The organism is Rhizobium sp. Root149, assembly GCF_001427345.1.
Lineage (GTDB): Bacteria > Pseudomonadota > Alphaproteobacteria > Rhizobiales > Rhizobiaceae > Neorhizobium > Neorhizobium rhizoryzae.
In genome coordinates this window covers 1-111,750 of record NZ_LMGD01000021.1, presented here as the reverse complement: position 1 = coordinate 111,750, position 111,750 = coordinate 1, and the positions used below count along the sequence as shown (strand labels likewise).

The 111,750-nt window shown below is 58.0% G+C and carries 119 protein-coding genes, 1 tRNA gene and 2 pseudogenes (1 of these 122 only partly in view); 75 read left to right on the top strand and 47 right to left on the bottom strand.

The genetic code is table 11. The annotated features are described in order from the left end of the window. The 10 genes from ASD54_RS15965 to ASD54_RS15920 all read left to right on the top strand — a co-directional run. Positions 1-227: the final stretch of a DnaB-like helicase C-terminal domain-containing protein gene (locus ASD54_RS15965; RefSeq protein WP_062555620.1), read on the top strand. It extends 1,225 nt beyond the left edge of the window; the window shows 227 of its 1,452 coding nt (coding positions 1,226-1,452); its start codon lies beyond the left edge, outside the window; it ends in the stop codon at positions 225-227. Beyond that, positions 227-559, top strand: a complete 333-nt coding sequence (locus ASD54_RS15960) for a hypothetical protein (protein WP_156379251.1) — start codon at positions 227-229, stop codon at positions 557-559. Before ASD54_RS15965 ends, ASD54_RS15960 begins: the two co-directional genes overlap by 1 nt. Next, a complete protein-coding gene (locus ASD54_RS26645) occupies positions 556-1,299 on the top strand; it encodes a hypothetical protein (protein WP_156379250.1) in 744 nt (247 codons plus the stop codon). Before ASD54_RS15960 ends, ASD54_RS26645 begins: the two co-directional genes overlap by 4 nt. After that, positions 1,296-2,030, top strand: a complete 735-nt coding sequence (locus ASD54_RS15955) for a helix-turn-helix domain-containing protein (RefSeq protein WP_062555618.1) — start codon at positions 1,296-1,298, stop codon at positions 2,028-2,030. Before ASD54_RS26645 ends, ASD54_RS15955 begins: the two co-directional genes overlap by 4 nt. Beyond that, positions 2,027-2,356, top strand: a complete 330-nt coding sequence (locus ASD54_RS15950; protein WP_062555617.1) for a hypothetical protein — start codon at positions 2,027-2,029, stop codon at positions 2,354-2,356. Before ASD54_RS15955 ends, ASD54_RS15950 begins: the two co-directional genes overlap by 4 nt. Continuing rightward, positions 2,353-2,571 carry a hypothetical protein gene (locus tag ASD54_RS15945; RefSeq protein ID WP_156379249.1) on the top strand — a complete coding sequence of 73 codons (219 nt, stop codon included), beginning with the start codon at positions 2,353-2,355 and terminating at the stop codon, positions 2,569-2,571. Before ASD54_RS15950 ends, ASD54_RS15945 begins: the two co-directional genes overlap by 4 nt. Further along, positions 2,568-3,026: a hypothetical protein gene (locus tag ASD54_RS15940; protein WP_062555615.1), complete on the top strand. Its 459-nt coding sequence runs from the start codon at positions 2,568-2,570 to the stop codon at positions 3,024-3,026. Before ASD54_RS15945 ends, ASD54_RS15940 begins: the two co-directional genes overlap by 4 nt. Beyond that, a complete protein-coding gene (locus ASD54_RS15935; protein ID WP_062555614.1) occupies positions 3,023-3,583 on the top strand; it encodes a hypothetical protein in 561 nt (186 codons plus the stop codon). The genes ASD54_RS15940 and ASD54_RS15935 overlap by 4 nt, the downstream gene beginning before the upstream one ends. Before the next feature lie 3 nt (positions 3,584-3,586). Continuing rightward, the gene (locus tag ASD54_RS15930) at positions 3,587-4,222 is read left to right on the top strand and encodes a hypothetical protein (RefSeq protein WP_062555613.1); all 636 of its coding nucleotides are present in this window, start codon (positions 3,587-3,589) and stop codon (positions 4,220-4,222) included. A gap of 432 nt (positions 4,223-4,654) precedes the next feature. Beyond that, on the top strand, positions 4,655-4,984 hold the full coding sequence (locus tag ASD54_RS15920) for a hypothetical protein (protein ID WP_062555611.1): 330 nt from the start codon (positions 4,655-4,657) through the stop codon (positions 4,982-4,984). Positions 4,985-5,004: 20 nt separating this feature from the next. Here the strand turns inward: ASD54_RS15920 and ASD54_RS26640 are convergent, their stop codons facing one another. Continuing rightward, the gene (locus ASD54_RS26640; protein WP_156379248.1) at positions 5,005-5,181 is read right to left on the bottom strand and encodes a hypothetical protein; all 177 of its coding nucleotides are present in this window, start codon (positions 5,179-5,181) and stop codon (positions 5,005-5,007) included. A gap of 107 nt (positions 5,182-5,288) precedes the next feature. Between ASD54_RS26640 and ASD54_RS15915 the strand changes: the two genes are divergently transcribed. The 22 genes from ASD54_RS15915 to ASD54_RS15810 all read left to right on the top strand — a co-directional run bounded on the left by ASD54_RS15915 (position 5,289) and on the right by ASD54_RS15810 (position 27,207). Continuing rightward, positions 5,289-5,678 carry a hypothetical protein gene (locus tag ASD54_RS15915; RefSeq protein WP_062555610.1) on the top strand — a complete coding sequence of 130 codons (390 nt, stop codon included), beginning with the start codon at positions 5,289-5,291 and terminating at the stop codon, positions 5,676-5,678. Continuing rightward, entirely contained in the window at positions 5,608-7,341 is a 1,734-nt protein-coding gene (locus ASD54_RS15910; RefSeq protein ID WP_162249590.1) for a hypothetical protein, read from the top strand. Before ASD54_RS15915 ends, ASD54_RS15910 begins: the two co-directional genes overlap by 71 nt. Positions 7,342-7,364: 23 nt before the next feature. Then, positions 7,365-7,733 carry a hypothetical protein gene (locus ASD54_RS15905; protein ID WP_156379247.1) on the top strand — a complete coding sequence of 123 codons (369 nt, stop codon included), beginning with the start codon at positions 7,365-7,367 and terminating at the stop codon, positions 7,731-7,733. Continuing rightward, the gene (locus ASD54_RS26635; protein WP_156379246.1) at positions 7,718-7,891 is read left to right on the top strand and encodes a hypothetical protein; all 174 of its coding nucleotides are present in this window, start codon (positions 7,718-7,720) and stop codon (positions 7,889-7,891) included. Before ASD54_RS15905 ends, ASD54_RS26635 begins: the two co-directional genes overlap by 16 nt. 304 nt (positions 7,892-8,195) lie before the next feature. Beyond that, positions 8,196-8,543 carry a hypothetical protein gene (locus ASD54_RS15900; RefSeq protein ID WP_062555607.1) on the top strand — a complete coding sequence of 116 codons (348 nt, stop codon included), beginning with the start codon at positions 8,196-8,198 and terminating at the stop codon, positions 8,541-8,543. Further along, positions 8,534-10,867, top strand: a complete 2,334-nt coding sequence (locus tag ASD54_RS15895) for a hypothetical protein (protein ID WP_062555606.1) — start codon at positions 8,534-8,536, stop codon at positions 10,865-10,867. Before ASD54_RS15900 ends, ASD54_RS15895 begins: the two co-directional genes overlap by 10 nt. A gap of 3 nt (positions 10,868-10,870) precedes the next feature. Beyond that, a complete protein-coding gene (locus ASD54_RS15890; protein WP_062555605.1) occupies positions 10,871-11,242 on the top strand; it encodes a hypothetical protein in 372 nt (123 codons plus the stop codon). Between the two features lie 8 nt (positions 11,243-11,250). Then, a complete protein-coding gene (locus tag ASD54_RS15885) occupies positions 11,251-12,540 on the top strand; it encodes a hypothetical protein (protein ID WP_062555604.1) in 1,290 nt (429 codons plus the stop codon). A 39-nt stretch (positions 12,541-12,579) separates the two neighbouring features. Beyond that, positions 12,580-13,476, top strand: coding sequence for a hypothetical protein (locus ASD54_RS15880; RefSeq protein WP_062555603.1), 897 nt, complete (start codon positions 12,580-12,582; stop codon positions 13,474-13,476). Between the two features lie 698 nt (positions 13,477-14,174). Beyond that, positions 14,175-14,564: a hypothetical protein gene (locus ASD54_RS15875; protein WP_062555602.1), complete on the top strand. Its 390-nt coding sequence runs from the start codon at positions 14,175-14,177 to the stop codon at positions 14,562-14,564. Positions 14,565-14,783: 219 nt separating this feature from the next. After that, positions 14,784-14,984: a hypothetical protein gene (locus ASD54_RS15865; RefSeq protein WP_062555600.1), complete on the top strand. Its 201-nt coding sequence runs from the start codon at positions 14,784-14,786 to the stop codon at positions 14,982-14,984. After that, a complete protein-coding gene (locus ASD54_RS15860; RefSeq protein ID WP_062555599.1) occupies positions 14,981-15,421 on the top strand; it encodes a hypothetical protein in 441 nt (146 codons plus the stop codon). The genes ASD54_RS15865 and ASD54_RS15860 overlap by 4 nt, the downstream gene beginning before the upstream one ends. Positions 15,422-15,425: 4 nt before the next feature. Then, positions 15,426-16,049 carry a hypothetical protein gene (locus ASD54_RS15855; protein ID WP_062555598.1) on the top strand — a complete coding sequence of 208 codons (624 nt, stop codon included), beginning with the start codon at positions 15,426-15,428 and terminating at the stop codon, positions 16,047-16,049. A gap of 12 nt (positions 16,050-16,061) precedes the next feature. After that, on the top strand, positions 16,062-18,506 hold the full coding sequence (locus ASD54_RS15850; RefSeq protein WP_062555597.1) for a hypothetical protein: 2,445 nt from the start codon (positions 16,062-16,064) through the stop codon (positions 18,504-18,506). Continuing rightward, the gene (locus tag ASD54_RS15845; protein WP_062555596.1) at positions 18,503-19,069 is read left to right on the top strand and encodes a hypothetical protein; all 567 of its coding nucleotides are present in this window, start codon (positions 18,503-18,505) and stop codon (positions 19,067-19,069) included. The genes ASD54_RS15850 and ASD54_RS15845 overlap by 4 nt, the downstream gene beginning before the upstream one ends. A 14-nt stretch (positions 19,070-19,083) precedes the next feature. After that, positions 19,084-19,356, top strand: coding sequence for a hypothetical protein (locus ASD54_RS15840; protein WP_156379245.1), 273 nt, complete (start codon positions 19,084-19,086; stop codon positions 19,354-19,356). A 65-nt stretch (positions 19,357-19,421) separates the two neighbouring features. After that, entirely contained in the window at positions 19,422-21,959 is a 2,538-nt protein-coding gene (locus tag ASD54_RS15835; protein WP_062555594.1) for a hypothetical protein, read from the top strand. After that, complete coding sequence (locus tag ASD54_RS15830; protein WP_062555593.1) at positions 21,956-22,213, top strand: hypothetical protein; 258 nt, start codon at positions 21,956-21,958, stop codon at positions 22,211-22,213. The genes ASD54_RS15835 and ASD54_RS15830 overlap by 4 nt, the downstream gene beginning before the upstream one ends. Position 22,214: 1 nt before the next feature. After that, on the top strand, positions 22,215-22,670 hold the full coding sequence (locus ASD54_RS15825) for a hypothetical protein (RefSeq protein ID WP_062555592.1): 456 nt from the start codon (positions 22,215-22,217) through the stop codon (positions 22,668-22,670). Positions 22,671-22,682: 12 nt separating this feature from the next. Further along, a complete protein-coding gene (locus tag ASD54_RS15820; protein WP_062555591.1) occupies positions 22,683-23,873 on the top strand; it encodes a hypothetical protein in 1,191 nt (396 codons plus the stop codon). A gap of 12 nt (positions 23,874-23,885) precedes the next feature. Further along, positions 23,886-25,271, top strand: coding sequence for a hypothetical protein (locus ASD54_RS15815; protein ID WP_156379244.1), 1,386 nt, complete (start codon positions 23,886-23,888; stop codon positions 25,269-25,271). A 1-nt stretch (position 25,272) separates the two neighbouring features. Continuing rightward, the gene (locus ASD54_RS15810; protein WP_062555589.1) at positions 25,273-27,207 is read left to right on the top strand and encodes a hypothetical protein; all 1,935 of its coding nucleotides are present in this window, start codon (positions 25,273-25,275) and stop codon (positions 27,205-27,207) included. Positions 27,208-27,218: 11 nt separating this feature from the next. Here the strand turns inward: ASD54_RS15810 and ASD54_RS15805 are convergent, their stop codons facing one another. The 3 genes from ASD54_RS15805 to ASD54_RS15795 form a co-directional block, all read right to left on the bottom strand. Then, a complete protein-coding gene (locus ASD54_RS15805; RefSeq protein WP_062555588.1) occupies positions 27,219-27,533 on the bottom strand; it encodes a hypothetical protein in 315 nt (104 codons plus the stop codon). Positions 27,534-27,574: 41 nt separating this feature from the next. Next, on the bottom strand, positions 27,575-27,886 hold the full coding sequence (locus ASD54_RS15800; RefSeq protein WP_062555587.1) for a hypothetical protein: 312 nt from the start codon (positions 27,884-27,886) through the stop codon (positions 27,575-27,577). Between the two features lie 83 nt (positions 27,887-27,969). After that, positions 27,970-28,248, bottom strand: coding sequence for a hypothetical protein (locus tag ASD54_RS15795; RefSeq protein WP_062555586.1), 279 nt, complete (start codon positions 28,246-28,248; stop codon positions 27,970-27,972). A 9-nt stretch (positions 28,249-28,257) separates the two neighbouring features. On the opposite strand from ASD54_RS15795, the gene ASD54_RS15790 reads away from it, so the two are divergent. The 6 genes from ASD54_RS15790 (at position 28,258) to ASD54_RS15765 (ending at position 32,331) form a co-directional block, all read left to right on the top strand. Continuing rightward, positions 28,258-30,228 carry a D-Ala-D-Ala carboxypeptidase family metallohydrolase gene (locus ASD54_RS15790; RefSeq protein ID WP_156379243.1) on the top strand — a complete coding sequence of 657 codons (1,971 nt, stop codon included), beginning with the start codon at positions 28,258-28,260 and terminating at the stop codon, positions 30,226-30,228. Positions 30,229-30,239: 11 nt separating this feature from the next. After that, entirely contained in the window at positions 30,240-30,935 is a 696-nt protein-coding gene (locus ASD54_RS15785; protein WP_062555584.1) for a hypothetical protein, read from the top strand. After that, positions 30,932-31,126, top strand: coding sequence for a hypothetical protein (locus ASD54_RS15780; RefSeq protein WP_062555583.1), 195 nt, complete (start codon positions 30,932-30,934; stop codon positions 31,124-31,126). The genes ASD54_RS15785 and ASD54_RS15780 overlap by 4 nt, the downstream gene beginning before the upstream one ends. After that, positions 31,126-31,395, top strand: a complete 270-nt coding sequence (locus tag ASD54_RS15775; RefSeq protein ID WP_062555582.1) for a hypothetical protein — start codon at positions 31,126-31,128, stop codon at positions 31,393-31,395. Before ASD54_RS15780 ends, ASD54_RS15775 begins: the two co-directional genes overlap by 1 nt. Positions 31,396-31,553: 158 nt before the next feature. Next, positions 31,554-31,877 carry a hypothetical protein gene (locus tag ASD54_RS15770; protein WP_156379242.1) on the top strand — a complete coding sequence of 108 codons (324 nt, stop codon included), beginning with the start codon at positions 31,554-31,556 and terminating at the stop codon, positions 31,875-31,877. Further along, entirely contained in the window at positions 31,867-32,331 is a 465-nt protein-coding gene (locus ASD54_RS15765) for a hypothetical protein (protein WP_062555580.1), read from the top strand. The genes ASD54_RS15770 and ASD54_RS15765 overlap by 11 nt, the downstream gene beginning before the upstream one ends. A 240-nt stretch (positions 32,332-32,571) precedes the next feature. Here the strand turns inward: ASD54_RS15765 and ASD54_RS15760 are convergent, their stop codons facing one another. Continuing rightward, the gene (locus ASD54_RS15760; protein WP_062555579.1) at positions 32,572-33,003 is read right to left on the bottom strand and encodes an HNH endonuclease; all 432 of its coding nucleotides are present in this window, start codon (positions 33,001-33,003) and stop codon (positions 32,572-32,574) included. Between the two features lie 219 nt (positions 33,004-33,222). Here ASD54_RS15760 and ASD54_RS15755 point away from each other — a divergent pair, with 219 nt between their 5' ends. From ASD54_RS15755 to ASD54_RS15745, 3 genes are all read left to right on the top strand, one after another. After that, positions 33,223-34,401, top strand: a complete 1,179-nt coding sequence (locus ASD54_RS15755; RefSeq protein ID WP_062555578.1) for a phosphoserine transaminase — start codon at positions 33,223-33,225, stop codon at positions 34,399-34,401. 83 nt (positions 34,402-34,484) lie between these two features. Then, positions 34,485-36,080 (top strand): phosphoglycerate dehydrogenase, encoded by a 1,596-nt coding sequence (gene serA / locus ASD54_RS15750; RefSeq protein WP_062555577.1) that lies wholly within the window; start codon positions 34,485-34,487, stop codon positions 36,078-36,080. Positions 36,081-36,257: 177 nt separating this feature from the next. Continuing rightward, positions 36,258-37,283 carry a Tim44 domain-containing protein gene (locus tag ASD54_RS15745; RefSeq protein ID WP_062555576.1) on the top strand — a complete coding sequence of 342 codons (1,026 nt, stop codon included), beginning with the start codon at positions 36,258-36,260 and terminating at the stop codon, positions 37,281-37,283. A gap of 2 nt (positions 37,284-37,285) precedes the next feature. Here the strand turns inward: ASD54_RS15745 and ASD54_RS15740 are convergent, their stop codons facing one another. Further along, positions 37,286-37,702, bottom strand: coding sequence for a DUF1810 domain-containing protein (locus tag ASD54_RS15740; protein WP_062555575.1), 417 nt, complete (start codon positions 37,700-37,702; stop codon positions 37,286-37,288). A gap of 123 nt (positions 37,703-37,825) precedes the next feature. On the opposite strand from ASD54_RS15740, the gene ASD54_RS15735 reads away from it, so the two are divergent. The 3 genes from ASD54_RS15735 (at position 37,826) to ASD54_RS15725 (ending at position 40,525) form a co-directional block, all read left to right on the top strand. Continuing rightward, positions 37,826-38,953 carry a mechanosensitive ion channel domain-containing protein gene (locus tag ASD54_RS15735; protein WP_062555574.1) on the top strand — a complete coding sequence of 376 codons (1,128 nt, stop codon included), beginning with the start codon at positions 37,826-37,828 and terminating at the stop codon, positions 38,951-38,953. A 153-nt stretch (positions 38,954-39,106) separates the two neighbouring features. Continuing rightward, the gene (gene mnmA, locus ASD54_RS15730) at positions 39,107-40,303 is read left to right on the top strand and encodes a tRNA 2-thiouridine(34) synthase MnmA (RefSeq protein ID WP_062555573.1); all 1,197 of its coding nucleotides are present in this window, start codon (positions 39,107-39,109) and stop codon (positions 40,301-40,303) included. A 145-nt stretch (positions 40,304-40,448) separates the two neighbouring features. Next, positions 40,449-40,525 (top strand) — tRNA-Met (locus tag ASD54_RS15725). Positions 40,526-40,550: 25 nt separating this feature from the next. Here the strand turns inward: ASD54_RS15725 and ASD54_RS15720 are convergent. Both ASD54_RS15720 and ASD54_RS15715 read right to left on the bottom strand, forming a co-directional pair. Beyond that, positions 40,551-41,591 (bottom strand): hypothetical protein, encoded by a 1,041-nt coding sequence (locus ASD54_RS15720; protein WP_062555572.1) that lies wholly within the window; start codon positions 41,589-41,591, stop codon positions 40,551-40,553. Between the two features lie 235 nt (positions 41,592-41,826). Further along, on the bottom strand, positions 41,827-43,275 hold the full coding sequence (locus ASD54_RS15715) for a glycerophosphodiester phosphodiesterase family protein (RefSeq protein ID WP_162249589.1): 1,449 nt from the start codon (positions 43,273-43,275) through the stop codon (positions 41,827-41,829). 79 nt (positions 43,276-43,354) lie between these two features. On the opposite strand from ASD54_RS15715, the gene ASD54_RS26840 reads away from it, so the two are divergent. After that, positions 43,355-43,822, top strand: coding sequence for a hypothetical protein (locus tag ASD54_RS26840; protein WP_162249588.1), 468 nt, complete (start codon positions 43,355-43,357; stop codon positions 43,820-43,822). Between the two features lie 350 nt (positions 43,823-44,172). On the opposite strand, the gene ASD54_RS15710 is transcribed toward ASD54_RS26840, so the two are convergent. Then, entirely contained in the window at positions 44,173-44,400 is a 228-nt protein-coding gene (locus ASD54_RS15710; RefSeq protein ID WP_062555570.1) for a helix-turn-helix transcriptional regulator, read from the bottom strand. Positions 44,401-44,756: 356 nt separating this feature from the next. On the opposite strand from ASD54_RS15710, the gene ASD54_RS15705 reads away from it, so the two are divergent. After that, positions 44,757-45,587 (top strand): universal stress protein, encoded by an 831-nt coding sequence (locus ASD54_RS15705; protein ID WP_062555569.1) that lies wholly within the window; start codon positions 44,757-44,759, stop codon positions 45,585-45,587. Here ASD54_RS15705 and ASD54_RS15700 read toward each other — a convergent pair whose 3' ends face one another. The 6 genes from ASD54_RS15700 to ASD54_RS15675 form a co-directional block, all read right to left on the bottom strand. Further along, on the bottom strand, positions 45,588-46,427 hold the full coding sequence (locus ASD54_RS15700; protein ID WP_062555568.1) for a GNAT family N-acetyltransferase: 840 nt from the start codon (positions 46,425-46,427) through the stop codon (positions 45,588-45,590). It abuts the gene before it with no gap. Beyond that, positions 46,424-47,167, bottom strand: a complete 744-nt coding sequence (locus ASD54_RS15695) for an aspartate/glutamate racemase family protein (protein ID WP_062555567.1) — start codon at positions 47,165-47,167, stop codon at positions 46,424-46,426. The genes ASD54_RS15700 and ASD54_RS15695 overlap by 4 nt, the downstream gene beginning before the upstream one ends. Beyond that, positions 47,167-47,985: an ABC transporter permease gene (locus tag ASD54_RS15690; RefSeq protein WP_062555566.1), complete on the bottom strand. Its 819-nt coding sequence runs from the start codon at positions 47,983-47,985 to the stop codon at positions 47,167-47,169. The genes ASD54_RS15695 and ASD54_RS15690 overlap by 1 nt, the downstream gene beginning before the upstream one ends. Position 47,986: 1 nt before the next feature. After that, a complete protein-coding gene (locus ASD54_RS15685; protein WP_062555565.1) occupies positions 47,987-48,892 on the bottom strand; it encodes an ABC transporter permease in 906 nt (301 codons plus the stop codon). Between the two features lie 242 nt (positions 48,893-49,134). Beyond that, complete coding sequence (locus ASD54_RS15680) at positions 49,135-50,424, bottom strand: PotD/PotF family extracellular solute-binding protein (protein WP_062555564.1); 1,290 nt, start codon at positions 50,422-50,424, stop codon at positions 49,135-49,137. A gap of 50 nt (positions 50,425-50,474) precedes the next feature. Then, complete coding sequence (locus tag ASD54_RS15675) at positions 50,475-51,560, bottom strand: ABC transporter ATP-binding protein (protein ID WP_062555563.1); 1,086 nt, start codon at positions 51,558-51,560, stop codon at positions 50,475-50,477. A 255-nt stretch (positions 51,561-51,815) separates the two neighbouring features. Between ASD54_RS15675 and ASD54_RS15670 the strand changes: the two genes are divergently transcribed. Continuing rightward, positions 51,816-52,526 (top strand): GntR family transcriptional regulator, encoded by a 711-nt coding sequence (locus tag ASD54_RS15670; RefSeq protein WP_062555950.1) that lies wholly within the window; start codon positions 51,816-51,818, stop codon positions 52,524-52,526. A 129-nt stretch (positions 52,527-52,655) separates the two neighbouring features. Here ASD54_RS15670 and ASD54_RS27460 read toward each other — a convergent pair whose 3' ends face one another. Then, the gene (locus tag ASD54_RS27460; protein ID WP_062555562.1) at positions 52,656-54,476 is read right to left on the bottom strand and encodes a methyl-accepting chemotaxis protein; all 1,821 of its coding nucleotides are present in this window, start codon (positions 54,474-54,476) and stop codon (positions 52,656-52,658) included. Positions 54,477-54,773: 297 nt separating this feature from the next. Here ASD54_RS27460 and ASD54_RS15660 point away from each other — a divergent pair, with 297 nt between their 5' ends. Then, positions 54,774-55,103, top strand: a complete 330-nt coding sequence (locus ASD54_RS15660) for a hypothetical protein (RefSeq protein WP_062555561.1) — start codon at positions 54,774-54,776, stop codon at positions 55,101-55,103. A 56-nt stretch (positions 55,104-55,159) separates the two neighbouring features. Here the strand turns inward: ASD54_RS15660 and ASD54_RS15655 are convergent, their stop codons facing one another. The 5 genes from ASD54_RS15655 to ASD54_RS15635 are packed head-to-tail and all read right to left on the bottom strand — an operon-like array spanning position 55,160 to position 59,659. Then, positions 55,160-56,017 carry a glycerophosphodiester phosphodiesterase gene (locus tag ASD54_RS15655; RefSeq protein ID WP_062555560.1) on the bottom strand — a complete coding sequence of 286 codons (858 nt, stop codon included), beginning with the start codon at positions 56,015-56,017 and terminating at the stop codon, positions 55,160-55,162. 21 nt (positions 56,018-56,038) lie between these two features. Next, positions 56,039-56,797: an ABC transporter ATP-binding protein gene (locus ASD54_RS15650; RefSeq protein WP_062555559.1), complete on the bottom strand. Its 759-nt coding sequence runs from the start codon at positions 56,795-56,797 to the stop codon at positions 56,039-56,041. Further along, complete coding sequence (locus ASD54_RS15645) at positions 56,794-57,732, bottom strand: iron chelate uptake ABC transporter family permease subunit (RefSeq protein ID WP_082547268.1); 939 nt, start codon at positions 57,730-57,732, stop codon at positions 56,794-56,796. The genes ASD54_RS15650 and ASD54_RS15645 overlap by 4 nt, the downstream gene beginning before the upstream one ends. A 4-nt stretch (positions 57,733-57,736) precedes the next feature. Further along, complete coding sequence (locus tag ASD54_RS15640; protein WP_062555557.1) at positions 57,737-58,696, bottom strand: ABC transporter permease; 960 nt, start codon at positions 58,694-58,696, stop codon at positions 57,737-57,739. A gap of 48 nt (positions 58,697-58,744) precedes the next feature. Then, complete coding sequence (locus ASD54_RS15635; protein WP_062555556.1) at positions 58,745-59,659, bottom strand: siderophore ABC transporter substrate-binding protein; 915 nt, start codon at positions 59,657-59,659, stop codon at positions 58,745-58,747. A gap of 164 nt (positions 59,660-59,823) precedes the next feature. On the opposite strand from ASD54_RS15635, the gene ASD54_RS15630 reads away from it, so the two are divergent. The 3 genes from ASD54_RS15630 (at position 59,824) to ASD54_RS15620 (ending at position 62,417) form a co-directional block, all read left to right on the top strand. Then, complete coding sequence (locus ASD54_RS15630) at positions 59,824-60,759, top strand: alpha/beta hydrolase-fold protein (RefSeq protein WP_162249587.1); 936 nt, start codon at positions 59,824-59,826, stop codon at positions 60,757-60,759. Between the two features lie 125 nt (positions 60,760-60,884). Next, positions 60,885-61,472, top strand: a complete 588-nt coding sequence (locus ASD54_RS15625) for a VTT domain-containing protein (RefSeq protein ID WP_244484775.1) — start codon at positions 60,885-60,887, stop codon at positions 61,470-61,472. 132 nt (positions 61,473-61,604) lie between these two features. After that, positions 61,605-62,417 (top strand): SDR family oxidoreductase, encoded by an 813-nt coding sequence (locus ASD54_RS15620; protein WP_062555949.1) that lies wholly within the window; start codon positions 61,605-61,607, stop codon positions 62,415-62,417. A 46-nt stretch (positions 62,418-62,463) separates the two neighbouring features. Here ASD54_RS15620 and ASD54_RS15615 read toward each other — a convergent pair whose 3' ends face one another. The 6 genes from ASD54_RS15615 to ASD54_RS15585 all read right to left on the bottom strand — a co-directional run bounded on the left by ASD54_RS15615 (position 62,464) and on the right by ASD54_RS15585 (position 69,334). Beyond that, on the bottom strand, positions 62,464-62,748 hold the full coding sequence (locus ASD54_RS15615; protein WP_062555553.1) for a hypothetical protein: 285 nt from the start codon (positions 62,746-62,748) through the stop codon (positions 62,464-62,466). Beyond that, entirely contained in the window at positions 62,745-64,097 is a 1,353-nt protein-coding gene (locus ASD54_RS15610) for an NAD(P)/FAD-dependent oxidoreductase (RefSeq protein WP_082547238.1), read from the bottom strand. Before ASD54_RS15610 ends, ASD54_RS15615 begins: the two co-directional genes overlap by 4 nt. 497 nt (positions 64,098-64,594) lie before the next feature. Then, on the bottom strand, positions 64,595-67,273 hold the full coding sequence (gene treY, locus ASD54_RS15600; RefSeq protein ID WP_062555551.1) for a malto-oligosyltrehalose synthase: 2,679 nt from the start codon (positions 67,271-67,273) through the stop codon (positions 64,595-64,597). 102 nt (positions 67,274-67,375) lie between these two features. Continuing rightward, a complete protein-coding gene (locus ASD54_RS15595) occupies positions 67,376-68,137 on the bottom strand; it encodes a metallophosphoesterase (protein WP_062555550.1) in 762 nt (253 codons plus the stop codon). Continuing rightward, complete coding sequence (locus tag ASD54_RS15590; RefSeq protein ID WP_082547267.1) at positions 68,134-68,964, bottom strand: nucleotidyltransferase family protein; 831 nt, start codon at positions 68,962-68,964, stop codon at positions 68,134-68,136. Before ASD54_RS15590 ends, ASD54_RS15595 begins: the two co-directional genes overlap by 4 nt. Positions 68,965-69,064: 100 nt before the next feature. Beyond that, on the bottom strand, positions 69,065-69,334 hold the full coding sequence (locus ASD54_RS15585; RefSeq protein ID WP_062555549.1) for a hypothetical protein: 270 nt from the start codon (positions 69,332-69,334) through the stop codon (positions 69,065-69,067). Positions 69,335-69,495: 161 nt separating this feature from the next. Between ASD54_RS15585 and ASD54_RS15580 the strand changes: the two genes are divergently transcribed. Next, positions 69,496-69,684 (top strand): DUF3008 family protein, encoded by a 189-nt coding sequence (locus ASD54_RS15580; protein ID WP_062555548.1) that lies wholly within the window; start codon positions 69,496-69,498, stop codon positions 69,682-69,684. A gap of 12 nt (positions 69,685-69,696) precedes the next feature. Here the strand turns inward: ASD54_RS15580 and ASD54_RS15575 are convergent, their stop codons facing one another. Continuing rightward, the gene (locus ASD54_RS15575; RefSeq protein WP_062555946.1) at positions 69,697-70,056 is read right to left on the bottom strand and encodes a YbaN family protein; all 360 of its coding nucleotides are present in this window, start codon (positions 70,054-70,056) and stop codon (positions 69,697-69,699) included. A 164-nt stretch (positions 70,057-70,220) separates the two neighbouring features. Between ASD54_RS15575 and galE the strand changes: the two genes are divergently transcribed. The 6 genes from galE to ASD54_RS15545 all read left to right on the top strand — a co-directional run bounded on the left by galE (position 70,221) and on the right by ASD54_RS15545 (position 75,463). Continuing rightward, positions 70,221-71,210 (top strand): UDP-glucose 4-epimerase GalE, encoded by a 990-nt coding sequence (gene galE, locus ASD54_RS15570; protein ID WP_062555945.1) that lies wholly within the window; start codon positions 70,221-70,223, stop codon positions 71,208-71,210. 16 nt (positions 71,211-71,226) lie between these two features. Then, positions 71,227-71,922, top strand: coding sequence for a uracil-DNA glycosylase (ung, locus tag ASD54_RS15565; RefSeq protein ID WP_062555547.1), 696 nt, complete (start codon positions 71,227-71,229; stop codon positions 71,920-71,922). Positions 71,923-72,054: 132 nt separating this feature from the next. After that, positions 72,055-72,981, top strand: coding sequence for a VOC family protein (locus tag ASD54_RS15560; protein WP_062555546.1), 927 nt, complete (start codon positions 72,055-72,057; stop codon positions 72,979-72,981). A gap of 18 nt (positions 72,982-72,999) precedes the next feature. Continuing rightward, entirely contained in the window at positions 73,000-73,608 is a 609-nt protein-coding gene (locus tag ASD54_RS15555; protein WP_062555545.1) for an alpha/beta hydrolase, read from the top strand. A gap of 203 nt (positions 73,609-73,811) precedes the next feature. Beyond that, positions 73,812-75,005 (top strand): DUF4214 domain-containing protein, encoded by a 1,194-nt coding sequence (locus ASD54_RS15550; protein WP_062555544.1) that lies wholly within the window; start codon positions 73,812-73,814, stop codon positions 75,003-75,005. A gap of 56 nt (positions 75,006-75,061) precedes the next feature. Then, entirely contained in the window at positions 75,062-75,463 is a 402-nt protein-coding gene (locus ASD54_RS15545) for a RidA family protein (RefSeq protein ID WP_062555543.1), read from the top strand. Positions 75,464-75,473: 10 nt separating this feature from the next. Here ASD54_RS15545 and ASD54_RS15540 read toward each other — a convergent pair whose 3' ends face one another. From ASD54_RS15540 to ASD54_RS15505, 8 genes are all read right to left on the bottom strand, one after another. Then, positions 75,474-76,994 (bottom strand): pyruvate kinase, encoded by a 1,521-nt coding sequence (locus tag ASD54_RS15540; RefSeq protein WP_244484774.1) that lies wholly within the window; start codon positions 76,992-76,994, stop codon positions 75,474-75,476. Between the two features lie 162 nt (positions 76,995-77,156). Next, the gene (locus ASD54_RS15535; RefSeq protein WP_062555542.1) at positions 77,157-77,726 is read right to left on the bottom strand and encodes a transglycosylase SLT domain-containing protein; all 570 of its coding nucleotides are present in this window, start codon (positions 77,724-77,726) and stop codon (positions 77,157-77,159) included. A gap of 82 nt (positions 77,727-77,808) precedes the next feature. Next, positions 77,809-78,390: an NAD(P)H-dependent oxidoreductase gene (locus ASD54_RS15530; protein ID WP_062555541.1), complete on the bottom strand. Its 582-nt coding sequence runs from the start codon at positions 78,388-78,390 to the stop codon at positions 77,809-77,811. A 414-nt stretch (positions 78,391-78,804) separates the two neighbouring features. Next, positions 78,805-80,220 carry an FAD-binding oxidoreductase gene (locus ASD54_RS15525; RefSeq protein ID WP_062555540.1) on the bottom strand — a complete coding sequence of 472 codons (1,416 nt, stop codon included), beginning with the start codon at positions 80,218-80,220 and terminating at the stop codon, positions 78,805-78,807. Positions 80,221-80,225: 5 nt separating this feature from the next. Next, positions 80,226-81,533 carry a cytosine deaminase gene (locus ASD54_RS15520; RefSeq protein ID WP_062555539.1) on the bottom strand — a complete coding sequence of 436 codons (1,308 nt, stop codon included), beginning with the start codon at positions 81,531-81,533 and terminating at the stop codon, positions 80,226-80,228. Next, positions 81,533-82,351 carry an ABC transporter permease gene (locus ASD54_RS15515; protein WP_062555538.1) on the bottom strand — a complete coding sequence of 273 codons (819 nt, stop codon included), beginning with the start codon at positions 82,349-82,351 and terminating at the stop codon, positions 81,533-81,535. The genes ASD54_RS15520 and ASD54_RS15515 overlap by 1 nt, the downstream gene beginning before the upstream one ends. Further along, positions 82,351-83,187, bottom strand: a complete 837-nt coding sequence (locus tag ASD54_RS15510) for an ABC transporter ATP-binding protein (protein WP_062555537.1) — start codon at positions 83,185-83,187, stop codon at positions 82,351-82,353. Before ASD54_RS15510 ends, ASD54_RS15515 begins: the two co-directional genes overlap by 1 nt. Before the next feature lie 292 nt (positions 83,188-83,479). Beyond that, positions 83,480-84,484: an ABC transporter substrate-binding protein gene (locus tag ASD54_RS15505; protein WP_244484773.1), complete on the bottom strand. Its 1,005-nt coding sequence runs from the start codon at positions 84,482-84,484 to the stop codon at positions 83,480-83,482. A gap of 194 nt (positions 84,485-84,678) precedes the next feature. On the opposite strand from ASD54_RS15505, the gene ASD54_RS15500 reads away from it, so the two are divergent. Continuing rightward, entirely contained in the window at positions 84,679-85,641 is a 963-nt protein-coding gene (locus tag ASD54_RS15500) for a LysR family transcriptional regulator (protein ID WP_062555536.1), read from the top strand. On the opposite strand, the gene ASD54_RS15495 is transcribed toward ASD54_RS15500, so the two are convergent. Together ASD54_RS15495 and ASD54_RS15490 are read right to left on the bottom strand one after the other, a co-directional pair. Continuing rightward, positions 85,642-86,439, bottom strand: a complete 798-nt coding sequence (locus ASD54_RS15495; protein WP_062555535.1) for a creatininase family protein — start codon at positions 86,437-86,439, stop codon at positions 85,642-85,644. It lies immediately after the preceding gene. A 113-nt stretch (positions 86,440-86,552) separates the two neighbouring features. Beyond that, positions 86,553-87,440, bottom strand: coding sequence for a DMT family transporter (locus tag ASD54_RS15490; RefSeq protein WP_156379283.1), 888 nt, complete (start codon positions 87,438-87,440; stop codon positions 86,553-86,555). 196 nt (positions 87,441-87,636) lie between these two features. Between ASD54_RS15490 and ASD54_RS15485 the strand changes: the two genes are divergently transcribed. The 3 genes from ASD54_RS15485 to fosX all read left to right on the top strand — a co-directional run bounded on the left by ASD54_RS15485 (position 87,637) and on the right by fosX (position 92,073). Continuing rightward, positions 87,637-88,935 (top strand): adenylosuccinate synthase, encoded by a 1,299-nt coding sequence (locus ASD54_RS15485; protein WP_062555533.1) that lies wholly within the window; start codon positions 87,637-87,639, stop codon positions 88,933-88,935. 60 nt (positions 88,936-88,995) lie between these two features. Then, positions 88,996-91,515, top strand: a complete 2,520-nt coding sequence (locus ASD54_RS15480) for a hypothetical protein (RefSeq protein ID WP_062555532.1) — start codon at positions 88,996-88,998, stop codon at positions 91,513-91,515. Between the two features lie 132 nt (positions 91,516-91,647). Continuing rightward, on the top strand, positions 91,648-92,073 hold the full coding sequence (gene fosX, locus ASD54_RS15475; RefSeq protein WP_062555531.1) for a FosX/FosE/FosI family fosfomycin resistance hydrolase: 426 nt from the start codon (positions 91,648-91,650) through the stop codon (positions 92,071-92,073). A 37-nt stretch (positions 92,074-92,110) separates the two neighbouring features. Here fosX and ASD54_RS15470 read toward each other — a convergent pair whose 3' ends face one another. From ASD54_RS15470 to ASD54_RS15460, 3 genes are all read right to left on the bottom strand, one after another. Further along, positions 92,111-93,937: a methyl-accepting chemotaxis protein gene (locus ASD54_RS15470; RefSeq protein WP_062555530.1), complete on the bottom strand. Its 1,827-nt coding sequence runs from the start codon at positions 93,935-93,937 to the stop codon at positions 92,111-92,113. A 368-nt stretch (positions 93,938-94,305) separates the two neighbouring features. Further along, complete coding sequence (gene rpoH / locus ASD54_RS15465) at positions 94,306-95,208, bottom strand: RNA polymerase sigma factor RpoH (RefSeq protein ID WP_062555529.1); 903 nt, start codon at positions 95,206-95,208, stop codon at positions 94,306-94,308. Between the two features lie 288 nt (positions 95,209-95,496). Continuing rightward, positions 95,497-96,525 carry an RluA family pseudouridine synthase gene (locus tag ASD54_RS15460; protein ID WP_062555528.1) on the bottom strand — a complete coding sequence of 343 codons (1,029 nt, stop codon included), beginning with the start codon at positions 96,523-96,525 and terminating at the stop codon, positions 95,497-95,499. A 42-nt stretch (positions 96,526-96,567) separates the two neighbouring features. Here ASD54_RS15460 and ASD54_RS15455 point away from each other — a divergent pair, with 42 nt between their 5' ends. Further along, positions 96,568-96,951, top strand: a complete 384-nt coding sequence (locus ASD54_RS15455) for a hypothetical protein (protein ID WP_062555527.1) — start codon at positions 96,568-96,570, stop codon at positions 96,949-96,951. A gap of 2 nt (positions 96,952-96,953) precedes the next feature. Further along, the gene (locus tag ASD54_RS15450) at positions 96,954-97,796 is read left to right on the top strand and encodes an RNA methyltransferase (RefSeq protein ID WP_062555526.1); all 843 of its coding nucleotides are present in this window, start codon (positions 96,954-96,956) and stop codon (positions 97,794-97,796) included. A gap of 4 nt (positions 97,797-97,800) precedes the next feature. On the opposite strand, the gene ASD54_RS15445 is transcribed toward ASD54_RS15450, so the two are convergent. Both ASD54_RS15445 and ASD54_RS15440 read right to left on the bottom strand, forming a co-directional pair. After that, positions 97,801-98,982 carry a hypothetical protein gene (locus ASD54_RS15445; protein ID WP_062555525.1) on the bottom strand — a complete coding sequence of 394 codons (1,182 nt, stop codon included), beginning with the start codon at positions 98,980-98,982 and terminating at the stop codon, positions 97,801-97,803. Positions 98,983-99,112: 130 nt separating this feature from the next. Beyond that, the gene (locus ASD54_RS15440; RefSeq protein ID WP_062555524.1) at positions 99,113-99,697 is read right to left on the bottom strand and encodes an EipA family protein; all 585 of its coding nucleotides are present in this window, start codon (positions 99,695-99,697) and stop codon (positions 99,113-99,115) included. Between the two features lie 219 nt (positions 99,698-99,916). On the opposite strand from ASD54_RS15440, the gene ASD54_RS15435 reads away from it, so the two are divergent. Further along, positions 99,917-100,564 (top strand): histidine phosphotransferase family protein, encoded by a 648-nt coding sequence (locus ASD54_RS15435; protein ID WP_062555523.1) that lies wholly within the window; start codon positions 99,917-99,919, stop codon positions 100,562-100,564. A gap of 96 nt (positions 100,565-100,660) precedes the next feature. Continuing rightward, a complete protein-coding gene (locus ASD54_RS15430) occupies positions 100,661-101,023 on the top strand; it encodes a response regulator (protein WP_062555522.1) in 363 nt (120 codons plus the stop codon). A gap of 181 nt (positions 101,024-101,204) precedes the next feature. On the opposite strand, the gene ctrA is transcribed toward ASD54_RS15430, so the two are convergent. Continuing rightward, entirely contained in the window at positions 101,205-101,906 is a 702-nt protein-coding gene (gene ctrA, locus ASD54_RS15425) for a cell cycle two-component system response regulator CtrA (RefSeq protein WP_062555521.1), read from the bottom strand. A 441-nt stretch (positions 101,907-102,347) separates the two neighbouring features. Between ctrA and ASD54_RS15420 the strand changes: the two genes are divergently transcribed. Beyond that, positions 102,348-102,698 carry a flagellar export protein FliJ gene (locus ASD54_RS15420; RefSeq protein ID WP_062555520.1) on the top strand — a complete coding sequence of 117 codons (351 nt, stop codon included), beginning with the start codon at positions 102,348-102,350 and terminating at the stop codon, positions 102,696-102,698. Positions 102,699-102,915: 217 nt separating this feature from the next. Here the strand turns inward: ASD54_RS15420 and ASD54_RS15415 are convergent, their stop codons facing one another. The 3 genes from ASD54_RS15415 to ASD54_RS15405 form a co-directional block, all read right to left on the bottom strand. Further along, positions 102,916-103,197, bottom strand: a complete 282-nt coding sequence (locus ASD54_RS15415) for a GNAT family N-acetyltransferase (protein ID WP_062555942.1) — start codon at positions 103,195-103,197, stop codon at positions 102,916-102,918. A 773-nt stretch (positions 103,198-103,970) separates the two neighbouring features. Then, positions 103,971-104,246 carry a DUF1153 domain-containing protein gene (locus ASD54_RS15410; RefSeq protein WP_062555519.1) on the bottom strand — a complete coding sequence of 92 codons (276 nt, stop codon included), beginning with the start codon at positions 104,244-104,246 and terminating at the stop codon, positions 103,971-103,973. A 238-nt stretch (positions 104,247-104,484) separates the two neighbouring features. Continuing rightward, positions 104,485-105,513, bottom strand: a complete 1,029-nt coding sequence (locus tag ASD54_RS15405) for a DUF2793 domain-containing protein (protein WP_162249586.1) — start codon at positions 105,511-105,513, stop codon at positions 104,485-104,487. Positions 105,514-105,991: 478 nt separating this feature from the next. On the opposite strand from ASD54_RS15405, the gene ASD54_RS15400 reads away from it, so the two are divergent. The 8 genes and pseudogenes from ASD54_RS15400 to ASD54_RS26975 all read left to right on the top strand — a co-directional run. Then, on the top strand, positions 105,992-106,894 hold the full coding sequence (locus tag ASD54_RS15400) for a branched-chain amino acid ABC transporter permease (protein WP_062555517.1): 903 nt from the start codon (positions 105,992-105,994) through the stop codon (positions 106,892-106,894). A 4-nt stretch (positions 106,895-106,898) separates the two neighbouring features. Then, positions 106,899-108,296 carry a high-affinity branched-chain amino acid ABC transporter permease LivM gene (livM, locus tag ASD54_RS15395; protein WP_062555516.1) on the top strand — a complete coding sequence of 466 codons (1,398 nt, stop codon included), beginning with the start codon at positions 106,899-106,901 and terminating at the stop codon, positions 108,294-108,296. Next, on the top strand, positions 108,296-109,165 hold the full coding sequence (locus ASD54_RS15390; protein ID WP_062555515.1) for an ABC transporter ATP-binding protein: 870 nt from the start codon (positions 108,296-108,298) through the stop codon (positions 109,163-109,165). Before livM ends, ASD54_RS15390 begins: the two co-directional genes overlap by 1 nt. Further along, on the top strand, positions 109,165-109,893 hold the full coding sequence (locus tag ASD54_RS15385) for an ABC transporter ATP-binding protein (protein WP_062555514.1): 729 nt from the start codon (positions 109,165-109,167) through the stop codon (positions 109,891-109,893). The genes ASD54_RS15390 and ASD54_RS15385 overlap by 1 nt, the downstream gene beginning before the upstream one ends. Positions 109,894-109,918: 25 nt before the next feature. After that, positions 109,919-110,272, top strand: a complete 354-nt coding sequence (locus ASD54_RS15380; protein ID WP_062555513.1) for a DUF6867 family protein — start codon at positions 109,919-109,921, stop codon at positions 110,270-110,272. A gap of 108 nt (positions 110,273-110,380) precedes the next feature. Then, a pseudogene (locus tag ASD54_RS27070) lies at positions 110,381-110,671 on the top strand (ABC transporter substrate-binding protein); the annotation flags it as partial. 1 nt (position 110,672) lies between these two features. Next, positions 110,673-110,986, top strand: a pseudogene (locus tag ASD54_RS27300) (branched-chain amino acid ABC transporter substrate-binding protein); the annotation flags it as partial. A gap of 1 nt (position 110,987) precedes the next feature. After that, positions 110,988-111,696 (top strand): branched-chain amino acid ABC transporter substrate-binding protein (locus ASD54_RS26975; protein ID WP_156379281.1); only part of this gene is annotated, 709 nt, incomplete at its 5' end. Between the last annotated feature and the right edge of the window lie 54 nt (positions 111,697-111,750).

Here is a 111,750-nt window from a genome sequence, read left to right as displayed (position 1 = left end):
CAGCCAAGTACAAAGCCGATCGGGAAGCCACAGCAGCCAGGGATTCCGACTGGAAGACGATCAACAAAGTCTTCGGCCATTACGGGGAAGAGATCGACTCCATTGCCGAGATCGGCGCGATCAAGGTCAGGTTCGGAGATTCCGGCATCCGGGAGATCCTGAAGTTCATCCCGCGCTTCACTCGATACGAGTCCAGGCAGGCGCAGCAAAACGGAAGGCTTCTGTGATGAACCAGTCAGAAGCAAGGGCAAAACTCACGGAGTACGGGTACGTGGGTGAATACCGGCTAAGCTGGAGAACAGAGTATTTCACCGTGACAGAGTGGAATGCGGCGGCAAACAAGCCAACGCCAAAGACGTTCAAGAATCCGCTGATAGCTGAGCTGTTTGCATGGCGCGAAAAGCACAAGCGGGAAGAAGCAGTCATGCGCCGGGATGGCGACACAATCGGAACAATAGAGGCCCCGACGACACAGAAGGCGCTCGCCAAGAGCCAAGCCGACAAGCTGTTCTCCAAGGGCCGAATGATCAACGTCCAAAGAATTGCAGGTGAAGCATGAGTGAACATGAACAAAACCACGCGCCCCAAACACATGTGGGTGGATGGCAACCGATAGAAACTGCCCTTGTTGGTGCCAAAGGCGTATCTTGGATGCTTTTGGCCTACGGGCCAGAGGATGATCAGTCGGTTAGCGTCGGGATGCGTTTCAACGACCAATATTTTGCGGCGGGTATATTTTACAAAGGTGGGGGCTACAACCAACGCCAATTTGAGTTTCGCGAGCATGAGGTAAGCCCGACGCATTGGATGCCTTACCCTGAAGCGCCATCCGTTCTAACCGCCAAAGCCATACCGGGAACCAGTGCCGCCAGCACGCTGCTTCCCGGTTCCTCATCGCTGGCATATTCGGAGGTAGAAACCGATGGAAGACAAGAGCAAGCAAATCGAAACCTTAATCGACAAGGCGGCGAGGGCCGACAAATCGGAGGACGCAGTTCGGTTTTCACAAGCAGCTTGCAATGCGGCGAACGCGATGTGTGCCGCGAAGACAGCGGCGACGATTGGGAAGTGAATGACGGTGGGGGCATCAAGCCCCCATCGCCACAAACGAATTTGGGTGGCTGTAAGGCCAAGCGCTGGCTTGTCGAATGGACGCTGCCGAGCGGCTCTACCCGATGGCAGGTGTTTGAGCATGAGCACCAAGCCCGAATATTCCAAAGCGGCCAGTCGCCAAACCCTCGGGTGACTGCGCTTTACGATCACCCATCACCTCAACCGAAACAAGAGGGTGATCAATGAACGCCCTCGTCAGCATATCCTATGAGGACAGACTTAAGGCTGATATACGAGCCCGTAGAAGCGTCCTCTTCAATTCCGGCATAACAGAGTGCCAGACGCAAGAAACGCGCTCAGAGACCTCGTGCGACGATTTCAGACCATATCAGGCAAAGGTATTGGTGAGAAAGCCTCGCCAAACCCAGATGCGGGACGAACAAGTTACATGTGATACCCCGATCCAGCCTAAGCGATCTGCCGTGGTCCGATCATATGCCATCTACAAGGCGCATGACGCCCATTACCACGCTTGGCTTGCCTGGAGATCAGTGTTCGGGCTGGAGCATGACCATGAAAAGCACTTCCAAGGTTTGTGCATATTGGCCGGTGTATCCAGAGACGAGGTAAGGTCTCAATGCCGGGAAAAGAGCATTGTCCTGATCCGTGTCGCCATCGCTCGCAGCATGGCTTACAGGTTCCCAAACCTCATGCACAAAGTGCTTGCTTCCCTGATGGACCGCGATCGGTCAACTGTGTCTGGATACTTCGGCGGTGCGCAGAAGGTTGCCTTCAGCCCGTACTTGGTCCGTCAGAAGAAAATCAGCGGTTCGCGCATTCCGATAAAGGTCAAGAGAGAGATCGTCAGACGATATCGCAGCGGCCAGCACGCAAAGGTCATAGCCAAAAGGTTCGGCATCGATATCAGCACCGTCTATGAATACAGCCGTCTCGAAAAGCAGGGAAAGCTCCCATGAACGAAGACATTGCACAGCTCATCAATCAGCTTGAGACCGCAAAGCACGCCAGCTTTGATCTGGATTGCCGCATTGCGGAGATCCTTGAGCCAGAACGCTTATCGGGCAACATGCTGCCAGCCTATTATACCGGGAGCCTAGATGCTGCTGACAATCTCGCCAGCCGGATATTCCCAGACCGAAGCTGGAAGATGATCAAGGCAGGCAAGGCCCATTTAACGCATCCAGAGAAGCGAATCCTCGACACTGAAGGGGAATGCTTCAACGCAGCCACAGCGCTCTGTGTGGCGGTCCTACGGGCGAAGCAGAAGGGGTGGATGAGGTGAGCAGAGCCATCGAACAGCGAATGGCGGACATAATAGCGGAAGAGCTGTCATCGTTTGTGGAATGGTGCGGCAAAGAATGGACTCTGACCAAGGAGATGGCCGCAAAAGATCCTGAACTGAGAGAGCTCACTGGGGATTACCTCAACGGGTACAATGCAGCGCTGGAAGGCCTGAAACTTGCACTGGATAGTTATCGGGATGAGGTCGGGCCATGAGCAATCACCGCGAAGCACTGGCAATCCTGAGTGAGTTTGGCGTGGAAGTCGTTGAGAAGAACGTTATGCCCAAGCCTGGCCAAACCCGATCGGCTGCCACGCTTCAACGGATTGTTCGCAAGCGAGGCGTGGAGCATGGCCGGATGGTGATCATGATCCTCATGGAATCGGAAAACAATCGCATGGCTCTGTGCGAGACTTCGATAGGGGCTGTGTCTGATGTAGTCTTGGCATTCAAACGCCACTACAGCGCCTTGTATGAGGCAAGGATCAGCGATCTGTTCGCCTTCTTCGACCAGACCCCTATTGCAACGATAAGGCTTCTGTTCACAGACGGGCTAGAAGGCGTGGTAAACAAGCGTGCAGCGCTGGCAGGACTTCTATGGGAACGCATTGTCCGGCAATTTGGGACACCGCAACTGGACATTCTTGACGACAGGAAGGTGAGGGGATGAGTGAGGACAACGAGGGGCCTATTCGTGTTGGACAAGCCTTTGCGTGGATTAAGGCTGATGAAATCAGACGTCGATTGAGCGCACACAACGAAAATCTGGCGGAGCACGCTGGTCGCCTTTATCGACTTCAAGAAACATCATCGGAGCTTAGGAGCCGTTTCAGTAGGTATGATAGGGCGCCAAAAACACCTTCTGCTGCTGCACGATATGTGAGCAGCCGCCCACTTGAAAAAGACGTCGACTCTCTCTGGGCACTATGTTCGTGGTCAGACGAGAAGATCCTTCTCGACGTAAAGACTCTAGAGTTTGTCAGGCAAGCGTCTCAACACAATTACGCCATTGAGTGTGACGCCATCCAGCGCGAGATCAGCGATCTTGAGAAGGAGCTCGAATCTTTGCAGGCCAATGCTGACCATTCCTCCCCTAAGCAGCCCTATGTACCAGTGAGCCAACCTAGCAACTTAGAAATTTTCTGGGCAACGCACGGGCAGTTAGTGAAGTTTGCGGCGGTATTCGCAGTCTTGTTTGTGGCACTTTCATTGCTTGGAAAGGGATAGGAAATGACCCAAGAGCAGATCATGGAGCTATTCATTCAGGCCGTGGAGGTGGATCGACGCCTGCCCCAGACGGCCAAGCCGAAAGCCCTCAAGGCCATGAGCCTCCCATATGTCCACGACACAGCCGATCAGAACGGGTGGGGCGCCGAACGATACCTTGAAGAGCGAGCAGAGTTCTTCGATGCCAGATCCACTCGCCTGACAAAGAATCAGATCGGTATTTGGGAAGCCGCCATGGAAGCGATCAAGCTTTGTGAGAACGAAAGCCAGCGCCGGTCGTTATGGGCATGGGCAACCGCGCAAGCCGGTGGAATGCCACTGTCGAAGTGGTCAAAGACCGTCGAACATATCCATCCGGCAACGGCTGAATGGCGAGCAAAGCGGGCAATCCGCGTGATTCATAACCAAATTGAAAGCAAACGGTGTTTGCATAACCAAAACGATATGAATGGCGACTTGTCAGATACCCCTAAAATCATGGATAACAGGGATAAGATCAGGGCATGGCGCGACACAGACACAGAAGGTCTGATGCCATGCTACTTTGATCAACAGATTGCAGGAATCTCCGTCAAGGAGCTTGCCCTTGCGAAACGCCGAGAGCGGGACGCTAAAAGACGGCAAAGCGAGGCTGCGTGATGAAGATCATAAAGCAAGGCATAGACCCAAAATCGAAGGTCTACATCGGAGAATGTATATCGTGCGGGACCGTTATCGAGTTCCAGAGGCATGAAGCGCAAAAGGAAACCTTTGATCAGCGTGATGGCAGTTGGATGCTGATCGGTTGCCCAACCTGCAAAAAGGGCATCAGCGTTGCTGTTTAGTGCCAGAGACGGAGCTACCGGCGTTGTTAACCGGATCGGTTCCGTCTCGAATATTCGCCCGATGGGGCAAAGATTGGCCTTGGAGCCTCGTTGGTTGAGGCAGCAGTCTCTAAAACTGCAGGAGCGGGTTCAAATCCCGACAAGGCTACCAGTTAACTAGGAGCAAATGACATGATGTAGCTTTCTACCGGCCCTCCATCGGAAACCTCAGACAAACCACCAAGAGGTCAAACGATGGAATGAAGCGATGAAAGTTTATCTGAAAGTCAAAATCAAAAGCCTCGCTGCTGAGGCTCACATCATCCGCAAGGAAGCCCGGAAGGTTTCAGGCGATCTGCGGCACTCTCTGAACGAGCACCGAAAGTTTGATGTAAGGCGTGAAGCCAGAGCTGCATTGCTCGCTTACGGCTTTCTCAGGGGCCTTGATTACTCCAGAATGGAGGGCAAGGTTGACAGGCCTCCGTATTGGAGCCGCATTGAGCAGCTTGTGAAGAAGTATGGGGAAGGCGATATCCGGGATCGGATGCAGCGTTTCTCCGAATGGAAAGAAGCCGCGACGGAAAAGAAGGCGGCTTAATATCTGTTTCAGGGCCTCGGTTAGTGTTCGAGAATGCGCTTGTCCAAATAGAGGGTTGTCCGCTCCTTCGCGTTGTCACTCTTCGGCCTGCCTGTCTTACTGGCGTGCTCTTTGGCGACTACAGCAGCTTGTTTGGTTGACTTTGCCAAACGCTCGCCAACCGTTGGCTTGGGGGCCTCTGCAATCTTGATAGCCATTTCTTGTCTCACATTATGTTGCACTTAAAGTGGCACCATAATTCAAGGCTGCAAAGTTCGCTAGATCACCGGCTTGAAGACACCGTAAAAAATCAATCGGAAATCAAATGAGCAAGTCAAAGCGTGGGGGCAGGCGAGAAGGGGCCGGACGGCCTCAAGGAGCGCAATCAAGAGCTACGAAGGTACACAAGGCTAGCCTAAGCGAGTTGGCGCGTGAGCATACCTCTACGGCCCTTTCTGCGCTGGTCGATATTGCTCAGAAAGGTGAGAGTGAAAGCGCTCGTGTGGCTGCGGCAAACTCTCTTCTCGACCGGGCATATGGGAAGGCCCCGCAATCCCTGCAACATAGCGGCCCGACAGGTGGCCCCATCCAAACCGTCGCCCTCGACAGACTGAAGGGCATGGAAGAAGAGGAGTTGAAGATCCTTGAACGCGCCCTTGTCCAGATCGGCCTTGCTGATGGCGATACGGGCGGAGCTGGCGAGCCGGAAGAGTGAGGAACAGAAGGTAGAGGAACGAAAGCGCCTCCTTTCATCCCATGAGGAATTCACGGCTCACTTCTTCGAACAGCAGCAGGGACAGCGTTTCGAGTTCGGCCCTCACCATGAGGTGGTGTGCCAGACCATTGATCGGGTGTTTGCCGGCGAGATCAAACGGCTTATCATCAATATTCCGCCTGGATACTCCAAGACAGAGCTTGCGGTGAAGATGTTCATCGCTCGCGGTTTCGCGGTGAATCCTCGGGCCCGCTTCATCCATGTGTCATACGCCGACACGCTGGCACTGGATAACTCGCTCGGTATTCGAGATCTGATCTACTCGGCAAGCTTTCAGGATCATTTCGCAGTCTCACTGAGAGCCGATGCGAAGACGAAGGGGCTTTGGAAGACATCTGCAGGCGGCCACCTTCGTGCGGCTGCTGCTGGGATGCCGATCACCGGCTTTCGTGCGGGTATCCTTGCAGAGGCAGGTTTTACGGGAGCACTGGTCGTGGATGACCCGCTCAAGCCTGATGATGCGAGCTATGACGATCAGCGCCGGTTCATCAATGAACGCTGGCACACGACATTCAAGAGCCGTTTGGCCCATGAGGATGTCCCTGTCATCGTGGTTATGCAGCGGCTGCATTCGGATGACTTCTCGGGGTATCTGCTGCGTGGTGGATCTGGAGAGATCTGGGATCACCTGATCCTGCCTGTCGAGATCAAGGCAGATGCCAAGTACCCAGCAGACTATACCCACGGTCGCCCGATAGAGCATGGTCTGCCAGCAGGCCCACTGTGGAAGCTGAAGCACACTGAAAAGCAGATCGATATCCTGCGGCGGGATGGGAAAACCTTCTCGTCTCAGTATGTGCAGGATCCGCGGTCCAGCGAGAACCCAGCGTTCCCGACAGAGCACTTCTACCCATACGAGGTACGCCCTCGCACGCTCAATATCGGGATCATCGTTGACCCGTCAGAAGGGGCGAACACGAAGTCTGACCGAACGGCTATGGCTGTGATCGGGATCGACGCCAACGCGAACAAGTACCTGCTGGATGGCTACTGCCACCGCATGAGCCTGTCGCAACGCTGGGAGAACCTGCGCACCCTATGGCAGCGGTGGTCAAGGATGCCGGGGGTTCGATCGGTCGATGTCGGTTATGAGAAATACGGGATGCAGTCCGATCTCTCCTACATCAGGGAGAGGCAGGAAGTAGACGGCCCGCATTTCCCCATTGCCGAGATCAATTGGCCCAAGTCAGGCGGGCACGCGAAAGAGGATCGCATCCAAAGGCTGGAGCCTGATTTCAAGGCTGCTCGGTTCTTCTTGCCAGGTGTCGTGTTCCGTCAGGAAGAGGGCGGCGACTGCTACTGGACCGGCGAAGAGCATGGGATCACCTATCGGCGCGTCATGGGCAAGACCACGGCGCAAAAGCGGATGGAAGAGACCGGCGAAGGCTGGCGTAACGCGCAACCCATCAAAAGGCGTGATGAGAACGGCCAGATCTATGATGTGACTGCGGTCCTCATGGATGAGCTGAAGGACTTCCCGAACGCGGTGCACGACGACATGAGCGATGCGGTATCGCGCATCTACGACCTCGCGACGGTCCCGGCATCAATGGCCGAACACAACGAAGTGGCAGCACTCAACGCAATGCTGACCGAAGAATGAACCACACACACAATAGGTGGATCTTGGACAAGAGTGCATTTGTCGAATTTGGGTATTCGGTCACTCCTACATCGAACGGCGGCATCATCGCGAAGCCGTTTGGCGGGAATGCCGACCAGTTGAATTGGGTCTCATTCACCACCCCGGCAGAGTTCATTGAATGGCTCAAGGGTGAGTATGGGGTAAAGGATGCGCCTCATGAAATATATAGGCCCGATAAGTTCCTTGAGCAGGTCGGCAAGAAATTGGCGCAGCGCCCTTCGGGTCGCGCAGCAGGTGACCGCCAGTTCGCCGGTGGAGCGACGTATATCCTGCGTGAGTATCACTTAGGCAGTGACGATAATCAAACTCCATTCTGGAGATGGGAGCACGAGGCATGTCTAAGAACCTGAGGCCCACGGTAGTCAAGAACACCGAATGGAGCCTTGAGCAGGAATGCAAGAAGGCTGACCCGGATTGGATCCGCGACCGCAATTACCTGCCGGCCTACGAGTTCAAGGGCAGGGAGTTCATCGACCACAGAGACAACGTTTATCAAGGTGATGAATGAGCAAAGCTAGCCGTGTCCCGATCGAAATAAGCCAGCCAGAAGCGAGCATCGTTGCGCAGATCATTCGTGACGTAGGCCCTTCAGTCCTTGGACATTTTGATGGGTGCATATGCTCTAGGTTTTCAATTCGGAATGTTGACTTCGTTGTAAGCTGTGGTTCGTCATCCGCTCGTGGGGCTGTGATTTCTACCAAATCCGGCGACTATGAAAAGGTTTCCGACCTGTCACCGATAGTCGACGCATTCCAAGAAGAGATGAGTGAAATATGCGGCGGTGAATTGCCGGTAACAGCGAGAGTGAATGAATGAGCCTGATCCTCCCCCCTCACGTTCACGCGGCTCGTGCTGCTGCAAAGCTCAAGGCCCATATCGAGGCGTGGGCCCGAGACGTGATCTGGAAGGAGTATCCGGGGCACTTGTTCTCGGTAGAGTTCAGCCTGTTCGACCGCTCCTATCAGATCAACCACCCTCTGATGGCGTCCAACAAGGCGAGCATGTTCATTCCCGGCACCTGTGACAACGTGGAAGCGGAATTGAAGCGTCTGGCAGGTGAAGTGCTGGAGCGGGCCAACCTGCCACGCAAGGCGCTGGAATCCTACCAGCAGTACGACGATGCCCAGGCAACAGCGAAAGAGGCGTTTAAATGCCGTTGATCGAAAATCGCGATCCGACAGAGCCGACGCTTTCGCCGGACCATAACGCCCGTCAGAAGGCTGATGCCGACATGAGCAAGCCGCTCGTGGAAGGCGAGGGCGAAGAGTTCGATATCGAGGATTCTGCCGTCTTCACCGATCGCGAGATCCTGTCCTACATCGGGCAAGCCAAGCGTCGTGCACGCAACTACCAGCAGGTTGCCGCCCTTCGTGAATGGGAAGAGAGCGAAGCGGCCTATCGATCGGCGCATCATGACCGCTCGAAGTACCTCAAGCCGCAGTACAAGAACCGTTCGAAATACTTCAAGCCGAAGACCCGCAGCGCCGTGTTCAAGTCCCTCATGGCTTGCTCGGTCGCCTTGTTCTCGTCTGCCGATGTCATTGCTACGGAAGCATCAGACGATAGCGATCAGGTCCAGCGTGCCAATGCTGCGCTCATCAAGGAGCTTCTGAACCATCGCCTGAACAACAAGACGCGCCGGTCTGGCGTTCCATGGCGTCATATCGTGCTTGGGGCTCGCCAGCAGGCGCAGGTCATGGGCCGGTGCGCATCGAAGGCTTACTGGAGCTACAAGGCCACCACGCGCACGGAATACCGAGAAGAAGTGCGCCCTGTTTTGTCTGGTGACGGAACGCCGGTCATCGACTTCAGGACCCAGCAGCCATTCACTGAGCGCGTCGAAGTCGCCTATGAAGTCGTCGATGTGATCGAAGACCGTCCAGTTGTGGAGCTGTTCCCGCTGGAAATGATCCTCATCAATCCGGCTGCATCGTGGGTCAACCCTATCCAGTCTTCACCGGATCTGATCGTCCAGCATCCAATGTTCTACGACGATCTGATGGGCATGATCAGCGAGGGCGGCAAGTCCTCAACCCCATGGCGCGAGGTCAACGAAGACCAGCTTTCGCAAGGGCTCTATTCCGACAACGAGCTTATCGGGCTCAAGACGGCCCGCGAAGGCGACGGGGCGAAGAATAGCCAGGGCGGATCAAGCGCGGCCTCTGGCAAGTCTCTGAACGGGCAAGGGCGTCTCTCTGGCGCGGTTCTGGACGTGTGGGAAAACTTCTTCACCGTGCAGGGCATCGACTACCACTGCTGGTCTCTAAAGGATCTGGTGCTGCTATCCGATCCGGTTCCGGTCTCACAGGTTTACCCAGCATTCCGTGGTCAGCGCCCGTACCATGTCGGCACGGATATGATCGAGCCGTTCGTGCTCTACCCGGAGTCAGACGTTCACTCATGGCAGCAGCAGCAGGCAGAACTGAACGAGCTGACCAACCTGCGCATGGATGCGATGCGCAAGAGCATCTATCCCACTGCCAAGGTCGTTGCGGGCAAGAACATCGACTACAAGGCCGTGCAGAGGCAGGACAGCCAGAACCTAATCTTGGTGCGTGATCAGACCGACGTGATGTGGGACCGTCCACCAGGCCCGCCACCGTCCGCTTATCAGGAGATGAACTATCTCAATACGGACTTCGATGATTTGGCCGGCATCTTCGCGGCGGGCTCGGTACAGACAAACCGTCAGCTCAACGAAACTGTCGGCGGCATGGCGCTTATCAGCCAGAACGCCAACGCGGTATCGGAATTCAAGCTTGCCATGTTCATCGACACATGGGTGGAGCCGGTACTGTCGCAGCTCGTAGCGCTCGAGCAGTATTACGAAGATGATGCAACGATCCTTGCGATTGCTGGCAAGAAGGCGCGTCTGTGGCAACGGTTCGGGATTGATCAGATCACGGACGAACTGCTGGAAAGCCAGATCACGGTGTCGATCAATGCTGGATCGGGCACATCTGACCCGATGATGCAGCTTGCTCGGTTCAAGACCGCGATGGAGATCACCGGCCCGTTCATGGCGAAGGCCATGCAGGACGGCACAGCCGAACTCAATGTCGAGGAAATCGCCTCCGAAGTCTTCAGCAAGGTTGGCTATCGCAATGGCGCCGATCGCTTCATCAAGTTCAAAGAAGGCGGCAAGAACCAGCTTCCGGCTGAACAGGTCAAGAAGCTCATGGAAGCCGCTCAGCAGAAGATGGGCGAATTGCAGTCCGAAAATGAAAAGCTCAAGTCCGGCGAACAGACGAAAGTCGTCATGAAGCAGATGGACATGGCCGACAAGGACCGTGACCGTATGTTCAAGGTTGGCCTGGAGCGCATGAAGCTCGGCGGTGATTTCCAGATGGAAGCCTTCAAGGCAGATCACGAGACCCAGTTGCAGGCCAACCAGCAGAGCTACGAGTTGTGGAAGGACATGGTCCCTCTGCCACGCATTCCCACTCTGCCAGACCTTCCTCCAATGCCAAGGCCGTTCCGGTAATCCATGATTGATCAGCTCTTTGAAGACCGTGCGCTAGCAGACATAGCGCAGCGGGACGATACCTATGCCGCCACGATGGATGTGGTTCAGGCGTGGGAGGCCATACGCGGCGATTTGCGTTCGCGTGGTCCATTCACCCGGATGCTGCTTGAGTTTCGCGGGACAGCCCAGCAGGCGATGCAGGATCTGGTTTACGCGAACCCATCGGACGCCCGAGTTGTGGCTTCCTTGCAGAACGAGGTGAGGCGCTACGCCCACCTGATGACGATCATTTCGGAGTACCGCACGCAAGCGGAAGCCGTCATTGCCAACGAAGGTGACGGCGAAGACATCTCCGAAGAAGACAGCGAATTCATCGCAACCCTCGAAAGGTAATTGAACCAATGGCTGGAATGGACAACACCCCGTCCTTCGACAATGACCACATCGATTTGAACACCGAAAATCGAAAGGTCGAGCAGTTCTCCGATGATACGGTTCGCTCCGCACCGGAGCTTGAACAGGCACCATCGGCGCCAAAGCAGGAAGATGCACCGGCCCGTCCGGTTGATCCGCGTGCGCAGCGTCTTCAGGAAATCGCTGAAAACCGCAACGCATACCGGAATGAAGAACTCGCCACGGAAGACGAGCGTTTCGGTCGCCAACGCGACGTAGCGCCATCAGCACCGCCGTCTGAAGATGACTATGTGGATCTGAAGGTCCGCAAGCAGACACAGCGCATGACGGTGAAGGAGCGCGACAACATCCTGGCTGAAGACTGGGATCTGTCCGATATCAGCGCCATGTCGGAAGCTGAGAAGAACCGCAATGCTCAGCAGATCCTCGCGCTTCGGTCCTATGGACAGGAACTGAATTCGGTCAAGGAGCAACTGAAGCAGCCTCAGACGGTCATCCAGCAGCAGCCAGTCCAGCAGCAGGCCGAACCGGTTACGCAGGAACCGCCAAAGACACCGCGCCAGATCGCGCAGGAAAAGCTCGACAAGGCCTATGAAGACCTTGAATTCGGCGTTGAAGGCGCTCGCGCAAGAGCCGTCGAAGCACAGAACGAATTGGCAGACATTGCCGCTCAGGAAGCCATCCAGCGCAGCAGAGTGGCAGAAGCCTCTAATGGCTACGACTACGATTTCAATTCAGCGTGGAATGAATCGGTCAACGATCCCGCGTACCAGCAGAATGTTCTCGCCATCGGCATGTTCGAAAAGGCGGTTGATGTTGGCATGCGCAAGATGATCGCAGACTGCCTCAATGCGCAGCCGCAAGAAGTGCAGAACGCATTCCTTCAGCGCGGCATCACTCCAGAGTTCATCGGTCGCGCTCCAAAAGAGCAGATCACCAATCTCTACAAGGATATGGCAATCAAGTCCTATCCTGTCCCACGGCCTTCCGCACTCATCAAGGCCGTAAATCAGCATATCACGTCCCAGATTGCCGGAACCACCCCACCGGCAGCGCAAGGCCAACACCCCGGCACAGAAGCGAACAGCGGACCTCACCTCGGCCTCGATCGATCTGATCGGAAAGCCGAAATCCAGAACCAACCGCCTCGCGCTGGCGTGCCTCGTCCCATTCCGGGGTCGGCACCACCTGCTCAAACCGAACAAGAGCGAAGGAAAGCCACGATCCAAGCTGAAAAGGCCCTCCGCCGCCAAGGCCAGCCAGTCTCAGCTCGGTAAATCAACACGCGAGGCCTGATCTCCTGAAAGGGTCTCTCAATGCCTGAAATTACATGGGAGTCGCAGTCGGGGTATGCGCATTCGAACCAGGTTTCGAATATGCTCCGCGAAAGCCTGCGGCCAAAAGCCAAGTTCCGTCAGTTCGCCACGCTAGACGATGGTGAAGGCGGTTCCGGCGCACAGCCAAACGCTGGCGACACGTTCTACTGGAACGTCTACAACACGCCGCCGCGTCAGAACTTCCGCCTTGCGGAAACCCAGCGTATCCAGTCATCGACCATGACCAAGCAGCAGCGCTCGCTGACTGTGACGGAAATGGGCCGTGCGATCGAGCATACGCAGAAGGCCACGCTTCTCTCCAAGGAGCAGTGGGAAGCCGTCATTCAGTCGGGCCTGTCTTTCATGGCAGCCTCTCAGTTCGACGTTGAAACCTTCAATGCGATGAAGCAGACGCCTCTTCGCGCAACGCCGACCGGTGGCACGTCCACCACGAGCGTCACGATTGTGACCGACAGTACCCCGACGATCACCAACAACGTCGAACTCGGTACGGGCCACATCAAGGCGATCGTGGACTACATGAAGACGCAGAACATTCCGCCGCATCGTGACAGTGACACCTACTACTGCATCACGGACGTTCGGAACCTGCGCTCCTTCAAGAACGAGCTGGAAAACATCCACAAGTACACCGACACGGGTCTCGCCTTCATCAAGTACGGCGAAGTCGGCAAGTATGAAGACACGATCTTCATCGAGCAGACGATGATCCCACGCGGTGGCGCGCTGGATTCCACGACCTACGATCCGTACACCAACACGTCGGACGAGTGGAACAACGCCAAGGCATCGTGGGCAATGTTCTTCGGTGATGATCCGGTGACTGAAGCCGCGATCGTACCGGAAGAAGTTCGTGCTAGAGCAACTCTCCATTAAGGAAGTTTGGCACCTCGTGCGGCAACGCACGTGTAAAACTGGGTGAATTGCTGGAAAGCTAAGGGCGAAAGCCTACGCCAATCAGCAGCGAAGCCGCGAAAGCGGAACGTTCAGAGATCAGTGGATTACCACAACTAGGACCGAAGCCGGTCCGAAGCGCCCAGCCCCCTATGGGGTGAAGATATGATCCGATCTGCCGGGAAACCGTCAGCAGCATAGCAAAGCAGTGATGCTCGCGAAGCGGGATAGAGGGTAGCGCCCCTGTCTGAACACTTGAAGCTTCCAGAAGACTATGGCCGCGACAAGGGCGCTGCCTGGTACTACTTGGGTAAACAAAACTGCCCCCTCACGGTGAAAGCCGTGAATGATAACGCTGTGAACTCAGGGGAACTCCTCGCCGCCTAAAGCGGACGGACAATCCTGATCTAAGCCGTCGAAAGACGGAAAGAGCAACGACCATCCCTGAAGAGGGAGTAGGGTGCAAGCGATTGGCATCCGAAGTGCAGCGGGCCTTACCGGGTAGAGCCGGAGGCCGTGATATGGTCTGAACTCGTCAGAAATGGCGAGCAGCCTCTACGCGAGGCGACTTTGGGTTAGCGCCCCTCAGTGAACATTTTTGGGCTTTGGCAACTCGCATCCCGACGCGGCGAACAGCCGTATCGTGATGTTCGACTCGGCTGCGTAAGGAGGATCGTCCTATGGGTTACGCAAATCCTATCATTCGCTCCACTTACACATGGAACGCCGTCGATTTCGGCGCCGGCAACGTGGCAACGTCCTTCAAAGGCCCTAACGGGATGGAAGGGCGTATTCGTGAACTGACAGTCATATCGACCGAAACCTTCACGAACACGACTACCCAGGCTTTTGTGCGTCTCGGCACCACATCTGACGCGGATGCCTATGCGCAGGCGGCGCTTGGTACGCTGGCAAACACCGACACATTCGTAGCGAGCAAGCAGGACAGCGACTGGATTATCAGCGGCACTCTGCCGGTTGATACTCAGATCGAGGTCAACTTCGTCGCACCAACGGGGGGAACTCCTGCCGGTATCGGCACGGTCATTCTCGACGTTGAATGGTTCTGATCCCATGCGGATCGTCGGAATCCTCAGCTCTTCCCTCGAAAAGGGGGAGGAGCCAGAACGCCGTAAGGGCGTCGAAACAGGCAACATTGCCCGCGATGGCTACCGAGTAACAGCCAGGGCGACGGATGATTACCAAAAGGATCGCCGTCGCTGCTGCGGCATGTCGCATTCCCGAAACCTCTTTGAGTCCTGCGATGACATGGACGAGGATGATTGATCATGGAAATGAAGCGATCCAGCAACGCCTATGGCGGCACGATCAAGCAGAGCATCGGCAAGGGTCAGACGCTCGTTACCCCGGTTGGTAAGGATTCGTCCGACTGGTCCGGCGGCAAGAACAAGGAAATCCCCGGCAAGATGAAGATGGCCGGCGGCATGACCAACCTGTCTCACACCCTGGGCAAGGGAGTGTCCGAATGAAACTGCGCTTCGATCCGTCGAAGCCGCACGGCAGTGTTACACCGTCCTATAATGGGGCGGTGTGGCATCAGACTGCCAGTGACGGCAAATCCTACTACTTCAACGGCGGCGGTGAACCGGTCGATATTGAGACTGGCGAGGTCATCTCTGTTGACGTGGTGAAGCCCAAGGCAGAGCCCACCGTTTCTGAAGTCATCGTTGTCGAAGAAGACGGCACGAAGACGGTGACGCAGGTGGTTTCCGAGCCGAAGGAAGAGAAAGACGCCAAGGAAGAGCTGTTGAAATGGCTCAAGGACGCTGAAGGCGCTGAGAAGAACTGGATGACTGTCCGGTCCTACGGCAAGCAGGTGTTCGGCAAGGTCGCCCCCAGCAAGGACGAACTGATCTCCATGGCGATCGATGCTGAATTGATCCCGGCAGACCAAGTGAAGGCTTGACCACATGGCTATGTCATACACGACGCTAACCGGCGATAAGACGGTTGCCGGTTCGATCAAGTCGTGGGTGAACTATACGCGGCTTGATGTGGATACGATCCTGGAGGAAGCACAGACGACGATCTACCAGACCTTGAGGGTTCGGGAGATGAAGGCCACGCAAACGCTGTCTGTGACCTCTGGTGTCGATTTTATCGCCCATCCTGCAGACCTGATGGCGCCGGTAAAACTCCGCAACGTCACGGACGACACGGAACTGAAGGCGCTGATCTGGGACGAACTGGAAGAGCGCAGAACGTGGACGAACGGAACATTGGATACCGGCGATCCCTGCTTCTTCTCCATCTCCGATGAAGCGTTTCAGTTCGATTGCAAAACGTCATCCGCCTTCACGCTGCGGCTGGCCTACTACAAGACGCCGGAACTGCTCTCAGGCACCAATGAGACGAACTTCCTGACGATCCGGTATCCGCAGCTTCTCAGGGCTGCATGCCTTGCCCACGCGGCGATGCAATACCACGACGATTCCGCCTATGGACTGCACATGCAGCGCCTTTCCGCGCTCGTGCTTGGCGTGAATACGCAAGACGACTTTGACGATCATTACGGGCAATTCACCCGCGATTGAGGCTAATCCGACATGGCGAATAATCTCGGGATCTCCGACTACACAGTCGGGGGTGACTATGACTCGTGGGGTGACAAGATCATCGCGGATCTGGCACGTCTGAATAAGGCTGCTGGCGACGTTCTGACCATCACGACTGCGACGGGCACGGTCACTCTCACTCAGGACCAGAGCAACAATGCCGTCCACCGGCTCACAGCCACGCTGACTGGCAATGTGATTGTCGAAACGCTGGCAGGTCTCAGCCGGTATTGGATCGTTCGCAATGCGACCAGTGGGGCATTCTCGGTTACCTATCGCGTGGCCGGGGGCGTCGGGGCTTCTGTATCGATCACACAAGGCCGTACAGCGATTGTGTGGTCTGACGGGGTAGATTGCTCCATCTTTGATCTGAGTACGCTCTCTGGCCTCGTTACGACGGCACAGATCACAGATGCCAACGTGACCACAGCCAAGCTTGCCGACGCTGCCGTTACAACGGTCAAGATCGCCGATAGCAATGTCACCACGGCCAAGCTCGCCGATGCCGGTGTGACGACTGCAAAGCTTGCTGATAGCAACGTCACGACCGCGAAAATCGCTGACAGCGCAGTAACGACGGCGAAGATTGCAGACAGCAACGTGACAGCGGCAAAGCTGGCCTCTGGTGCGGCCCTGTCTAACCTCGCGACGAATTCTGTCACCAAGGCAAAGCTCGAGCAGATCGCGTCCTATCGCGTGTTGGGCAATCTTACCGGCTCTTTGGCGAACGTGGACGAAGTCACAGTGTCCAATGACCCGACAATGGCCGCAGGCTCTCAGACAAGCCTTGTGACCGAGTATGCCGCAAGATCGCTCATCACATCGACTGCCTTCAGCTCGGCGCTTCCGGCTCAGACTGGCAATGCGCGCAAAATCCCGACGACTGACGGGACAAACGCAAGTTGGACGTTCCCTGCATTCGATGCAGATATCTTCCGGGTTCGGGACAACACTGACCAGACGAAGCAAGTCGCGTTTGCAGTGTCAGGCGTTTCTACCGGCACAACCAGAACGCTGACAATCCCGAACCAGAGCGGAACCCTCGCGCTTACCAGTGACCTCCCTCAGGCAGGCCAGCGCAATTTCACCGCGACCGGCACGCTCCCCAACGGCGCAACTGTCGTCCTCAATAGCGATGGCACTGTCTCCACGGTAACGGCGAACAACGATACGACTGGTACGGCGACTGTGTTCCGGTCGGCATCTACGACGTGGATCGCGAGCGCGGCTCTGTCGGCTACGCAGGTTGTGGTTTGCTATTACGATGGGACGAACTCCCAAGCCGTGATCGGCACGATTAGCGGAACCAGTGTGAGCTTTGGAACAGCTGTGACATTTCGTAGCGGCGGCGGCGGTTATGTCTCGGTTTGTGCGCTTTCTTCCACATCATTTGCTGTGGCGTATCGGGATACAGGCAACCAAGGGAACGCCCGCATTGGGTCTGTTTCCGGAACAGCGATTACCTTCCCAAGTGCGGAAGTAACGTTCAATCCTGCATCCACTGCCTTTATTTCCATCGCCTCTCTATCCTCTACGGCAGTTATCATTGCCTATCAGGATACGGGGAATAGCTCATACGGCACGGCGATCATTGGAACGGTTAGCGGGACGACGATAACGTTTGGGTCGGAGTATGTGTTCCGACCTCTCACCACTTCGAACATCTCTGTTTGCGCCTTGACTTCTTCTACAATCGTGGTGGCTAATGATGCAAGTGGGGCCGCTGGGCAGTGCTATGCCGGGACTGTATCCGGGACCGCTATTACATTTGGTTCGCTTACTACATTCGACTCAACTGCCGCTGCTTCCTACACCTCCATTGTTGCCCTTACCTCTACGTCATTCCTTGTGGCGTGGGCGAGGGGAACAACAGACGGTCGTGCAAAGATAGGCACTGTCAGCGGTACAACGGTATCGTTCCCCGGTAGTGATGCGGTGTTTAACGGTAACACAGGGTACGTCTCAGCTACGAAGCTTTCTGCGACATCTGTTCTGGTCGCCTACGAAGACGCTGGTAACAGCTCCTACGGAACGATCTGCATCGCTACGATCAGCGGCTCCACGATAACGTTTGGATCTGAGATCGTGTTCCGCAGTGCAACCGCTACGTACCACGCGGCATCGGCTCTCAGTTCGTCATATATCTTCGTCGGCTATCGAGACGGTGGAAACTCGAACTACGGAACCGGCGTCGTCTTCCAACCAGCAGCAACCAATGTTGCAAATTGGATCGGGATCACGGCGGCAGCCATTGCAAACGGTGCGTCTGGGCCAGTCACTATCCTTGGTGGCGTCAATACCAGCCTGTCAGGGCTTACCACCAAGGCGACCTACTACTACGCCAATGATGGAACGCTGACCACGACCGTTACCAGCTACAAGGCCGGTAAGGCTCTCTCTTCCGGATCTCTCCTCATTACAGGATCGGCACAATGAAGGCTGTGATTGAAACCGCAACCGGAAAGGCGCTGTACCTTTTTGGGGATGGCGAGACGGTAACCGTAACCGATACCGGCATGACATCGCCAGTCACGGCGCTGGATATCCGGTCGGCAACGCACTCTGTTGTGACAACCACGGCTCCGTCGTTCTTTGTCGGCGGCGGGGTTATGCGCTGGGATGATGCGTGGGAAATCCTCGATCAAGAGGCGTATGACGCGGCCTATGCGGCGGCGCAGCCGATTGAACAGCCTCGTTATCCGCTTCTGTTCGCAGCAGGAACGATCACATTCGAAGACGGCGAAGTCACTTCCATCACAGGCAACTGGAATTGGAAGATATCCGCCTGCTTCCGCGCAGATGTAGGGGTTTACTACGTGTTCTTCACAGAGCCCCTACCTGATGATGACTACATGGCGAAAGCTTGGGACGGCGGGAAGAGCTGCTTCATTTCAAAGGATGAGCAGTTTCCCGACTATTTCATCATCACCGTAAAGGATTTGGCGGGCGATCCGTCAGACGCATCAACAATCAGTGTCGAAGTAATCAGGGCTAGCTAACCATGGGGGTTCCAATGAAGCTCGTATGCGAAAAGACAATCGGCGGTGTAACGGCTGTCCGCGTGTTCACAACTCCAATCAACGGTGACCAAGGAACGTATGTTCGCTCTATCGCTGGTGTTGGTAACCCGTTCTGGATGTGGGCGACAATCCCATCAGGCACGGTAATCGGGGCTGACTTCACTGACGCTCCGATCTGTTCGAATACGCCATCCGTGAACAACGCAGCAATCGCGGATATCGCGGCCAACGGGCCAAACCCGGAAGACGTGCTGATCTACGCCTAATCTCTCCACCACATGACCTGAACGCGGCGCCTCGAGCGCCTTTTTTTATGCCTTGGTGAAAGACGATGCCGGAATCGAAACTCATTCCATTGAAGCTTCCTGCCGGCGTCGTCAAAACCCGTTCTGGCGAGGGCGCTAAAGGCCGCTGGTCTGATGCGCAAAACATCCGGTTCATGGATGGCAACCCTGAAAAGCGGGCCGGTCATGAGCAATACGCCACGACGCTCTTCCAAGGTCGTGCGCGTGGAATGCGGGCTTGGAACACGGTCAAGGGTAAGCCGCTCTATGGCCTCGGAACGCATCTGAAGATTTACGGATCAACGGATGGTATCGAGCCGATCGACATCACGCCTCTGCGCTTCCCGGCTACAGCCACTGACGCTTTCACGATTGCCAGCGGCGCGGCAACGCTCTCCTACAAGGAAGCGAACACCAAGGCCGGGACGCTCACGAACCCATTCACGACTACGAACGGGTCAACGACTGTCACGGTCGCTCACACGGCGCATGGCCGTACGACTGGCAACTTCGTCGGATTTGCCAATGCAACGGCAGTTGGCGGGATCACGATCAATGGCAGCTATGCCGTCACTGTGGTGAATGCCAACAGCTACACCATCACGGCAGCCAGTGCGGCAACATCGGCAGCAACGGGCGGCGGTACGGTTGATTACCGTCTGCCGAAGTATTCGGTCGGCTCAAAGATCCGCGTCTATGGCAATTCTTGGCAGGGCGGAACGCAGGTTGGCGGGATCACGCTTTCCCGCGAATACGAAGTCATTTCGGTTGATTCCGTTGACACCTACAAGATCCTGCCGAACGACAAGAAAGCGACCCTCACAGCGCCGTTTGCCACGACGAGCGGTCAAGCCCTCGTCACGGTCACTGATGCCGCTCACGGGCAGGATACGGGCGCTATAGCATACTTCTCCGGGGCAACTGCCGTTGGCGGCGTCACGCCAGCCGGTGAATACAAGATCACGAAGGTAGATGCGGACAAGTACACGATCACCGTGGCAAGCGCTGCCTCATCTACCGCAACAGGTGGCGGCACTGTCACGCGATATTTCGCCACGGCAGCAACGGCAGCAGCGACCAATACGGGCACTGTGGGCGTCGTCAATTACCTGACAGACCCTTTCACAACCTCTGCCGGCCAGACTGCTGTCACGGTCAACATGACCGCGCATGGGGCCAAGTACAACGACGCGCTGACGATCTTCGGGGCCACAACGTTCAACGGAATCACCCTCAGCGGTGAATACCGGATTGTCTCGGTCACGAATGAGAATGCCTTTGTGATCAACTCGGCAACGGCTGCGAGTGCTTCCGGCTCTGGTGGCGGTAGTGCGGTCTATATCGAGTTTCAGATATCTCCCGGTCCCGCCGATCGCATCCTTGAAAAGCGAGGCTTCGGGAAGGGATCGTTCGGATTTGGCGCGTTCGGCTCAACCACGCTGGCACTGGATCCGATCTATTACGATCCTCGCTCTGTCGCGATTGATAACGTCGGTGAAGACGCAATTTTCTGCCCTCTAGGCGATAACCTCTACTATTGGGACAGTTCGGCAGGCGGCAGGGCAGAGTTGATCCCGAACGCCCCGACACAGCTACGATACGCCTTCATGACGGAAGAGCGCCATCTGCATGTGCTTGGTGCAAATGGTGATCCGCTGGTTATGGCCTGGGCATCGCAGGACGCAATTAACGACTGGACGCCGACAGACACGAACACGGCCAACAGCTCGCGCCGTGTGCGGGATGGTTCGGCTCTTGTGGCCGGTACGTCAGTTGCCAACGGCGTGAACCTGATCTGGACGGATACGGCGGTTTATGTGCACCAGTACACCGGATCGCAGTTCATCTATGACACGCGTCGTGCGGCTTCGAATGCTGGTCTGATTGGGCCAAGGGCATTTTGCAACACGCCGATAGGGCCTGTCTGGATGAGCCAGAACAAGTTCTATTACTGGAACGGCTCTGCCACTGAGGTTCCGAACTCGCCTGAAATGGCAGATTGGATCTTTGACCAGATCGACAAAACTCAGTGGTCCAAGTGCTGGCTGATGTACGACGCCATCAACGATAGCGTCTACGTCTACTATGTCCCGCGCAATTCCGGCGAACCCAGCCAGTATGTGATCATCAATCTCGTGGACTTCAGTTGGGTCAACGGGACCGAGACACGCACCACAGGTGCGGTGTTTGATGCTGGCGACAAGAAGCCACTCATGACGGGAACCAACGGCAAGATCTACCTCCACGAGCAGGGGCTAGATGCCGATGGCGAACCGATGGAGGCATACCTTGAATATGCGCCTCTGGATCTCGGTAATGGTGCTGTTTGGCATGAAGCGCTGGGTATTGACCCGAATTTCAAGCGTCAGACCGGCGATGTGGAGTTCTCCATCTCCACCTACGACCGCAACAACCTGAACGAAGTCGATAGTGACACAGTGACCTTGGAAGAGGGAACGGAGATGGCTGATCTCAGGGTGTCGGGCCGTCGTCATTCGGGCCGGTTCAGTCAGACGGTTCTTGGTGGTGATTTCTCCATCGACACGCCGATACTTGAAGTCAAACCGATGGGATCACGCCGATGAAACGCCTTGTCTTTGGAGCCCCGGCAAAGGGGCAGGAAACCGACTGGATCATTCAGTCACTCCGTAAAATCGAGCAGGCCACATTCGAGGATATCGAGCAGACGTTCGACGCCCTCACGATCACCGGATCATTCACGGAAACACGAACGATCAACCCTTCAACGGCGACCACAGCAGAGCTTGCTGCCTTCGTTGCAACGTTCGTCACAGACATCAAGAAGCGGGGTCAGAACCGCAACCCAAGCGAGGTATGACATGGATTGGGGCTCACTTATCGGCGCTGGTGCAAGCGCTCTTGGCGGTCTTCTGGGTGGCGGTGAAAAGGAAACCAGCACCACGCAAAGCACGTCATTGTCACCGGAACTCAAGGCACAGATCGAGCAGATTTTCGCGAAAATCCCGCAGATCTTCAACAAGCCTTATCCGCAGTATCAGGGGCAGCGCACAGCCGGTCCAACGGCATCCCGCACGCAGATGGATCAGTTCATCGCACCCATGCAGCAGCAGATGATGCAGCGCATGACACAGCCGAACCAGTATCAGCAGCGGATCAATCAGGTTCTTGATCAGGCTCCTGCGCAAATCTCGGTTCCTGACCTTCTGGGTCGGACAGGCAACGCCGGAGTGGTCAACTACGGCGGATACGAAACCAACCAGCCGACAGGACTGACACAGCAGCAGTACCCGACCTGGATGCAGGGACAGGGCTAAGGGGTATAGGACATGGCAACAGCCGATGAAGTTCAGCAGGCGTATCAAAGCCTCTTTGGCCGCTCGGCTGATGCTGGTGGCCTTGATTATTGGGTCAATTCCGGCAAGACCGGCAATGATCTGATCAACTCGCTGACTGGCGCTGCGCAGGGGTCAGACCGAAGCGCCATCGTCAACAACAGCTATAGCGATCTGTTCGGACGCCAAGCGGAAACGGCTGGTTCCAATTTCTGGACCTCTGACGATAGCTGGAACAAGTACGCATCTGGCGGTCTGGACAACCTCAACCTCCAGATCGGCGGTGGGTCTCAAGGGTCTGACGAATACAAGCTGATCGATAACCTGAAGGGGTCAGGCGGCAAAGGCTGGGCTGAGACGTTCTTTGATCCGGTCAATTCCAAATCCGTATGGAATGCGCTGCTGGACGAAGAGGGGTTCAACGGCAAGGGCGCCATGCCCGATCTGGCGTCTATCCTGAAGCAACTTCAGCAGAAGCAGCCGACAGCATCGGCAGGCGGCGGCGCGTCTACGTCTTCAGGCGGTTACAAGGACTATCAGAACCCGTTCACGGAAGACGTTCTAAACGCTGCAATTCGCAAGATGACGGATGCCGGTGATCGCCAGCGGAACGCGCTCGGTACTCAGGCATTTGGCGCCGGGGCCTATGGTGATGCTCGACACGGCGTCGAAAGCGACCGCCTGACACAGAGCCTTCTGGAATCGATCGGTGATCTCTCAGCTACCACCAACGCCCAAGGCTTCGAAAGCGCGATGGGCTGGTTCAATCGTGATCTGGATCGTCAGGCGAACGTCGCATACCAGAACGCGATGTTGCAGAACCAGTGGACGCAGAACCAGATCTCCGGGTCCGATACGGCGAACAAGCTCGGTTTGAACGATTATACGCAAAACGTGAACTGGCTCTCGTTCTTGAACGGTCTGGACCAGTACGACCGCGGCTGGACGCAGAACGATCTCAACGCGAATTATCAGGACTTCTGGGCACAGCAGAATTGGGATCAGAACCAGCTTACGGCACTCCTCAACGTCCTCAACGCGATTCCAGGTCAATCAACCACAACGGCGGTCAACACGCAGCCGGATAACTCTTGGGCAAGCATGCTTGGTTCATCGCTCTCAAGCGCATTCGGCGGCGGCAGCTCGTCCAAGGGCGGTTACTCCACCCCGGCGTGGATTGTATAAGGAACGAACGCAATGCAGATCCTTCGCAACGCAGACAACAGCCTTATCGCTCCAGAAGTCCCGCCGCCTGCTGCGACAAACCCCGCATATATGCCCGTACAAGGCAGCACAGCGAAGGTTACGGTAAATGGCACTCCATACCCTCAGTATGGCATGGCGGGCGTCCCTGCGGCTCCTGTGATGGCGCCAGCGGCTAACCCAGTTGCTTCCATCGCTTCGCCGTCTCAGTCGCAGCGCGTCGATCTCAGCCTGATTCCTCGCGCTCCATCGTCGTCAGAGATCATTGCAGCAGCGCAGCGGAATTACAAAGAGCCGGGGAATTGGGCGAGTGCTTTCGCTCAAGGCTGGACCAATGCACAGGCCGTATCTTCAGCCGCCGATCGTGAGCGAGAAGACGCCATTGCAAAAACCACCTATGAGCAGAACCAGGCGCTCAAGAAGCAGGCCGAAGCTGATCGTCTGAAGGCTCGGCAGGTGGAATACATCCGCGCACGCTCCCCTGAAATGGCCGATGCGGTTGATGCCGGAATCATGGACGCCGGAACGGCTTTCACCGAATGGAAGAAAGCGCAGAAGGGCGGCAAGAAGAACTTCGTCACGCTCCCCAACGGCGATTATGGCTTTGCTGATGAGGAAAACGGCACGATCAAGATCGTCGGCAGCGCGGCAAAGCCTCAAGCGGCAAATTCCGAGATCGGTAAACTGGCAGAAGACTATAACTCGGGCCGGATTGATCAGCAGCAGTATGAGGCTGGTCTCGCTCGGTTGGCTCCAAAGGGAATGACCGTGAAGAGCGACGGGGCAGGTGGGTTTACTCTCACTCAGGGGCCGGTTGGTGCAGGCGCGGATCTCAATGTTGAGCAAGGCAAGAACACCGGTTTCCTCTTGCGGGCTCAGGATGCAGACAAGATTATCTCAGGCTTGGAAAACGAAAGCACATCCTTGTTTAACAAGGCTGCGCAGGCGGTACCGGGTGGACTTGGCAACTATGTCCTGTCCGACGATGCCCAGAAGGTAGATCAGGCAAAACGCGACTTCATCAATGCAGTGCTTCGCCAAGAATCGGGCGCGGTCATTTCGCCTGAAGAATTCGCGAATGCCGACAAGCAGTATTTCCCACAGCCAGGGGATAGCGCCGCCGTTATCGAGCAGAAGCGGAACAACCGTCGCAATGCAGTTGAAGGCTTCCGCATCAGATCGGGCCCCGGCGCGACTGCGGTTGATCAGGTTCGTCCACAGGGCGGTGCACAGCCGCAACAGGCCCCACAAAGCCAGATGCAGGCACCAGTTCAATCTCCTGCCCTCGACAAGGCCCGCGCTGCGATTGCTGCTGGTGCTGACCCTGAAAAGGTAAAGCAGCGCCTGAGAGAGAACGGTATCGAACCGACAGGATTGTGAAATGGCAGATCTTTCGTTCGATGACCTGATCCCGGCAAAGCAGACAGCGCCGCCCGCTCAGTCCGCTGCACCGCCTCAACCAGCCGCATCAGATCTCAGCTTTGATGACCTTGTCCCGGCAAAGCCGACCGGCCCAACGGAACAGGAAGAGGCTGCACAGAACGCTCGTGCTCTTGGCATCGAACTCCAGCAGCCACAGGCAGCGCCGCAGCAGAGCGGCGCATATACTGGCGCTGTGATCCCTCTCAAGCGCACAGAGGATGGACGCATTCGTCCGGCAATCCCCGGCGTAGTGCAGGGGGCGGTTGATAGCCTTTCCGCCGCTGTAACGGCACCAGGCAGGGCAATGGCTGGCGATCTACAGGTAACAGGCCCAGATGGCAGTGTGACGCCCGAAGCAATCGCAGAAGGTGCCAACTTCGCCATGTGGGCAAGTCCAGCATCGCCGGCTTCCAAACTCGCGCCAAAGCCAGTTCAACAAGCTGCGCCGCCTGTAAAACCCGAAGGTCTTGCGGTTGCGGAAGCTGGTCAGCGTTTGGGGGTGGATCTTCCTCGCGCCGTGACCAGCGACAACATGATCGTGCAGCAGGCGGGCAAGAACCTTTCCAACGTCCCGATCGGCGGCACGCCACTGCGCAAGGCTTCGCAGACTGCAATTGATCAGCTTGACGATGCTGCGATGCGCGTTCAACAGGGATACGGGTCGGGCAACCCAGCGATTGCCGGTTCGGCAGCGCGAGAGGGAATCACCGATTACGCCAAGAATACCCTCTCAAAGCTCGTTACAGAGCGGTATGACGCAGTCGATAACCTAGTGACGCCTAACGTCACAACGCCGCTGGAAAGCACCGCAAAGGCTGCTGCAAGGATCAATTCGGTTCGACAGAACTCAAAGATCCCCGGCGCCAGTAAGGCGGTCGAACTGGTTGATGATGCCCTCAAGACTGAGGGTGGCTTGAACTATGAGGGAATCAAGGGTCTTCGCACCTACGTGCGCGATATGCTTGATGATCCGGCTAGGATCGCTCAGTCCGGTGTACCTCAGAAAGAGCTTGAGGCGATCTACAAGGGGCTTTCTGATGACCTCAGAAGCGCTGTCCAGCGTGCAGGCGGTGACGAAGCTCTGACCAAATGGGAATCGGCCAACTCCTTCGCGGCCAAGGTCGCAAAGGACCGTGAGAACCTGCAAAAGGTGTTTGGCCGCAACGCTTCGGATGAAGGGATCTTCTCCAAGATCGTTGATATGGCCGGGAACACCTCAAAGGCTGATCGGGCCAACCTCTTGCGCGTCAAGAAAGCCGTGTCACCGGAAACATGGAATGAGATTTCTTCAGCTGTCGTCGCTCGGATGGGTCGCGATGGGAATGGGAATTTCTCTCCAGATCGGTTCCTGTCAGCCTATGGGAAAGTGTCGGAGCAGGGAAAGAAGGCTCTCTTTCAGGGCGCCGGCAAAGACAACCTTGCTCAGTCGCTTGATGACATTGCAACGGTTTCGCAACGCTTCAAGCAGCTCAACCAGTTCGCCAACCCGTCAGGGACGGCTCAAACAGTCATGGGCGGATCTATCCTCCCGGCCCTGTACGTCGCGCCGATGACAACGGTTTCGTCTGTGGCGGGGTCTAGGGCGCTTTCAAGCGTGCTGGCTAAACCGGAAAGCGCGGCCAAGCTTGCGGCATGGGCGAAAGCCTATGAGCGGGCTGCAACGAACCCAGCGCCGATGACTGATACCATTCTCAGGTCAAGATCTCGCATCCTGGCAGTGGAGCTTGCACGAGAGGCAGGCGATTCATCCTTGGTACAGCAGTTTATTCCACGGATATCGCAGGTCGGTAAGGTGCCAGCAGATCAGGGGGGCGAACAGAATGGGGTGGAAGAAGGTCAAGACGGCGGTGTAACAGGCGAACCTGACCAGCCGCTTCAAGCTGGTGGGTGGTGATATCGATCGGCTCATTTCAACGTGAGCCGGTAAATCTTGATGTCACCAAGGCGCTGTCCGGTATCGCCAACAGCGCATTCGTAGTCACCAACTGGCATGTTCGGCCTTGTGCGAAGCGCATAGGCGCGGCTTTGACAATCCCGAAGACTACCCACGTTCCGATATTCCTCAACCTTGTTCAGGTTGCTGGCGCGTGGGTAGTAAAACAGATCTACCTTCTCCCATGGGGCAGGTGCATCAGGATAGAGCCATCCTGCCACATCGTTCTTCGGGCTCCCAAAGACGAACCAAACGCCGATAGCGATAAACACGAGAGTTTTGAGCATTGCTCATGCTCTCACAAGCTGAAGGGAATAGGAAGATGGCTTCAATTCTTTATCGAGTCATCAATTGGCTTCAATACCGCAGAAATGACATCTCCAAGAAGCTTGTGAAGGTTTTGAGCCGTCCCCAAGTCCATTCGAAGGCGAGCAGCCATGTCTACGATCGGCGCATTGTTGGCATCGATGATCGCAGACCCCAAGGAGATGTAAACATTCCCATGGTGCGGGCGCATCTCAGTAACAATGTCAACGAACTGAACGGGAGCATCGTCCTTCCGAATCTCCCACCATTCCGATCCTATGGCGATTTTCCGCCCGGATACGACCACAACTTCGTTCTTGCTGGATTCAGACAATGACGCCTCCCTCTTTTGTTGAGGCGAGAATGTCAAAAGGCACGCAAGAGTCGAATCAAATCGGGTGATGGATTAGCGGCTTTTCATTCCGGCGTCTTAACCAGCCTGATGCCGTCGAATTTGACGATCTTCTTGACCGGGTCAATGACCAGAATATGGATGTTACCGGTCTCGCATGTCGCTTGCGCGATTGTTTTGCCAGCGGGCCAAATGGTCTTGCATTTGATCAGCCCTTCTTCTTCGACATTCAGTTCGAAGTCTGGAACTTGAGTAAACCGCAGTTCGAAATCAGTTGCCCCAGGCGGAGCCCAATACCCGCCTGTGAGGAATGCTGTGCTCAATGCCAAAACTGAGAGAAACATAGGTGTCCTTTGGGTAAAATCGCTCGCACAGTTGAAGACGTGCTGCTTGGCGAAGCTAAAGCTGGCAATTTCGAAGATCTGGTTGCTATTGCTTCTGCGATTGCCAATCGTGCAGCCGCCACAAATACAACTGCCAGCAATATCGTCGCAAAGAGGAGCGAATTCAACGCCTATGGCAAATCGTTGCCTGCCGGCGTCGAGAAGTATCGTGACCTTGCTAAGGAAGCTATTGATTACGTTAATACTTTTGGCCCGACGCATACCGGCCAGTTCTACGCGACACCTGCTGCGAAGGATAATCTGCCGAGTGGATTGAGGCAAGTTTCAGCCTCTCCCGGCCACGTTTTCTTCGAAGATCCGCAAGGGCGTTCCATCAACACAGCGGTTGGTTATCGCCAGCCTGGGCCGGTGGAGATCGCGAGCGCAGCGCCCGACATCGGTCCTGTGCTGGATTACCGACCGGACTATCTGGCTTATTCAGAGCCGGAGGAAGTAGCGTATTCGGAGCCTGTCTCTGGCTATGGGCTTGCTGGCATCTCGCCCAGCTTCGTGAACCAGATCGAGAGCGCCGGTTCTCGCGGGACGCTTTCCAGCTTTGATCGCAGCGGATTGTCTCCATCTGCTCAGGCAATGGTTGACGCCATGGTCAATCTTGGCCTTGGCGATGTTGGCGTGAACTCCGGTTTCAGATCGCCGTCCGCGAATGCGGCTGCTGGTGGGGCTTCTCGTTCTCAGCACATGGGCGGGAACGCTATCGACCTCGCGACCAAGTCTCTTTCTGTACCTGATCGTGAACGGGTACTGGATGCGGCCTTGTCAGCAGGCGCAAAGGGAATCGGTCTTTACGACACAGGGTCCACTCACTTCGACACTCGGTCTTCACCGGCATTCTGGGGGCCACAGGGCTATACCAACCCTGGTCGGACAATGGCTGAGAAGATCAGCAACATGCCCGAGTGGTCTCAGCCGAACCTCACGGCTTTGGCGAATGCTGATGGCTACAGCTATCTTCCCAGCGGTTCGAACTTCAATGTCCCTACACCTTCAGCGAGGCCAGAAGCCCCGAAGTCGGTCAGCCCTAGCCTTGACCTGATGACATTCGATCCGGCCAAGAACCCGGAATTGGCATATGCCACGCCCTCGGCTCCTGTTGCGGCCTACGCTGATCCTCAGAAGACCGCAACGCCTTTCGATGCGGTTCTGGATCTGCCGGAAGTCCCTACGGCTCCGAGCGTTCCAGCCTATACGGATGCAAAGGTATCCGCTCCAAACGCCGGGAAAGCACCGTCTGCACCGATCGACAAGGTGACCGAGATTGCGGCGAAAGCTCCAGAAGTGCCGGATCTGGCTGATCAGTATGCCTCATACGGCGCTGGTCGCCAGTTGAAAGAGCAGGCGGCTAACCTCGCACTGGACGTTGCGCAGACGAAGGGAATCGCCCCGAACTTCATGCCTACGGCTCCAGCAATCGCAACACAGCCGACTGCTCCAAAGGCGCCAAGCATCACTGACGTGCAGCCAAAGGCCCCCGATCTGCCGGCAGCTCGCAATGTTTCCAATGCACCGCAAGTGAAGACGGTGGATTCGCAGTTCAGCAAACAACCTGAAGCGCCAGACATGGCAACCAACCGAGCACAACTGGCAGCAATCGCGGCCAACAATATGCTGGCTGACGCAAAGAAGGATCAGCGCGCGGTTGCCACCATTGCCGGGACGTTAGGCGGCATCGCCCTAGGCCCGATCGGTGGCATTCTTGGCACGATCATCGGGAACCAGTTGGGCAAGAACAGCTATCTACAGCAGTTCCCAGAAGCCCCGGCGCCATCAACATTCAGGGACTTCTTCTCTCAGATGACGGGCGGAGCCTTTGGAAGTGGCGGCGTCTCCTACAACGACCTGAATGACTTTGGTCGGCAGGCATACAACGACAGCCAGAACTTCCGTGACTCCATCGATAGCGGCGGCGTCGGCCTTTATTAAAGGACACCAGCATGAACAATCTGGACAGATGGAACAAAGCCAAGTTCACGCGGTCCACGCAGATCGAAGCACAGGCGGCGAAGATCAAGGCGAACCGTTCCCGCTACGATGCCGTGTCGGCCAAGACTGGTGTTCCATGGGACGTGATAGCCGTCATCCACTACCGCGAGTCATCCAACAACTTTGGCGGCGTCCTGCATAATGGTGAGCACATTATCGGGACCGGACGGAAGACAACGCTTGTCCCAAAAGGGCGAGGGCCGTTCACGACTTGGGAAGAGGCCGCGATTGATGCGCTGGTGAACTGCGCTCCATATGCTGCACGTAACAAGGATTGGTCTATCGGCAAAACCTTGGATCTGCTGGAAGCCTACAACGGTCTTGGCTACCGCAAGAAAGGTCTTCCGTCTCCCTATCTCTGGGCTGGCACTGACCAATACGAGCGCGGCAAGTACGTGGCAGATGGCAAGTTTGACCCGAACGTTGTCGACAAGCAGCTTGGGACCGCGGCTCTTTTGATCTGCTTGCGCGGGAAAGATGAGGCCATCGAACCCCCGCTGGATCACGTTCCCGTCACGCCAGCGCCTGTCCCCACTCCAAAGCCAAACAAAGCCGCTGGCGCTGCTGTTGCTGCGGTTGGCGTGGGTACGGTTATCGCCACATGGTGGCACGATCTATCAACGTGGTTCATGGGGCTGTTTCAATGACCGCTGGAATATTCGCACGCATCGCTCTCCGTTACCTGGCTGGATACCTCGTCTTGAAGGGGCTTCTCCCGCAGGACATTGCCGACATGATCGCGCAAGATCCTGAACTAGCGGCACTGGTCGGCTCTGGCCTCATGATCGCAGTCGAGGGCTTCTATGCCGTCGCCAAGAAGCGCGGGTGGACAACCTGATGTTTTCGGTCGGCCTTCTCGATATCCCGAAACTCGCCACAGCCGCCGCGCTAGGCTTTCTCGCCTGCTATCTGGTCGCAACTATCTTCTGGCTGCCGAATGCGCGTCAGGAGGCCGTAGCGGGCGAAAGAGCGGCGGTTATGGCGCGTGCGATAGAAATCGTTAAAGAGCGGGGAAAGAACGATGTGGAAATCCGCAATATGCCTGACGGCGCTCTTTGCGTTGAGCTTGGGGGTAGTTGGGTGCGGCCCGACAATATCTGCAACTGAGGGCGCTGGCTTCAAGCCGCTCCGTCCGTCAGCAGAGACACGACAATTCATCATCCAGAATGACCGGCCTTTCGCAGAGGCCGTCGCATCACATAACCGAACTTGCGCCAGCATGCCCTTATGCAGTGGGCAATAGTGCTTCACAGAAGGGGCGGCGGGTGAACATCTTTGAGTTTCTAAACAGCGAGAAAGCATCATTGGCTATTGCAGGGATTGCTGGAGCGGCTGTGAGCGCCGTCATGGAGTGGGAGGGGGTAATGCCCGCCTTGCGCCGGATCTTCGTTGGAGCGGTCACAGCGTGGTTTCTAGGGCCTATTGGCATCCCGCTCTTCATGTGGGCTTCAAAGGTCACTAGTTTACCCACCGAACACACTCTTTCAGTTGGGGGCTTCCTTGTCGGGATCGGCGGAATGTTCATCGTTGAGTTCATCATGCGCGTCTGGAAAATCCGCATCAGACAGGTTGGCAAAGATGACACGTAAGGAAGCGGTGAAGCAGGCTGCACGAGATGAATGGAGCGTGGTGAAATGGCCGATCTACGGCGCATTGATCTTCCTGATGGCGGTCGCCTTGCATATCCCGCAAAGGCTTGAGGGTAAAATTTTCCCCGTTGTCGCCGGGACTGACGTGACGAAGATCGTAAAGTCCACCTCAAAGATTGATGAGCTTCCGGGTCAGATCCTGTTCTATGGAAAGGCAAGGAAGGTCCGCGAATGCGCCTATGACCACATCGAATGGTTCATGACTGACGGCGGCATTGATACCCGCGTCGATATCGCGCTGTATGAGAGTGACAAGATCCGCCGCCCTGGCGAATTCCAATTCGGGCCATGGGGTACAAAGATGACGGCTGAAGAACTCCGCTATCGGTCCTACGCGGTTGTCTATCACCGCTGCCACTGGCTGTGGCTAACCGCTACTCACTTTTATCCGTAGGCAGCAAAAAGCCCGCTCAACGGCGGGCATTCTCCATTTCCCTGATCAATTCCATTTCCAGCCGTTGCATCTCAGCGCCATACCGATCGGCAAATGCAGCGGCGAAATCATTTGCATTGCCATTATCAAGCTTGAGAGATTCCAAGCAGAGGGAAACCATCTGCTGAAGGATCGGATGCGGTGGTCTTGCGTGAACATGCGGTGAACAGACTTGGTCAACATTCACCGCGCGGCTCGCGATCAGGCGAAATCCCTTTCGGTTCTTGCCTGACGAATAGCGTCTTCAGCTTCTTGTCTCGTTTTGAACAAGCCAAAAGAACGCCGTTCGCCATCGATGAATAGCTGGGCGCGCCAGCGACCACTTGACTTATGGATATGCACCCCAATAACCCTGTCAAATCGGCTCGCTCGGATGTTGTAGCTTTGACTTACGATCTGAAGATTGCACCTTCGGTTGTCCAGACCGTCATTGTTGACGTGATGAACTACTTCGCCTTTGCCAGGGTTTAGAAGCATGCGGTGCATTGCTATCCTAATCCCCCCGGGTAATCGAGTGTATGCATAAAAACGACCACCTGCCACGGCGTTCGCGTACCAAGAGTACCTTTTCACTTGCTCCCAATCCTCATCATCGAGGACAATTTTGAGATTTCGCGTAGTGTCGATGATCATAATGAGAACTCCTAGTGAACATTGCGAGTAGATTTGTGTGCTTCTGGTGTGCTTCTTGTGCTTGCACGTTCTACACCTGTTCTAACGCAACCTGACGAAACTTGACGGGTTTGCATTTTTAAATCCCCAAGGCTCTTGCGCTTTTCCCGGCATTCCCATAGAAGCAGCGGCGGGACACCTCTCCCCAACGAGAGGCTAATTACCTGGAAGGGTATCTATATGGCTGATATCGTCGCCCCCGCCGTGCGTCCGGCAAACTCGCATTTTTCTTCTGGCCCATGCTCGAAGCGCCCCGGTTGGACGCTCGAAGCGCTCGCTGATGCCCCGCTCGGTCGCTCGCACCGCGCAAAGGTTGGCAAGAACAAGCTGAAGCTGGCCATCGACCTTACCCGTGAAATTCTGAATGTACCTGCGGATTACCGCATCGGCATCGTTCCTGCGTCCGACACCGGTGCAGTTGAAATGGCCATGTGGTCGCTTCTCGGCGAGCGTGGCGTCGACATGCTGTCCTGGGAAAGCTTCGGCGCTGGCTGGGTGACGGATGTCGTCAAGCAGCTGAAGCTCAGCGACGTTCGCAAGTTCAATGCCGATTACGGCCTCCTGCCGGATCTGACGCAGGTCGATTTTGACCGTGATGTGGTCTTCACCTGGAACGGCACCACCTCTGGCGTTCGTGTTCCGAATGCGGACTTCATTCCGGCTGACCGCAAGGGCCTGACGATCTGCGATGCGACCTCTGCCGCTTTCGCGCAAAACCTCGATTTCGCCAAGCTCGATGTCGTAACCTTCTCATGGCAGAAGGTTCTGGGCGGTGAGGGTGGCCATGGTGTGATCATTCTGTCGCCTCGCGCTGTCGGGCGTCTCACCACCTACGTTCCGGCCTGGCCTCTGCCGAAGATTTTCCGCATGACGTCTGGCGGCAAGCTCATCGAAGGCATCTTCGTTGGCGAAACCATCAACACGCCTTCGATGCTCTGCGTCGAAGATTATATTGATGCGCTGAACTGGGCAAAGTCTGTTGGCGGTCTTGAAGGCTTGATGGCGCGCGCCGATGCAAATGCCAAGGTCATCTTCGATTTCGTCGAAGCCAATGACTGGATCGCCAATCTCGCTGTCGATCCGGCGACGCGCTCGAATACCTCCGTCTGCCTGAAGATCGTCGATCCGGACGTACTTGCGCTGGATGCGGACGGACAGGCTGCCTTTGCGAAGGGTGTCGTAGCCCTCCTCGAAAAGGAAAATGTTGCGCTTGATATCGGTGCCTATCGCGATGCGCCGTCCGGCCTTCGCATCTGGGCCGGTGCGACCATCGATACAGCTGACATGCAGGCTGTGATGCCTTGGCTGACTTGGGCCTTCCAGACCCAGAAGGCAGCTCTTGCAAAGGCTGCTGCCTGATTTGCATTCGGTCCTGCCCCTGAGGCAGGACCCCGTTCCCCATTGTTGATCGTTACAAACGAACTCTATCAGGAGGCCTCGTCATGGCACCTCGCGTTCTCGTATCCGACGAACTTTCGGAAACCGCCGTCCAGATCTTCCGCGATCGCGGCGTCGAAGTTGATTTCCACCCGAAGCTTGGCAAGGATAAGGACAAGCTGGCTGAAATCATCGGCAATTACGATGGTCTGGCCATTCGTTCCGCCACCAAGGCCACGGAAAAGCTGATTGCTGCCGCCACCAACCTCAAGGTTATCGGCCGCGCCGGTATCGGCGTCGATAACGTTGACATTCCTGCTGCGTCCAAGCGCGGTATCATCGTGATGAATACGCCGTTCGGCAACTCCATCACGACAGCTGAACATGCCATCGCGCTGATGTTCGCCGTTGCCCGCCAGATCCCCGCCGCCGATGTCTCCACACAGGCTGGCAAGTGGGAGAAGTCGAAGTTCATGGGTGTTGAAATCACCGGCAAGACGCTGGGCGTCATCGGTGCTGGGAACATCGGCTCCATCGTCTGCTCGCGTGCGCTTGGTCTGAAGATGCGCGTTCTGGCCTATGACCCCTTCCTGTCTGCCGAGCGCGCCCAGGAAATGGGTGTCACCAAGGTCGAGCTGGATGAATTGCTGGCGCAGGCCGATTTCATCACCCTGCATGTGCCGATGACGGACAAGACACGCGGCATTCTTTCCAAGGAAGCTCTTGCCAAGACAAAGCCCGGCGTTCGCATCATCAACTGCGCCCGTGGCGGTCTGGTGGATGAAGCCGCCCTGGCTGAAGCCATCAAGTCCGGCCATGTGGCTGGTGCTGGCTTTGACGTCTTCGAAGTGGAGCCAGCAACGGAGAGCCCGCTCTTCGGTCTGCCAAATGTCGTCTGCACGCCACACCTTGGCGCTTCCACCACGGAAGCTCAGGAAAACGTTGCTTTGCAGGTGGCCGAGCAGATGTCGGATTACCTCGTGAAGGGTGCCGTTTCCAACGCCATCAACATGCCTTCGATCACCGCTGAAGAAGCACCGATCCTGAAGCCGTTCATTCGTCTTGCAGATGTTCTCGGCTCGTTTGCCGGTCAGGTGACCGAGAGCCCGATCAAGGCGATCGAGATTCTTTACGATGGCCAGACAGCCTCGATGAACACTCGTGCGCTGACGTCGGCACTGCTCGCTGGCCTCATCCGCAATCAGGTTTCGGATGTGAACATGGTTTCAGCACCGATCATGGTCAAGGAAAAGGGTATCGTGCTTTCCGAAGTGAAGCGCGACAAGACCGGCGTCTATGACGGTTACATCAAGCTGACGATCACCACGGACAAGCAGACGCGTTCCGTCGCGGGCACCGTGTTCTCGGATGGCAAGCCACGCTTCATCCAGATCAAGGGCATCAACATGGATGCCGATGTGGGTGCGGACATGATCTACATCTCCAACACCGACGTTCCCGGCATGATCGGTTTCGTGGGTACGACACTCGGCAATGCCGGCGTCAACATCGCGAACTTCCAGTTGGGCCGTGAGAAGGAAGGTGGCGACGCAATCGCGCTTCTGTATGTCGACGGTGCCGTCAAGCAGGACGTTCTGGACAAGCTGACTGCAAATCCGGCGATCAAGCAGGCCAAGCCGCTGACCTTCAACGTCGACTGATATGAATGTCCTCCCCAGGACAAGAAGAACCCGGCCGGAATTTTCCGCCGGGTTTTTCACGTTATAGGTTTCATTCATCAAAACCGCGTCAGATCGTCTTGCGGCCTCTAAAAACTTTTCGCGATGCTCTCTATATAGATCGTAATGCCCGTGGGACGGGTTTTTGAGGAGAGAGAAATGTTTGCAAAACTTCGGCGCTTCAAGCACGCCGCTTCCGTGTTGGCACTTGGCATGGTTGTGACTCTGGCCGCCGTTGATTTCGCGGAAGCCCGTCGTGCCGGTTCCAGCGGTTTCGGCAGCCGCGGCACGCGTACCTATGATGCACCTGCTACGACGAATACGGCCCCCGGTGCTGCTGCGCCGATGCAGCGTTCCATGACGCCGAACACCCAGACCAATGCTGCCAATCCTGGCGCAGCCGCCGGTCAGCAAGCTGCTGGCCAGCAAGCGCGTCGCGGCCTGTTTGGTGGCATCGGCGGTGGCATCATGGGCGGCCTGCTGTTGGGCGGCCTGTTTGGCATGATGATGGGCAATGGTTTTGGCGGTCTTGCCGGCTTCCTCGGCTTGTTGTTCCAGGGTCTGTTGATTGGCGGCATCATCTTCCTGATCATGCGCATGTTCGCGCGTCGTCAGCAGCCTGCGCCGCAGGGTGCGGCTCGTAACGCCTATCAGGCTCCGAATGCGCAAGGCGCGGGCTTCAAGATCCCGCAAATGGGTTCGATGGCGGCTGGTGCTGCCGGTGGTGCCGCTGCTGCAGCGGTGACACGCCCGAAGGTCGCTTCGCAGGCAACGGACGAAATCGGCATCAACAATGCGGATCTCGATCAGTTCGAACAGTTGTTGAAGGACGTCCAGGGTGCCTATGGCGCTGAAGATTATGCAAAGCTGCGCGCAATCGCGACGCCGGAAGCCATGTCTTACCTGGCCGAGGAACTGGGTGAGAACGCGACGCAGGGTCTTCGCAACGACGTCAAGGACGTGCAGTTGCTGCAAGGCGATCTGTCGGAATCCTGGCGCGAAAGCGGACAGGAATATGCCACGGTTGCCCTGCGTTACCAGAGCATCGATGTGATGGTGAACCGCAATACGGGCAAGGTTGTTTCCGGCGATCCAACCGCTCCGGTCGAAAGCACGGAAATCTGGACATTCGTCCGCAAGCCGGGTGAAGCCTGGAAGCTTTCGGCGATCCAGGGCACCGATTGATCTCACAAGCGGCTGAGTGTCGCCTGATCCGGTTCACCCCCATAGAATTGTTGAAGGGCTCGCTCGAAAGGCGAGCCCTTTTCACTTGCAGCCATGAAGAGCGTCATGCTTGAGCGAAACTTCAGATCGTCCGGTGAGCCGAGAATGTCATGTGCCGTGCGTCGCTTGTGGGTCAGCATGGTGTTGGTACAGTCCAGCAGGCGTTGACCGAGCGTCGGATGGGCGAGATAGGCCTTTGCTGCGTCCATGTTGGCCAATGCGTAAAACCGTGCTGTTTCTGAACGACCAAGGCCTTCGATTTGCGGGAAAATGAACCACATCCAGTGACTTCGCTTTCGACCGGCGCGCAACTCCTCGAGTGCGTCAGTATAAACCGGTTGTTGAGCATCGAGAAAGCGCTGAAGATCATGTGAACTCATAGGTGGTCCTCCTGTCCATCATACGAAACTGATCTTGCCGTTTTCGGTTGCACATGGAGGTCGCTCACGGATTTGTTAGGCTATTGATCTTTTCAATGCTGCGCTGCACCCTAGGTCGGGTGCATGGAACAGCGACTTGAAAACATCATTGAAACCCTGATCCGCCTGACACCGAACTGGCTGCTGAGCATGATCGTTCTCATTGCGGCGGTCATCATCGGTTACTTCGTCCATCGCCTTGTCTTCCGCCTGCTGACCCGGCTTGTGGCGGAGCGGGATCTGTTCTGGCGGTCCCTGGTCTCGCGTAACCGCAGGCCGCTGCGGCTGGCAATCGTCGTCTGGCTGTTGACCCCTGCCGTCAACATTGCGCCTTTGACCGATGATCAGGCGGGGTTCATCCGGCACCTCTTGCTTCTCGCCTTCATCATCCTGTTGGGTTGGAGCGCCCGCACCGCCTTGCACATCTGGATGACAGTCTATCTGCGGCGCTTCAAGCTTGATGCGGAAGACAATCTTCTGGCGCGCAAGCACGTCACCCAATCGCGCATCCTCGAACGGGTTGCCGCAACGCTCATCGTTGCGGTTGCCCTGTCGGCGGCGCTGATGACATTTCCAGCCGTGCGGCAGTACGGGGTTTCCCTCATGGCATCTGCCGGTGTTGCCGGTATCGTGCTGGGTCTAGCTCTGCAGCCGGTTCTGAAGAACCTGTTTGCCGGCATCCAGATCGCCATCACCCAACCAATCCGTATCGACGATGCGCTGATCGTGGAAGGGGAGTGGGGGAAGGTGGAGGAGATCACCTCCACCTATGTCGTCGTGAAACTGTGGGACTGGCGCAGGCTCATCCTTCCGCTTGGCTATTTTATCGAAAAGCCGTTCCAGAACTGGACCCGCGAAGGTGCGGCGCTGATCGGCACCGTGATGATCTACCTTGATTATACGGTTCCGGTCGATGACATCCGACGCAAGGTCGAAGAGATCGCCACCGGTTCCAAGCTTTGGGATGGTCAAGTCATCAATGTGGCCGTCACGGATTTCCGCGAGAACGTGATGGAGATCCGCATCCTGGTTTCCGCAGCCGATGGCGGACGTACATTCGATCTGCGCTGCGAGGTACGTGAGAAACTGATCGACTATATTCAACGAACCTATCCGGATGGCTTGCCGAAAGTGCGCGCACAGGGCGTGGAGACCCAATCGGTCAACGCCTCCGTCGCGTCCAATGGTGCCACGCGCGTCATGCAGTCGTGACTCCAGCGATTGCGCTGAACGTCCGAAAGCTTGCGTTTGAGGAGCTTCCTTTCTATATCAGCGGGGTGAATGAGGCGGTGGCCGATCCCGCTGCCGGATGAGATGTGCCCGCGATGAGGCGCAGCCGCCACAACCCAGACCGAGAGAGTTCCTGTGAATACGCTGGATTTTAACAAGAGGCCGGAGGATACGCGCGTTGTTGTCGCCATGTCCGGCGGTGTGGATTCTTCCGTCGTTGCCGGTCTCCTCAAACGTCAGGGCTATGATGTGCTGGGCATCACGCTGCAGCTCTATGACCACGGTGCAGCGGTTCATCGTGCAGGTTCCTGCTGTGCGGGCCAGGATATCGATGATGCGCGTCGGGTTTCCGAAACGCTGGGCATTCCCCATTATGTGCTGGATTACGAGAAGCGCTTCCGTGAAACAGTGATAAACCCGTTCGCCGAAGCCTATGCCATGGGTGAAACGCCAATTCCCTGCGTGGCCTGCAACCAGACCGTCAAGTTTGCGGATCTTCTGGCCACGGCTCAGGAACTGGGCGCCGATGCGCTGGCAACGGGTCATTATATCCGTTCGCGCCCCAATCCAACGGCAGGCAATCCCGGCCGCCGCGCGCTGTACCGCCCCGTCGATAGCGACCGCGACCAGAGCTGGTTCCTGTTTGCGACAACGCAGGAGCAGATCGACTATCTTCGCTTCCCGCTGGGCGGCATGTCCAAGGCCGAAGTGCGCGCCCTTGCCGAAGAGATGGGACTGGTTGTTGCCAAAAAGGCAGACAGCCAGGACATCTGTTTCGTGCCGCAGGGTAAATATGCCGACATCATCAACAAGGTGAAGCCGAATGCGGCGCTTGCTGGCGACATCGTGCACATGGACGGACGCGTGCTTGGCCGTCATGACGGCATCCTGCACTATACGATTGGTCAGCGGAAGGGTCTCGGTGTTGCAACGGGCGAGCCCCTCTACGTGATCTATCTCGATGCCCGTGGCCGTCGTGTCATCGTTGGTCCGCGCGAGGCGCTCGATACGCACCGGGTCTATCTGCGCGACATGAACTGGATCGGCGATGCCGGGCTGGCCGAAGATGCCCGGGAGGGTTTCCAGTGCTTCGCCAAGGTTCGCTCCACCCGCCCGCCGACACCGGCGACGCTTCATGTGGACGAGCGTGGTATCTACGTGGATCTTTTGGTGGGCGAAGCAGGTGTCGCACCCGGTCAGGCCTGCGTACTGTATTCGGCAGAAGGGCCTGATGCGCGGGTCTGGGGTGGCGGTTTCATCGAACGGTCTGAACGGGCAGCCGAGGCAGAAGCCTCTCTCAAGGCACTTCTTTCGGCATCTGCAGCGGCCTGAACAGCCTCTCCACAGGTGTGGTGACGCTCCATGAAAAGCCTCTGCGATTTTGTCACAAGCGCGCTTGACTTTGCCCGGAGCATCCCTTTATAAGCCCGACATCGCGCCGGGCATGAAACCAGATGCCAGCAGGTTGCGCGAGTGTGGCGGGGTAGCTCAGGTGGTTAGAGCGTGGGATTCATAACCCCAAGGTCGGCGGTTCAAGTCCGCCCCCCGCTACCATTTCTCCCCGAATTTTGATGAAACCTTAAAGATCCGGCGTGATGCAGCGATCACAGAATGATGTGTCGCCAGCCTTCAGGACACAGCCGTCGGGCCTTCTGCATTTACGGCGGTATGTCACCGGTCGTATTGGATAAATGTCTGCATTGAGAGGTCTGCCTTCCCCGGACGAAGCGCTCTCATCACCGGTCATCCTGGTCTGGTCCGGACTGTTGAACAGGGTTCGTCCCTTGGCTGGAGAGAGGAAGGAAGCGGTCATACCGGCTTTCGCTGGGAGAACTGCTGGCAATCCAGCCGAATTAGCCATTGGCATATGCGGTTCGTGCGCAGCAATCCCGGATCTGCTCAAGGGTGCCTGAGAACGTGGTATCGACAGGAGCACCCTCGTCATGGAGTTCTGTTCCGTCGGCGAGATGTGCCGCGACGCATGATGCGTTGCCACTCCTTCGTACTTCGAATGCCTTGGGGTGTCTTTGCCAATCATAGGGGTATTCGAACTGCCTTCGGGGAGGGCGGGGGTGCCAGCCGAGCCATCGGTCGGGCGTATCGGGCTGATCTGTCCCAGCGGAGCAGCCTTGTCTTGGTGCCTCTCAGGAGCGGACGCTGCCGAATCTCCGGAGGATTCGTTGCCCTTGCCCATATCAGAACGGTTATGACCATCTGGCCATCCGCCTGAAATGACGCCCGGCGACGGCAGGCCGACGCGCGAGATGGTGCGGCCTTGACGATGCCCGCCGCTTCCGGAATGGATGTCCGGCCTTTCCATGCTGTGAGTGCCGACAGTCTGGCCCTGCGCATCCGAGGCAGGGCCAAGGGTGCGTGATTGATCTCTGATGCCGATACCATCTGCTTTGGTTGGATCCCGGAGCGAGTCTCCGGACTCACCGTCCCGACCGGATGTCAGGCCCGGCAAGACACGGCGGGAGCTTGCCGGATCCAGTTGTCGCACCTGGATTCGACCGCCGGTCGTCTCTTCGGTGCGGGTCTGGTCGCTCGTTCCTGTTGGTTGCGCCTCAGGTGATTGCGCGCGTTCCCCAGACAGGGGCGATTCATTATTCAGATTCATGGAGGTTATCCTCCGGCGATGAAGATCAGAGTAGCGACCGCTACAACTATATCTGTCAGGTCCCGATGATGAAATGGGACGAAATTCATGCATATCTAATGTTTATTGATGGTAGATCTTCGATTATAGAAAATCAACCATAATTGTTAACATGTCTGCCGTGTGCCCTTGCGCGGCAGGATCGAAAGCGGGACGGAAGAGATCCATCCCGCTTTGCCTGTTGGCTCTTGAAGGACTACTGTCCTGTGCCGGGGTCTGGCTGCCCGGGTTCCGTGCCTTTTCCATTGCCTCCGCCATCACCTGGCGGCAGCTTAATCCCGGGGCCGCCGGGGTTTGGTGCCTGGCCGCCACCTTGGCCACCGCCAATGGGGCCGGTGTTACCTCCAGGTGAGTATTTTGCCCAACTGCTGTCGTCCACCAGACGCCGGCGATGATCTCCATTGTTCGACCAGCTTGGCTTGCCGAGGAAATCCGGTGGTGCGCCGAGCGCAGAAGCCGGATTGCTGTCCGCATGGGCCAGCGCGTTGAGATCCATGCCACTGAAGGCGCCATCGGCATCCTTCAGTGGTGTTGGTTCTGCCAGCATTTCAATGAACGGATTGTCGGATGTGATGATCTGCGAATAGGGCTGCAGAGCGCCAAATGTTCGGCGTTGATCCATATCCGGACGGTTGGGCAGCTCGATCATGGTCCCTTGATGCGAGTAGTAGAATGGCTTTCCATTCACCGACACCGCTTCTGAGATGTTGGATTCCGTGATCGGAATCTTGTCGTTGCCCGGCATGGCGCGGAACTGGGTAACGGTATTTGTCATCTCTTCCATGTTCGGTGCGCCCTTCAATCGAAGAACCTCGACCATGGGAACGTCACCAAGCGTCTTCACGCCGTCCAGCCATCTTGCGCCCTGTGTCCAGATCAGATTGGGGGATGCCGGATTGACCACTTCAGACAGGTTGGTCAGGACCGGGATGAGCTTCAGGTTGGAATAAGGGTTCTGGCTCTTCTCGATCTTGGCATCGGCCTTCTGCAATTCCTCAAGCAGTGGCGACGCACCCCCGCGGAGGTTGGCCTGCGCGGTGGTCGAATCCGGCATGTATTTCGCGTAGATCTTGATGCCAATATTGCCTCTTACGTCCGCGTTTTCGGGACGTGACAGCATTTCGACGGCGACGAGGGAAGATTTCTCGTCCTTCGGGTCCAGCATGATGTTGACCGCATCAGCATCCTTTGTATCCGCCTTTGTCTTGCGAACATAGTCTATGACGCTCTGCAGCGTTTCCGGAAATTGCTGCTTACCGTCTGCGGTCACTGCCGAAGTGCGCTCGTTCGTGACCGGGTTCCAGATGCTGAGCGGCATCCCGGCAAATTCCTTGCTATCCACATCCGAAATGGCACGGTTGCGCGCATCGTTGGTCACGCGCCCGATTGTTTCGTCGTGCATCAGGAAGGCTACGCCGTCCTTGGATGAACGCAGATCAAGTTCAATGCCGCGGAAATTATGGGTGCGCGCATTTTCTGCTGAATTGATCGAGTTTTCGATGATGCCGCGCGAATTGTCGAAAAGGCCACGATGAGCGACCACCTGCTTGCGCATTGTGTCGGGGCCGCCCGCCATAGTACCTGCTTCTGACGGCGTCATGAACAGGTTCTTGCCGTAGCCCCGTTCGCCTGCAATCGTGGTCAATCTGTCGACCGCTCTTGGCGGCAGGCCGTAGCTTGGTGGCCAATCGGATTTCCCTCCACCGGCGACCCATTCCCGGATCTTGGTTTCCGATGTTTCATCAATCGGAGGATTGCCGGTAAAATTGGTGACCGGCGTGAATTTGTTTAGCCCGTTTCCAGGTGTCTGGGGCGTGTCATTGGAATTTGGCGTCGCGCTCAATCTGCTGAAAACCGGGCTTCGGGCCGTTCCGGTGGGAAGGATCCGTCTCGAACTGCTGGCACCGGCGGTGCTGGCGGTCGTGGTTCGTCCGCTGGCGCTGCTGGCTCCACCTCTACCGGATGGAGAGCTCTGGGACGGGCGGCCTCCATCGCCTGCGGAGGCTGTGCGTGAAGATCCACGACCTCCTGAAGATGGGCCTCCCTGGCTTGAAGGCGGATTGCTTGGACCGGTCTCACGTTGTCCGACGTCAGGATTGAGAGTGTCCGCGTTAACGTTTCTTGGCGAAAGAAAACTTATATTTTTCATATTTGCTGCTTTCTTATTTCGATTTTACATATTTTTTGTTTGAGATTGCTATTTAAATTAGCGATTTATACTTTTCCGCTGCCTCATGATGGCGAGGTCCATAAAAGCGGTCGCTGTCGTAATCAACTTAAAATTTGAATAAAATTTGATTCACAGAGCACATTTTCAGGCATTTTATTGCACATTCTGCGCGCAATTCCGTAAATTCGTGCGTGTTTATGTATTTTAGCGAAATGTTTCAGGCCTGAGACTTGCACAGAAGCCTCGGAGAAGAATGGCGAATTCGCTTATGATGATGACTGTAACTAAGCTCGGTTCAGAAATAGAACGAGCGGGACATAGCCCGCTCGACAGTGATCAAATTTTCGTGAAATCGTTTTTCAAGGGACGATTTTAGTGATCGCTGGAAATGCCTTGCAGCTGGAGGGCAGCAGCTACCCGCTTCAGTCGGGCAGGATCTACATCCTTTCCGTCTTCCAGAGCGGAGAGTTCGCTGACTGTTAATCCGGTGGTGATCGCCATATCGTCGAGGCTATAACCTGCTGCTTTGCGCGCGGTGGCGATTGTCTCGGCAATGGAAATTGCACGGTTATTTTCGAAATTGGTTTGAGAGATCGTCATGAATACTCCTTCGGTAGTGCCGATCTTGTTCGGCAAATGGGGCAGGATAGCCCTCGTGTCAGTCCTAAAGGATGCGGCGCCGGTCACGGACCGTTACGCGGCGTCACATAAGTAGTCTCTAAAATTCATCAGGCCAAGCAAAAATATGGCCCGCTCGTGACGAGAGCGTGAACCTCAAGACGCAACAGTGGCCAAATGGTTCCCGCCAGCCCATGAAATTTCCGATTCGGACTGTTGCTCAGCTTCACTTGATGAAGATCAATTCGTCACAATCCGGCGCGTGTAAGATAGGCACATCAGCTGGGACATGTGGGGGCGGCAGGCCCTCGGATCCCGGCGCTGCAAGGGAGTATGTCATGTCGTTCAAGACCATTCTTTCCGTTATTGGAAATCGCGACCAGGAAACGGATCTCGCCAAGGCGATTGAACTGGCGCTGCAAATGGACGCCCATCTTACGGTTCTCGTGATGGACATCGCCATCACACCGACGCTCAGCGACTACCCGGTTGGCACTGTATGGCTCGATCAGCGTGTCGAGGACATGAAAGCGCTGCAGTCCACTGCCGATAAAGCCAGGAATTCCCTCGATATTGCCAATATCCCCTACGATATCGAGCACTTCTATACCGAGCGACCTTTTGCGGCGGATGTTATCTATCGGCATGCCCTTTACGCGGACCTCGTGCTGCTTGGTGAAAAGACGCGTGAAAATTCGGCCCTTCTCTCTGCTGTCGTGGATGGTGCAGTCTTCGAAGCGCAGCGTCCGCTGCTCTTGACGTCGGCGACGGACAAGCCTGCCGCCAAGGTCCGCAAAGTGCTGCTTGCCTGGAACTCAAGGCCGGAAGCGGGCCGTGCGGCGCGAGAGGCCATGGACCTCCTGCAGCATGCGGAGGCGGTTCATCTCGTTGTGGTCGATCCGGATGCCACCTATCTCGCCAATGGCGGGGAGCCGGGCGCCGACATGGCGGCCTATCTCGCGCGCCACGGAGTGAATGTGGTGGTGGATCAACTGCCGAGCGGCGGGCGCCGCGTGCAGGACGTTCTCAACAGTCACGCGCTTGAGGTCGGTGCCGATCTGATCGTCATGGGGGCCTATGGGCATTCACGGCTGCGCGAGCGTGTTTTCGGTGGTGTTACGCAGTCGATGCTGGAGGAATGCGAGGTTCCGGTGCTGATCGCTCGTTGATCAGCCCAGTTCCAGCGTGGTGACACCGAAAGCGAGGCGTTCTTCCAGGCGGGGAGGAACGCCTCTATACATTCTTGCCGTGGTAAAGCCTTGCGTGAAGCCAAGCCCCTGAAGGTATTCACCAAATGCCGATTGGTCTTCAGGCACGTCTATATGGATCGGTGCGCCCGGCGCCAGTTGAGCCAGCGCCGCGAAGAGATGAAGCGCTTCCTCGGTCGTTTCGGCAAAAAGCGGTCCGATCTTGAAACCCTGATGGCAGGCACGGAGCACCCCGTAGCCGGAGAGCCTGCCGCGCGTTACGATTCCTAAGGCCTGATGCGGAGGGGCGATCCATGCGCCCAGAAACGCAGTTCGCTCTTCGGGAAAGGCGCGTCGGTCGAATTGCGCAATCTCTGTGAAGGCCGACGGATCAAGCGCGATTACCTTTGGCGAGACGATGGTATTCCTATCGAAAGACCCGCTCCAGCGTATCGTATTGTATCGGGTCTCAAAGCCCATGCGCGCATAATTGGCTTGCTGCTGCGGCACCCCATCCAGTCCCACCGTCCGGCCTTCGAGATAGGCCATGCCGTGATCCCACACGCGTCGGCCCAGGCCCTTCCCGCGAAAATCCGGATGGCTGATGTAGAGACCGATGAAGCCGAATGTCTCGCCATAGCGCACGGCAGAGATCGCCGAGGCAAGCTTTCCGTCGACGAAACAGCCGAAGAAGCCGTTCGGATCGGCGGCGAAAAAGGGCTCGGCATCATCAAGGCCGGGGTTCCATCCTTCTGCCTTTGCCCAGTCCAGCAGGGTGTGCAGGTCGGAAAGGTTCAGATTGCGGATGTGCGGCTCGCTCATGCCAGCATCGCTTCCGGGGCAAAAGAGGCCAGAGCGCCGAGATAGGGTTTGGGGATCGGTGGTGCATAGGCGCCGATCTTCGACGTGGTGAGACCAAGCGAGATGAGACATTCCGCCTGCTTCACGGCTGCGGCCACGCCGTCGATTACCGGCACGCCGAACTCCTTGCGCAGATCCGCCGTCAGGTCCGCCATGCCTGCGCATCCCAGAACGATGGCTTCGGCCCTATCGTCGCGCAGTGCCATTTCCATCTGCTGGCACAGTCTGGCGCGGGCATTGGAGGAGGGGTCTTCCAGAGAGAGAACCGGGATATCGGCGGCCCGCACCTTTGTGCGTCCCGCCATGCCGTAGCGATGGACGAGATGTTCGAGTGGCAGGCGCGAGCGCTCCATTGTCGTGACGATCGTAATGCGTTGGGCGATGAAGGAGGCGGCGGCGAGCGCCGCCTCGCAGATGCCGATGACCGGAATGTTCGCCAAGGCGCGGGCGGCATCCAGCCCCGTATCGTCGAAACAGGAGATGATGGCCGCTTGCGCGCCAGATCTTTCACCCGCTGCGATTTCCATCAGCAGGCCGGGAATGGCAAGCGCTTCGTCATAGTAGCCTTCGATCGATACCGGCCCCATGGACGATGTGACTGCGACGACCTCGGTGCCGTGGGCTGCAACCAGCCTCGCGGCATGGGCTGCCGTCGCAGTCATGCTGGCTGTGGTGTTTGGATTGACGAGCAGGATCTTCATCAGCCGCGTGTCCTGCGGCGGTTGAGAAGGGCGATCAGACCGAGTGTTCCGGCAATCACGAGGAAAGAGAAAACGGTTGTCACGGTGCCGAGCGCATAAAGAACCGGCGTCGTGACGTTGGTCGTCATACCATAAATCTCCAGCGGCAGCGTATTGTAGGTGCCGGATGTCATCAGCGTTCGTGCAAACTCGTCATAGGAGAGCGTGAAGCCGAACAGGCCGACACCGACCAGCGATGGCGCGATCATCGGCAAAACTACATAGCGGAATGTCTGCCAGGAGGTTGCGCCCAGATCTCGCGCCGCTTCTTCGTAAGAGGGCGAGAAGCGGTTGAACACGGCGAACATGATCAGCACGCCGAACGGCAGGGTCCAGGTCAGGTGCGCGCCGAAGGCCGAAGAGAACCACGCGGGCTGTACGCCTGCCTGCTGAAACATGACGCCAATCCCGAGCGAGATGATGATCGACGGGACCACAAGGCTGGCGATGGACAAATAGAAGAGCGCGGTTGCGCCGATGAATTTGCGGCGAAAGGCAAGGCCCGCCAGAAGCGACACCAGAACCGTGACGGCCATGACCATCAGGCCAAGCGCCGCCGAGCGCCGGAAGGAGCCGCCGAAATCGCCCACGGCCTGGGTTTCCAGCAAGTTCGCGAACCAGTGCAGTGAGACGCCGTTCAACGGAAAGGTGAGCCCGCCGTTCTCGCCCTGAAACGAGAGGATGACGATGGCCGATAGCGGCCCATAGAGAAACAGCACGAAGATCGCGAAGAATAAGGCCAGGATATAGAACTCGCGGGAGCGTTTGTCTGCATACATCTCAAAGCTCCTTGCGAATATCGACGATGCGCAGAATGCCTGCGACCATGGAAAGGACGAGGATCAGCAGAACCACTGCATTGGCCGCCGCCGCCGGATATTGCAGCAGGGACATCTGGTTCTTCATCATCAGCGCCACGGATGCACTCTGTCCGCCGGACATGACCTGAACGGTCGAGAAATCCGCCATCACCAGCGTAACCACGAAAATGGTGCCGATGGCCATGCCGGGTTTGGCGAGTGGAATGATGACATTCGTCAGCACCTGCCAGCTTGTGGCGCCTGCATCGCGGGCTGCTTCCACCAGCGATTTATCGATGCGCATCAACGTATTGAAAATCGGCGTCACCATGAAGAGCGTGTAGAGATGCACCATGGCCAGCACGACAGCGAAATCCGAATAGAGCAGCCATTCGACGGGTTCGGATACGAGGCCGGAATTGACGAGGCCGGAATTGATCAACCCGTTTCGCCCGAGAACCGGGATCCAGGAAATCATGCGGATGATGTTCGAGGTGAGGAACGGTACGGTACACACCAGGAACAGCACCATCTGCATCGCCGTGGTTCTGATGTGGAATGCCAGGAAATAGGCGACCCAGAAGCCGATGAACAGTGTAATGGCCCAGACAAGGACCGCGAATTTCAAGGTATTAAGGTAAGTCTTCCAGGTAACCCAGGAACCGAGAGTCTCGACATAGTTCATGGTGAGAAAGTCGGGATACATCTGGGCGAAGTCATAGTCCCAGAAGCTGACCACGAGGATCATCAGAAGCGGAAGCGCAAGGAAGACGCCGAGAATGACCGTGAGCGGCGCGGCCTGCAGATAGGCGGCAAGCTTCGGCGAGATGCGGATGTTCCGCTTCGGCTTCGGCTCTCCAACGCCTATGAAACGTACTGTTGCCATGGATCGTCTCTCCTTTGGGATTCCCCCTCTGGCCTGCCGGCCATCTCCCCCTTGAAGAGGGGGAGACAACAAGCGGCACAGTCTCATCCTCCGTTGGAGGTGTATCTGCGCAGTTGCCTCCGCAGATTAGTCATCGTTCCCATGCTTCCCATTCGCCTGCTTTGCCGGTGAAGTGGAGGCGTCGCCACGGTCTTCCCTCCCTCTTGTGGGGAGGGTGTCCGGCAGGCCGGGAGGGGTATTCCTTACGCCGCGATGAATTCGTTCCAGCGGCGAACCATGTAGCGGTCTTCGTCCATGACGGAGTTCCAGCAGGCGACCTTGCCCATGCGGTCCTCGAACGAGCCGCCATCGCGCACGGCACCGGCCTTTTCCATGACCTTGCCTTCCGGCGAGAGAATGTCGCCCTTGGCAGCCTTGCCTTCGATCCAGTAGCCCCACTCGTCGTCTGTCATGAACTTCTTGGCCGTATCCATGCAGGCGGAATAGTAGCCCTGACGGTTGAGATAGCCGCCCACCCAGCCGGATGTGTACCAGTTGATGTATTCATAAGCCGCGTCGAGCTGCGCGCCCTTCAGATGGGCGGCAAGGCCCAGACCGCCGCCCCACGAACGGTAACCTTCCTTCAGCGGCTGGTATTTGCAGGCAATGCCCTTGGAGCGGACGGCGGCAACCGCAGGCGACCACATAGACTGGATGACCACTTCGCCGGACGCCATCAGGTTTACCGATTCATCGAAGCTCTTCCAGAAGGCGCGGAACTGTCCGGCCTTCTTCATTTCAATGAGGAAGGCGATGGTCTTGTCGATCTCTTCCTTCGTCATGTTGCCCTTGTCGGCATATTTGATCTTGCCGGAGGCTTCCATGATCATTGCCGCATCCATGATGCCGATGGACGGGATGTTGAGGATGGAGGTCTTGCCCTTGAAGGCTGGATCGAGAATGTCCGCCCAGGTGGTGATTTCGCGACCGACGAGGTCCGGACGAATGCCAAGCGTATCGGCATTGTAGATGGTCGGCATCATGGTGAACCATTCGGTTTCGCTCTTGGCGAAGGTCTTGGTGCCGGGCTTGTCGACATAGCCGACCGTGTGTGGCGCGGTGCCCTGCGCAATCACGCTATCGGGCTTCAGCTTGCCATTCTTGAACAGCGGAACGACCTTGTCATAGTATTTCAGCTTCTTGACATCCATGGGCTGGATGACGCCAGCCGGATAGACCTTCTTCAGGATCCAGTATTCGATATCGGCGATATCGTAGGAATTCGGCTGCGTCACGGCGCGCTGGGCGGCGGCGTCGCTGTCGGTTGCCGTCATTTCCAGCGTGATGCCGAGGTCCTTCTTGCACTGTTCGGCGATGGCGTTGATGTTGGAAACGCCGGTGCCAAACTGGCGCAGCGTGATCTTGCTCTGCGCCCAGATGGTCGGAAAACCGGTGATGGCGCCGGAACCGGCAGCAAGGCCTGCGGCGGCGGATGCGGTTTTCAGAAGGCTGCGGCGGGTCAGGCCCGAAGGCTTGTTCGTCTTGTCGGTCATGCCATGTTCCTCTCTGGTTTTTATTGTGCTGGTGTTTGTTGCGCTGCTTGTTATTGAGCCTTTCCGAGGACGATCACATCCCCGGCATCCCAGGACAGCTGAATGGCTTCGCCAACCTTGATCGGTTGTTCGAAGAACTCTCTGTCGCTGATGATTGCAGTGAACTCCTCGATCCCAGCGCCGGTGGCGGTGAGCTTCACGGAGGAGCCACGATATTCGATGTTGGAGACGCTGCCGGTGAAGCCCAGCCCATCCTGCGCGGCCTTGCCGATCTGCACACGGTCGGTGCGGATGGCGATGTCGACCGGGTCGCCTTCTGGTATGCCGCAAGCCGGGGCGCTGAATGTACCGCCCGCCGGAACCGTGAGAGAAAGACCCAACGGTGTCGACGACGTCGCGCGCCCGGAGATTACGTTATGGTCGCCCATGAAGCGGGCGACGAAGGCCGTCGCCGGTCGTTCGAACACCGTGCGCGGCGCGGCTGCCTGCTCGATGCGGCCATCGTTCATGACGACGATGATATCCGCCAGCGCCATGGCCTCTTCCTGGCTGTGGGTTACGTGCACGAAGGTGATGCCGAGCGAGGTCTGCAGCTTTTTCAGTTCGGCGCGCATGCGGATCTTCAGGAAGGGATCGAGCGCCGAAAGTGGTTCGTCCAGCAGCAGGGCTTCCGGATCGGTGATCAGCGCACGGGCAAGCGCCACGCGTTGCTGCTGGCCGCCAGACAGTTGCGCGGGACGGCGGCTGGCATAGGGCTCAAGCTGCATCAGCTTCAGCATATCCAGCGCCTTGGCGCGGCGCGTCTCCTTGTCCACGCCCTTCATCTTCATCGAGAAGGCGACATTGTCGACCAGATCGAGATGCGGAAACAGGGCATAGGACTGGAACATCATGGCGGTGCCGCGCTCGGCAGGGGCAAGATCCGTGACATTCTTGTTGCCGAGAAGAATATCGCCACCTGATACGCTTTCGTGGCCCGCAATCATGCGCAAGGTTGACGTCTTGCCGCAACCGGAAGGGCCAAGAAGGCAGCAGTAGCTTCCAGCCGGAATCTTCAGGCTGATGGCATGAACTGCGGTTGTGTTTCCGTAGATCTTGGAAACCGACGCAATTTCTATCTCGGCTGCTTTGCTCATGCACGTCTCCTTCAAGATGAGACTTTCAATGCATGGTTCGTGCCAAGTTCATTCCCGGGGCGTTTCCGAAGCTCCGAAAGCAAGGTTCTGTTAATTTGTGCACTGCACGCACAATGAAGGAGCACGACGTGCTCAAAATTTTTGCGATCGTATACGATGCAATGGCTTTATTGTATTCGATGCATCATTCAAACCGAACGCGCTTTCCTTTGCGCCGAATCTCAGGATACAGTCTGGCAGAAACCGGATCCCGCCATGCAGATCAGCGACAAGATTTCTCCCTTCGATATTGCCCCGGACGATCGGGCCTTGGCCATTCGGGATGCCCTGCGCAATGCTATTGTTGACCGCCGTCTGGCGCCGGGGACCAAGCTTTCGGAAAGTGAAGTCGGCACGCTGTTCGAGGCCAGCCGCACCGTGGTACGCGCCTCTCTTCAAATGCTTGCCTTCGAGGGTCTGGTAAAGACGGAACGAAACAGGGGTGCTTTTGTATCCAATCCAACGCCGGATGAGGCACGTCAGGTCTTCGCCTCGCGACGCCTGCTGGAGCCCGGTATTGTTCTTGCTGCGGTGGAGCGCATCACGTCCGCCGATCTGGAGCGCTTTCGCCGGCATCTGGAGGAGGAAACGCGCTACATGAACCAGCGGGGACCCGTGGCCCGCCGCGCGGAGATCAAGGCATCCGGCGATTTCCACCTGATGCTGGCCGAGGTCTCTGGCAATGCCATTCTGCAAAGGTTCATGGACGAACTGGTGGCGCGCTCGTCACTTGTGATTGCGCTTTATGGAAATACAGGCGTTTCGCGTTGCGGCCACAATGAGCATGCCGATATTCTGGAGGCGCTGGAAGCGCGCGATGCGGCACGGGCGAGCGCCATCATGCTGCATCACATAGACCACATCGAAGCGGATCTGGATCTGCGCGTGCGTGATGGTTTGGCTTTGAAGGACGCGCTCGATATCTGACGTTTTAACTCTTTGTTTTATCGCATGTCGTTTTCACAAAACCGCTGCACATTTTTAGCTACGACCCTAAGCTCTTCATGAAAAAAGGGCCTCCGTGAGGAAGCCCTTTCATTCGGTATGCGGGGGATATCAGGCGGCGCGGCTGTAGCCTTGCCTTTGCTGTCCAGCCTGGGGCAGGCGGAACTGGCCGAGCAACTGGATCAGCGCGTTCGCATCTGCCGAGAGGTTGTGCGAGGTTGCCGTCGCCTCTTCCACCATGGCCGCATTCTGCTGGGTGCCCTGATCGATGGAGTTGACGGCAGTGTTCACTTCCTGCAGGCCGGTCGACTGTTCGCGATAGGCTTCGGCAATTGCCTGAACGTTGGATGTGATCTGCTGAACCTGCTGGACGATGCCTTCCAGTGCCTTGCCGGTATCGCCGACCAGTGACACGCCGCGGGCAACATGTTCGCTGGAGGCCTGGATCAGATCCTTGATTTCCTTTGCGGCCTTAGCGGAGCGCTGGGCAAGTTCGCGCACTTCCTGTGCCACGACCGCAAAGCCCTTGCCAGCTTCGCCAGCGCGTGCTGCTTCAACGCCTGCGTTCAAGGCCAAAAGGTTGGTCTGGAAGGCGATCTCGTCGATCACGCCAATGATGTTGGAAATCTCGCCGGACGAGGTTTCAATGGCCTGCATCGCGTCCACGGCAGAGCGAACCACGCTGCCGGACTTGCGTGCATCCTCGCCGGTTGCTGTCACGAGGCGACGCGTTTCCTCGGCACGCTTTGCACCATCGCGAACCGTCGTCGTGATTTCCTCAAGCGCGGCAGCTGTCTGCTCGATGGACGCTGCCTGCTGTTCCGTGCGACGCGCAAGATCATCGCTGGAGGAGCGGATCTCGTTGGCGCCGGCCGTGATCGCATTGGCATTGCCGCCGACCAATTGCATGGCCTCAGCCATCTTTTCCAGCGAATGGTTGAAATCGGTGCGCAAGCCGTCGAGCTTTGGCGAGAACGGACGCGTGATGCGGAAGGAAAGGTCGCCGTCTGCCAGGGCCTTCAAGCCGGATGCGAGCGACTGCACGACATCCGCCAGCACGCCTGCTTCCTCAGCCCTGATGGCTTCATTGGCGACGCGCTCCGCTTCCGTTTGGCTGCGGGCTTCCTCTGCACGCTGTTCAAGCTGGATGCGCTCCAGCGAATTCATGCGGAACACTTCGACAGTTTTCGCCATGGCGCCGATCTCGTCACCACGATCGATGCCGTCAATGGGTGCGGCTGCCTCACCGGCTGCGAGCGATGACATGCGATTGCGAAGCTTTTCCATTGGCTGTGTGATGCCTGCATGGCTGACATATACCGCCACGCCAATCATTGCGAGGATGCCAAGCGACATGACGATCATGCTGGTGTTAATCACGGCATCGGTGTCACTCGAAATCTGCTTGCCACCGGTTTCGACAAGATTGGTCAGGTTCGTGTTGTTGGCACCGGACTTCTCGGAGAAGGTCTGCGAAAGCTTGTCCAGTCCCCGAACCAGAGCCAGCGCTTCATCCGTCTTGCCCGCTTCCTTCGCCGCAACAACCTTATCGTACTGAGCCTTGAACTGGTCCATCAGACCCTGAAGTTCGGCCACTGCTGGCTGGGTCGCGGGAACCGATTTGGAAATGTCGACCAGCTTCTGACGAGCGCCGTCGAGGTTGCGCACGAAAGCTGCCTTTGCCTCATCATAGGCCGGAGTGCCCGGCTCGTTCAGCGCCACGCGGGAGATCGCATTGACTGCCGTCCACATGCCTGCCGAGGAGCGCGCGCCCAGGACGGCCGATGATGCCTTTTGTGCGATGAAATCGGCATAGCGGTCGTTCACGTCATCGAACCGGTTGCTGAGGTAGAGCATGCCTGCCAGCGCAAACAAGCCGAAGAAGAGGATAAGCGAGACGATCTTGGTTCGGATTGAAAGGCTGCTCAGCATGGTAAACCTTTATATTTGAGACGTGACGTTGAATACGCGTTTCATATTCAAAACCGCTAAAACAGAAGACGCTTCATCTTCTCGTTGTGTTTCAAGAAGTTGTGCAGTGGAAATGGTTAAGTGATGGTGTAATTATTCCTGATGATGCGAATAAATCGATTTACCAAGAATTGGGCGAAGGCTGGACTGTTGTGTTCCATCCGAAGCGGTTATCTTCTTGGAACCGGTTGGCGCGTTCGGCGTTCTTGCCGGGATGATATTCGATTGATGTGCTCGAAAGGCGCACAAGGAGGAAAGATGTTTAAGGCGATCCAGGCAGCCGGAGTGGCGCTTACCATGGCAGCAGCAGCCGTCGTCAGTTCAGTCCCGGCAGGGGCGCAGGACCTTGAATTGCGCATCGGCCCCGATGGCGTTCGCCCCGTCATTCGCGATAATGATCGCCGTGGCCCTCCGCCGCCGCGCCGTGGCTGTGACGAGCGTCAGGCCCGTGCAGCCGCTCGTGAGGCAGGTCTGCGGGACCCGGAAGTGGTTCGTGTAACCCCCGGCCGTGTGATCGTGGAAGGCTACACGCGCCGTGGACTGGAGCGCATTACCTTCGCCAACGAGCGCGGTTGCCCGGAAATCTGATCCGCTAAATTACCCAAAGATCTGCAAGAGCCCGCCACCCGGCGGGTTCTTTGCGTTTATGTTCTGCAGCGGGCAAGCCATGCGTGTTCCGTTGCCGGAGCTTCATCGGTAGTGATCTGGTCTGGCTTCAGGCTGACCAGTGTCGAGAATCGCTGCCATTCGTCATCCGAAAAGCCTTCAGCACGATCCGCCATGTTGAAGGTCCAGGCGTCGACGGTCTTGCCGAGAGCGTGGCAAAGGCCGATGAGATCGAGGCCCGCCGCATGGGCTTCAAGGATCAGCGGCCAGGAGAGGTAGATCATCTTCGGCTCGGTTGGTCCCAGACAGTCGGCGCGCAATTCTGCTTCGACCGCTGAAGGGCCTTTCTGACGCAGGAGTGCCAGCAGTTTGTTGGTGGGGTCAATGCCGCGCTGTGCGTCGGGCAGGCGGGTCTTGATCGCTTCGATCAGATCGAGGTCAGCACCGCTGACGATCATGAACCTGCCCAGGCCCGCGAAGGTTCGAGCCAGATGATCCAGACCCTTTTCGCCAATCGTCTTCAGGTCATCCTTCATGTCGAATTGGAGCAGCGCCTCCGGGTGAGCAGTCTGCATCAACCCCGCCAGATCTTCCGAGAGAATGGGCGGGGTTCCGCCGGACTTCATGGATAGTGCTCTGATCGTCGCCGCATCAGCCTTGCAAACCGGCCCGTAACCCGTCGTTTCGCCTTCGAGGTCACTGTCGTGCAGAACGACAAAGCCGCCATCGCCGCGCACCCGCAGGTCCAGCTCCATGGAGGCGCCGACGCGAAAACCCTCCGCCATGGTTGCGGCCGAGAAGAGCGCGGCATCCAGCGCAAGGCGCAGGCGATGCCATTTCAGCCGTATGCGATGCCCGTCGTGGAAAATGTCGAGACCGGGCGTATCATTCGGCATGGCGGGTTCCGTCAGAAGACATCAGGTGAAATAGGTTGCGATCCGGTGCCCATCGAGTTCATGGACGGCAAAGTCCGTAGCATAGATCGATGACAGGATCTCCGGTCGCACGATATCGTCCGGTGTTCCCTGAAGAAACAGTTTGCCATCGCGCATGACGACGATGTGATCCGCATAGCAGGAGGCGAAGTTGATGTCATGCAGGACCACGACCACGGTCTTGGCGAAATCCTTTGCGGCCCCCTTCAGGAGCTTCATCATGCCGACCGCATGGCGGATGTCGAGATTGTTCAGCGGCTCGTCGAACAGCATGTAATCCGTATCCTGGCACAGCACCATGGCCACGAAAGCGCGCTGGCGCTGGCCACCGGACAGCTCATCCAGATAGCGTTCGGAAAGATCCGTGAGACCCAGATAGCCGAGCGCGCGTTCCACATGGCCTTGATCCTCCCGCGTCGGACGGCCCCTGGAGTAGGGGTAGCGGCCAAAGGTCACGAGATCGCGCACCGTCAGGCGGGCGACCATGTGATTGTCCTGCCGCAGAAAGGCCAGACGACGTGCCAGCGCATCGCCCGGTGTGCGGGCGACATCCAGTCCTTCCACCATCACATGTCCGGAATCCATGGGCAGAAGGCGGGCCACCATGGAGAGAAGCGTCGATTTGCCAGCGCCGTTCGGACCGATGATGGCCGTCAGCCCGCCCTTCGGCAGCGTCAGGGAAACGCCATCGACAACGACGGTGGAACCATAGGTTTTGCTGACATCACGGATCTCGATCATCGGATTGCTCCTCTGAGCAGGAAGAGAATGAAGAACAGGCCACCGGCAAACTCGATGATGATGGAGAGTGCGCTGTTAAAGGCGAACACGCGTTCCAGAAGGGTCTGTCCGCCCATCAGCGTGATGATGGCCAGCAGGCAGGCCGCCGGAATGACGTGGCGATGCTTGGCGGACGGCATGATGATGTAAGCGAGGTTTGCGACCAGCAGACCGAAGAAAGTGGCAGGCCCCACCAGCGCCGTCGAGACGCAAACGAGGACCGATACCAGAAGCAGGATCACGAGGGTCTGCCGCTGGTGGTCCACGCCCAGCGAGATTGCGGTCTCGCGTCCCAGCGCCATGACATCGAAGCTGTGCCCGATCCGCCAGGCGATAGCCGAGACAAGGCCGACCAGCAGGAAAGAAACACCCAGTAACTGGCTGTCGATGGAATTGAAGCTGGCGAACAGGCGATCCTGAAGAACGAGGAAATCATTTGGGTCGATGATCCGCTGCAGAAATCCGGACAGGCTGCGGAACAGGATGCCGAGCACGACGCCCGCCAGCATCAGCAGGTGCAGGCTCTTCAGCGCCCCGGAAAATAACAGGCGGAAGAGAATGAGCGAAAAGCCCATCATGACGGTGACTTCGATCAGGAAGAGCAGGCGTGCATCGAGCCCCGAAATAAAGGCGGCCCCGAAGACCAGCACCAGCAGGGTTTGCAGCAGGCCGTAAAGCGCATCGAAGCCCATGATCGAAGGTGTCAGGATGCGGTTGTTGGTGATGGTCTGGAAGAGAACGGTGGAGAGCGCGATGGCATAGCCTACCAGCACCATGCCCAGAAGCTTCGTGCCGCGGAAGGAGAGGATGAAGCTCCAGCTGCCGCGTGCGCCGATGGTCATGAAACCGATTGCCGCCGCCAGCGCGATCAGCACCAGGATTGCCAGGATCGCCAGAGGGTTACGCCGCACGGCTCTGCCTCCTGAAGAGGAGGAACAGGAAAAAGGCGCTTCCCAGCACGCCCAGTACCGCGCCCACTGGCACTTCGAAGGGCCAGACAACGATGCGACCAATGATATCGCAGGCCAGCACAAGTCCCGCGCCGAGGATCGCCGTCCAGGGCAGGGTGCGGCGCAGGCTGTCGCCCATGATCATGCTGATGACATTCGGCACGATGAGTCCGAGGAAGGGAATAACGCCCGCCGTTACCACCACGCAGGCGGTGACCATGGAAACGATGATGAGCCCCAGCATCATGATGCGGCGATAATTCAGCCCGAGATTGGTGGCGAACTCCTCGCCCAGTCCGGCAAGCGTGAAGCGATCGGCTGCCACATAGGCGGCTATCGTCATGACGAGGGAGAGCCAGAGGATTTCGTAGCGTCCGCGAAGCACAGAGGAGAAGTCGCCACTTTCGAAGGCGGCGAGCGATTGCATGAGGTTCAGGCGATAGGCGATGAAGGCGGCAACCGAATAGATCACGCCTCCCAGCATCAGTCCCACCAGCGGCACCATGACGACCGAGCGCAGCGGAATGCGACGCAGGATGGCGAGGAAAAGGGCGGTTCCAAGCAGAGCAAACCCGGCGGCGAAGGCCATTTTACCCATTACGGGCATGTTGGGTGAGATGATCAGCGCAATCAGCATGCCGAGGCTGGCGGATTCCACCGTGCCTGCGGTGGAGGGTTCGACGAACCGGTTTCGCGCCAGCATCTGCATCAGCGTGCCACAGACGGCGAGGCCCGAGCCGGCGAGAACGAGCGCCAGCGTGCGGGGAAGGCGGCTTGCCAGAAGCACCAGCACGGCCTTCTCGTCTGCCTCACCGCTCAACAGGGCAAGCGGGGAGATGTCACTCACGCCGAAGAACAGGCTGGTGATGCCGAGACAGAGAAGGGCGATGAGGGCAAGTGTCAGGCGCATGGGCTTATGAGAAGCAGGCGGCACACCGAGGGCGCGCCGCCCATCGGCTCAGGGCTTTGCGAGCGCGGTGTTCAACTGGTCCACCGTGTTCTGAAGCGCGGTCAGGCCGCCACCCACCACATAGAGCGACAGGCCGTCGAGATAGACGACATGCCCCTTCTGCCAGGCGGTGGTGCGGCGCACGATGTCATTGTCCAGAAGCTTGGAGGCCGCTTCGCCCTTGTTGCCGATCGAGGCATCGCGGTCGATGACGAACAGCCAGTCCGGGTTCTTTTCCAGAATGTACTCATAGGAAATCGGCTGCCCGTGATTGTCTGCCTTGATCGTGGCATCGGCGGGCGTCATGCCGTAGTCGGAAAACAGGACGCCGAAACGGGAGCCTGGACCATAGGTGCTCATCTTGCCGCCGGTCGTCAGCACCAGCAGGCCCTTGCCGGCATTCTTCGTCTTCTGCTTCAACTCGGCGGTCGAGGAATTCAGCTTTTCGATGAGTCGGTTAGCTTCGCTTTCCTTATTGAACACTTTAGCCAGTGTTCGGATATTCGCTTCCGATTGCTTCAGGAAGTCATTGCCGTCGACGGAGAGATCCACGGTCGGAGCAATCGCGGATAACTCCTTGAATTTCGAGGCGGAACGGGCCGTTACGATAATCAGGTCCGGCTGAAGCTCGGCAATTGCCTCGTAATCCGGTTCGAACAGCGTGCCGACCTTGGGCACAGGGCCGATTACGTATTTCTGCAGGTAATCGGGCATCAGCGCCTTCGGCACGCCTGCCACGGGAACGCCCAGCGCATCCATCGTATCGAGGGCGGCGAGATCGAAGGTCACCACTTTCTTTGGCGTTTCAGCAAGCTTCGTCTCGCCCTGTGCGTGGCGAATGGTGATGTCAGCCGCCAAGGCCTGAGAGGCACCGAGTGCCAGCGCAGCGGAAAGAGCAAATTTGCGAACCGTCGAGAGCAACATGGGGACTGATCCTTGGCACCCATCCGGTGAGGCCTGAAAAAGGCCATCCACCGGCGTTTATAAGTTGAGAAGCTGAGTTCACTTATTTAAAGCAGTGTAACTCCGTCAAGAATTATATGCCGCAACCGATCACAACCCCGGGAAATCACCATGCACTGTCCCTGATGTCTGTTGAAAAGCGAGGAACCATGCTCCCCGTCGCGCTCGCCCGCCGTTCTGTTCTCACCGGATTGCCATTGCTGATCATGTCGACTGTGACAAAGCCAAGCCTGACCTATGCCCAGATGCGGGTCGCGGAAACGACGCTGGATATCTTCACGCAAGATGTGCCAACGCATCGTCTCGACAATCGCGCCGTGACGCTTTCGAACGGGCGCAGTTTTCGCATCTTCCGGGCGATACCCAAGACAGCCGCACCTCCTGCTGGCTTTCCAATCCTGTACCTGCTGGATGGAAACGCGATTTTCGATGACCTGACTGTGGAACTGCTGGCCCGGGCCCCCGGGCTCATCGTCATCGGCCTTGGCTATGATACGCCGCGCAAGTTCGCCATGGCAGAGCGTACGCTGGACTATACGCCGCCAAGAACCGGCGAGGGGCCGCAGCCGGACCCGCTGCGACCGGAGCGGAGGATCGGCGGCGCCTTCGAGTTCCTGCCGCTTTTGACCGGCGACTTGCGTAGCCTGTCGGAAGAGGGGCTGGTGGTCGATCCCAGCCGCCGGGCGCTCGGTGGGCACTCGTTCGGTGGGTTGATGACGTTGATCACTCTCTATCGGCAGCCGGACGCCTTCAGTGCCTATGCGCCGATCAGCCCCTCGCTCTGGTGGGCCATGGAGCCGATGGAACGGCTGGAGCGGCTGGCCGACTGGAACCTCAAGAGCAGCAAACGCCTGTTCATATCTCTTGGCGACAAGGAACAGCGCTCAAACGACAAAGGACCGCCGCCGACAGGACCTGCAACGGAAACCATGGATCTCATCCGGCGGCTTTCATCAGTGCCGCAGCTTTCCGTGTCATCGCGTGTGCTGGAAGGCCATGTCCATGGCGCGACGCTTCTGGGTGCCTTGCCCCATATTCTTGATTGGGCACGCACAGCCTGAGTCGATCACGCATCTTGCCGTATCTGCCGCGATGATGCCGAAAACCGGTACGCCCATCCTGCCGTAGTGTGGGATGGGTAAGGCAACGGGCCGGTGATCGGAGCGGCGAGACTGGAATGGGCGCAATGTCGGAGTTGATGCAGCAATATGGTGCGTGGGTTTATGTGATCCTCTTCCTCTATTGTGCGCTCAAAAGCGGTAGCCTGCCACTTCTCGCAGGCTACGCAGCCCAGGCACAGCTCCTCGACCTGTCCCTTGTCCTCGGGGTCACTTTTGCGGGCGGCTATCTGGGGGATGAAGCGCGCTTCCTAGCCGCCCGGCGCTATGGCATCGCCTGGGTGACGCGGTATCCGCTCTTTCGCAAGCCGATGGCCATTTCCAATGCGCTCATCCAACGCTATGGAAAAGCATACATCTTTCTCTATCGCTATCCCAAAGGCATGCGGACCATCGGGGCGCTTCCCGTCGGGCTTGGGACGATGTCATGGCCTGCCTTCACACTCTGCAATGCGGCATCCGCATTGGTCTGGACTCTCTGTCTCGTGATGGTTGGGTTCGTGTTCGGCAGGCAGGTCGAGCAAGCCGCACTGGCTGGTTGGGGTTTCGCCAGTGTCATTCTGCTTCTCATCATGGTCGCGGGCATCGCCTTCGCCTGGTGGCGTATCAATCGGTTCCCCATCTCCAATTATGAAGACGGACGCAACTTCTCATAGCCCCTCAGGACTGGAACATCGCGGCCACCCCAGAGTTGAACCTCCGACCTCAATCGGACACGCCAACACAAAAGGTGAGACTTCATGAACCAGAACCATCCCACGCCGCCGTTCCCGCAGGAAAAGATAAAGATGCCGGGGCTGACGCGCCAGATGCAGCCGGTGCCGGATCATGGCGAGAATTCCTACAAGGGTTCCGGCCGCCTGCAAGGCATGAAGGCAGTGGTGACCGGCGCCGATAGCGGGATCGGGCGCGCCGTTGCCATCGCCTATGCGCGGGAAGGCGCGGATGTGCTGATCTCCTATCTCAATGAAGATGAGGATGCTCAGGAAACCAAACGGCTGGTGGAAGAGGCTGGTCGCAAGGCTGTGCTGGTCTCGGGTGATCTGCAATCGGCGGACCATTGCCGCAAGATCATCGAGACGGCTGTTCGCGAGTTGGGAGGCATCGACATCCTCGTCAACAATGCCGCGCATCAGGCCACCTTCTCCGATATCGACGAGATCCCCGACGAGGAATGGGAACTGACCTTCAAGGTCAACATCCACGCCATGTTCTATCTGACGAAAGCTGCCGTGAAGCACATGAAGCCCGGCTCGGCCATCGTGAACACGACCTCGATCAATGCGGATAGTCCAAACCCTTCGCTTCTGGCCTATGCCACGACGAAGGGCGCGATCCAGAACTTTACGGCAGGTCTTGCGCAGATGCTGGCGGAAAAGGGTATCCGCGCCAATGCGGTTGCGCCGGGACCGATCTGGACGCCGCTCATTCCCTCGACGCTTCCCGAAGACTCCGTCAAGAACTTCGGCAAGCAGGTGCCGATGAAGCGACCGGGTCAACCGGCAGAGCTGGCAACCGCCTATGTCATGCTGGCAGACCCGCTGTCTTCCTATGTCTCGGGCGCTACGATTGCCGTCACAGGCGGCAAGCCGATTATTTGAACTCGATCAGGTGCGCCCGGTCTTCCGGGCGTACCTGTGCCAGACACTATCGTTGCTGGCCAACATGCCGCGCAAGCTCTTCGAAGCTTGGATGGACACCCTTTTCGGCTGCCTCGTTTGCCACGGACAAGAGACGGATCGGAAAGGCAACTGCCTTCGAATGGGAAGGTGAAACGTTATGCGCGTTAGGATCATTGATCACCGCACGTTCCACCTCGGCCAGTGTTTCCCGGATCTCTTCGTGCGTCAGCAATTGCTTCTCGACCAGAAGCCGGTTGATGGCGGCCAACGCCATATAGAGACCTTCCAGTTGCGGGTTTGCCGTATTCATGTCTCGCTCCTGTGTGTCGTGGCAGGCAATCCGGTTGCTGCGTTTTCGTCAATGAGACGGGCGCCCCTCTGCCTCGTCACGTAGCGCCATAGCCATTGGACCGTGACCAGCAGGCGTTTTTCGAAATTGACGAGCAGAAAAACATGGACAATTGCCCAGAGCAGCCAGGCAAGCCGCCCTTTCAGGCGACGATTGCCGAAATCGAAAATGGCGGCGTGGCGTCCTATGACCGCAGTGTTTCCGCGATTGTGAAAATGAAACGGCTCTGAAGGCCTGCCGTCGAGCAATTGTTCGCGCAAAGCCTTGCCCAGATATTCGCCCTGCTGCTTCGCCACCTGAGCGAGGGCGGGAAGCGGCTTGCCCTCATCATCGATGCGAAGCGCGGTATCGCCTAGTGCGTAGATGCCTTTCGTTCCTTCGACCTGCAGATCGGGACCAACTGGAATGCGTCCGCCCATCTTCGCCTCCAGCCCCAGCCACTTGTGAGCTGGCGATGCCTTGACGCCCGCACCCCACAGGATATTGCCCGCCGGAATGGTGCCGCCGGAGGTCTGAACGCTGCCTCGCGTGATGTTTTCAACACGTACACCGGTGCGAATGTCGACGCCGAGCTTCGCAAGCTCATGCCATGCATAATCCGTCAGCTCGTCGGGAAAGGCCGCTAGGATCTTCGGTCCGGCCTCGATCAGGATCACGCGGAAATCCTCCGGGGCAAGTTTTCGAAAGTCCCGGGTGATCATATAGCGGCCCAGTTCCGCGATGGCGCCTGCCAGCTCGACGCCTGTCGGGCCGCCACCAATGATGACGCTGGTGAGGAGCGCTTTCTTCTCCGTGGCATCTTGCGAGAGTTCGGCTCGCTCGAAGGAGAGCAGAAGCCTTTGCCGGATCAGCCGCGCCTCGTGGATTGTCTTCAATCCGGGCGCGACGGCGCGCCATTCGTCATGGCCGAAATAATTGTATTCGGAACCGGTCGCAATGATCAGGTGATCGTAGGCAACCGGAGCGCCGTCCTCCAGAAGGACGTGCCGGGCCGTCTGGTCCACGCCGGTGACCTCCGCAAGCATCACCCTGATATTCTTGTATCGACCCAGCGTGCGCCGGATTGGTTCGGCAATATCGGCGGGAGAAAGGGCGGCAGTCGCAACCTGATAGAGCAGCGGCTGGAAAAGGTTGTGATTGCGTCGATCAATGACCGTCACCTCAAGCACGGTATTGCCAAGCTCTCGTGCGACCGCCAATCCGCCAAACCCTGCCCCAATGATGACGATCCGGGTCGGACGCCCGACAACCGTCGGAGGGGTTTCCTGCGGCCCTCTCTGGAGAACCGAGGTATCCGGGTGAAAGCTCATTCGACATCCTCTTGGTACGGGCTGACATGCTTGGCACACGGTCTTTGCATGCCGCTTCGAAAGCATCCGCTCAACCAGCCGCTGGCTGGAAGGTTCCCGCACAGGTCTTGGAACCTTTTGCTGCCCTTGCCGTTGATGATGCGAAACGCAAGGGAGCTTGGGAAAAATGAACAGCATCGTCTGGCTCGTGGGAGCCGTCGTTATCGTAATTGCGGTCCTGAACCTGATCGGTCTTTCCTGATCACACGCGCCATCCGGGCGCCCATTCTCGTCATTCTTCAAACCCTGGAGGGAAACATGAACAGCATCGTTTGGCTCGTCGGAGCCGTTGTCATCGTTCTGGCCGTTCTGTCGTTCGTCGGCATCGCCTGAATTGAACGCAAGCAAATTTCAAAAAGCGCTGGTTGGAAACAACCGGCGCTTTTTGCTGTTCAGGACATTCGTCAAGAGAAATCCCTCCCCGGTCGGGGGAGGGGTCGGGTAGCGTGGTCGTGGCCTCAAGCCTTGCCGAGAAGCACCGCGTAGGGGCGCTCGGAGAAGACATCGTCCAGCATCAGGCGCTCGCCCGGTTCGAAACCTCTGCCCGAAAACACATCTTCCAGACCACCGTCGAAGCGCAAATCGCGCAGGGACACGCCGGTTCCGTACCAGAATTCGGCGGAAGGCAGAGCGTTCATTCCCTGTATGCCTGCCAGCACAAAGCGCGGGGCAATGACGAGGAGTGTCTGTTTGCCGAGCTTTCGAGCGAAGGCCACGGCGTGATCCCGCTTTTCTCCGGCAATGGTCAGCGGTGTATAGTCGCCGTGCCAGAAGAGATCCGGATTCTGCTGGCGCAGTTTCAGCAGTGTTGCGATGAGATGCTGCTTCAGATGGCCTGTCAGCCAGGTTTCAGTGTCTGCAGCGTCCGGCGTATGATCGAGCATGTCCTGCAATCGATCATAGTCGGGCATGCGACGATTGTCAGGATCGACAAGGCTGAGATCCATGGTTTCGCTGCCCTGATAGATGTCAGGGACCCCCGGAGCGGTGAGCTTGATCAAGGTTTGCGTGACGGAGTTGACAGCCCCTGCCAGCATGACGGGACGCATCCGGTTGAGGAAATCCTCACGGAAGGCCAGCGTTTCCGGAGCGAGCAGACGGGAGGCATAGGCCAGAACTGCCTTTTCATAGCCTGCATTCTGGTTGTTCCAGCTGGTCTTGAGCTTCGCTTCCCGCAATGATTTTTCGACGTAAGGCAGGAATCGCTCCTCGAGTGCTCTCAACCCCTCGGCGTGTCCTGGATCAAGGTCATGCGGCCAGACACCGACGAGGGCCTGTAGCAACAGCCATTCAACTTCCGGCTCCGGAGCGGCTCCGTCGTTCAGTTGAACGAGGCCAACGGCATTCTTCTCTCGCCAGTCGCTGATCGCAGCGGCAAAGCTGTCCGGTTGTTCCGTCAGAGCGTAAAGGCGTGCGCGGGCATCTTCGCCCCGCTTCGTATCGTGTGTCGTGCTGGCGGAAAGTCCTTCCGGCTGCTGGGCCTGGCGCAGTTTCATATCTGCATGAAAGTTCTGCAGGCTGAAGCTGCGGGGCAGAGGTTCTGCGCCGACTTCGTTGAGGGCAAGCACCGGGTTGAGGCGGAAGAACAAAGTGTCCTCGATGGACTTTGCCATCAGCGGACCCGTGAGTTGCTGGAAGCGTGTCCTGAAGACGGCAGCTCTTGCTTCCGATGTCTGGTCGACATCTCCGATCAGAATTCGGGCAATCATCGACAGAGCCTCAGCATCCGGTGGTTCTTTGCCGTCCCGAACCTTGGTCAGAACCTCGCTCAGTCGCTGACGGTCCGCGGGCTCCAGACCAATCGCATGGCCATAGGTTCTGTAGATCGGGAAAGCGATCAGCAGCTCGCGAAGTGCATGTGAAAATGCCGCGTCATCCAGTGCAGCGCTGCCCTGTCCCTGATGCGTCTGTGCAATCTCCAGCCCCGTGGTGACCAGCGTGCGGAACTCGCCTTCGAAGTTGACATCCGCCATTAGCCCCTTGGCCTTGCGGATTTCCTGCTCCACGTCGATCGGCTGACCGGCAAGCTCCGCGTAGCTCCGCCGCATGGTCTCCAACCCGGAGGGCTCAATCAAGACATCAGACACGGAGGAGATGAATTCATAGCCGGTGGTGCCGGAAATAGGCCATTTCGCCGGAAGGCTTTCTCCGTGAGCCAGGATTTTCTCCACCAGCAGCGTGCATTTGGGACCAACTTCATCCCGCAACCGCGCGAGATAGCGACCGGGATCGGCCAGACCGTCCACATGGTCGATGCGCAGGCCGTCTACCTGTCCGTTTTTCACCAGTTCCAGCGTCAGGCGGTGGCTTTCAAGGAAAACCTCCTCGTCTTCAACACGCAGGCCCGCGAGCCCTGTAATTTCGAAGAACCGGCGATAGCTGAGGTCGCGCGGCGCATCACGCCAGGACATCAGGCGATAGGGCTGCGCCTCATGCAGGCTGGCAAGGAACGTCTTGTCGGATGCCAATTGCGCGAGAGACGCGTTCAGACGTTCTGCTTGCTCGGCACTCAAAAGGCTGCGCACCGACTGGTGGAATGCGTCTTCCTCTTCGGGCTTTGCATCCCGTGCAAGCGCGATCAGGGCATCCGCCTGAGGGTGGTCGATACTGCCGAGCGCCAAGGCATAGGTGGCGGGTGCAATCGGGTAATGGCTCTCGAAATAGCCAAGTGCGAGGCAGCCCTGTTCTGCGTCGTAGAGCAGGGTGAAATCACCGGCGTCGAGCACCTGTTGAAAGTCGTCGCCCAGAAAGGGAAGGGTCAGCCTGCGCATCCAGTTGACGTCGAAGAAGTGGCTATAGCGGCTATCCTTGCCCCATTCCACGATGCTGCGCCACCAAGGGTTTTCGAGAGCGGATGCCATATGGTTCGGGACGATGTCGATGATGAGGCCAAGGCCCGCCTCCTTCAAGGCAGCACTCAGCCGGTCAAAGCCTTCGCGCCCGCCGATTTCGGGCTCGATCTCGTTGCAATCGGCGACGTCATAGCCGTGAGTAGAGCCTTTGGCGGCGGTGAATACAGGAGAGGCATACAGATGGCTGATGCCAAGGTCGCGCAGGTAAGGAACAAGCTCGACAGCCTTGTCGAAGGTCATGCCATTGCGGAACTGGATCCGGTAGGTGGATGTAGGGATCGTCAAGCTTGATGCGCCTCCGACGCGGGGTCTGATACTGATGCCGAGCCATCGAAACGTCAGTCAGGGCAAGCAGTTCCCGCGCTGCAACCGAATTACTGGCCGCGCTCAAAGCTCGATGATGGCGTAGGGCTTTCCGTTCGGCTTCTCGATGTGGGCCGCCACATTGTAGACCGGCGCGCCGCCCGGGGTTTTCCCCTCGAAGCGGCCGCGATGGGCGTGGCCGTGCACAACGGCACTCACGGGAAAACGGTCAATGGTTTCTGCAAGTCGTGAGGAACCCAGGAACGGGTAGATCTCCTTCGGCTCACCCTCCACTGTTTCCGGGATGGGGGCGTAATGGAGAACGACCATGGCGCGTTCGGACCGCACCTGGCGCAATGCGTTTTCCAGGCGCATGGTTTCTTCCACGCTTTCGGCGACCATGGCCTTGATCGCGGGTTCACCGAAGCTGCCCAACATGTGGCGCCCGAACCCGCCTGCAAAGCCCTTTACGCCGGCAAAGCCAACACCGTGAATCTCGACCGCTTGACCTTCCAGAAGGTGAACGCCAGCCCCTTTCAGAATGCTACGAACCTCGTCCACGGCCCCGCATTCGAAATCATGGTTCCCCAGCACCGCCACCATTGGAATGGTGCAGGCCCGCAGATCAGCGGCCAGCAGTTCCGCTTCGGCCTTCTTGCCGAGGTCTGTCAGATCGCCCGCCATGACAAGAATGTCGGCCTCGGTGGAAATTTCCGTGAAGAGATCCTTGTAGGAGACGGACCCCGTTTCCTTGACGTGCAGATCGGCGACGGCGGCAATCCGGACCTTGGTGGGGGCCGCCTTTGTATTCGTTTCTGCCTTTCGGCTCTGGGTCGGTTTCGTCACAGCAAAGCCCCTTCCTGTTCCTGCCTCAACTCGCCTTCGCCGCCCACATCGGCGAAGCCCCATTCCTTCACGTCGATCTCGAAATCAATGCGCGAGAACATGCGGCCGCGGCATATCTTCATCTGCGGCAGGGGCAATTGGCGTTGCGCGGCAAGGCGTTCCAGCAATTCATCGAGCAGCCAGTCCGGCACCTTGTCTCGCTCGGTTGGATAGATCCAGCGGAAGTTCAGAAGGTGCATCAGGAGCACCTCCCAATGCACTTCCATGTGGCCCAGCAGGCGGCGCCAGTCGATCTGGTCGTGCGCCCGCAGGATGACGTGGACCACATCGGCGCCGTCATAGCGGTGGCGCAACTGGACGAAGCATTTCGACCAGATGAGTTCTGTCGGAGCCACCACGCGCACCTTATGGCCATTGAAATCCATCTGACGCGCGTTTTCGAACCATGCGTCACCAATGGGCATCGTCCCGTTCGATCCGGCAAAGATCACGTCGAAGAAATGCTCGCCCTGCTTGACCTTCCCAAGCCAACGGTCGTCCTCGACTTCAATGTCGAAGCCCTTGCTCTTGAAATGGGCGAGAATGCGATTGAAATCACCCGCCTTGCAGAAGATATCGAGATCCTTGGTCGGACGGGAAATGCCCGTATAGGCGCTGACGGCGTAGGTGCCGGCCAACAGGAACGGAATGTGGGAGGAGGCAAGCTCCTCTACCGACAGCGCCACAAAATCCTGAGCATCTGCGGTTGCCAATGTGGGCGCCGCGCGTGCCTGAATATGCGGCACACCCTCCAGGTTCGGGTCGGCTGGCCGTGGCGTTGGGCTCATGTCGCGGTCAGTCGGGTCGTTCATGAATGATCCTCCGTTGGTCGCGGAAGAACACCGGTCGCGGCATCTGGTTCCGCCGCGCCGGTTTGTGCATCAGATTTCAACGCTCGGGATTGTCGGCGTTGGCCATGGGGCTCGGGCGACCATCCAAGGCGTCCGTGTCGACGCGTTCGTCAAGATCTTCGAGATCGCTTTTCACGAGATAGGTATCGCCGCCGCCGAGGCGCGATGCTTCCATCACTGCCTTGTGGTTCGTTGTGTCAGGCTGCGTGTGAAGCGCATCTTCTGCACGTTCGCGGCCTTCCTGTTCAAACCGGCGCGAGCCTTCATCCGTCATCTTGTCACGGGCTGTCATGTTGTCGTTGTCCATGGCTGTTTCCTTCGCTCTTGACGGCTGCGCCATCGCAGCCTTTGGCGAGACAACCCGGCGGGGCGCGATTGGGTTCCTCCTGGGCGTAACCAAAAGCAACGGAACCTGACGTCTGAATTTCCGTTCGAAGCGCATTGGACCTCGAACATGGGAGTTTTTTTATGCCTGCAAAATCGAAAGCACAGCAGAAGGCTGCCGGTGCAGCGCTTGCTGCCAAGCGCGGCGATATCAAGAAAAGTGAACTCAAAGGGGCTTCGAAAAGCATGGAGAAATCCATGTCCGAGAAGGAGCTTCACGACATGGCGTCCACCAAGCGCAAGGGAAAGCCGCAGCATGCGGCCAGCCAGTAAGTCTCTTGTGGCTCAGGTGCTGTCCGGTCTCGTGACAATGAAGATCGAGGAGCCGGCCAGAATAGCGAGCACGAGCAACGCTCGCCACAGAGGCGGGGAGGTGCCGAACAGGAAGATGCCGTAGCTGACAGCCATCATTCCGACTGCCAGCATCTTTGCGCGGCGCGGTATCGCCCCTTTTTCCCGCCAGGCAATGAGCGGCGGGCCGAAGCGCGGATGGTTGAGAAGCCAGGCTTCCAAACGTGGTGACGAGCGGGTGAAGCAGGCAATGGCCAGAAGCAGGAAGGGCGTTGTGGGAAGCAGCGGCAGAAACGCACCGAGCAGGCCCAGACCTACGAAGAACCAGCCGAGGGCCAAGTACACCAATCGCATGAAGAACGCCGCATCCTGTTCGCTGCCCTGCACAATAGCCGAGGAGTTAGCGCTGCGGAAATCTTTTCTTCGCAGGTCAATTTCCGCGCCATCGCGCAATGCTGACAATTGCTACAGCCAGCTATATAGTCGCGCCGTGGATTTTGGGGAGCTTCGAATCATTCATGGTACAAAAGAAGGTGCTGGTCGTCGGCGGTGCGGGATATATCGGTTCTCACACCTGCCTTGTGCTGAATGAGCGTGGCTACCAGCCCATTGTGTTCGATAATCTTTCCAACGGGCATTCCGAATTCGTACGCTGGGGACCTCTGGAAGAGGGCGATATCCGCGACCGCGCACGGCTCGATGAAGTTTTTGCAGCCCATAAGCCGGATGCCGTCCTGCATTTCGCCGCGCTGATCGAAGTGGGAGAGTCGGTCAAGAATCCGGTCGCCTTCTACGACAATAACGTCATCGGCGCGCTTACCCTCCTGTCTGCCGCCATGGATGCGGGCGTGCACAATTTCGTCTTCTCCTCCACCTGCGCGACCTATGGTCTGCCGCAACAGGTGCCGATGGACGAAAGCCACGGGCAGGCACCCATCAATCCCTATGGCCGCACGAAATTCATCATCGAGCAGGCGCTGAAGGATTACGGACAATACAAGGGCCTGCGCTCCGTCATGCTGCGTTATTTCAATGCGGCCGGTGCCGATTTCGAAGGGCGTATCGGCGAATGGCACCAGCCAGAGACGCATGCGATACCGCTCGCCATCGATGCGGCACTCGGTCGCCGTCAGGGCTTCAAGGTCTTCGGTTCCGATTACGATACCCGCGACGGCACCTGCGTGCGCGACTACATTCATGTGCTGGATCTGGCGGATGCGCATGTGCGCGCCGTGGATTATCTCTTAAGCGGTGGCGAGACGGTGGAGTTGAACCTTGGCACCGGCACGGGAACGACAGTGAAGGAGTTGCTGGCGGCGATTTCTGCCGTCTCCGGCCGACCTTTCCCGGTGGAGTATGTTGACCGCCGCGAGGGCGACTCCACATCTCTTGTTGCTAACAACGACAAGGCAAGGGCTGTGCTTGGCTGGGAGCCTCGTTACAGTATGGAAGATATCATTCGCTCCGCCTGGAACTGGCATTCGCGCAGCAACCATCCGATTACCTGAAGCGGAGCAGACAGACATGACGGAGCAGACTGTGAAACTGGAAGAGAGCTGGAAGGCCGCTCTCTCCGGCGAATTCAACAGCGCCTACATGTCCGACCTGCGGGCCTTTCTGCTCAAGGAAAAGGAGGCGGGGAAGCATATCTTTCCCAAAGGCTCCGAATATTTCCGCGCACTGGACCTGACGCCGCTCGATCAGGTGAAGGTCGTGATCCTGGGACAGGATCCCTATCATGGCGCGGGCCAGGCCCATGGCCTGTGCTTCAGCGTGCAGCCCGGCATCCGCATCCCGCCTTCGCTCGTGAACATCTACAAGGAAATGCAGAGTGACCTTGGCATTCCTCCGGCAAAGCATGGTTTTCTGGAACATTGGGCAAAGCAGGGCGTACTGCTGTTGAACAGTGTTCTGACCGTGGAAGAGGGCAAGGCGGCCGCCCATCAGGGCAAGGGATGGGAGCGCTTTACCGACGCGGTCATCCGCGCCGTCAACGAGGACTGCAGCCATGTTGTCTTCATGCTCTGGGGGTCTTACGCGCAGAAGAAGGCCGCCTTTGTGGATCAGCGCCGTCATCTGGTGCTGAAAGCGCCGCACCCGTCGCCGCTTTCGGCCCATAACGGCTTCTTCGGCTCCGGCCATTTTTCCAAGGCCAACGCCTATCTCATCTCCAACGGACGAGAGCCGGTGGATTGGCAATTGCCGGAACGGCTTGCATAATTTAGTTCACTCCAATTTGTGAACAATGCGTTCTGATTGTTCAGTCTATGAAACCTGTGCGTCTCACGCCATCTTCCGGTCCAGACAAGCGGCGCGAATAACCGCAGCCGCAGGGATCGAAAGAGTTCTGCCATGTTGAACCAGATCAAGGGACTGCATCACGTTACGTCGATGGCAGCCAATGCCAAGACCAACAACAGCTTCTTCACTGATACGCTCGGCCTTCGCCGGGTGAAGAAGACCGTCAACTTCGATGCGCCGGATGTCTATCATCTCTACTACGGCGACGAGGTTGGCACGCCCGGCTCGGTCATGACCTATTTCCCGTTCCCGCACATCGCCAAGGGGCGTCCCGGCACGGGCGAAGTTGGAACAACCGTCTTCTCCGTGCCGCAAGGATCGCTCACCTATTGGGGCAATCGTCTGGCCGCCAAGGGCAATCTGGAACTGAAGGCCGATGAGGCTTTCGGGGAAAAGCGCCTGAACTTCTTTGGTCCGGATGGCGATGGCTTCGCACTGGTCGAGGTGAAGGATGACGATCGCGCTGCCTGGACGGGCAATGGGGTCGATATCGACCACGCCATTCGTGGTTTTCACTCCGCTTCCATGCGGTTGCGGGACGAAGGCGCGACGGCCGAGCTCCTGAAGTTCATGGGTTATGAGGAAGTGGATCGCGCCGATGGGGTGGTGCGTCTGGGCATTCCCGGAGGCAATGGTGCCGATTTCATCGATATCGAGACGATGCCGAACATCGCGCGTGCCAATCTCGGTGCCGGCTCGGTGCATCACATCGCGTTTGCCGTCGAAAACCGTGAAAAGCAGCTGGAAGTCCGCAAGGCTCTGATGGACACCGGTTATCAGGTGACCCCGGTTATCGATCGCGATTACTTCTGGGCCATCTATTTCCGCACACCGGGTGGCGTGTTGTTCGAAATCGCCACCAATGAGCCCGGTTTCGACCGCGACGAAGATACCGCGCATCTGGGCGAAGCACTCAAGCTGCCAACGCAGCATGCGCATCTTCGCTCCTATCTCGAAGAGCATCTGGAAAAGCTTTGAAGCTTGAGGATTTCGACCATGACAATGGAAAGCTATGTGCACCGGGCGCGGCCCGGTGCGACCGGAGCGCCGATCTTTTTCGTCTTCCATGGTACAGGTGGCGATGAGAACCAGTTCTTCGATTTCGCCAGCCGGTTGGCGCCGAATGCCACGGTGATCTCCCCCCGTGGCGATGTGGCAGAACGCGGCGCGGCGCGCTTTTTCCGGCGCAAGGCGGAAGGGGTCTACGATCTGGATGATCTGGCGCGGGCGACAGTCCAGATGGCCGCCTTCGTCGCCGCCTGCAAACAGCACTACCAGTCTGGCCCGGTCATCGGGCTTGGTTTCTCGAACGGTGCCAATATCCTCGCCAACGTGGTGATCGAAAAGCCGGACCTGTTCGAGGCTTCCGTGCTGATGCATCCGCTGATCCCGTTCGAGCCCAACCCACGATCTGGCCGCGGCAAGGTTCTGATCACCGCAGGCGAGAACGATCCGATCTGCCCGGTTCCCCTGACCCAGGCGCTGGCGGATTACTTTGCCGCGCAGGGCGAAGAGGTTCAGGTGGAATGGCATCCGGGCGGGCATGAAATCCGCGGCAATGAAATCGAGGCGGTGAAAGCGTTCCTCGCGCCATACACAGCCTGATCGGCGTTTGAGGCGGTGCCGTCACCGCCTCATACTATCCACCAGAGTATTTCTTTTCCGCATTACTTTTGATTGTACGCGCTGAATTTGGCGCGGGTCGTGCACAAATGAACTGTATGCAGTCTATACCTAAAATTTGACACATGTTAACGTGGTCCCACCGAAAAGTATATGACATTGCTTCATATTTGGAGGGATTGGGCATGCCGACGAATTATTATACAGACAGCTCTCAGGATGGTCTCTCGGCTGCCGAACTTGAGCTCTACAACCTCATCATGAACTATCGGGCGACGCTGGGTCTGCCCTCCATTCCGCTCTCTGTCGGATTGACCATCACGGCAGGTCGCCATGCGCTGGACCAAAGCGAAAACATGGGCGGCTATAACGGCCACAGCTGGAGCGATGCGCCTTACGACAGCAACAACAATGCGACCTGGACCAACATGTGGTTGGCCCCGCAGCGCTTGAACACGAGCTACAAGGCTTCCACGGGCATCGACTTCTACGGATACGAAATCAGCACGGGCATTCCTAATAACGGCGGGACCATGACCCCGGCTGATGCGCTGAAAAGCTGGCAGGGTTCGGCACCGCATAACGATGTCATCACCAACAAGAATACCTGGTCGACCATGACCTGGAACGCCATCGGTGTCGGCATCTACAAGGGCGTTGCGCATGTCTGGTTCGGCAAGGCTGCGGACCCGGCAGGGGCGCCGGTCGTCACCGGACCCATGACCGGCGGCGAGGGGAACGACATCCTCTCCGGCAACGACCAGAACAATGTGCTGCAGGGTTTTGGCGGCAATGACCGTCTGAACCAGAGTGGTGGCGCGGACACCATGGATGGCGGCAATGGCGTGGATACGGCCGTCTATACAGGCAAGCGCTCGGATTATCGTCTCGATACGACATCGACCGTCAGGATCGACAAGCTTGGCGGCGGCACCGATACGCTGATTTCCATCGAGCGCATTCAGTTTTCCGATGGCACGCTGGCCTTCGACAAGGGCGCCGGGGAGATTGCCGGTTCGGCCTATCGCCTGTATCAGGCGGCCTTCGAGCGTACACCGGATACCGGCGGGCTGTCCTTCTGGATCAAGGAAATGGACAAGGGCGTCCGCCTGAAGAATGTCGCGGAAAACTTTCTGGCGTCGCGAGAATTCGTGCAGACCTACGGCACGGCGGCCACGGTTACCAACACCAAATATGTCGAGCTTCTATACCAGCATACGCTGGGTCGCGCCTTCGACCAGGGCGGCCTGAACTTCTGGGTTTCCCGCCTGGACACAGGCACGAATGACCGCGCCGATCTTCTGGTCCAGTTCTCGGAAAGCCCGGAAAACCAGGCGCGCGTTTCGGCAGCCGTGAAGGATGGCATCTGGTACGTGTGATCCGCATCCGGCGGTGCTAAGTTCTTTATGATTTTAAAGAATCACGGGAGCCTCGAATGCCGGACAGCGTAAAACAGGTCTTCAACCCGCCATCGGTCCGCAAGCCTTTCGGGGCCTACAATCATGGGCTTCTGGTGCCGCCGGGAGCCTCACTGCTGGTCACATCCGGCCAGCTTGGCATTGCGCCTGATGACAGCATACCACGGGATGTGACGGCGCAGGCCGAACTGTGCTTCGAGGCGATCAGGGCCATTCTGGAAGAGACCGGCATGACATTTGCCGATGTCATCCGCATATCGGGCTTCGTGACGAAGCGTGAGGATTTTGCCCCGTATATGGCGGTGCGCGATCGCTACACGCTGGATCCGAAACCGGTCTCGACGCTGATCATCGTCAGCGGCTTCACAAGACCGGAGTTTCTGGTGGAGGTGGAAGTCACGGCGGCAAAACTGCCGTAAGTGCCAAGAATTACCAAGAGTTCAACGCCCGCAGCATCGGCGTCTTCTTGACCATGTGCTCGTCCATCTTGGCGAGCAAATAGTCCAGCAGTTCGACGGCCTCGGCCACAGCTGGCCCTTTGTTCAGCATCACGCATTCGGCACGGGCGGCCATCGCGGCATCCGTCATTTCGCCGCGGGAGGGAAGGCCGTCCTTGACCAGATCTTCCAGAACCTGCGTGGCCCAAATTGTGGGAACGGATGCTGCCTCGCAGATCCAGAGGATTTCCTCCTGCATTTCCGCCACGCGCTCGAAACCCAGTTCCGCCGCCAGATCGCCACGGGCAATCATGACGCCGAAGGGGCGGTGCGAGCCGGCGGCAGCGGCAATGAGCGCCGGGAGATTGTGAACCGCCTGCGGGTGCTCGATCTTGGCAACCAGCCCAAGCGGCGTCTTCCGGGGCGGTAGTTTCTCAAGGGCTGCCTCCAGCAGATCAATGTCCTCCGGCCTGCTGACGAAGGAATAGCCGATCATGTCGGCGCAGGTGACGACGGTGGCCAAGTCGGTTTCATCCTTGGCGGTCAGGGGAGAGAGGCCCAGCACCGTATCCGGCAGGTTCAGACCCTTCTCGGGCTTCAGGCGGGTTCCGCCGGTCTTGCAACGGTTGACGCGGATGAGTGCCTCACCGCGGGTCAGCGCCTCCACGGTGCCTTCCAGCTTGCCATCGTCGTAGCGGACCCGATCTCCGATCGAAAGGCGGGTTACGATTTCCGGCAGGGAGACAGACGCGGATGCCTTGACCTCGTTATCGAGAAAGGGCTCGCCATTGGCCACCAGTCGCAGCATGTCGCCCAGTTGCAGCTTGAGCTTCTTCTCCGGCAGCACTTTTTCCGTTCGGATCTTCGGGCCTGCGATATCCATGAGGATCTTGACGGGCGAACCGAATTTTTGCGCCGCCGCCCGCACATGCCCCGCCATGGCAAGCCAGCATGCGGGATCGTCATGGGCGCAGTTGATACGAGCGATGTTCATGCCACGGCGGACCAGATCCTCGATGAATTCCGGCCTTCCCGCAGCATCGCCCGGCAGCGTTACCATAATACGGCCGCGCCGGTGGGCAGGGGCGGCACCCAGCAGGCGCTCGGCTTCACGCGCCAGAGCAGCTTCGCCGAAAAAGAAAGTGTCTTCGTTCGGTCTGGCGTGTGGTGTCGTCGTGTCGGCGTGAGGGGCAAGCGTTGCCAGCACGGCATCCAGCGTCGGCAGAACGCGCCCTTCCAGACGCCCCAGCGAAGAAAGACCCTGCACCATCAGCCGCCTTTGCAAGGGGCGCAGATCACGCCTGCGCAGGGCAAGATAATGCAGGAGGTTCAGGGTACGCCGGGTTTCGGAGGCGTCCAGATCCTTAGCCTGCAACTGCTCGGTAAACGCTGCGCCCGCTTCCTCGGCCACCTCTTCGCGCAAGGAAAGAAGCTCGGCGTAAAGCGCCGCCATCTCGGTAGAACCGGCTCTGCTGTCACCGAGAGAATGGATCTGTGGCTGAATCGTTGGCATATCGTCTCTCCGCATTGGGCACGTTCATGCTGTGCCGTGCAGATGACATGGATATGATCGCAACCGTCGCAACCTTGCGGTTAAACAAATCCGCACGCCCGGATCACAAGAAAAGTTTATGAAACAAGCATTTTGCGTGAGCTTTGCGGATTTCGTGAAGGGTCAATAACCACAGGCGCGCAATTGCCGCTCATAACGTTCGGCTATGCCTGCGGAGCGCTGGGCTGCTGCACGAATGGCCGAGGTGAACTGGCCGCGCTCATAGCCTTTGTGTCCCGCGTAATAGGCAAGATAGAGGCGATAGGTATCATTGAGCGCTATGCCGTTCCGCTTGTTGCTCTTGTTGTGATACCAGCCGACGAAGTGAATGCTATCGCCGAAATTACTGCGGCTTGCGCCCCAGCTGCCGGTTTCGCGCTTGTACACCGCCCAAGTGCCATCCAGCGCCTGTGCGTAGCCGTAAGCTGTGGACGGCCTGCTCCACGGAATGAATCCGAGCAGATACGTCCGCTTCGGCCGTGCATAGGCCCGGAAGCTGGATTCAGTGTAAATCGTGGCCATCAAGACCGGTACAGGCACGCCATATTGGCGGGAAGCATGTCGTGCTTCTCGTGCCCAGTTGTTGAAGAGCCCGTCGCGCTGCTTGAAGATTGCACACGCATTATCAATCCTGCTTGGCGCTGTTCCGCAGCCAGCAAGAAAGAGAAGGGCGATGAAAAACGCATAACGCATCGCTGGTCCTCTCGATCTGACAGAACCATGACAGCTAAGTTTTAACTAAACCTTTACGGATTGCGCCCTCCCGAACTCGTGTTCAGAAGGCTTCCATATGCGCCTTGACGCGGGCCATGAAGGCGGCGCGCGTCTCATCCGTGCAATTGTTCATGTCATAATGGGCGAGATAGGAAACGGGCGCGCCAGGCTTGATCTGCACCCGCATCACGCGGGTTACGATCTTCTTCGGCGGATTGCCTGCCAGAAAGGCACGCATGGGTGTGGCGCCATAGGTCACAACGGCGGAAAGTTTGCGAATGTGCCGCAGCGTCGGGATCAGTTTTCCTTCCTTGAGATCGAAGGAAACACCCGGCAGCCAGACGCGGTCGAAGTAGCCCTTCAGCATGGCCGGGAAACCGAAGTTCCAGATCGGCGTGCAAATGACGAGGCCCTCCGCCTTCAGAAGGCGTTCCACATAGGTTTCCAACCCCGCCATGTTCTGCGGATAATCATGATAGATCCGCCGTCCCTCCGCGCTCAGCACGGGATCGAAACCCTCGGCATAGAGATCGCAAGCGTCCACCTCATGGCCTGCATGGCGAAGGCTGTCGCAGGTCAGGCGAAACAGGGATTTGCCGAAGCTTTCCTCGACGGGGTGGGAATGCAGAACGAGAACGCGCATGAGTCAAAGCTCCAAATCTTGCGGCCTCCTGCTGGAGGCCAGATCAAAAACTTCCGCGCCGTTTGTCCCAGCGGTTTCCTGCCTCGCCGCCCAGCCGAGGCAAAGAAACCGCCATATTCATGAGCCGGATCTGCTCCGGCCGGGAGTACCTTCGGAATGGTGTTGTGGTGGCGGTGGCTTATCTTTTGTTCCTGAATTCCTTTTGTAAACGACCCCCTCTGTCCTGCCGGACATCTCCCCCTCAAGGGGGGAGATCGATTTGCGGCTCCCGACCGCTCTCCGTCAGGCTGGGCGGGCGCGGCAAAGACAGTTGGCAAGCTGGACGAGCGATCGCTCCTTGCCACTCTCCCCCCTTGAGGGGGAGATGCCCGGCAGGGCAGAGGGGGGTGCTTCTATGACGCGATGCTGAGCGTTTTACTCCCCCGCTTCGGCAAAGGACTGAAGGCCGGGGAAGAGGTAGTTCTTGCCCGCCTTGAAATCGAAATCCGGGTTCTCCCAGGCAATCATCTTGCCGGGGTTCAGCAGGCCCTTCGGATCGGTTTCCTTCTTGAAGGCAAGCTGTACCTCGTCCGTCTGCTTCATGCCGCCTTCTTCCAGCGTATAGCGGTGCGGGTTGAAGATCGGGCAGCCGTGATCCTCATGGATCTTGATGATCTCTTCCAGCCGTTCCTTCGTGGTGTAGCGCACGAGCGGCAGACCGGCGCACTGGATGTTGCCATCGAACTTGATGAATTCCAGATGGCCCGGAACTTCATCGCCGAAGATTTCCACCATCTTGCCCACCTTCGCCACGTGATCCGGACTTGGGTACTGGACCTGAAGATAGGTAAAGCTCGGATCGACCTTCAGGGCGCGCAGCGTCGTGTGGTTCCAGCCAAGCTCATAAGCATGGGGTATGCCCTTCATGCTTTCCACCTTGTCGGAGCGGAAGAGGATTTCGCCCTTCATACGCTCCGTCAGTGCCGTAAACGCATCGATGGCATGCGGCGCAATCATCACCACGACAATGGACTGGCCGCGATGACGGATGAACGGCTTGTGGCGTGGGAAGTAGTCATAGGGGATAGGGGCTGCAATCGGCGCGATTTCCTTCAGCAGCAGCCCGTTCTTATGGGCCAGCGTATCGGCAAAGCGCACTGCATCCATGAAATCATCATAGCCCACCAGCACATCCACCCAGTCATAGGCGGGTGCGAGCGGCATTTCCACCTCGGTGATAATGCCATTGGTGCCATAGGCATGGCTGACCTTCTGGAGATCCCAGGCCGTCAGTTCCAGCACACGCGGCTCTGCTTCCATGGTCACGACGCGAAGTCTAAGGATGTTGCCGAGATCGCGGAGACCGCCCCAGTGGATGGAGCCGACGCCACCGGAACCGCCGGCGATAAAGCCGCCAATCGTCGCCGTCTGTGCAGTCGAGGGGTGGAAACGAAGCTCTTGCCCGGAATGGGCCTTCGTCTGCCGGTCGAGTTCGGCGATGATGATGCCGGGTTCGCAGATCACGCGGCCGGGGTGAATTTCCTTCACCTTGTTCATGTTGATGAGGTTGAGCACGATGCCGCCGGACAGCGGCATGGCCTGACCATAATTGCCGGTTCCTGCACCGCGTGGCGTTACCGGTACGCCATGCGCAAAGGCCACTTTCAGCGTGCGGATAACCTCTTCTTCCGTGGTGGGGGAAACCACCAGATCACCCGTCACGCTGTCCAGCTCTTCTTTCAGGATTGGAGAGTACCAGTAGAAATCGCGGCTTTTCTGGCGCACCAGAGCCGGATTATCTTCTACCGCGATGCCTTCCAGTTCCTGTTTGATCTTTGCGTAATCGGCCATGGCGCTCACTTCATCAGGATTGGGTCAAGGTCACGATAATCCGGCAGGCGGCGGTCGATGCCCATGCCATTCCGCATCACGATGCGGTCCGCCTGCGGACGGGAAAGAAACTCGCTCCAGCGACGGGCGCTGAACAGAATGAGGTCTGCCGGTCCACCCGGCTTGATGCGGCCAATGTCAGGTCTTCCGAGAATGTCAGCCGGGGCGGTGGTTACCACGCGCGCTGCCGTATCCAGCGGATGGTCGAGGTGGAGAATGCGTACGGATTCGCGGAACACTTCCACGCCATCCAGATCGCCATAGGCGTAGAAGGGGTCACGGGTGTTGTCGGAGGCCACGGCAGTCTTCACGCCCGCTGCTGCCAGTTCGTGAAACAGCGTTACGCCCCGCCAGCGCGGCGTTCTGCCTGCATGGCGATCCTGCAGATACATGTTGCACATGGGCAGCGAGACGACCGAAAGTCCGGCCTTGGCCACGAGATCTATCGTTTGCTTGGCGAGATCATCATCCTGTCGTGCCAGCGAGCAGCAATGGCCGACGGTGACCGCACCCTCGAAGCCGGTTTTCAGCTTTGTTTCGGCAATGGTCTTCAGCGTCAGGACCTGCTTGTCTTCCGTCTCGTCCACATGGAGATCAATGTCGAGACCGTTGTCGGCAGCTGCGCGAAACAGCGTTTCCAGGATCTTTTCGAAATCCGGCAGAATGCGTGTCGCACCGCCCAAGAGACCGCCGTGGCGCTTGGTGACCGCAACGATATCGCCGAAAACGGTTTCATCGAGGACTGATTCCAGGGGCAACAGGGCCACGGCTTGCAGGGTGATCCTGTCCTTCCAGTCGTGCTTCAGCTCCGAAAAAACCTCGAAGGAAATGCCGTGCTGCGGCGGAATGCTGTCCAGATGCGTGCGGATCAGCTTCGTGCCGTGGGCATAGGCCGTCTTCAGTGAGAACTCCATGCGGGCGCGCACGTCATCAGCTGACCAGTTGGCAGCGCGATCTGCGCCGACATTTTCCAACGCGCCCATGAAAGAGCCATCCGGGTTGCGCCGACGCTCCCAGATATGGCCCTTGTCCAGATGCGTGTGCATATCCACCAGGCAGGGCCAGACCATGCCGTCGCGCATGTCGAGGCTGGGCAGGGCAGCGGGCGCTGTGCCGGGGGAAAGCACGCTTTCCACCTTGCCATCGCCGATCACCAGGTCGGCAGTCACAAGCCCTTCTTTTGCGGGGCCAGAAAAGCCTTCCACCGTCACGGCGGGCAGGGTGGCGTTGGCCAGCACGAAATGGGGGGCGTCGGGCAGTTCGCAAAAGCTCATCAGTTTTCTCTTTTCAGGCTGCTTTCATGCCAGCGGTGAAGACTGAGCCAGGCGATGAAAGAGGTGATACCGAAGATCACAACGCCAAGGACGGACAAGAGGATCAGTGCCGCGAACAGGCGTGGAATGTTCAGGCGATACTGCGCTTCCAGAAGACGGAAAGCGAGGCCAGAACCGGCACCGGCGGAACCGGCTGCAAATTCCGCCACCACGGCGGAAATCAGCGACAGGCCGCCACCGATGCGAAGGCCGGTCATGAAATAAGGAAGCGATGCCGGGAGCTTCAGATAGATCAGCGTCTGCCAGCGAGAGGCGCCATAGAGATCGAACAGGTTCAGGAGGTTGTGATCGACGCTCTTCAACCCCTGCACCATGTTGGAGAGAATGGGGAAGAAGGCGACGAGAAAGGCGCAGACAAGCAGCGCCACCTGTGTCGTCGGGGCATAGATCAGGATCAGCGGCGCGATGGCGACGATCGGCGTGACCTGAAGGATGACGGCAATGGGATAGAAGGCCGTCTCGATCCATTTCGACTGGATGAGGAAGACGGCGATACCCACCCCGCCGATCAGCGCCAGCGCGAGCGCCGCCAGCGTAATCTGCGTCGTGACCCAGAGCGCCGGGGCGAGCGTGCCCCAGTCTTTCACCATTGCCCCGGCCACGGCTGTGGGGCTTGGCAGAATATATTGCGGCACGCCGGAGAGCGTCACCGTCAGGTGCCAGATGAGGATCAAGGCCACGACCACGCCGACGGGGATCAAAACGCGCAGGACCGTTTCGCGGTGCTGGCGGGCGAGGGAGGGTGACGCGGCATTCATCAGTGCATCTCCATGGCGGCACCGGGCCCCATCGCTTCGAGAAGAGAGGCTGAGACTTTCTCGCAGGCGGCGCGATATTCTTCCGATGTGCGGTAGAGCGGCCCGCGCTCGAGGCTGGTTTCCAGCGGGAAATCCGCATGCACGCGCCCCGGACGCGCCTTCATCACCACGATGCGATTGGAAAGATAGGCGCTTTCGAACACGGAGTGGGTGACGAAGATGACGGTGATGCCGGTTTCCCGCCACAGGCGCAGCACATCATCGTTCAGCTTCTGGCGCGTAATCTCGTCGAGTGCCGCGAAGGGTTCGTCCATCAGCAGCAGCTTCGGCTTGGTCACGAGCGCGCGGGCGATGGAAACGCGCATCTTCATGCCGCCGGACAGCTCCCGCGGATAGGCCTTGGCGAAATCCTTGAGGCCCACGGTTTCCAGCGCTGCCATGATTTCATCGCTCGCCTGAGCTTTGGAAACGCCTCGCAATCTCAAGGGAAGGTAGACATTGCCGAACACCGTCTGCCAGGGCATCAGCGTCGGTTCCTGAAACACGAATGAGATGTCGCCTTCCGGCAGGCCCTTGGCGTTGATGCGGGAACTTGGCCAGTCGATGCTGCCGGTCGTCACGTCACCCAGACCGGATATGATGCGTAGCGCCGTGGATTTGCCGCAGCCGGAGGGGCCGAGCAGGCTGACGAACTCACCGCCCGCGACGGTCAGCGACATATCCGACAGCGCAAGCGTGCCGCTGGAGAAGCTTTTCGAGACATTCGTCATCACCACGAGCGGGCGCTTGTGCGGAGTGCTGGGTGGCGAGGCTTCAGGCGATTGCAAATCTGTCATTCCGTCACGCGATCAGGAGGTCGGTTTTTCGGTATTCTTGCAGACGACAAACGGGTGTAGTCACCCCCCCTCTGTCCTGCCGGACATCTCCCCCTCAAGGGGGGAGATCGATGTTTGGCTCCTGCTCTCTTCCTACCAAAACCCTTGTCTTCGCAGGATGCTATTTCCCAGTCTATCGCTTCGTTCAGGATGCTCGCGATGATGGGTGGCGAAGAGGGTGCCATTTGCAAATCTCCCCCCTTGAGGGGGAGATGTCCGGCAGGACAGAGGGGGGTAACATGTGCCAGCGAATTTATTTCTTCAGCGCCATGCCAACGCCCTTGCAGACGAACTTGGTGGTGTAGGCCTTCTTGTAATCCAGATCCTTCGGCAGAGCGTTGATCTGCACCATTTCATCGAAGAACTGCTTGTAGCGCGCATCCGTCATGCAGCCGATGCCTTTGGTCAGAGCCTCGCCGGATTCCAGAATGCCGTATTCCTTCATCTTGGCGATGGAATAGGCGATCTGACCATCCGTCATTTCCGGATTGTCCTTCTTGATCAGTTCGTTGGCCTTCTTGTTGTCGCCGTAGATATAGTTGTACCAGCCTTCGATGGAGGCATCGACGAAGCGCTGCACCACATCCGGCTTCTTGTCGATCATGCCTTGAGTGGTGGTGATCATGGTGGAGTAGGGGCTGTAACCCGCGTCAGCCAGCAGAAACACCTTCGGTGCCCAACCGGCCTGTTTCTCGATCTCGTAGGGTTCCGAGGTCAGATAGCCTTGCTGGGCAGACTTCTTGTCGGCAATGAACGGCGCGGGGTTGAACGTATAGGGCTTGTACTGCTCTTCCTTGAAGCCCTTGAAGTTCTTCTTCATCCATTCAAAGTAGGTGACGTAGCCGTCCTTGCCCATGAAAATGGTATCGAGCTTGGCCAGATCCTCGAACTTCTCCACGCCTGCATTGGGATGCGCCAGCAGAACCTGCGGGTCCTTCTGGAAGATCGAGGCGACCGAAATCATCGGAATGCCTTCCTTGACGGCATCCATGTCGCCCAGCGGGCCGCCCATGTAGAAATCCACCTTGCCCGCAATCAGCAGCGAGCGGTTAGCAGCATTCGGACCGCCCTGGATGATCTTCACCTTCAGGCCGTGCTTCTCGTAGGTGCCATCGGCTACGGCCTGATAGAAACCGCCGTGTTCTGCCTGCGCCAGCCAGTTGGTGCCATAGGAAACCTCATCGAGGGCAAGCGCGGGGCCGGTGCCCGCCAGCATCAATCCCATGGCCAGTGCGGCAAGCCCGGTTTTCGACATCATGTGCTGATCCATCCGTCTGTTCCCTTTTTTGGTGAGGTAAGCCGTCAACGACTTCCTTTTCTGCATTTCAGCCATTGCAATTGCGCTTTGAAAAGCATCAAAATTCGCTCGGATTGATGCCTTTCCGGCATCGCTCGCCAAATGTTTGCCCAAGGGCCACGCAGTGATGAAAGTTTAAGCAGCAGGTTGACCTCATGTTACATTCGCGCAAGCTTCAATATATTGACGAAATTGCCCGTTGTGGCTCCATTCGGAAGGCGGCGGCGCATCTGAATGTCGCCTCTTCTGCCATCAATCGTCAGATCCTGGCACTGGAAGAAGAGTTGGGCGTGCCGATTTTCGAACGCCTGCCGCGCGGCCTCAAACTCACGGCTGCCGGTGAATTGTGCATCGAACATATTCGCGATGTGTTGAAGGCCTATGACAAGCTGGAAACGCGCGTGCGCGGTTTGAAGATGCCGCAGGCGGGGCGGGTGTCACTCATCTCCACTGTCGGGCTGGCGGCGGGGCCGCTTCCGGAGATCGTCGCCAAATTCGTGGAAAGCCATCCGCGGGTGCGCATCCAGCTGGCGATTGACGGTGCGACGACGACGGCCAATCCTGTTCTTGCCGGTGAGGTGGATATCGGCATCGGCTTCAATATTCCGGCGATACCAGGCCTCAGAACGATTGCGACTTTCGACATACCCATCGGGGTCGTGCTACCGCCTGATCATCGGCTGGCGAAGGAGGCGGGACCGATCGACCTCGTCAAAGTGGTGCAGGAACCGCTCGTGCTGGCCCAGCCGGGAATGAGCCTGCGCAACATGATCAACCTCATTCTGGCACCATTGCCGGTTCCGGTGGAGCCTGTCGTAGAATCAGCAGGGCCTGAGACGCTGCGCTATCTGGTGAAAAAGGGCGTGGGGCTGACATTCCTCAACCCGCTCGATGTGATTGGCGAATGCCAGCGCGGCGAGCTTGTGTTTCGTCCGCTGACGGAAAGCTATCGCCGTCACCAGCCGATGAAGCTGTTTGCCCGTTCGCGCGCCACGCTGGATACGGCAACCAGCCTGTTCATCGAGTTTCTGCTGGCCGAGCTGACGCAGATCGTTGCGGAACTGGAGGCAAAGGGCCATGTGCCGAAGCAGGGCAGTGCTGTTTCGCAGCGGGATTGATCACGGCGTGTAGAGGTTCGAAAGCGGATAGTTCTGCAGATCCTGCAGCAGCTCTATGAAGCCGGCCACCTGATGTTTGCAAATGGCTTCGCCCTTCGAGGCGGTGCCATTGGCGGCATTACCGACCACGCCGTGCGGGTTGAGGTCATGGGCGATCCACGCCAGCGAGTGGGGCGGAAGGGGTTGCAGGAAGCGCGATCGGCTCTTCATCCATTCGGCTTTCGATTCGAAATTCTGCGCATGTTCCATATGCACAAGCTCTGGCCGGAAGTAGAGCATCAGCGATGTTTCCACGTCGCCGCCATGAATGCCGAAAGCCTGCTCGTGCGCGCTGACCATGCCTTCCGGGTGGCCGAAGCGACCCCACTGGGTTGCAACCGCGGCCATGCCGAAGCGCACGCGCATCTCGCGCGAGACGATGCTCATGATGTCCAGATTGCCGCCATGTGAATTGACCATGACCAGTTTTTTCACGCCTGCCTGCGAAACCTTTTCACCGATTGCCGTCCACATGGGGATCAGAAGGTCGGCGCCGTAGGAAAGCGTGCCCGGACCATAGATATGTTCGTTGGCCTTGCCGATTTCCTGCGTGGGAAGAACGAGAATATCGAGATCGTCCGGTCGCTGGTTCTTCAGTTCCGCCAGCATGCCGTTGGCAATGGCCACATCGGTGGCAACGGGCAGATGCGGCCCGTGCTGTTCGGTGGAGGCCAGCGGCAGGATGGCGATTGTCTTTTCCGCATCCAGCTTCGCGAAGTCGCGGGTGTTCAACTCATTCCAGTAAAATGGCTTGGCCATGGCGCGGCTCCTCGTAATCGAATAGCCATGGCTTAAGCTAAAGGCACCGCGCACGAAAAGCGCCAAATTCCGTGCGGCTCGATGCTTTTTTGCGTTCGCTGAAACCAGCTTCGTCAGGTTTGCTTCGGTTTCCAGCGTTCGGCAATCGCGATGCCGCCGAGTGCCAGCACCAAGGCAATCACGTGAAAGGCTGCAAGTTCCTCACCCAGAATGATGACGGAGAGCAGCGTGCCGAACACCGGAACGAGATTGATGAACAGGCCCGCCCGGTTGGCGCCGATATGAACGATGCCCTGGACATAAAAGATCTGGGCCACCAGCGAGGCAAAGAGGGCCGTGTAAAGCACAGCAAGCCAGCCGGGTGCATCTGGCCAGATGGCGGTGCCGCGCGAGATTTCCCAGCCGACCAGGGGGATGGTGCAGATGAGGGCAGCAAGCGCCGGGATTGCCATCAGCGTGCGCCAGTCAATGGGCGGGCGCCAGCGCAGCAGGATCGTATAGGCGGCGTAGCCAACGATGGCGCCCAGCATCAGCACGTCGCCGAAATTCATTTCCAGCGCCAGCAGGCTTTTCAGATCGCCATGCGAAGCCGTGAGGGCAACGCCGACAAGGGTCAGCGAAAAGCCCAGCACCTGGGCGATCGAGATGCGGATGCGAAAGAGAATCAGATTGGCCAGGAAGATCAGAAAGGGAATGGCCGCCTGTTCGATCGTGGCATTGATAGCCGTCGTGTAGTGTACGGCAGAGTACAGGAGCACGTTGAAGAGAGTATAGCCGATGGCGCCCAGCGTAAACAGAAGCGGCAGATGCTGGCGCGCGACGGGCCAATCCTTTTTCAACTGCGGAATGGAGATTGCAAAAATGATGGCGCAAGCAAAGGCCCAGCGCCACAAGGTCAGCATCATCGGGCTTACATGGCCAATGGCAAGCTTGCCGACAACAGCATTGCCACCCCAACAGAGTGCTGCAATGGTGAGGAAAAAATACGCTCTGATATGCAATTCCGGCTCCCGAATGGATGCGGACATGGCGTCGTTGCCCGCTCCTCTGGCAGGGGAGATAGCCTTTCAGTTTGTGATATGTCACGCAAAAACGGTCTATCAACGCATAAACGGGTCGCTTTCCGCTAAATGACACAGTATAGATGCGCCGGTTTGAGCGGGTGAAAGGCCCGCGGCACAGCAGGAAAGCTCAGAAATGACGAATGTCGTGGTAATCGGTTCGCAATGGGGTGACGAAGGCAAGGGCAAGATTGTCGACTGGCTTTCTGAACGTGCAGATATCGTCGTGCGCTTCCAGGGCGGCCATAATGCCGGGCATACGCTCGTTATCGATGGCGTCAGCTACAAGCTCTCGCTGCTGCCTTCTGGCGTCGTGCGTCCGGGCAAGATGGCTGTCATCGGCAATGGCGTTGTCGTCGATCCGCATGCGCTGATTGCGGAAATGGGCCGCCTGAAGGACCAGGGCGTCGAAGTGACCCCGGAAAACCTGCGTATCGCGGAAAATGCGACGCTTATTCTTTCCATCCACCGCGAACTGGACGGCATGCGCGAAGATGCGGCCTCCAACAGCGGCACGAAGATCGGCACCACCCGCCGCGGCATCGGCCCGGCCTATGAAGACAAGGTCGGTCGCCGCGCGATCCGGGTCATGGATCTCGCCGATCTCGACGCGCTCGACGCCAAGGTCGACCGCATCCTGACGCATCACAATGCGCTGCGCCGTGGTTTCGGTGCGCCGGAAGTCGAACATTCCGCCATCATGGAAGAACTGACTTCGATTGCGGAGCGCGTTCTTCCTTTCATGGATTCGGTCTGGCGTCTGCTGGACAAGGAGCGCCGCAAGGGTTCGCGTATTCTGTTCGAAGGTGCGCAGGGCTCGCTTCTCGACATCGACCATGGCACGTACCCCTTCGTGACCTCTTCCAACACCGTTGCCGGTCAGGCTGCTGCCGGTTCCGGCATGGGTCCGGGATCGCTCGGTTATATCCTCGGGATTACCAAGGCCTACACGACGCGCGTTGGCGAAGGTCCGTTCCCGACGGAGCTCACCGATGAAATCGGACAGTTCCTGGGCGAGCGTGGTCATGAATTTGGCACAGTTACCGGGCGTAAGCGTCGGTGTGGCTGGTTCGATGCGGCGCTTGTGCGCCAGTCGGTCGCCACGAACGGTATTACCGGCATCGCGCTGACCAAGCTGGATGTGCTGGACGGTCTGGATGAATTGAAGATCTGCGTCGGCTACAAGCTCGACGGTCAGGAAATCGATTATCTGCCCGCAGCCCAGGCAGCCCAGGCCCGGGTGGAGCCAATTTATATTACGCTGGAAGGCTGGAAAGAGTCGACTGTTGGTGCGCGCAGATGGGCGGATCTTCCGGCTCAGGCCATCAAATATGTTCGTCAGGTGGAAGAGCTGATCGGTGCACCGGTCGCACTTCTGTCAACCAGTCCGGAACGGGACGACACAATACTTGTGACCGATCCGTTTGAAGATTAATCTTCAGCGCTATCTGCCTTTTCACTCGGCGTGAATGCTGGTGAGCAAGAGAAAGTATCAATGGCTGATTTTGTAGCAGTTATTCGCCGAGCCGTGGATGGCTTGGCGAACAATACGCCCGAGATGCGCATCCGGGTTTACGAGAAGGCGCGCGGTGCGGTTCAGCGACAGCTGGAAAGCATGAAGCCGCAGCCCTCGGAAGACATGCTGCGTCGACAGATGGAAAAGCTGGAAGCTGCCATCCGGGATGTCGAAGCTGAACATCGGGAGGCCGCGCCGCCCGATGACGATGCATCTTTGGCTGCTGCACAACCGGATGAGGCCATTGCCGAAGCGCCTGCGGAGCCAGTGCAGGCCTATGAGGAACCTCCCGAGGCCGCTGCTGCCGAGGAAGCTCAGACTGAGGCCTATCATCAGCCGCAGGACGAGCAAGAAGCAGAGCCCGCCTATGGTGACCATCATCAGCAGTCCGAGCCGGAACCTCTTCCGGTTCAGCCCTATGATGTGTCTGGAGGCCACTACGCCAGCCAGGACGCTAGCCAGGCCGAGCCGGAATGGGTGAACCAGCCCGTCGCAGACGCTTCCTCTGAACCCTACCAGCCAGATCATTCCGATGACGCGCTGGTCTCCGTGGAAGCGGAGCCAGATGCACGTTCCAATGATCCCTTCGCCGATGAAGACGATGTCGAGACCGCGCGTCCCGCTCCGCCCGTCCATCACGGCCATTTCGATCAGGCGTCCATTGCCACGGACGAAGCCGTCATCGACAGCAATGCCTGGGTGCAGGCGGAAACCGAAGCCACGCAACCCGATGAAGCATCGGAAGCCGATGCGGCTGTTGATGCGCCGGTCGATGCATACGAGGCGCCGGTGCCGGAACGCCCGGTCAGTGTCGCACCCGCCTGGCCCGATGCGCCGTCCACGGCGCCGGTCGTGGGGGAATACAGTCAGCCGGAGCCCGTCGTCGATTGGACGCCGGACGAGGTTCCTGTGCGTGCATCCCGGCCAATGGAAGAGCATGCCTGGGCCGACGAGGCCGATTACAAGGATGCGCAGCCCGCTGAGCCCTCTGCCAAGACCTTTGACGACAGCGCTGCCGCCGAGCTTTTCTCTGCTCATTTCGAAGAGCCGACCCATGTGGCGACGGACGCGCGCATGCCGCCCGTCTCGGATTTTCCGGATCTGGACCCCGCCCCATCGCAATCCAGAGGGCCGGAACTCGAGCCGCATGATCCTTTCGCCGAGTTCATCAGTGCCAAGCCGGAGCCTGCGACAACGGCGAAGCCTGAACCTGCCGACGCCGATCCCTGGAACGACCTCGAAGAACTGATCGGCTATGACAAGACCAAGGCCGCTGCGGCTGCCACGGGCGTTGCCGCCGGTGCTGCGGGCGTTGCGGCGGCACGGGCCGCGACAACGTCCGATGTCAAGCCACGGGACCAACTGGCTGAAAATCAGGAACTGGAAGAGCTCATGGCTCAACCGGTTGCACGTCCTTACCGGGTCGCGCCAAAGCCCAAGCGCAACTATGTCGGCATTCTGCTCGGCGTTGTCGGTCTGGCGATCCTTGCAGGCGGTGGCTATGCCATCTGGCTCAACCGTGATGCGCTGAGCGGTCTGATCGGTGGCACGGATAGTGCCGCGCCTGCGGTTCAACAGACGGGCCAACCGGCGGGTCAACCTGCGCAGACGGCGACGCCTGCTGCCCAGACCCCGCCTGCAAAACAAACGGCAGCCACGACACCGGCGGCGCAACCGGCCACCGCTGCCAAGCCCGGCGAACCGCAAAAATTCACCCAGCGTCTGATGCCGGACGGCACCGAAAAGGATAGCGGTTCCGGCGGTCCAGCCGGTACAGCGGGCAATCAATCCGTTGCACAGGTTTCGCCGCCAGCCGCTTCAGCCCAGCCGCCCGCTGGTACTGCCGCACCCGCCAATGGTGCGCCTGCGCCAAACACTGCAGCCGGCGCAACGGCCCCTGGCGTTCCGCCATCCAGCCAGCCCGCCAATACGGTTGCTGTCGCTGGCAACAAGATCTTCCTCTATGAGGAGCGGGTCGGACAGTCTTCGCCGACCGCGGTTGAAGGTTCTGTCTCCTGGTCGTTGCAGAAGGAAGCGGTCGAGAATGGCAAGACCGAGCCCGCCGTCCAGGGACGCATCAGCATTCCGGGACGTGGTCTGACGGCGCTTGTCACATTCAAGCGCAATACGGATCCTTCTCTTCCGGCAAGCCATCTTGTGGAGTTCGTCTTCTCGCTGCCGCCGAACTTCGAAGGAGGCTCCATCGACAGCGTCCAGCGGATTTCCATGAAGCAGACGGAGCAGGATCGCGGCGATCCGCTCGTGGCGGTACCGGCAAAGATCACGCCGGACTTCCACATGATCGCTCTGAACGACTTCCCGGATGCGCGTGCGCGTAACCTCGATCTGATCAGAAGCCGTGACTGGATCGATGTTCCCCTCATCTACAGCAATGGTCGTCGCGCGCTTTTAACGATGCAGAAGGGTGATGATGGGCGCAAGGCGTTCGATGAAGCCACCCGCGTCTGGCAAGCGGCGGCCCCGCAGCAGGGGCAGTAACAATCCCCATACGTCCGATTTCGAGATCCCGGTTGCCAAAAGCGACCGGGATTTTTTATTTGATCCCAACCATCATCATGCCGACGTTTCTGTCGGGCAGACTGGTTTCATCAACCGGAATTGGAGCCGAAGATGCAAGCGCTCAGCCACATTACCTTCGTCGTTAGCGATCTCGACCGCATGGAAAAGATCGTCACGCGTGTTCTGAAAGGTCGAAAGGTCTATGACAGCGGCGAGACGAGCTTCTCGCTGTCGCGCGAGCGGTTTTTCCTGATTGGCGCCGAGCCCTTGGCGGTCTGGATCGCAATCATGGAAGGCGAGGGGCTCTCCCATCGCAGCTACAACCATGTGGCCTTCCGGATCGAGCCGTCGGACATGGACGAGCGCCTCAAGGCCATAGAGGATCTCGGGCTCGAATTGAAAGATCCGAGATCACGCGTGGAAGGAGAGGGTCAGTCGATCTATTTCTACGACGACGACAATCATCTCTTCGAACTGCATACCGGTACACTTGAGGAGCGGCTGAAGCGTTACGCCGCTCCTGAGGCAGATGTCTAGACATCTAGACATCTAGACGATCAACCGATGGCTCTGCTCAGAACTCTTCCCAGTCATCCGTCTTCAAGGCCGTGTTACCGACAGTTGCCGAAGCGGCGGGGCGACGTGGGGCGGAAGCCGGAGCGCGCGGCTGTGCCGGTGCCTGATGGCTGGCTGCATGGTTTGTTGCCGGCCGTTGGACCGGGGGTCGGGTGGTGGCGGGCTGAACCGGTCGCTGTTTTGCCTGTGGAAGCACGAAGCCGCTGATCAGGTGGCGAAGCTGTTCTGCCTCCTGCGCCAGAGATGCGCTGGCAGCCGTGGTTTCTTCCACCATCGCGGCATTTTGCTGGGTCATCTGGTCCATCTGGTTGACGGCAGTGTTGACCTCGGAAAGACCCGTCGACTGCTCGCGTGCCGAGCTGGCGATCGACTGCATGTGCTCGTTCACGGCGATGATGTTTTCCTGGATCGTCTTCAGCGCTTCCCCGGTTTCGCTGACGAGCTTCACGCCATTATTGACCTCGTCGGTCGAATTGCGGATCAGTTCCTTGATCTCTTTGGCCGCCTGGGCGGAGCGCTGGGCCAGTTCACGCACTTCCTGCGCTACGACGGCAAAGCCCTTGCCGGCTTCACCGGCGCGGGCGGCCTCGACACCGGCATTCAGCGCCAGGAGGTTGGTCTGGAAAGCGATCTCGTCGATGACGCCGATGATGTTGGAGATCTGCTGCGACGACTGTTCGATCCGGGCCATGGCGCCGACCGCCTCTGACACGATCTTGCCCGAATGCGCGGCACTCTTGTCCGCCGTTTCGCTGGCTTCGCGGGCCTCATCGGTGCGGGCGGAGGCGTTGCGGACGTTGACGGTAATCTGGTCCAGTGCCGCAGCGGTTTCTTCCAGTGCCGCCGCCTGCTGCTCCGTGCGCTTTGAAAGGTCCTGAGCGCTTCCGCTGATTTCGCGCGAGCCACCATCAATCAATTCGGCGGTCCGTGAAACGACCGACAGGGTTTCGCCCAGTCGTGAAACAGCATCGTTCAGGTTCTGACGCAGGGTCTCGAAATCCTTGCTGAAGGCTTCATCCAGACGGAAGGACAGATCGCCGTCTGCGAGTTTGGCCAGCGAACTGCCAATCGTTCTGACCGCGTGCACGCGTCCGCTGACATCGGTCGCGAATTTCACGACCTTGACGACCTTGCCGCTCTCATCGGTTATCGGGTTGTAGGAGGCATTCAGGTAGATGGCCTGGCCGTTCTTTCCCTGCCGAACAATATCTCCGATCACCGGACGGTTCGCGTTGAGCTCTGCCCAGAGTGACGCGTATTCCGCATCGCCTTCCTGACCCTGAGCCAGAAACATGCGATGGTTCTTGCCCTTGATCTCGGCAAGCGTGTAGCCCGCCGTCTTCAGGAAGTTTTCATTGGCGAGCATGATATCGCCGGTCGGCGTAAATTCGATCACCGCCTGGGCGCGGCTGATCGCCTGCAACTGCTTGCGGAAATCCGTGTTCTCGATGCGCTCCCGGGCATTCGCCCATTCGACCACGAATCCGGTGATGGTGCTGCCGCGCTTGATCGGGTTTACGATCAGGTCAAATGCACGGTTGCCGACATGAATGGTGGCCCTGTGCTGTTTGGTAAGACCTGCCAGCATCTTGCGCTGATGGGACGGGTTCTTGTGGAATATGTCGATATTGCTGCCGAGAAGCGTGCGCATGTCGAAACGGGGAAGCTCCTGCTTCAACTCGCTTTCCGCCTCCTGCAGGAGTTCGCGCACCGCACCGTTCATGTAGATGATGTTCAGCTTCGCGTCCGCTATCATCACATTCGCGGTGAGCATGTCGATGGCTGCCAATTTTGCGCTGTCTGTACCGGATGCGAAAGGAAACATGCTTGACCCCGATCTATGCCCACAGGAACAATCGTCAGGGTCAGCCGTGCGACAACCCTCAAGAGGATGTGGCGACAGTTACATCCTGACGTTTTATTCAGATATGTGCCTGCGAGGTAACCGAAAGCTTAAAGCCCCTCCACAACAATTAGGGGTTTAGTTTTTCATGCATAAAGTGATATATTGTTATTTTCTAATATTAATGTAGCTAAATCAATAGGTAGGTCGGCCGTCGCACCGACGCAGCCGCAACGCCCATGCATTCGCCTCTCTCGTCATAAAGTATAACAAGCGTCAAAACTTCGGCTGCCGACTAAAATGTAAGGCGATCCGGCGGAGGTTTGCGCCGCCGTACCGACGGATCCGCCTTACGCGTCAACGACGCGCAAGGCCTTCGCAGCAGCCAGAGCTTCCTTCTGGACGGCTTCCTGCACCTTTTCAAAGGCGCGGACTTCGATCTGACGCACGCGTTCGCGGCTGATATCGAACTCGGCTGAGAGCTCTTCCAGCGTTACCGGGTCTTCCGACAGACGTCGCGCTTCGAAGATCCGGCGTTCCCGCTCATTGAGCACGCTGAGCGCCCGTTCCAACATGCGGCGTCGCGTTTCCAGCTCGTCCTGCTCGATCAGAACGTCTTCCTGGCTATCGTGGTCGTCGACCAGCCAATCCTGCCACTGACCCGATTCACCTTCCGTCGCGCGAATGGGCGCGTTCAATGAGGCATCGCCGGTCAGGCGACGGTTCATCGAAATCACTTCCTCTTCTGAGACATTCAGCTTCGTCGCAATCTCGCGGACCTGTTCCGGCTTCAGATCACCCTCGTCGATTGCCTGAATACGACCCTTCAGGCGGCGCAGGTTAAAAAACAGACGCTTTTGATTGGCGGTCGTACCCATCTTGACGAGTGACCAGGAGCGCAGGATGTATTCCTGGATGGAGGCCTTGATCCACCACATTGCATAGGTCGCCAGACGGAAACCGCGCTCGGGATCGAACTTCTTGACCGCCTGCATCAGGCCGACATTGCCTTCAGAGACCACTTCGCCGATCGGCAGGCCATAGCCGCGATAGCCCATGGCAATTTTCGCCACGAGTCTCAAATGCGAAGTCACCAGTTGATGTGCGGCGTCGCGATCCCCATGTTCATTATACCGCTTGGCAAGCATGTATTCCTGCTGCGGTTCCAGCATCGGGAATTTGCGGATTTCGTCCAGATAGCGGTTCAGACCAGCTTCGCCGGCTGTAATGGACGGAAGTGTGTTGCGGGCCATAGAGCACCCCTTTCTTCGTTTCCGGCTCCCTGGAAGCGTCTGCCGCTGGCGAGCCTGTGCTGCGCGAGTCTTGGCGACCTCGCACCGAGCCACGTGACAGATAAGTATTGGATTTGCACCGTTCAAGCCTGTCCTTAGCTAGATACGCTGTGGAATCTGGCTGGATCATGACATGTTGATCGGCGGTATCGATTTCCCGCGCAGAGCTACCGATCAACTTCAGACGCGCCAAACCTGCCCGGCGCACTTCATAAACGCCCGAGGCAGCAGAATGTTGCGGTTTGCATCTTATTCTGCGCGAAGAGCGTCCAGAAGCACGTCGAAATCCTCTGGCATCGGTGCCTCGAATTCCATGATTTCGCCCGTGCGCGGATGTTCGAAGGCGAGCAGATAGGCGTGCAGTGCCTGCCTGCGAAAGCCGTTCACCGCCTCGCGCGCCGCATCCGGCAGGCGGTTGGCCTTGGTCTTGAAGGCTGCGCCGTAATCCGGATCTCCGATCAGCGGATGACCGATATGGGCCATGTGAACACGGATCTGATGAGTGCGGCCGGTTTCCAGCCGGCATTCCACCAGAGCCGCCAGAGCCGTGGAATCCTCCCGCTCGTGAAAACGTTCCACCACCTCGTAGTGCGTGATGGCCTCACGCGCATCCATGCTCTCCTCGCGTTTCACGCTGCGCTTGGTGCGGTCGGCCGTCGAGCGGCCCAGCGGTGCATCGATCGTGCCGCGCAATTGCTGCGGACGCCCCCAGACGAGGGCAAGATAGGCGCGCTCCAGATCGCCCGTGCGACCGTGATCGGCAAACTGGTCCGCCAGATGGCGATGTGCCATATCGTTCTTCGCAACGACCATGACGCCGCTCGTATCCTTGTCGAGACGATGCACGATGCCCGGTCGCTTGACGCCACCAATGCCCGAAAGACTGTCGCCGCAATGGTGGATCAGGGCGTTGACCAGCGTACCGGTCCAATTTCCGGCACCCGGATGCACCACCAGTCCGGCTGGCTTTGCGATCACGATCAGGTCATCGTCTTCGTAAAGAACCTCGAGCGGAATATCCTCGCCCTTCGGCTCCGGATCTTCCGGCTCCGGGGCCTCGATTTCGACAACCATGCCCGGATGAACCTTTTTTTTCGGCTCAAGGCAGGGCTTGCCATCAATGTATACCGCACCTTGCTCGATCAGCGACTTGATGCGGTTGCGGGAAAACTCCCCCTCCAGAACACCGGTCAGCCACGAATCCAGCCGCCCTTCGGCATCTTCTCCGGCAGTCAGCACTTTCCTTGGCGTCTCGCCTTGATTAAAGGGGTCGTTCATTTCTTTGTTTCCGATGACATTGACAGCAAGGGCGCCTGACTGATGGCCAATCATGATACCGAGCACCAGCAAGACGACGAGCCGCTCGATCCGGTGATGGAAAACGTTCGGCGGAAGATGGTTCGTCTGCAGATCGTCTCAAGCGGCATCATAATCGTCAGCCTTATGGCCGTGTTGTTCGCGGTTGTCTATAAGGTGAAGAACCGGCCTGAACCGGAAAAACTGGCAGCGCCTGCCGGGTTCGCGGTACCCGCCGACCAGCCGCTTTCCGCACGCGCCGCCTTGCCGCAGGGTTTCGAGATCCAGTCCGTTTCCAGTTCCGGCAGCCAGATCCTGTTCTGGGGCAGCCTGAAGGGTGAGCGCAAGGCGCTGATCTTCGATCTGTCCGTTGGCCGGATCGTAGCGGATGTGACGGTCACCAACTGACCATGCGTGACACTGCCCGCCAGATCATCCGCATAAACGATCCGCATGATCCGCGTATCGCCGAGTTTCGCGATATTCGCGAGCGGGATCTGGTTGGCCGTCACGGGCAGTTCATAGCGGAAGGTACGGTCGTGCTACGCATGCTGGCTGCCGCCCACGTGTCAGCCAAGGCACGCTTTCGTGCGGAGAAGCTTCTGCTGCTGGAGAACCGCCTGGAGGGTCTCGGTGAGATTCTTGCGGCGTTTCCCGCCGAAGTCCCGGTCTATGTCGCCTCCGCTGCGGTTCTCGATCAGATCGCAGGCTTTCACCTTCACCGCGGCGTTCTGGCGCTCGGTTCCCGTATGCTGGAGCAGGGTGCGGACGCGCTTTTGAACGCGCTGCCGGAAAAGGCCTTGGTCGGCGTTTGTTGCGGCATTTCGAATCATGACAATATCGGGTCGATCTTCCGCAACGCTGCGGCCTTTGGAGTGAGTGCGCTGCTTCTGGACGAAACCTGCTGTGATCCGCTCTATCGCAAGGCCTTGCGGGTCTCTGTCGGCTCCGTCCTATCTGTACCGTTTGCACGCGGTGGTGCGGCGCTTTCGCTGCTGGAAACCGTGGATCGAGCGGGCTTTGCGATTTTCGGGCTTTCGCCACGTGGCGAGATCGATATCCGGAACGTCCCAAAGGGCAACCGCGTTGCACTGGTGACCGGGACTGAGGGAGAGGGGCTGCCTGCCCACATCATGGAGCGCTTCCAGACAGCCCGTATTCCGCAAATGCCGCAGCTGGACAGCCTCAATGCAGCAACAGCTACCGGTATCGCGCTTTATGAAATGGCGCGCGGCCAGGACTTGCTCGGCTGATCTTTTATTCCGCCCTCGGTGCTGGCGAGACGCGGTCGATCGCCATGGCCGCCCGTTCGGCAAGGCTCAGGTCGTCGTTGTCTTCCGGCTTATCCCTGGCCGCGGCAAGCAACGAGGCTTTCAGCTCTTCTCCATTGCCATCCTTCACAGCCGTCAGGGCAACCATATCGGCGGCGATGGCGGCAAGTTCCGCGCGAACAGCATCCTGGGCCTTCTTCGTCTTCGCCTTCGTCAATTGGGCCGTCAGTGCCGTAGAACGGCTTCGAAGATCGGTTTCGAGCGTCTGTACGGGCAACATGTTGTCTTCGTCATCATCCGTGGTTTCGAGAAGTGCTGCCGCCGCGGCCTTCTTCGCATTGGCTGGAAGTTTCTTGCGCGGCAAGGGGTAGTTGCCCGTGACCGGCTGGACCACCTCTGCGCCGCTACTACGCGCAGTGCGCATACGATCCAGTTCTTGTTCGCGCCACTGAAGCCGCGTTTCGAGATCCGCCTTCGCTGCGGTTTCCCTTGCCAGCTTCTTTTCCAGCCGTGCCAGTTTGCGCTCTGCTTCCTGCAAACGCATTTCGGCATCTTTTGCCCGCGTTGTCAGAAGTTTCGTGTCGATTCGAAGCGTATCGCGTTCCTCGCGCAATGCAGTGCCGCGCAGGCGGCTGCTTTCAATCTCGGTCTCACGGGCAGACAGGTCGAGGCGCAGATCATCGATTTCCGCCGTCAGACGGGTAATGCGACGCTCCAGCGCCTCGATTGTTTCGTTCCGCGCCGATACGTTCGTTTCGACCAGATGCAGCGATTCCTTCAACTGCCGAATGAAGCCTTCTTCGCGACGCAGGCGTGAGCGCAGATCGGCGGCCTCGGTGCTCATATCCTGCACCTGCATTTGCAGTTCGTGGTTGCTGGAATGCAGTTCGGACGCTTCAGCCGCCAGCTTGTCGAACCGGATCTGCATGCCGACGGCCTTATCCCGTTCCTGCAGCAGTTCCTGCTTGGTGCGTGCGTTTTCGGCGGCGTAGACGGCGCGCGCCATGTCCCGCTGCGCCCGCACTTCCGAGGGGCTGATGGGCATGGTGGCCTTGAGACGGTTCTCGGTATAGACGACGACGCGGCGATGGACCGCCGGTGCCAGGATCATGACCAGCAGGACGGCGCTCAGAAAGCCGAACCCGAAGAGTAGCGCGAATTGTATCACGGAAGATCCAAAGCAGGCTGGCAATTTCCGATAGTGCTAACCGATCCCATGCCGGACAGCAATATGTGCAACTGCGTTAACAGGCAGGATGGCGCGGCAAGGCGGGATAGACTGCCGCCGGCTCGCGGAATCAAAAGGGATTCCATGTCGGCTGCTGCGTGAACTTCAGATAACCGACATTGACGCCAAGGCGTGCGCCAAGCCCGGTGCGGATGGGAACGAGGACGATCTGGTCGTTGCGCAGGGCCGTCATGCCGACGCCTGCCACCACGAAGGCCGAGCCGCTGACGCCGCCAAAGCGCGCATACAGGCTCTGGATATCCGGCAGATTATAGACCAGCATCATGGTGCGGGCGCCCTGGCCGCCATAGTCCAGACCCAGAGATGGTCCCTGCCAGAAGGCCGGGTGCTGGCCCGCATTCTTTGTGTAAAGCTCGCCTTCGCCATAGGTCAGGCCGGCAATGAATGCACCGGACCCTTCCTGGCCGAGGATGTAACCGTTTGGCAGACCGTATTGAGAGAAGGCCTTCTCCACGACCTTGGCCAGCCCGCCGCTTGTGGAGCCGAAGAAGCCGTGTCCGGCATCGACAATTTCCTGCACCGAATATTGCGATCCCGATTGGGCCTGTGCGGGCGTGGACATGACTGAAACCAGCGTTGCGCCGAGTGTGGCGACTACGAGCCGGGCAACAGCGGAAAGTCTTCTGATGATCATGGGCCTGTCCGTTTGTTCGAAAATCGTATGCCTGGGTCACGGCTGCACTATTCTGCTGCCATCCTGTTAACAACCGGTTTACCAAAAATGGTGTCATTATGGCGGCGAAGCACCGAACCCAAGTCGAGAAGAACAGGTCCGGGCAATCTTGCAATGTCAGTCCCTCGTGATGCGCGATAGCCGCGCCTGCGAGAGCCACCGGAACAGGAACCGAAATCCATGCCGAAGAATCCGAACCTCACTCTGAGCGGTCCCGATCTGGCGGCGCTCCTGTGCAGCCGTGTCTGCCACGATGTCATTTCGCCCGTTGGCGCCATCAACAACGGTCTCGAACTGCTGGATGAAGGCGGCACCGATGCCGACGCGCTGGACCTGATCCGCACCTCCGCCCTCAATGCTTCGGTTCGCCTGAAGTTTGCCCGTCTGGCGTTTGGGGCCTCCGGTTCCGTTGGCGCTTCCATTGACACGGGTGAAGCGGAGAAAGCCGCAAAAGACTTTGCCGCGGCGGAAAAAAAGACCGAAGTGACGTGGAGCGGTCCGCGCGCCATCATTCCGAAGAACCGCGTGAAGCTGCTGCTCAACCTCTTCCTCGTGGCCTACAGCGCCATTCCGCGCGGCGGCTCGATGGACATCGTTCTGGAGGACGTTGAGACCGATCCGAAATTCTCCATCACCGTAAAGGGCCGCATGCTGCGCGTTCCCGCCAAGTATGTGGAAATCAACTCCGGTACGCTGGAAGAGGCTGTCGATGGCCACACCATCCAGCCCTACTACACGGTACTTCTGGCCGACGAATGCGGCATGGAGCTGAAACACGTTTCCTACGAAGACCGCATCACCTTTATCGCAGAAGGTGCAGTCGTCTAATCACTGGTAACCTTTCATTAGCGCGAACTCTATAACCTCAACCCGCGTGCGATAACGTACGCGGGGTATGGTCCATTTGGTCCAATGGAGGGTTCGATGCAGCGCCTGATGATCGCCGACAGTTCAGACATTGTTCGAACGGTTGCCAAGCGCATTCTGACCGAACTCGATTTTCTGGTGGTCGAAGCAACGTCCGGCCGCGAGGCGATGATGCGCTGCCAGGCGGAGATCCCGTCGATCCTCATCGTGGATGCCGCACTGGATGGTGCGCTAGACCTGATTGCCGGTGTCCGTGGCCTGCCACAGGGCAAGGCGGTTCGCATCTACTACTGCGTCATCGAAGCCGATCTGAAGAAGATGATGCAAGGCAAGCGGGCTGGCGCAGACGACTTCCTGCTGAAGCCCTTTGACCGCAAGATCCTCTCTTCGGTCTTTGCCAACCTGCCCAAGGTTGCCTGAACGGCACTTTTTCCCAACCGATGGATCGTTGAAGCGCGAGGCAACGAGTGCCTGCCGCCAAGGCTTGCCGTGCCTTGGCGCTTGAGCCGGAATAGGATCTTCCTTGCTGGGCGAAACGGCAAAACGCCCGCAGCGTGAGCTCCGGGCGCTTCTTGATGAAACCTGCGGGATGGCAACCGTATCAGGCGGTTTCGGCGTATTCGCTGCCGTCCGGCTCGCGCAGCACATAGCCACGGCCCCAGACGGTTTCGATGTAGTTCGCCCCACCGGCGGCATTGGCCAGCTTTTTGCGCAGTTTGCAGATGAAGACGTCGATGATCTTCAGTTCCGGCTCATCCATACCGCCATACAGATGGTTCAGGAACATTTCCTTCGTCAGAGTCGTGCCCTTTCGCAGGGAAAGAAGCTCGAGCATCTGGTATTCCTTGCCGGTCAGATGGACGCGCTGTCCACCCACCTCAACCGTCTTGGCGTCGAGGTTCACAATCAGCTCACCGGTGACGATGATCGATTGTGCATGGCCCTTCGAACGGCGGACGATGGCGTGAATACGTGCGACCAGCTCATCCTTGTGGAATGGCTTGGTCATGTAGTCGTCGGCGCCGAAACCGAGACCACGAACCTTGTCCTCGATGCCGGCCATGCCGGACAGGATGAGGATAGGTGTCTTTACCTTGGAAAGACGAAGCGTACGAAGAACCTCGTAACCGGACATGTCCGGCAAGTTGAGATCCAAAAGAATGATATCGTAGTCGTACAGCTTGCCAAGGTCGACGCCCTCTTCCCCGAGGTCGGTCGTATAAACATTGAAGCTCTCGGACTTAAGCATCAGCTCGATGCTCTGGGCAGTCGCGCTGTCATCTTCGATGAGTAGAACCCGCATAATTTTCCCCTTAACCGCCGCGAAGGTGTGGATTGCCCCCTAACGCGAAACGGATCCAGACGTTGCCTGATTTGGAAGCTGACACCAATTGGTTAACAAACTCTGACTCCCTTTGGCAAGGCATAGGAATTCGTTAAACAAACTTGGTATTCGCCTGATTTCTCTCGTGAATCTGCCAGCGCCATACCTGAATCTTTTTGGGAGGAAATTCCCTTAAGTGATTCATACGACTCATCATTGTCGTCGGCCGAATTCGGCCATGGCATTTACGGACCCTTAAATGATCGTCCCTATCATTAATGATGCCCGTAAATGAAAGGTTACCGCGCGGGAAAAATAATTAACGGCGCGGCAATTTTTATGTCCCAAGTGTTGCACTGTGGACTCAGGGTTTGAGAGTGTGAAATGGCCGGGGTCTCGCTATCCACGGGAGTATTGCGTATGAAGACGCGTGACAGCCTTGTACGCCTGAAGGAATTTCAGGTGAATGAGAAACGCCGACAGCTGCAACAGTTGCAGATGATGATGGCCGAATTCGAACGGATGGCGAAGGAACTGGAGCACCAGATTTCGCTGGAAGAGAAGAAATCGGGAATTTCCGATCCGAATCACTTTGCATATCCAACATTTGCAAAGGCGGCTCGCCAGCGGGCCGATAACCTTCAGGTCTCCATCAAGGAGTTGAAGGTGCAGCAGGACGCAGCCGAACTGGCGCTTGAAGAAGCCCAGGCCGAGCATGCAAAAGCAACGGCACTGGAAGAAAGGGATGCGACGGTTCGGGCTCGCGCCTGATATCGTTTGCACCGTTCCAACAAAAAACTAAAGCCACGCGAGGGTAAACCTGGCGTGGGCTTTTTGCGTGATATGCACCTGATCAAGAGCCGGACCCTTGCCGGGCTGACGACCTAGAGCACTTCCGGTGAAAGCAGGATCACCTGCAATGCTCTATCTCTTTGGTTTTTAAGTAGTCCGGACGTAAAACCGCTAACGCACTTTTACTGGACCTGCTCTATTTCTGGATGATGTCCTGCCAGTCAGGATGTCTTTCCACCTGAGCCTTGAAGAAGGGGCAGAGCGGAATGATCTTCCAGCCATTCGTCCTTGCTTCCGTGACTGCAAACTCGGCCAATGCCTGACCAACTCCCTTGCCACGCAGCGCATCGTCAACTTGCGTGTGATCGATGATGATGAGGCGAGGGGAGGTTCGCGAATAGGTCATCTCGCCGTGGTGGCCGTCCAGTTCCGCCTTGTAAAAGCCACCCGAGCCTGTTTCGCCCTGTGTGATATTCATGATCGTCTCCATTGGCGCAAGCCTGACCAATGCGGGCAGGCCGCCTGTCACGCATCATTGTGCGTTTCGGATGAGAGAATTGGGTCTTGGACGGTGAGCGGTCAAGACCCGGCAGCCATGCAGCGCAGCTGCACGCAGTGGAACCGGAATAGGGGGAGGTCTTAGAGCGGAATTCGACCTGATTGGATCAATTCTGTCGGCCCAAACCGGTTGTTCCACGAGGAGAAGGGCGCGTGGCGTAGCCTTAAGCTACGCCCAAGCCCTTCGACAAAGTGGACGGCCGGTTTCGGCCCACCTTCCCGCCGGATTGCCTTGCAATCCGGCAAGCATTTGAAGTGCCGGACACGCTTGTCGCTTTGCCTCGGCAAAGCGGCGTGGCCGGTGGGCAGCATGTATTTTCGCCATTACCTTCGGCTTTCGCCTCGGACGTATATCCCGATATGCCCGTCGGCAAAATCCTTGATCCTGACGAAAATCCATTGCTGCAGAATGATTCAATCAGGTCGAACTCCGCTCTAATCCCGAGCGGGCGCTAATGCATGTCGCGCTCAACCGGATTCGGTTGAGCGGAACGAACATGCATTATTTGAAGGTCTTACAGCGTCGTTCGCGCGTTCGAACGCGCCGCGCTGTAACGCATCTGTCGAAGTGGTCTATGGCTGACGTGATGCGAATAGCGAGCGCGGAAGAGGGCGCGCGCCTTGATGAGGCGCATGCAAAAACCCCTGGAATGCCAGGGGGTATCAAGGCGCAAACGCGCCTGTCATGCCTGGTTAGTGGCGATACTGCTGGATCCGCGTCGTCCGCAGGCCGGCCAGGCCATGATCATTGATGGAAGACTGCCAGGACAGGAATTCCTCAACAGTCAAAGTATAGCGTGCGCAGGCTTCCTCGAGGCTCAAAAGGCCACCACGCACCGCTGCAACCACTTCAGCCTTACGACGGATAACCCAGCGGCGCGTGTTTGCCGGGGGCAGGTCAGCAATCGTCAGGGGGCTGCCATCGGGGCCGATGACATATTTTACTCGTGGACGGATCATTTCGGTCATTGGACTCTCTACATTACACAAGACCACGAAAGCGACCGTAGCGCCGCAGCTTTAACAATTGACTAAATCGAAAAGGCAAATTGTCCGAATCACTGTCCTCGACGAAACTTATTGCGTGGAGTCTCGCGCTGCCGTTTTTAATTACTGAATTCTAATATACTTGGAGCTGCTGGTTGAAGTCGGTTGATGCTGGACCCGCACCGGCCGGAAACGGATCCAGGTTGTTAAGGTGTCGAAATCAGAGGCGTATTAGCGTCAGCTCTGTTTCTGCTGGACCTTCTGTCACGGTCGCTGTTCCCTGATGCACGAGAACCAGTTTCTCGCCCGCAGCGAGATAGGTGACCGTCGAGCCGGACAGGCTGACGGGAGCGGACGAGGGGAAGCGGAGTGTCGTCAAAGTTTCCCCGCTCTCCCTGTTCAGGCTCACACGATAGGCGCTGGCCGTTGAAATCGTGACCTTGAGATCGAGTTGATAGAGCCCCTCGATCGGAACGATCACCGGTTTGCCACCGCCCGCAAGCGTGCTGCCAAGCGAGATGCCTCCCTGTTCCAGGCTCACGGTCGTAAAACCGGTGATGGATCCGGAAGTCACCAGGGTCGAGCCTGCCTCATTGCGCACCCGTCCAAGAGGCCGCATCGGCTGGTTGACAGCGCCGTCAGGGCGGATGTGCAGCGCGGTGTTCCAGCTGACGCCATCGGAAGATACCTTGAACGAAAAGCTGTCCGAACCGGCAAGGCCCATCTCGGCGCGGCCGGACCAGTTGCTCTGGAACAGGATGGAGGCCGTATCACCGGTCGCTGCCTTGTTGATGGTAACCCGGTGCGAATTGCCGGCATGGTTCAGCAGAGTGGCGGGCGAGGACACCAGAAGCCGGTTGTAATCATCCGGCGTTGCGCCGATGCCGAGCCTCTGTGGGGTCAGCACCTGGGGCAGGGCTGGCCTGATCCAGTTCACGCCATCGAAAACCTTGAGGGCAGCCTCAGTTCGAAACCATGCCCGATACCCGGGCAATGGCTGCCAGAAGCCCCAGGCCCCGTCTCTCAGCGTCGCAACCATGCCATCATAGCCAGACCACGCACCCGTCGCGCCCGGGCTCACTGCGTAGCACTCCCCGTTCCGCGGCTCTGTCGGAGGGGATTGCGCCTCCATTTCGACGGTGAGTTGAACCAGGCAATCCAGCAGGTCGAGGGCCTCGTTATGGGTCAGGTGCTTCTGCGCCTGAGAGGGCAATATATAAGGTAATGAAAGTCGCGGGCTCTTATCCATTTTCATCGATCTCCTGAAACCAAAGACGATCAGCGACACTCAGGCAGCCTTCCTGCAGCAGGGTGTCAGCGAACGGAACGATGATAGGTCCAGGTCTGCAGGGTGGCGGTCTGGATCCCTACGCAGATTCTATGCTTCTCTATACTTCGTAGCGAAAGCAAAAAGCGAAGACTTGTCATGAGTTTCGCTACGGCTCGGCGGCAGGCGTGTTGCGTGCGCTCCTTGCCGGTGTGCGGGCATGCCCTGTGCGACCGCTGGCACACGGCCAGAATTTCAGCAGCGGCTGCCGCTTTCCTGATACCTTTGTTCTTTCTAACATCAGTTTAAGAAGAGGTTGTTGGAAGATTTGCCGCAGCAGTCTTTTTTGCTTCACATTTCGGACGAAAACGTTATCAATCGGGCCAATGTTAAGAACCCATAAGGGCCAAACATACAGAGGCGCAACGGCTGAGCCAGACTGCGCCGCGGGGGAAAATTAATGGAGTACTTCATCCAGCAGCTCCTGAACGGGCTGACTCTTGGATCGATCTATGGCCTTGTCGCAATCGGCTATACGATGGTCTATGGTATTATCGGCATGATCAACTTCGCCCATGGCGATATCTTCATGCTTGGCGGCTTCGCTGCCCTGATCGTCTTTCTTGTTCTCACGACATTCGTTGCAGGCGTTCCGGTCGCCCTGGCGCTTCTGGTCATGCTCGTCGTCGCGATGCTTGTGACGAGTCTCTGGAACTGGACAATCGAACGTGTTGCCTATCGGCCGCTTCGCGGATCCTTCCGTCTGGCGCCGCTGATTACCGCGATCGGCATGTCCATCGTTCTGTCGAACTTCATTCAGGTCACGCAGGGTCCGCGCAACAAGCCGATCCCGCCGCTGGTCAATGACGTGTATCACTTCGGTGATGTGACGATCTCGCTCAAGCAGATCCTCATCGTTCTGGTGACGTCCATTCTCCTGTTCGTCTTCTGGTACATCGTCAACAAGACGCCGCTTGGGCGCGCCCAGCGTGCGACCGAGCAGGATCGGAAGATGGCGGCGCTGCTCGGCGTGGATGTCGACCGCACGATCTCCATCACCTTCATCATGGGTGCGGCGCTGGCGGCTGTGGCTGGCTCGATGTATCTCATGTATTACGGCGTGGCCTCGTTCGCCGATGGCTTTATTCCAGGCGTCAAGGCGTTTACGGCGGCCGTTCTCGGCGGCATCGGCTCGCTTCCGGGCGCCGTGCTGGGCGGTCTCCTGATCGGGCTGATCGAATCGCTCTGGTCTGCCTATTTCTCCATTGCCTACAAGGACGTGGCGACCTTCGCCATTCTCGCCTTCGTGCTGATTTTCAAGCCGACCGGCATCCTGGGCCGACCTGAAGTGGAGAAGGTGTAAGAAGATGGCAAACTCTCCTGTCACGACGAGTGAAGACTCGTCCGGCCTGATGGCCAGAGCCATCAAGGAAGGTCTTTTTGCGGGCCTGCTGGCCTTCGGAATGTTCCTGCTTTATGTGGGTATCGAGACCTATCAGAACATCGACAACAAGCTGGTATGGCGCACCCGCTGGGGTCTGCTGGCTATCTTCGTGATCGCCTCCGCTCTGGGTCGCTTCCTTGTCGTCGGCTTCATCAAGCCGCATATCGACCGACGCAAGCTGGCCAGGGCCAAGGCCGGCATTCCGGAGATCTCTTCCGAAAAGGGTTTCTTCCACACCCATTTCCTGAAGATTGCTCTGGTTGCTCTTGTTCTGTATCCGCCGCTTGCCATCATGCTGAACGGCGTGCAGGGATCGCTGAAGTTTGTCGACAACTTCGGTATCCAGATCCTCATCTACGTCATGCTTGCCTGGGGTCTGAACGTTGTTGTCGGCCTCGCCGGTCTTCTCGACCTCGGCTACGTGGCCTTCTATGCGGTGGGCGCCTATTCCTACGCGCTGCTTTCGGACCAGTTCGGCCTGTCCTTCTGGATCCTTTTGCCCTTGGCGGGTATTCTGGCTGCCTTCTGGGGCATCATTCTCGGCTTCCCGGTCTTGAGGTTGAGAGGTGACTATCTTGCCATCGTGACGCTGGCTTTTGGTGAAATCATCCGCCTCGTGCTGATGAACTGGACCGAAGTCACGGGCGGTACGGCTGGTATCTCCGGTATCGCGAAGGCATCCGTATTCGGCATCTATTCCTTCGATGTCGGGGCGCCGAACAATTTTGCGAAGTCTTTCGGTCTGCCGATGTCCTCGGCCTACTACAAGATCTTCCTCTTCTACGTCATTCTCGGGCTGTGCATGCTGACGGCCTATGTGACCATGAAGCTGCGCCGCATGCCCATCGGCCGGGCGTGGGAAGCGTTGCGCGAGGATGAAATCGCCTGCCGGTCGCTCGGCATCGATACGGTGAAGACCAAGCTGACGGCCTTTGCTATCGGGGCGATGTTCGGCGGCTTTGCCGGATCGTTCTTTGCGGCTCGCCAGGGCTTCGTGTCGCCGGAAAGCTTCGTCTTCCTGGAATCTGCCGTCATCCTGGCGGTGGTCGTTCTGGGTGGCATGGGTTCGCTGACCGGTATTGCGGTCGCCGCCATCGTCATGGTGGGCGGTACCGAACTGTTGCGCGAGATGGAATTCCTGAAGCATGTCTTCGGTGACGACTTCACGCCTGAACTGTACCGCATGCTGATTTTCGGTCTGGCCATGGTGGTGGTCATGCTGTTCAAGCCGCGCGGTTTTGTCGGCTCGCGTGAACCGACGGCCTTCCTCAAGGAGCGCAAGGCCGTTTCCGGAAGCTTCACCAAGGAGGGGCATGGCTGATGACCTCCGGAACTCAGACGATGAACAAAGACACCATCCTGAATGTCGAACATCTCTCGATGCGCTTTGGCGGGTTGATGGCGATCAACGACCTGTCCTTTCAGGTCAAGCGCGGCGATATCACCGCGCTGATCGGCCCGAACGGCGCGGGAAAGACGACCGTCTTCAACTGCATTACCGGCTTCTACAAGCCAACAATGGGCATGATCACCATGACCCAGCGTGCCGGTGGCCAGTATCTGCTGGAAAGGCTGACGGATTTCGAGATCACCAAGCAGGCCAAGGTCGCACGTACCTTCCAGAACATTCGCCTCTTCGGTGGACTGACCGTTCTGGAAAACCTGCTTGTGGCGCAACACAACAAGCTGATGAAGGCGTCCGGCTATACGGTCATGGGTCTGCTCGGGCTTGGCTCCTACAAGCGCGAGGCGGAAGCCGCGATCGAAACGGCGCGTCAATGGCTCGAGCGGGCGGATCTCATCGATCGTGCGGATGATCCGGCAGGCGATCTTTCCTACGGCGCCCAGCGCCGTCTGGAAATCGCGCGCGCCATGTGCACAGGGCCTGAGCTGCTCTGCCTGGATGAGCCAGCTGCCGGCTTGAACCCCAAGGAGTCACTCGCGCTTAATGCCCTCCTCAATGGCATCCGTGATGAAACGGGTACCTCGATCCTGCTGATCGAGCACGACATGTCGGTGGTCATGGAAATTTCCGACCATGTCGTGGTGCTGGAATATGGTCAGAAGATTTCTGACGGCACACCGGATCACGTCAAGAATGATCCGAAGGTGATTGCCGCCTATCTCGGCGTCGAGGACGACGAGGTGGAAGAAGTCATTCATGAAGAACTCGACGGGAGTGCGCACTGATGTCTGGCGAACCTCTTCTGAAGGTCTCCGGCGTCGAGACCTATTACGGCAACATTCGTGCGCTGGCCGGTGTTGATATCGATGTAAAAAAGGGCGAAATCGTCAGCCTGATCGGTGCCAACGGTGCTGGCAAGTCAACGCTGATGATGACGATCTGCGGTAGCCCGCAGGCCCGTCACGGAAGCGTGGAATTCGACGGTCGCGATATCACCCGCATGCCGACGCATGAAATTGCGCGGCTGCGCATTGCGCAATCGCCGGAAGGTCGCCGCATCTTCCCGCGCATGACTGTCTATGAAAACCTGCAGATGGGCGCAGGGCTCGACAATCTGAAATACTTCCATGAGGACGTGGAAAAGATTTTCGCGCTGTTCCCCCGCCTGCGGGAGCGTCAGAGCCAGCGTGGTGGCACATTGTCCGGTGGCGAGCAGCAGATGCTCTCCATTGGTCGTGCCCTGATGGCACGCCCCAAGCTTCTGCTGCTGGATGAGCCTTCTCTTGGGTTGGCACCACTTATCGTCAAGCAGATCTTCGAAGCCATCAAAGTCCTGAACGAGAAGGAAGGTCTGACCGTCTTCCTGGTGGAACAGAATGCGTTTGCGGCATTGAAACTGTCGCACCGCGCCTACGTGATGGTAAACGGTCGGGTCACGATGAGCGGCTCCGGCAAGGAATTGCTTGCCAATCCGGAAGTTCGTGCCGCCTATCTCGAAGGCGGACGTCATTGAGCGCCGTGGCAAGGAGGGTTTGACAATGCAAGGTCTTTTCTTTGAAAGCGATACCGGCGCCCGCTATGCGCTTCGCTTCGTGGTTCTGCTCATCGGTTTTTGGACTGCCTGGCGCACGGGTCGTGCCGTAGCCGATGGTTGGGGCAACCCGCCGCTGGTGATCGCCTATACGTTCCTGTTGGGCGTGATGATGCGCTTCCTGCATTTCTCGCTCTTTCAGGGGCCGTTCCTCAGCCTTGGCTTCTACTTGCTGGATGTCGCTATCCTTCTGGTGTTTGCCTTTGCCGGGTTCCGCCACCGTCGCACCGAGCAGATGAGTCAAAATTATTACTGGCTCTATGAAAAAAGTTCACCGTTCTCCTGGCGTTCCAAGACTTGACGGCGAACTAATTTCTACCCATAGTTGTAATGCGCATTGATTTTGCGGCGCGAGGCTCAGGCCTCGCGCCGCAACTGTTTTATTCAACGCATATTTTGGGAGAAACTCATGAAGTATCCTCTTCTATCTGGAATTGCTTTTTCTGCCATCGTGGCGATGGGCAGCTCTGCCTGGGCCGACGTCGTGGTCGGTGTGGGTGCCCCTCTGACCGGTCCCAATGCCGCTTTCGGTGCACAGATCCAGAAGGGTGCTGAACAGGCTGCGGCGGACATCAACGCTGCTGGCGGCATCAACGGCGAGAAGATCAAGATCGTTCTCGGTGATGACGTGTCCGACCCGAAGCAGGGCGTTTCGGTTGCCAACAAGTTCGTGGCCGATGGCGTGAAGTTCGTGGTGGGTNAAGATCAAGATCGTTCTCGGTGATGACGTGTCCGACCCGAAGCAGGGCGTTTCGGTTGCCAACAAGTTCGTGGCCGATGGCGTGAAGTTCGTGGTGGGCCACTTCAATTCGTCGGTCTCCATCCCGGCAGCTGAAGTCTATGCCGAAAACGGCATCCTGCAGGTAACGCCTTCTTCCACAAACCCGAAGTATACCGAGCGCGGCCTGTGGAACACGTTCCGCACCTGCGGCCGTGACGACCAGCAGGGCGAAGTGGCTGGCAAGTACATTGCCGAGAAGTTCAAGAGCGCGAAGGTCGCCGTCGTTCACGACAANGTTCCGCACCTGCGGCCGTGACGACCAGCAGGGCGAAGTGGCTGGCAAGTACATTGCCGAGAAGTTCAAGAGCGCGAAGGTCGCCGTCGTTCACGACAAGACGACCTATGGTCAGGGTCTTGCCGACGAGACCAAGAAGGCCATGAACAAGCTGGGCGTGAAGGAAGCCATCTACGAAGGCATCACGGTTGGCGACAAGGACTTCTCTGCACTCGTCTCGAAGATGAAGGCAGCGGGCGTTGGCGTCGTTTACTAYGGYGGYCTGCACACSGAAGCCGGTCTCCTGATGCGCCAGATGGCGGACCAGGGCCTGAAGGCTCCTCTGATGTCGGGCGATGGCATCACCTCGAACGAGCTTGCCTCGATTGCAGGTGACGCAGTCAACGGYACGCTGATGACSTTCCCGCCGGATCCGCGCACGAACCCGAAYGCRAAGGACCTSGTCGAGAAGTTCCGCAAGGCTGGCTTCGAGCCGGAAGCCTACACGCTGTATTCCTATGCAGCACTTCAGATCATCGCCGACGCTGCCAAGGCTGCGAAGACGAACGATCCGCAGAAGGTTGCCGAGACAATGAAGTCGAAGGGCCCGTTCAAGACGGTGATCGGCGATATCGGTTTCGACAAGAAGGGTGACATYACGCGTCCTGACTATGTCATGTACGAGTGGAAGAAGGGCCCGGACGGCAAGTATTCCTACTTCCAGATGTAAGACATCAGCGGCGGTTCATCCGTCCATGGGAAAGGGTCGGCATGCGCCGGCCCT

Bases quoted from the DNA above. Each gene is read 5' to 3' on its own strand.
- ASD54_RS15960 (WP_156379251.1), top strand. From the start codon at position 227: ATGAACCAGTCAGAAGCAAGGGCAAAACTCACGGAGTACGGGTACGTG.
- ASD54_RS26645 (WP_156379250.1), top strand. From the start codon at position 556: ATGAGTGAACATGAACAAAACCACGCGCCCCAAACACATGTGGGTGGA.
- ASD54_RS15955 (WP_062555618.1), top strand. From the start codon at position 1,296: ATGAACGCCCTCGTCAGCATATCCTATGAGGACAGACTTAAGGCTGAT.
- ASD54_RS15950 (WP_062555617.1), top strand. From the start codon at position 2,027: ATGAACGAAGACATTGCACAGCTCATCAATCAGCTTGAGACCGCAAAG.
- ASD54_RS15940 (WP_062555615.1), top strand. From the start codon at position 2,568: ATGAGCAATCACCGCGAAGCACTGGCAATCCTGAGTGAGTTTGGCGTG.
- ASD54_RS15935 (WP_062555614.1), top strand. From the start codon at position 3,023: ATGAGTGAGGACAACGAGGGGCCTATTCGTGTTGGACAAGCCTTTGCG.
- ASD54_RS15930 (WP_062555613.1), top strand. From the start codon at position 3,587: ATGACCCAAGAGCAGATCATGGAGCTATTCATTCAGGCCGTGGAGGTG.
- ASD54_RS15920 (WP_062555611.1), top strand. From the start codon at position 4,655: ATGAAAGTTTATCTGAAAGTCAAAATCAAAAGCCTCGCTGCTGAGGCT.
- ASD54_RS26640 (WP_156379248.1), bottom strand. From the start codon at position 5,181: ATGGCTATCAAGATTGCAGAGGCCCCCAAGCCAACGGTTGGCGAGCGT.
- ASD54_RS15915 (WP_062555610.1), top strand. From the start codon at position 5,289: ATGAGCAAGTCAAAGCGTGGGGGCAGGCGAGAAGGGGCCGGACGGCCT.
- ASD54_RS26635 (WP_156379246.1), top strand. From the start codon at position 7,718: ATGTCTAAGAACCTGAGGCCCACGGTAGTCAAGAACACCGAATGGAGC.
- ASD54_RS15900 (WP_062555607.1), top strand. From the start codon at position 8,196: ATGAGCCTGATCCTCCCCCCTCACGTTCACGCGGCTCGTGCTGCTGCA.
- ASD54_RS15895 (WP_062555606.1), top strand. From the start codon at position 8,534: ATGCCGTTGATCGAAAATCGCGATCCGACAGAGCCGACGCTTTCGCCG.
- ASD54_RS15890 (WP_062555605.1), top strand. From the start codon at position 10,871: ATGATTGATCAGCTCTTTGAAGACCGTGCGCTAGCAGACATAGCGCAG.
- ASD54_RS15885 (WP_062555604.1), top strand. From the start codon at position 11,251: ATGGCTGGAATGGACAACACCCCGTCCTTCGACAATGACCACATCGAT.
- ASD54_RS15880 (WP_062555603.1), top strand. From the start codon at position 12,580: ATGCCTGAAATTACATGGGAGTCGCAGTCGGGGTATGCGCATTCGAAC.
- ASD54_RS15875 (WP_062555602.1), top strand. From the start codon at position 14,175: ATGGGTTACGCAAATCCTATCATTCGCTCCACTTACACATGGAACGCC.
- ASD54_RS15865 (WP_062555600.1), top strand. From the start codon at position 14,784: ATGGAAATGAAGCGATCCAGCAACGCCTATGGCGGCACGATCAAGCAG.
- ASD54_RS15860 (WP_062555599.1), top strand. From the start codon at position 14,981: ATGAAACTGCGCTTCGATCCGTCGAAGCCGCACGGCAGTGTTACACCG.
- ASD54_RS15855 (WP_062555598.1), top strand. From the start codon at position 15,426: ATGGCTATGTCATACACGACGCTAACCGGCGATAAGACGGTTGCCGGT.
- ASD54_RS15850 (WP_062555597.1), top strand. From the start codon at position 16,062: ATGGCGAATAATCTCGGGATCTCCGACTACACAGTCGGGGGTGACTAT.
- ASD54_RS15845 (WP_062555596.1), top strand. From the start codon at position 18,503: ATGAAGGCTGTGATTGAAACCGCAACCGGAAAGGCGCTGTACCTTTTT.
- ASD54_RS15840 (WP_156379245.1), top strand. From the start codon at position 19,084: ATGAAGCTCGTATGCGAAAAGACAATCGGCGGTGTAACGGCTGTCCGC.
- ASD54_RS15835 (WP_062555594.1), top strand. From the start codon at position 19,422: ATGCCGGAATCGAAACTCATTCCATTGAAGCTTCCTGCCGGCGTCGTC.
- ASD54_RS15830 (WP_062555593.1), top strand. From the start codon at position 21,956: ATGAAACGCCTTGTCTTTGGAGCCCCGGCAAAGGGGCAGGAAACCGAC.
- ASD54_RS15825 (WP_062555592.1), top strand. From the start codon at position 22,215: ATGGATTGGGGCTCACTTATCGGCGCTGGTGCAAGCGCTCTTGGCGGT.
- ASD54_RS15820 (WP_062555591.1), top strand. From the start codon at position 22,683: ATGGCAACAGCCGATGAAGTTCAGCAGGCGTATCAAAGCCTCTTTGGC.
- ASD54_RS15815 (WP_156379244.1), top strand. From the start codon at position 23,886: ATGCAGATCCTTCGCAACGCAGACAACAGCCTTATCGCTCCAGAAGTC.
- ASD54_RS15810 (WP_062555589.1), top strand. From the start codon at position 25,273: ATGGCAGATCTTTCGTTCGATGACCTGATCCCGGCAAAGCAGACAGCG.
- ASD54_RS15805 (WP_062555588.1), bottom strand. From the start codon at position 27,533: ATGCTCAAAACTCTCGTGTTTATCGCTATCGGCGTTTGGTTCGTCTTT.
- ASD54_RS15795 (WP_062555586.1), bottom strand. From the start codon at position 28,248: ATGTTTCTCTCAGTTTTGGCATTGAGCACAGCATTCCTCACAGGCGGG.
- ASD54_RS15785 (WP_062555584.1), top strand. From the start codon at position 30,240: ATGAACAATCTGGACAGATGGAACAAAGCCAAGTTCACGCGGTCCACG.
- ASD54_RS15780 (WP_062555583.1), top strand. From the start codon at position 30,932: ATGACCGCTGGAATATTCGCACGCATCGCTCTCCGTTACCTGGCTGGA.
- ASD54_RS15775 (WP_062555582.1), top strand. From the start codon at position 31,126: ATGTTTTCGGTCGGCCTTCTCGATATCCCGAAACTCGCCACAGCCGCC.
- ASD54_RS15765 (WP_062555580.1), top strand. From the start codon at position 31,867: ATGACACGTAAGGAAGCGGTGAAGCAGGCTGCACGAGATGAATGGAGC.
- ASD54_RS15760 (WP_062555579.1), bottom strand. From the start codon at position 33,003: ATGATCATCGACACTACGCGAAATCTCAAAATTGTCCTCGATGATGAG.
- ASD54_RS15755 (WP_062555578.1), top strand. From the start codon at position 33,223: ATGGCTGATATCGTCGCCCCCGCCGTGCGTCCGGCAAACTCGCATTTT.
- serA (WP_062555577.1), top strand. From the start codon at position 34,485: ATGGCACCTCGCGTTCTCGTATCCGACGAACTTTCGGAAACCGCCGTC.
- ASD54_RS15745 (WP_062555576.1), top strand. From the start codon at position 36,258: ATGTTTGCAAAACTTCGGCGCTTCAAGCACGCCGCTTCCGTGTTGGCA.
- ASD54_RS15740 (WP_062555575.1), bottom strand. From the start codon at position 37,702: ATGAGTTCACATGATCTTCAGCGCTTTCTCGATGCTCAACAACCGGTT.
- ASD54_RS15735 (WP_062555574.1), top strand. From the start codon at position 37,826: ATGGAACAGCGACTTGAAAACATCATTGAAACCCTGATCCGCCTGACA.
- ASD54_RS15720 (WP_062555572.1), bottom strand. From the start codon at position 41,591: ATGAATCTGAATAATGAATCGCCCCTGTCTGGGGAACGCGCGCAATCA.
- ASD54_RS15710 (WP_062555570.1), bottom strand. From the start codon at position 44,400: ATGACGATCTCTCAAACCAATTTCGAAAATAACCGTGCAATTTCCATT.
- ASD54_RS15705 (WP_062555569.1), top strand. From the start codon at position 44,757: ATGTCGTTCAAGACCATTCTTTCCGTTATTGGAAATCGCGACCAGGAA.
- ASD54_RS15700 (WP_062555568.1), bottom strand. From the start codon at position 46,427: ATGAGCGAGCCGCACATCCGCAATCTGAACCTTTCCGACCTGCACACC.
- ASD54_RS15695 (WP_062555567.1), bottom strand. From the start codon at position 47,167: ATGAAGATCCTGCTCGTCAATCCAAACACCACAGCCAGCATGACTGCG.
- ASD54_RS15690 (WP_062555566.1), bottom strand. From the start codon at position 47,985: ATGTATGCAGACAAACGCTCCCGCGAGTTCTATATCCTGGCCTTATTC.
- ASD54_RS15685 (WP_062555565.1), bottom strand. From the start codon at position 48,892: ATGGCAACAGTACGTTTCATAGGCGTTGGAGAGCCGAAGCCGAAGCGG.
- ASD54_RS15680 (WP_062555564.1), bottom strand. From the start codon at position 50,424: ATGACCGACAAGACGAACAAGCCTTCGGGCCTGACCCGCCGCAGCCTT.
- ASD54_RS15675 (WP_062555563.1), bottom strand. From the start codon at position 51,560: ATGAGCAAAGCAGCCGAGATAGAAATTGCGTCGGTTTCCAAGATCTAC.
- ASD54_RS15670 (WP_062555950.1), top strand. From the start codon at position 51,816: ATGCAGATCAGCGACAAGATTTCTCCCTTCGATATTGCCCCGGACGAT.
- ASD54_RS27460 (WP_062555562.1), bottom strand. From the start codon at position 54,476: ATGCTGAGCAGCCTTTCAATCCGAACCAAGATCGTCTCGCTTATCCTC.
- ASD54_RS15660 (WP_062555561.1), top strand. From the start codon at position 54,774: ATGTTTAAGGCGATCCAGGCAGCCGGAGTGGCGCTTACCATGGCAGCA.
- ASD54_RS15655 (WP_062555560.1), bottom strand. From the start codon at position 56,017: ATGCCGAATGATACGCCCGGTCTCGACATTTTCCACGACGGGCATCGC.
- ASD54_RS15650 (WP_062555559.1), bottom strand. From the start codon at position 56,797: ATGATCGAGATCCGTGATGTCAGCAAAACCTATGGTTCCACCGTCGTT.
- ASD54_RS15640 (WP_062555557.1), bottom strand. From the start codon at position 58,696: ATGCGCCTGACACTTGCCCTCATCGCCCTTCTCTGTCTCGGCATCACC.
- ASD54_RS15635 (WP_062555556.1), bottom strand. From the start codon at position 59,659: ATGTTGCTCTCGACGGTTCGCAAATTTGCTCTTTCCGCTGCGCTGGCA.
- ASD54_RS15630 (WP_162249587.1), top strand. From the start codon at position 59,824: ATGTCTGTTGAAAAGCGAGGAACCATGCTCCCCGTCGCGCTCGCCCGC.
- ASD54_RS15625 (WP_244484775.1), top strand. From the start codon at position 60,885: ATGTCGGAGTTGATGCAGCAATATGGTGCGTGGGTTTATGTGATCCTC.
- ASD54_RS15620 (WP_062555949.1), top strand. From the start codon at position 61,605: ATGCCGGGGCTGACGCGCCAGATGCAGCCGGTGCCGGATCATGGCGAG.
- ASD54_RS15615 (WP_062555553.1), bottom strand. From the start codon at position 62,748: ATGAATACGGCAAACCCGCAACTGGAAGGTCTCTATATGGCGTTGGCC.
- ASD54_RS15610 (WP_082547238.1), bottom strand. From the start codon at position 64,097: ATGAGCTTTCACCCGGATACCTCGGTTCTCCAGAGAGGGCCGCAGGAA.
- ASD54_RS15590 (WP_082547267.1), bottom strand. From the start codon at position 68,964: ATGAGCCCAACGCCACGGCCAGCCGACCCGAACCTGGAGGGTGTGCCG.
- ASD54_RS15585 (WP_062555549.1), bottom strand. From the start codon at position 69,334: ATGGACAACGACAACATGACAGCCCGTGACAAGATGACGGATGAAGGC.
- ASD54_RS15580 (WP_062555548.1), top strand. From the start codon at position 69,496: ATGCCTGCAAAATCGAAAGCACAGCAGAAGGCTGCCGGTGCAGCGCTT.
- ASD54_RS15575 (WP_062555946.1), bottom strand. From the start codon at position 70,056: ATGCGATTGGTGTACTTGGCCCTCGGCTGGTTCTTCGTAGGTCTGGGC.
- galE (WP_062555945.1), top strand. From the start codon at position 70,221: ATGGTACAAAAGAAGGTGCTGGTCGTCGGCGGTGCGGGATATATCGGT.
- ung (WP_062555547.1), top strand. From the start codon at position 71,227: ATGACGGAGCAGACTGTGAAACTGGAAGAGAGCTGGAAGGCCGCTCTC.
- ASD54_RS15560 (WP_062555546.1), top strand. From the start codon at position 72,055: ATGTTGAACCAGATCAAGGGACTGCATCACGTTACGTCGATGGCAGCC.
- ASD54_RS15555 (WP_062555545.1), top strand. From the start codon at position 73,000: ATGACAATGGAAAGCTATGTGCACCGGGCGCGGCCCGGTGCGACCGGA.
- ASD54_RS15550 (WP_062555544.1), top strand. From the start codon at position 73,812: ATGCCGACGAATTATTATACAGACAGCTCTCAGGATGGTCTCTCGGCT.
- ASD54_RS15545 (WP_062555543.1), top strand. From the start codon at position 75,062: ATGCCGGACAGCGTAAAACAGGTCTTCAACCCGCCATCGGTCCGCAAG.
- ASD54_RS15540 (WP_244484774.1), bottom strand. From the start codon at position 76,994: ATGCCAACGATTCAGCCACAGATCCATTCTCTCGGTGACAGCAGAGCC.
- ASD54_RS15535 (WP_062555542.1), bottom strand. From the start codon at position 77,726: ATGCGTTATGCGTTTTTCATCGCCCTTCTCTTTCTTGCTGGCTGCGGA.
- ASD54_RS15530 (WP_062555541.1), bottom strand. From the start codon at position 78,390: ATGCGCGTTCTCGTTCTGCATTCCCACCCCGTCGAGGAAAGCTTCGGC.
- ASD54_RS15525 (WP_062555540.1), bottom strand. From the start codon at position 80,220: ATGGCCGATTACGCAAAGATCAAACAGGAACTGGAAGGCATCGCGGTA.
- ASD54_RS15520 (WP_062555539.1), bottom strand. From the start codon at position 81,533: ATGAGCTTTTGCGAACTGCCCGACGCCCCCCATTTCGTGCTGGCCAAC.
- ASD54_RS15515 (WP_062555538.1), bottom strand. From the start codon at position 82,351: ATGAATGCCGCGTCACCCTCCCTCGCCCGCCAGCACCGCGAAACGGTC.
- ASD54_RS15510 (WP_062555537.1), bottom strand. From the start codon at position 83,187: ATGACAGATTTGCAATCGCCTGAAGCCTCGCCACCCAGCACTCCGCAC.
- ASD54_RS15505 (WP_244484773.1), bottom strand. From the start codon at position 84,484: ATGATGTCGAAAACCGGGCTTGCCGCACTGGCCATGGGATTGATGCTG.
- ASD54_RS15500 (WP_062555536.1), top strand. From the start codon at position 84,679: ATGTTACATTCGCGCAAGCTTCAATATATTGACGAAATTGCCCGTTGT.
- ASD54_RS15495 (WP_062555535.1), bottom strand. From the start codon at position 86,439: ATGGCCAAGCCATTTTACTGGAATGAGTTGAACACCCGCGACTTCGCG.
- ASD54_RS15485 (WP_062555533.1), top strand. From the start codon at position 87,637: ATGACGAATGTCGTGGTAATCGGTTCGCAATGGGGTGACGAAGGCAAG.
- ASD54_RS15480 (WP_062555532.1), top strand. From the start codon at position 88,996: ATGGCTGATTTTGTAGCAGTTATTCGCCGAGCCGTGGATGGCTTGGCG.
- fosX (WP_062555531.1), top strand. From the start codon at position 91,648: ATGCAAGCGCTCAGCCACATTACCTTCGTCGTTAGCGATCTCGACCGC.
- ASD54_RS15470 (WP_062555530.1), bottom strand. From the start codon at position 93,937: ATGTTTCCTTTCGCATCCGGTACAGACAGCGCAAAATTGGCAGCCATC.
- rpoH (WP_062555529.1), bottom strand. From the start codon at position 95,208: ATGGCCCGCAACACACTTCCGTCCATTACAGCCGGCGAAGCTGGTCTG.
- ASD54_RS15460 (WP_062555528.1), bottom strand. From the start codon at position 96,525: ATGAACGACCCCTTTAATCAAGGCGAGACGCCAAGGAAAGTGCTGACT.
- ASD54_RS15455 (WP_062555527.1), top strand. From the start codon at position 96,568: ATGGCCAATCATGATACCGAGCACCAGCAAGACGACGAGCCGCTCGAT.
- ASD54_RS15450 (WP_062555526.1), top strand. From the start codon at position 96,954: ATGCGTGACACTGCCCGCCAGATCATCCGCATAAACGATCCGCATGAT.
- ASD54_RS15440 (WP_062555524.1), bottom strand. From the start codon at position 99,697: ATGATCATCAGAAGACTTTCCGCTGTTGCCCGGCTCGTAGTCGCCACA.
- ASD54_RS15435 (WP_062555523.1), top strand. From the start codon at position 99,917: ATGCCGAAGAATCCGAACCTCACTCTGAGCGGTCCCGATCTGGCGGCG.
- ASD54_RS15430 (WP_062555522.1), top strand. From the start codon at position 100,661: ATGCAGCGCCTGATGATCGCCGACAGTTCAGACATTGTTCGAACGGTT.
- ctrA (WP_062555521.1), bottom strand. From the start codon at position 101,906: ATGCGGGTTCTACTCATCGAAGATGACAGCGCGACTGCCCAGAGCATC.
- ASD54_RS15420 (WP_062555520.1), top strand. From the start codon at position 102,348: ATGAAGACGCGTGACAGCCTTGTACGCCTGAAGGAATTTCAGGTGAAT.
- ASD54_RS15415 (WP_062555942.1), bottom strand. From the start codon at position 103,197: ATGAATATCACACAGGGCGAAACAGGCTCGGGTGGCTTTTACAAGGCG.
- ASD54_RS15410 (WP_062555519.1), bottom strand. From the start codon at position 104,246: ATGACCGAAATGATCCGTCCACGAGTAAAATATGTCATCGGCCCCGAT.
- ASD54_RS15405 (WP_162249586.1), bottom strand. From the start codon at position 105,513: ATGGATAAGAGCCCGCGACTTTCATTACCTTATATATTGCCCTCTCAG.
- ASD54_RS15400 (WP_062555517.1), top strand. From the start codon at position 105,992: ATGGAGTACTTCATCCAGCAGCTCCTGAACGGGCTGACTCTTGGATCG.
- livM (WP_062555516.1), top strand. From the start codon at position 106,899: ATGGCAAACTCTCCTGTCACGACGAGTGAAGACTCGTCCGGCCTGATG.
- ASD54_RS15390 (WP_062555515.1), top strand. From the start codon at position 108,296: ATGACCTCCGGAACTCAGACGATGAACAAAGACACCATCCTGAATGTC.
- ASD54_RS15385 (WP_062555514.1), top strand. From the start codon at position 109,165: ATGTCTGGCGAACCTCTTCTGAAGGTCTCCGGCGTCGAGACCTATTAC.
- ASD54_RS15380 (WP_062555513.1), top strand. From the start codon at position 109,919: ATGCAAGGTCTTTTCTTTGAAAGCGATACCGGCGCCCGCTATGCGCTT.